Genomic DNA, 97,408 nt, shown 5'->3' with positions numbered 1-97,408 from the left:
TACACCTTCCTGGGCCACCTCAAGTGGACCCCGGTAATTGCCCTTGGCTACATCGCCAGCATCTATGCCCATTTCCTGGTCAATGGCTCGCTGATGTAACAGATTGCTGTCGGAGGCCGGATCAATGTAACCGGTCTCCGACCACAGATAATGTTATTGAAAATTAAAGATATAGCTGAAAAGTGAAAGACAACAAGTACAACAGCAAATCTGAAATACTTTCAAAGTGGAGGGGAGTATGCGATCAATATTAGGTATTTCTGCCGTGGTAGTTGTGGTTGCAAGTCTGGTTCTCATGAGAAACGCAATTGTGCCCTCCTGTATTGGAGTCAAAGACGGGAAACTGGCACCTATTCCGGGTTATTTGAACGCTGTTTCCAGCCAGACAGAGCAAGCCCGGCATAAAGTCGAACCAATGCCCTTCAAAAGCAACCTCGAAGAAACCCAAAAAGCTATCCTGAAGGCTTTGGAAAGGTTTGAACGGATCGAACTGCGTAAGGTGGAAGGCCCTTATATTCACGCACTCAGCAAAAGCGGTCTCTTCGGTACGAGTGACGATATTGAATTTTACCTGGATGCCAACGAAGGTGTGGTTCACTTCCGCTCCGCTCCAAGGCTCTACACTTTTAACAAAGATGCCAGCCGGGATCGGTACGAACAGATTGTCGCCCTGTATTAAGAGGAACAAGAACGAAAAACGTCTCCTGTAGCATAAGAATTCAGTCTCCCTTTTCTCGAATAGCAGCGAGTTCACACATGTCAGTGTGGACTCGCTGTTGTTTTTTCAGTGCATTGACATGTGGTGACCTTCTTACCTAAAATTAATTATGTAAGTGTGTTCGATATACGATAAAGCCAAACCTGCCGCAAGGCAGGGACGGAAAACTGCGGGTCTAGTTTAGATAGCCGGGTTGCCTTGAAACTAAGGTGGCACGGTTTTTTTTATAAAGGTGATGGAAATATGCAGACTTCCTGAATACCCATTAATCACAACGTACTAATAATAATGGTTAAGATTATCTTTGTGGTAGGTCTCGACGATTTTCACCTTGCCCAGCTGCAGGAAGTACAGTCTTCAGATCAATACCGCTTTCATGCTCTTTTATCTTACCAGGAGATAAAACGTGTGAAACGCTTTCCTGTTCAAGAACTTCTTGAGCATGCACGAAGAGTATTGCTGGAATTTGACGGTACTGTTGACGCTGTTATCGGGTTTTGGGATTTTCCTGTCAGCACGACATTACCTCTCATTCGAGATGAGATAGGTTTGGAGGGGCCAAGCCTTATCTCTGTGCTTAAATGCGAGCATAAATACTGGAGTCGCCTCCTTCAAAAAGAAGTTATTCCGGAATTGGTTCCACCATTTCAGAAAATTTATCCATTTCGGGAAGATGCTGTTGCACAATGCACGCTGGACTTTCCTTTCTGGCTCAAACCTGTCAAGTCAGTACTGTCCCATCTCGGTTTTCTGATACGCGATACCATAGAGTTCGAAACCAGCCTTGATATTATTCGTAAAAATATTGCCAGATACGCAGAGCCTTTTAATTTAATCCTGAGCAAAGCTGAACTGCCCGAAGGGATCAGAGCTGTTGACGGGTACCACTGCATTGCCGAAGGTCTTATCTCCCACGGTCAGCAGTGCACACTTGAGGGGTATGTGTATAAGGGGAGCGTTCATATATACGGAGTTATAGATTCTCTTCGTGACAGCATCCACAGTTCGACATTTACACGTTACCAGTACCCATCAAACCTCCCTTCCGATGTTCAGCACCGCATGATAGAGGCAACCCAAAAAGTCATGGTTCATATCGGATACGATAATGCTCCATTCAATATAGAGTTTTATTGGAATGAAGACAAAAACACCATCCACCTCCTTGAAATCAATACCCGAATTTCAAAATCTCACTGTCCCCTCTTCAAGCTGGTTGACGGCGAATACCATCACAAGGTGCTGATTGATCTTGCCCTGGGGCAGCGTCCGGATTTCCCATATCGTCAAGGGCCGGTGAAGGTGGCTGCAAAGTTTATGCTTCGATTTTTTCAGGATGGTCGGGTTGTTACGGTACCAGATAGAGAAGACATCAGACAGGTCGAGCAGAAATTTCCAGGTACGGAGGTGCTTGTCCACATTCAGGAAGGCATGCGCCTTTCCGAATTGTTTGATCAGGATAGTTACAGCTTTGAGATTGCCGTTCTTTATATGGGGGCGGACAGTCACGAGGAGTTATCGGCAAACTATCAGACGGCCCTGGCGATGTTGCCTTTCAAAATAGATTCCTATGAAGATCGTTAGAGAATTTGCACACAAAGTTGTTCAGCATGAGAATGTCTGGATCCCAATGAAGGACGGGGTAAGGCTGGCAGCGAGGCTCTGGCTGCCGGAAAGTGCCGGAAAAAATCCTGTTCCCGCTATTCTTGAGTATATCCCCTATCGCAAGCGGGACTCCATGCGCAGCCGTGACAACCAGATTTACAGCTATTTTGCGGGAAATGGCTACGCCGGTGTGAGGGTTGATCTTCGTGGCAGCGGCGACTCTGAAGGACTTCTGGAAGATGAGTATCTGCAGCAGGAGCTTGATGACGGTATAGCCATCCTTGAATGGCTGGAACGACAAGACTGGTGCAACGGAAAAGTTGGCATCATGGGAATCTCCTGGGGCGGTTTTAACGGTCTCCAGATTGCGGCGATGCGACCACCTCAGCTTGCAGCAATTATTACAGCCTCATCCACAGACGATCGCTTTGCAGATGATGTACACCATATGGGGGGATGTCTTCTGGGTGACAATCTCTCCTGGGCATCGACCATGTTTGCTTACAACTCCTGCCCTCCTGACCCCAAAATTGTTGGTGAAAAATGGCGCGAGATGTGGTTTGAGCGTTTGCGGGGAAGTGGCTTATGGCTGGAGAAGTGGCTCCGGCACCAGAGGCGGGATGAATACTGGCAACGTGGCTCGGTGTGCGAAAACTTCGCGGCCATTGAGTGCCCGGTGATGGCTGTCAGTGGATGGGCGGATGGCTATTCCAATGCCGTTTTTCGCTTACTCACCGGGCTGACCGCTCCACGGAAAGGGCTTATCGGTCCCTGGGGACATAAATATCCCCATGTCGGCATACCCGGGCCGGCAATCGGATTTCTGCAGGAAGCGCTCCGCTGGTGGGACACATGGCTGAAGGGCATCGATACGGGAGTAATGGCGGAACCCATGCTCCGTGTCTGGATGCAGGAGAGTGTTCCGCCCACCACCAGTTATGAGTGTCGACGGGGAAGATGGGTTGGGGAAACATCCTGGCCTTCGTCAAATATCAATACAACAATCTATTCCATGGCACCTGCACGGTTGCTTGATCCCACGGCCATACCGAGCGGCGAGAATGAATGCTGTCGACTCCAGTCTCCACTTGGCCTGGGACTGTTTGCAGGGAAATGGTGTTCTTACGCAGCCGCCCCGGATCTGCCGCATGATCAACGCCAGGAAGACGGGGGCGCCCGTGTTTATGACAGTGCTCCACTGAAGGAATCGATCGAGATACTGGGGGCTCCTCGGGTAGAGCTCGAACTTGAAGCAGACAAACCCGTTGCAATGATCGCTGTCAGACTGTCCGATATAGCACCGGACGATAAAGCAACCCGGATTTCCTACGGCCTCCTCAATTTAACACACAGAAACAGCAGCGAATTCCCCGAACCATTGGAGCCAGGCAAACACTATACCGTCAAGGTGGATTTGAATTATATTGGCCAGGCGATTCCAGCCGGTCATAGAATACGTGTGGCTGTTTCCACTTCGTATTGGCCGATGGCGTGGCCTGCACCGGAGTCAGCCGGAATCAAGCTGTATACAAGTAACAGCAGGTTGCTGCTACCCACTCGAAAACCACAGCCTGAAGACAAACGACTTCGTCAATTGGATCTGCCGGAAGCAGCTCCCCCTGAAAGGATGGAGGTGATCAGACCGGAATATCACAACTGGACCGTGATCCGGGATCTTGCTACGGATGTATCTCAGCTGAAGGTGATCAACGACAACGGATCACAGTATATCAAGAGAATTGACCTGACAATCAGTCGCACAGCGAAAGAATGGTACACGTATCAAGGCGACGATTTCGATTCCGTTCAGGGTGAAACCACCTGGGAGAGATCATTTATCAGGAATAGCTGGTCCATTCGTACCAAAGGCCGCACCGTACTGAGTTCTTCATCGCAATATTTCTATCTCAGGGCGGAGCTTGATGCCTATGAAGGAGATAAGCGTGTCTACTCGCAAAATTGGGATTATGTGATACCCCGTGATCTTGTCTGATTGTGTAAGAGACTATCAGGCCGCGCTTTGAGATTTTCGCGACGTATCACTCATCCTGGAGGTGGCCTATGTGGTGGTTGCTGGTCCGGGTAACGTTCTGCCTTATAACAGTCTTGCCGGCCTGTTCTGCCACCGGCTCCAACACTCTTTTCCCGCCTCTGCCAGGTGAGCCGACCAGGACAATCCACGTTGTCAGTCACGACTGGCATGCGGGTATCGTCGTTCAGCAGTCCGACATTCACCAGGCAGATTGGCCGAAACTGGCTGAATTCGCTCATATGGACTACCTGGAAATCGGTTGGGGAGATCGAGCATATTACAGGTCCCCGGAGCCGGGACTGTTTCTTGGTGCCCAGGCCCTGGTATTCCCTACAACAAGTGTTCTGCACATCGTCGGCATGAACAGGCCACCAGAGGCTACCTTTCCAAATAGCGAGATTATCAGGATAGAGCTCTCAGCTGTCGGTTTTGCGCAAATGATCAGGCGAATCGCCCAGAGCTTCTCGCGCGATGAGAACGGTTCGGTCATTTCCTTGGGGCCAGGCCTCTATGGTTTCAGCCGATTTTTCGCTTCAGAAGAGAAATACCACCTGCTTATGACATGTAACTCCTGGACTGCGGTGGTCCTACAGGCAGCAGGATGCCCGGTAAACCCGACCCTTACCGTAGATGGCCTCCTCTCCCAGCTCCGTAACCTGGGAGAGGTTCAGCAGGAAAAACCCGACCGGCATTAAGCGGCAGACCACGTTTACTGGCGATAAAATATAAGTAAACGCGGGATGCCCAATAGTTAATCCCATAACAATCAGGCCTCGATCATTTGCAGCATCGAAGCCGGATTGAGCCACTGTCTTTTATTCGCTATCACTAAAAAGAGCGTTAAGTTCAGCACATTCCGTTGCTGTTTTTCCACAACTCTTTACTAGGAATTTCCTCTATGGTATCAAACTGTTCAACAATCCTTCCGGATTCGATACGGAACAGGTCGTAAAAGCAGCGTGTTTGCCGAGAAACTGGCCTTCGGATACAGCATCGGGGTACCCGCCACGGCCATTGTGTCAAGGGCCTCTCCAAAACCAGCTAAGCCGTCGCCCACGGCCAGGTCATGCTGGATGTACTTATGGGGGTCAATGTAACCGAGAGGTTCCGGATTACCGATCTCAATACTCTCAATGACTGCAGCAGCTTTCCCCTTGTTGGTCAATTCAACTTTACCAGGTCCCTTGTGTTTGACTGCCATGCACGCACTGGTCAGAAACAGTAATGCAGCTATAGATACGATTTTTTTCATTTTCCCCTCCAGGAATGTTTGGGTGTGAAAAACTGAGGAGGAAGATAACCGCTAAGCAGGGACTGGCAGAGGTTGAAACAACCCTGAAAATGGTAACAATAGACCTACGGTGTGGGATTACAGAAGAGTGCAGAGTGCGATCCTCATTTTTGGCTGAAGGAACAAATAGTGCAATGACATTATATTTAATCTACATTTTTGTCAGGCTTATATCTTTCTTGCCGTCGGATTAGTAGACCATATCCAGCCATCCTGTGAAGTGGCAGTGGAGAATCCACCTCTCTCAGACTTCACCGCGGACAACAACCCGGAAAATTTAATTAATTTAATAGTTTCTACCTTCTTATCAAGATGATATTCTCGACCGCTGTCAGGTAAACGATATCTTGGCGCTTGTAGGGCAAGGCAATCCTCCAAGGTAACCTATTTTTACAGAGCCAATTTATCCTTATACACAGGTATGATTTTGTGAAATTGACGATGTACAACACTCCGATAATTCGCTCCATTGTTACGCCGCTATGTAAATTTTCTCTCAAAATTGCTGGCTGGAAACTGCAAGGCCAACCCCCATCAGCACCCAAATATGTCTTAATCGCAGTCCCCCACACGAGTAACTGGGATTTTCCGATATCATTAGCAATGGCTTTTGTTTATGGGTTTGATATGCACTGGATGGGGAAAGACTCGCTATTCAAAGGTTGGCGTGGCCCTATTATGAGGTGGATGGGGGGAATTCCCATCATCAGGTCTTCATCAAACAATGTCGTAGAGCAGACCATAGAAAAATTTAATGCAAGTGAGCGATTAGTCATAGCTGTACCACCAGAAGGCACACGGTCTAAAGTTGATAAGTGGAAGACGGGATTTTACTATATCGCTCTTGGCGCAAAAATCCCTATAGCTCTCGCGTTTCTTGATTACGCCAATAAAACAGGTGGGTTCCTGTCAACCTTCGAACCTACCGGGGATGCCGAAACAGACATTGCGCAAATACGTACCTTGTATTCCGGAATTTCAGGAAAGTATTCCAGCCAATGTGATATCTGATCCCCCCCTGATGCTCCTGAAGTTCAACTGCACGAATAAGAAACCAGCAGGGAACAGACCACATTTACTAGCTCGAAAATACTAGTAAACGTGATCTGTTTCCAGTTGGTTATCCCCTTGCTTTGCTAGGCCCTCCCACGATTTAAGTAATTACTGAAAAGCTTTAATTTATTATTCTTTTTCCCTCGACAGAATGACAGAATTATGTACTACTGGGTGGCAGGTATCACGATGTATAGATGTGTATTTGGAAAAGAATTACGTGCTGTACGACTTTCGATGTAGGCAGATCAGGAGGCCATAGACTTCTTGGATCTGCCAGTACGAGTAAGGAGAGCAGTTAATGGTACACAGTTTCATTGAAGATCTTTCTACCCCCGACAAGTTTGTAGTTACACTCGAGCTGGTTCCCGGACGTGAATTCAGCGGCGCAGCCACAGACACCATCAAAAAAATCTCAAAAGACGCCTACGACGACGGCCGAATCACCGCAGTTTCCATCACTGATAATCCCGGAGGCAACCCGGCCCTCAGCCCCGATGCACTTGGTCGGGAGATCCTCGATTACGGCCTTGATGTAATTGTCCATTTCACCTGTCGGGACACCAACAGGGTAGGTATGGAAAGCCGCGCCCTGCAGCTCGCCAGGCTCGGTATGAAAAACGTATTGGCTCTCACCGGCGACTATTCCGGAAACGGTTATCGTGGTCGCGGCACGCCGGTATTTGATTTCGATTCCGTTGTTTTGACCGCGATGCTCAACGACCTCAATCAGAGGCTGGTTGAGCGTGGAGTTTCTCCAATCTTTTTTACAGGCTGTGCCGTCTCTCCGTTCAAATACACCGAGGCGGAAAGCTGGATGCAATACCGAAAGCTGCAACGCAAATTCGAAGCTGGTGCCTCCTTTGTCATCACCCAGCTCGGCTATGACATTGACAAATACCAGGAGCTTTTGCTGTTCAACCAGAAAAATGCAATCAATAAGCCGGTGCTCGCATCTCTCTACCTGCTCGGCAAAGGCCCTGCCAAGGCCATGTTCAATAAGCGAGTGCCTGGGGTGTATGTCTCAGACAAGCTGCTGCGACAGATTGAGTCCGAATACGAGGTTAAAGGCAGAGGCGCCAAAATGGCTATTGAGCGCACTTCCAGACTCGGCGCCGCCCTGAAAGGAATTGGCTACAAAGGCATCCACATCGGAGGAATCCATAAGAGTTTCGATACTGTCGCAGCCATCCTGGACAGAATGAAGGAACTGGAACATAACTGGCAGGATTGCCTGGAAGAATTCAGGGAGCAGCCTGCTGGCAGGTATTACCTTTACCCTGCCGCCAACGGCAACACGACAGTCAAAGCTGAAGAGGACACGAGTTCTGGAATGGGGGAAAGTGCACTCTATCTTTTTATGCGCACCGCCCACGACCTGTTTTTTGACAAATCTGCTTCCTTTGCCCCGATGTATAGAAAAATCTCCGGCACCCTGGATGCGAACAACGCCTCATGGATGTTGAAATCTTTTCTTGAAGACCCCTTTAAAAAGCTGGTGCTCTCCTGTCAGGAGTGTGGTGATTGCGGCATCCAGCATGTGGGCTTTATCTGCCCGGAATCAGGTTGCCCGAAACATTCCCGCAATGGAGCCTGCGGCGGAAGTCGTGACGGCTACTGTGAGGTCAACACTGAGAAAAAATGTGTCTGGGTCCGCGCCTATCAACGCATGAAACGCTATAACGAAACAGATCAGTTGGCCGCCGAATTCGTTCCCCCCAGGCTATGGGAGTTGAAAGGTACCTCGTCCTGGATCAATTTCCATCTTGACCGGGATCACCAGAAAGAGGAAAAAGCAGCATAGCTGCTACCATACAGACTACTCCACCTATTTTTGCAATCGGTTGCTGGCAGCTCACAATCAGAAAGGGGGCGCCAGTGACCGTTTTGTACAAGACTCTTGCAAGGCACTCTGCAGGTGTCCTCTCCACCCTGCAATTATATAAAATCTTGAAAAGGTTTCGGGCTGGCGATCTACTCCTGCTGGTTGACGGGATTGCCCCGGTCGACATGAAGTTCATCACAGATCTGTCCCTGTATAAGCCTGAACAAGGATGGCCATAAGCGACATGAAAATTGAGTTCCTGCAAATCGTAAAGGTGATTTCAGTTTTGGGGAGCAGAACTTTCGTACAGTACCAGAGGAATAGAGGGGCATGGAAAGAGCAAGCCATTGGCACAAACTTTGATCTGAAAGTGCATAGTTATAAAAAGAATTTTCTCACCTCCGACTGGAACTTTTCCCACGACGCCATCCAGGCCCACAGTTTTTTTACGTAATGCGTGACCTTTTGCCACAATATTCTATCTGTGCAGCCTAATAAGTATCCCATCATAACCCGTCGATGCTGAATAAAACTTACGGTATTGGTGAAAAATCGCGCACAATCGTTCAGCTGAGCTGAAGGTATTAGTTTTTTTTCATCAATACCGAATTGATAAACCTGATAGCATTTTCATCCCCCCTGATTTCCTTGGCAGCCATATATTCCGACCTTGTTTCTCGGTCGTGTATCGACAAAAATATATATAGTCCTTGTTGGGTGAGCACCGTGAAGGCTCCTCTGCCTCTCGGGTCCAATTGGTCGTATGCATTGCCACACAGAGGTCATACAGATGCCATACAGGCATACAGGAAATTGGTTATATCCAGCATGCTCAAAGATATCGAAAAACAACTTGAAGACAATCTACCGAAAATAGTGGGCTTCTGGGTTCAGAAGTATCAAACTTCTGCCTCTACTGATACTCCTGTCATTTCAGGCAATAGTGCAAACAGTGCCTTTCTTCGATTACTTACAGGGAGCAGGAAATATACTGAGAAAAAGACAGATCGAGAAACCATTGCCAACATTCTCTCTGAGGAAATCTCTTTTTTTCATGACCTTACGGCGAATATGCGCGACAATGGGCATGACCTGGGACCTATTCTTCACAGCATTGCAACTCTACGGTCCACCCTTGAATATTTCATCAAGAAGTGCCTAGCCAAAGACAAACATAAGCTCTCGGCAATACAGACCATGCACCGGGTAACGGATTGCATTGAAACTGCGATCTCCACTGAACACCGCGCGGAAAATAGACTCAGGGAACTTGAACAAAGACTTTTTGATTGTACCCGGTCCCTTAAAAAATCGGAAAAGATTCTCGATGCCATTTTTCAATCCGTCGGGGAAGCTATTCTCCTACTCGACCCTGAACTTACCATCATCCAGGCAAACCCTCAGACCTCTGAATTCTATGGGATTGCCCAGGAAATCCTCACAGGCGGTTTCCGCCATGCACTGATCGATGACCAGGGAGTGCATGCTCTCTCCTGCGTCTGCGGGAATCCTGCAAAAGGCGAGATACATACCATCGACTGCACAAGTACCCATGCAGACGGCAGAAAATTCCCTTCCCAGGTGACCATAAGCTCCATGCACATCGATACTCAACCTTTCTGGCTGGTCATCATCCGGGACATCACCAACCAAAAGGAACAGGAAGCAAAAGCTGTTGCACAAGCACGACATGCGGAAGAACTGAACCTGACACTCAGAAATGTTTTGAAATCCATTGAAAACGAGAAACGAGAATTTCAGGCAAACCTCATATCACGTATCAGTTCATCGCTGCAGCCAACCATTACCCGGATCTGTAGGGAAGCGGATGAAGAAAACCACGCGCACTACTCGTCCCTTCTCCAGGAGCGGATTCAATCTCTGACAACCGATGTGATGACTAAGGGTGCTGCTAGAGGAATGGATGACGATCTTCTGAAACTCAGCAAGACCGAACTGCGGATCTGCCGATTTATAAAATCCGGCCTGACCGGAAAGGAAATTTGTCATGAAATGAATGTATCGTTTGAAACGATACAGACCCACCGGAAAAACATTCGGAAAAAACTTCATTTGCAGGGTAAGGGGATTAACCTGCAAACCTTTCTTGCGAACAGGACGTGGTAGCTTGCGCTCGCATAGCTTCAGAACAACCGCTGGAAAGGCCAATATAGAGTGTCTCTTTTTTCCTATAACGGTTGCCAAAACATCTTTAAGGGACAGAAATAGCAGACCCCGTGCCTACCCTTTTTCTCTATGTTATTCCAGAACGTTCAGCATTCCATGAACAGATACAGGGGATGCAGCACTACCCGATATGCCCCCGAAACCTCCCCTACAATCTTCTTAGGTGTCAGGATATGCTCCAAATGTATATATCGGCATACATCTATTCCAGCCTGGTGCAATCTGAACAAACACTACAGGTCAGAAAAAATTGCCACAACATGCGAGGTGACATAATGGGAAATGACAAAGAGTATCAAGCTGATCGCAGGAAGTTTCTGGTCAGCATGGGTTTGGCCGGAGCGGCGACCATAGCTGCACCGGCGCTGAAAACCATGGCTGCAGACAGTTCGACTGTTTGGGCTGAAGAACACGAAATCGTTATTATCGGCTCCGGATTCTCCGGGTTAGCAGCCGCCATCGAAGCAAAGAAACTCGGCGCAAAAGACGTTGTTGTCTATGACAAGATGCCATATTTCGGCGGTAATTCGACCTACAACGGAGGCCTGTTTGCCGTACCAAATTCCCCGTTGCAAAAGGAAAAGGGAATCAAGGATTCACCTGAAATAATGGCGGCGGACCAACTTAAAGCCGGTCGTGGAGTAGCGGACAAGGAGCTCTTACTCCATGTAGCAGAACACGCCGGCGAAGCCCTGCAGATGTCGCTTGATGCCGGAAGCGAATATTTCCCGTATCTGCAGCAGCTTGGGGGCCATTCGGTCCCGAGGACCTATCAGACCACCGTGGCCAGCGGTGGCGGTATCATTCGGCCCCTGGTTGAGCAGTGCAGAAAAATTGGGGTCAAGCTCGTCACCCGTGCCAAATTCGACACTCTCATTTTTGACGACGATGGCAAAGTCATTGGCGCCAAAATGCTCATGGGTCACTATTTCGGCAGGGACCAGGAAGGAACCCCGATGAATATCAAGACTAAACGCGGTATTTTGGTGGCAACAGGAGGCTTTGCCAGAAACATCAACTTGCGCCAGGCCCAGGATCCTACATTAACTGAAGAGGTTACCTCGACCAACCCACCCAGCGCCACCGGTGAAGCGTTGTTGGAGATGTTCAAGATCGGCGCCATCCCTGTACACATGGCCTATATCCAGACCGGTCCCTGGGCATCCCCTGACGAAGATGGCTTTGGCTATGTCTCAAACTACTCCATCTACAACTTCGCCCACTCCATTTCCATTTACATCAAAACCGGTAAGCGATTCATGAATGAAATCGCCGACCGCAAAACCCGTGCAGACGCACAGCTTTCTTGCCGTGATGATAATGGTGACCCGCTACCGCCGATCACCATTACGAGCTATATACATGCCAAAGAACATCCCACCATGAAGAAAGTTCTCAAATATGGTGTAGGTTGGAAATTCGAGACCATTGAAGAGGTTGCCGCCCGTTTCAATGTGCCGCTTGAGCCGCTCAAGGCACAAATCAAAGAATATAACGGTTATGTGAAATCCGGTGTCGATGAGCAGTTCGGTAAGCCCATGGAAAAAGCGAAGGGTAAGTTTATCGAAGCACCCTTTGTGGTTGTACGTAACTGGCCCAAGGTCCACTATTGCCAGGGCGGAGTAAAGATAGACGTCCAGGCACGCGTGATCAATTCCGCAGATTGGAAGCCGATTCCCGGGCTGTATGCAGCAGGGGAAGTCACAGGCGGAGTACACGGAGTGAGCAGACTTGGAAGCTGCTCGATTCCTGACTGCATGGTTATGGGGATGACTGCCGCACGAACAATAATGAAATCATGATCTCTGCCCGGAGGGAGTATTTATGAAACCGCAAGTAAAAGTACTGATCATTGCCGCAGCAGTGGTGCTTATGGCAGGATCTTTAGTTGCAGAGACTTTGCAGCAATTCGACAGCGTCCAGGGAAGAAGTTTTCACGCCGACTTATATGCCGATAATGCATGTGATTCCTGCCACGTCAATGCCGAGCCGGAAGCCTATCCTCCGGATTTTGTCTGTCTTGACTGCCACGACTCCGATGAACTTGTTCAGGCCACAGCCAGACCTGAAGAAGACAAATGGCAAAATCCCCACAACAACATGCATTACGCCAAAGACGTTCCCTGTATGGAATGTCATGGAGAACACTCGGAAAGAAAGGTACTCTGCGCCGGTTGTCATTTTTTCGACTATCCGAATTTCAAGAAGTAAAGCCTGAGATCCTTTCGCGCTATTTTTTTCTGATAACTACGAGTTGAAAACTACTTAGCCTGAGAGAGTTCCAGGGTACATGGCATAGTGGCCATCAAATAAGAGGAGGGCTGTCTTGATAGAGACAGTCCTTTTTTTCTTCGCAAAGCTCGCTGTTACGCTTACCAGAGATAAGCAGTGAAATAGGGGGAGTGGCGCTGGCTGAGCGGTTCACACTTCCCGAACTGACCGGGAATCCTCGGAAACCCCATGCACGAATTTCTCTTTTAAAAAAGCTCATCCCCCTCTTTCGTGGTTGTTGGTTCTGTTTATTGTGTAACCTATTGCTCTAACCATATTTTCGCATCACAGATATTCTATCCACATCAAGGGTAACTGAGCCATGAAATATACAGGAACAACATACCGCCCACCACCGGAAGCCTTTACCCCGCTGTTGCAGGTAACAGCCGGTTGTGCACATAACCGCTGTTCGTTTTGTGATATGTACCGGGATGTACAGTTTGCTGTTGAGACTCTCGAACAGATAGAACGGGACATCATCGAACTGAAACTCATGCATTTCAGAATGCCCAGGGTCTATCTGGTCAATGGTGATCCTTTTGTGCTGCGGGCTGAGAGGCTCCTGGAAGTAGTCGAGCTGATCAAAAAGCATGCGCCAGAATGTGAGACGGTCAGCATGTATGCATCGATCAGTAATATCATGAGCAAGAGTGACGATGAGTTGATTCAACTTCGGGCTGCGGGCATCAATGATCTCTATGTTGGCGTAGAAAGTGGCTGGGATAAAGTGCTTAACCTGATGAACAAAGGTCACACTGCTGAAGAGGCATACAGCCAGATGGAGAGGTTGAACAGGTTTGGCATCAACCACCGTGACATGTATATTCTGGGCGGTGCCGGTACCGGCAACGGGATTGAGAACGCTCGAAAGAATGCTGCGTTTATCAATAGAACCAAACCTCAGATGATCTGGTTCGGCAGCCTTACAATTACTAAAGACACTGATCTCTGGCATGAACGGGAAAACGGCAATTTCCAGGAGGCAACCGCCCGCGAGATACTCGAAGAAGAGGTGGAGGTGATATCGCTTATTGAACTGGACGACGTGGTCTTTTTAGGCAATCACCCCACCAACACCGTCTCGATTTCGGGCAATATCCCTGCTGATCGCGATCATTTCATCGGCACTCTGCAGCAGGCGCTTGATAGCGGCAATGCAGGTGATCTGGACCGGGTTCACGTTCGTTCAATGATCTGATCCAGTTGTCGCCGTGGGTTGTCTTCTCCAGCCACTCACGGCGACCTCATATCCAATTTTCCACACTCTCTCCCCCGGACACTTTTGATTTTCCAACCCGGTGCTACTCTCTTCTGCAACTGGAAGGTACCTGTGTTATTCCATTCTCCAGACCAACTGGCAGGTGTAATTACTGGACATTTTTGTGTTTTACCTGCACACTTAACAACAATTATGTAAATTAAGCCGGGATTAATCCCACGAGATCCACCCCTCCTTTAAGAGAACACCGCTCCACCCAGGACACCATCTCACTATTTTTCTGTCATTATCCAATCTTGCTGAAATATTTTTTTCAATAAATTTGGTTTTGGACGAATAATTGCAACAGATGTCTCATACATCATCGCAGCACTTGCATTGATGTATCTATTAGCTCAAGGGTATTTACCGATCATTTTATTGTCCCCTGAGTGAAATATTTTTTTCACTCAACATTGACGGCGAAATTCCTGCTACTTTGCATCATCTATTACAGGTGGTACACATCACACGAACGATTTGGAGGAGAACATGAAACTCGGAAGTATTCTGCTTGGAAGTATCCTGGTCGCAACAATGGCACAGACTGCAGTTGCAAAAGACCTTGTTGTTGGCGCCAATCTCGGAAATGTACCTTGGGAATTTGTAAACAAAGACAACCAGAATGCAGGTTTTGAAATTGACCTTGCAGAGGAAGTCGGCAAGCGCCTGGGCAGAGACGTCGTGGTGGAGAACATCCCATTCAACGGCTTGTTTTCAGCGGTACAGTCCGGTCGTATCGACATTGCAGTTTCCTCAATCACTATCACCGCCAAACGGTTGGAGTCGGTCTCCTTTGCCCAGCCATATTACGACAGCGACCAGTCCCTGACCACCCGCAGCTCGAATGGAGTTGCAAACCTCGGCGAGGTGAAAGGCAAAATCGTAGGTGTTGATACTGGTTCTACCGGCGACATGTGGATCTCTGAACGTAAAGATGAGTACAAACCTAAAAGCATCAGCCGTTACGAGGGCCTTGCTCCGGCAATGCTCGATCTTGCTGCAGGCAGAATTGACGCCTATATCAGCGACATCCCGGCAGTACAGTACTATATCCAGGACAAACCACAATATGCTGTCGCAGAGCGCATCCCTACAGGTGAGCAGTATTCAATGATGCTGGCTAAAGATGCTCCGCTGGTAGCAGAAGTTGACTCTATTCTTACCGAACTGAAAAATGAGGGCTTTATAGCCAAAACCCATGAAAAATGGTTCGGCTTCCCAGCCCCGGTGACATCATCAACTGTCGAGCTGAGACCACTTCCCGGCAAATAGCAGCCAATGCTGTAATTGCCTGATCGGGCTGTCGACAAACCATCTGCAAAGACAGCCCGTCTTTTCTCATCAGGTCGCTTACGCCTGGAGACAACCAACAGCTTCTTCGAGAGCAACAAGGGGATTACGTGAATATTTTTGATACATTTTTTAATATCCCGGTACTCATCGATTCCTTCCCTATGTTGCTACGGGGACTCGTAATCACCATAGCCCTGGGTGCCGTGAGCATCGTACTTGGCCTGGTGGCCGGGCTTGTTCTGGCCCTGATGAGAATCTACGGACCCCGCATACTGCGTCTGATTGCATGTGGATATACCGATGTCTTTCGGTCAATCCCAATTCTGGTGCTCCTGGTGCTTATCTATTACGCGTTGCCCTTTGTCGGCATTCGTCTCTCGGCATTCACCGCTTCAGTCGTCACCCTGTCACTTGTTTCTTCAGCCTATACAGCAGAAATTTTTCGCTCCGGGATTGAAGCCATTCCACGTGGCCAAATCGAGGCCTCACAGGCCCTGGGATATCGATTCATCCCCTCACTGGTAGACATCATCCTGCCCCAGGCGCTAAAGATCGTCATACCACCGCTGACAAGCAACTGTATCAACGTCGTCAAAGACACGGCCCTTGCCTCGGTCGTTGCAATGCCCGATCTACTGAAACAGGCAACACAGGCCCAGGCCCTTGCAGCCAACCCTTCACCACTCATCGGGGCAGCACTCATGTACCTGATACTACTCCTGCCACTGGTCCACCTGGTGAGCAGACTGGAATCCTATCTGAATACGGGTAAGAAACGATGAGACCTATAATCGAGATCGAACACTTAGATAAAAATTTCGGCAATTTCAACGCACTTTGCGACATAAACCTCACTATGTATGAAAAAGAGGTCATCGTTATCGTAGGGCCATCGGGATCCGGCAAATCAACCCTGATCCGTTGCATTAATTATCTGGAAAAGCCGACAGCTGGAAAGATCCTGCTCGATGAGTACCCGATTGAAGACGGGCCGAAGTTGCCGGACATCCGGGCCGACATCGGCATGGTCTTCCAGAGCTTCAATCTCTTCCCTCATATGACTATATTGAAAAATGTTGCCCAGCCCACAATCAGGGTACGTCACCTGGGAAAGGCTGAGGCAGAGGAGCGGGCAATGATGCTCCTCGAAAAAGTTGGCTTGCAGGACCACATCCATAAATATCCGGATCAACTCTCCGGCGGCCAGCAGCAGCGCGTCGCAATCGCGAGGGCAATGGCCATGAAACCAAGAGTGCTCCTTTTTGACGAGCCCACCTCCGCCCTTGACCCGGAGATGGTTGGAGAGGTCCTGGAGGTAATGCAGAATCTTGCCGCGGAAGGGGTTAGCATGATTGTCGTCACCCATGAAATGGGCTTTGCCAGAAAAGTTGCAGACCGGGTTCTTTTTATGGAGACTGGCCGCATCCTCGTCGATGAGACCCCTGAAAATTTTTTCGACAACTCAACCAATGAACGACTCAGGACATTTCAGCAGGCTGTGCAGAATCATTGAGCTCTTTCAGCGTTTTTCTCACCGGAACCTTATTAAAATAACAGGATAGATCATGAAGTCTTTAGATATCGATGTGGTTCGAAGTCACTTTCCAGCGCTTGCCCATAGCGACATACTCTTCGACAATGCCGGAGGTTCAGCAGTATTACGGCAAGTTGCCGAACGGATCAGCAGCTACCTGCTCACCTCCAGTGTGCAAACCGGAGCAACCTATCGCGACTCTGTTATCGCCCAGGAGCGGGTGGTTGAGGCACGAAAAGCTATCGCGTCTCTCATTAATGCTCCCCATGACCAGGAAGTTGTTATGGGCGGCTCCACCACCCTCCTGCTCCATCTTGCCTGTGAAGCCATCGGCCAGACCATTGAACCGGGCGACGAAATCATCGTCACCAACGTTGACCACGAAGCTAATGTGGGCCCCTGGCTCAACCTCGCCAGACACGGTGCCGTCATCAAATTCTGGAACGTTAATACAGAAAGCTTTGAGCTTGAACTTGAGGAACTTCAAAATTTGCTGACCGAAAAGACCCGCTGGGTCAGCGTAACCCACGCCTCGAATATTCTTGGTTCTGTAACCCCGGTAGCGAAAATTGCCCAGCTTGTCCACGGGGCAGGAGCAAAGCTCTGCGTCGACGGCGTAGCCTATGCCCCCCATCGCCTGGTCGATGTCCAGGCCTCCGAAGCTGACATGTATGTATACAGCTTCTACAAGACATTTGGCCCGCATTTTGCCGTTCTCTGGTGTGATGGTGAACTTTTCGCCGACCTGCCGAGCCTCAACCACTATTTCATCGGCAAAGATGTCATGCCGTACAAACTGCAGCCTGGAAATGTCAATTACGAGCTCTCCTACGGCTGCATGGGCATTGTCGATTACCTGCTTTCAATCGCTGAAGAATTAGGCTGTTCAGGAAGCCCGAGAGAGATGATGCAGGCAGCTTTCGACGCATTTGAAAGCCATGAAAATGAATTGACCGAAAAGTTGCTCCATTACCTGAACGGCAGGGATGACGTTCGCATTATTGGCGAAAAGTCCGTACAAGGAGGCCGCAGGCTGCCGACAGTCAGCTTTGTGGTCAAGGGGCGTATGTCCAAGGATATCGTCGATGCGGTCGACAGCTACGGCATCGGTATTCGCTATGGTGATTTTTATGCCAAAAGGCTCATAGAAGAGCTTGATCTCAATAAACAAAATGGAGTGGTGCGTATTTCCATGGCCCATTATAATAGCTTCGATGAACTCAATCAGCTTACAGCAGCGCTCGACAAGGTTTTGGCCTAACTGTATTCGCAGCAGATATTTATCCCAAGCGACCCCAGGTGGAGAAAATGAAACCCGGTAATCTTTCTGAATTCAAAGATACAGTCCTTAAAAACAGGGCCATGCTGACAGCACGTCAGCTGGAAGCAGCCGACTTCGCGCTGAATCATCCCAATGATCTTGCCTTCAACTCCCTGACGGAAATATCCAAACTGTCCGGAATTGCCACCGCTATGTTTGTTCGCCTGGCGCAGGCACTGGAGTTTAAGGGGTTCAGCGAAATGCAGAAGATTTTTCGCGAGCCCCTCATAGAAAAAAGTACCCCGAGCTACTCGGAGCGAATCCGCCACTACCAGGGCGAGGAACACCTCTCAGACCCCAATAATGGTGGGGCCTTGATCGACTCTTTCGCCAGAGCCAATAAGATTTCACTGGATTATCTGCGAGAAAATTCAGAGGATCTTGAGCTGGATAAAGCCATAGACCTGATCCTTGCAGCACCCAGTATCTCCATCCTGGGTCTGCGCCGTTCTTTCCCCCTTGCCACCTATCTCAGCTATGCACTGTATCGTTTCAAAATCGCCAACACCCTGATCACCGGGCTTGCCGGGTTCGCCGAGGACCAGCTCGACCTCATGCAGGCCGGCGACTTGTTGATAGTCATGAGCTTCCCGCCTTACGCCGAGGCCACCGTCGAGTTCTGCGCAAAGGCCAGAGCTGCCGGTGTTCGGATTCTGGCAATAACCGACGACCCCCTTGGCATAATTGCCCATGAAGCAGAACAGATCATCGAGGTGCATGACGCAGTGCTCCATGGCTTCCGCTCCCTGACAGCCTCCATGTGCATTGTGCAATCCCTGGCTATCGGCATCGGCTATAGAAAACGATTAAACGGAGAAGAAATACTGCTCGACGAGATCGACTGCTGATATTCCTGTTAACCCCTTTATCGTCTTGAGTTGCAGCCTTTGTTGTGATGGCTTCCCCCAGTTCCCATAAGAGGGCGGGGCAACTCAATAATCCCGATAACCCCAAAAATTACTATTCACGTCATCTCTCTTTCACCAGAGGATTGCACTCAGCTGTAGCAGTTGCATCTTTGGTGGATATTCCGGAGAAGACCCAACGACTGTCCCTGGCATTCCCGCATTTTTGTCGGGCTTTTAGGCAGAACAGATGAGGTACATCAAATGAAAGTAGATAAACTCTTTATCAATGCAACAATTGTGACCCACACCGGCAGATTTATCGGCTGCATAGGCTCAGTCAATGGCAGGATCGCCTGTATCGAAACCTCGACAGAAGGGATCGAAGCCACGGAAACAGTTGACCTGGCCGGACTCCACATACTCCCAGGTGTAATCGATGGGCACATCCACTTCCAGGACCCTGGATTCACCGAACGCGATGATATGGCACACGGTACCGCTGCATGTGCGGCAGGAGGGATCACCACAGCGATATCACACCCAGTCAACGATCCGGCAGTGCTCGATATCGACTCGTTCGAGATCAATCGTGCCGCATACTCAGGAAAATCCATCGTTGATTACGCGATTCACGGTGGAGGAACCCGCGACAATGTCAACTCCATCGCAGATCTCTGGAACAAGACCGGCGCAGTCTCCATAAAAATGTTCATGTGCTTTTCCGTAAAGGAATTCCCCTTTGTTCACGATGACAGCATGCGCGACATCCTGACCCACGTAGCCCAAAATGACGGGCTGGCCATGATTCATTGCGAAGATGGCGAGATGATCAGCAAAGAAGAAGAAAGGCTCCGCAGGGAAGGCAGAACGGATCCCCTGGCATACAATGAATCCCGCCCTGAAGAAGTCGAGATTGCCGCCATTAAAAAAACAATTCAACTTTTGAAGCAGACCGGCGCCAAAGCCCTGATCGTTCACGTCAGCACAGCAGAAGGCCTTGAACTTATCCGTGCAGCCAATAACGACGGAGTGGATATCTGGGCTGAAACCTGTCCTCACTTTCTCACCTTTGTCCGGGAAGACATGAACGAACACGGCCCTTTCCTCAAATTTTCCCCAGTCATGCGCGACGAAAAAAACAGGCTGAAAATGTGGGAGCTACTCGATGCCGGATATGTTCACACCATTGGCTCAGACCATTGCCCATTCACCCGGGAAGAAAAGGAAGCAGGTCTTGACAATATTTTCGAGGCACCAAACGGCATTCCCGGCCTGGAGGTGATGCTGCCTGTTCTCCTTGACGGTGTCAGCCAAGGGTTCACCTCACTTGAAAAGATCGTGGAGATCACCAGTTTCAATCCCTCAAAACTTTACGGTTTTCACCCGCAAAAAGGTGCCCTTCAGGTTGGTTCAGACTGCGACCTCACCGTCGTAGACCTCTCGTGGACTAAAGCTTTTACCGAGGCTGATCGAAAATCCAAATGCGACTGGTCACCGTACTTTGGCAGACAGCTGAGCGGATGGCCGGTGATGACCGTCATCCGGGGAACAGTAGTCGCCCATAAGGGCGAGATCCTGGTGGAACCCGGATATGGCACCTACCTGCCACGAAGCAAATAACACAGAATGCTTCAAACCTCATTGCCAAAGAAAATTATGAAATATTACAACATAACTGCAGGAGTAGATCGTGAAAGAAATTCGAGATAATGCACGAAAATTAATGGGAAATCAATGCAAGGTATGTGCAATATGTAACGGCAAGGTCTGCGCCGGACAAGTACCTGGAATGGGCGGTCTCGGCACAGGCGCCTCTTTTAGAAACAATCTCTCAGCTCTTGAAAACGTTCGCCTGAACATGAGATTGATCCATAATGTTGTTGAACCGGATACCACAGTAAGTATTCTCGGAAAAGATCTCGCCCTGCCCCTTATTGCCGCCCCCATCGGCGGTGTCTCCTTCAACATGAACGAGGCAATTACCGAAGATGACTACATCCAGTCAATCATCAACGGCTGTAAGGCCAAGTCCATCATCGGCTGCACCGGGGATGGGGTTCCGGAGTGGCTCTCCAGTGCAGGCTTCAACGCCGTTAAACTGGCCGATGGATACGGTATACCATTCATCAAGCCATGGGAAGATGAAGAGTTCTTCCAAAAGATCGAGCTGGCCAAAGCAACCGGGACAGACACAATAGGCATGGATATCGACGCCGCCGGCCTCATCACGTTACGAAAAATGGGACGTCCGGTATCCCCTAAACCACTTGCTGAACTCACCGACATCATCAAAAAGATTGGGATGAAATTTATCCTCAAAGGGGTAATGACCGCGGACGAAGCCGAGCTTGCATGTAAAGCCGGAGCCGACGCTATTGTCGTCTCCAATCATGGGGGGCGTGTGCTCGATCACGCGCCGGGAACTGCTGAAGTACTGCCCGCCATTGCCGAAAGAGTGAAAGGGAAAATCACAATTCTCGCAGACGGCGGTATCCGCACCGGCAATGACGTACTGAAGATGCTTGCCCTGGGAGCGGATGCAGTAATGATAGGTCGACCGTTTTCCGTTGCCGCAGTAGGTGGCCTGCAAGACGGAGTTGAAAGCTACATTGATAGCATCCACAGTGAGCTGAAACAGGTGATGGTGCTGACTGGTACCGGCAAGGCCTCAGCTGTTGATAGCAAAATACTCTTCAACGGATAACTTCCCGACCAAGTATTTTCTCACACCATAATCTTCTCGATAGCAACATTCACGGCATCATGGAATGAAGCGTGATACCAGAGGTTAGAGGTTAGGTGAAATCAAAAAAATGCCCCTATCTGCGAAAGCAAATAGCGGCATTTTATATTTCTACTACTTCCCGTAGAGTCCATGAACGATAGTTACATTCTGTCAAATAACTCTTTTGACAGGCAATCCTACTAACTCGGGAACACCTTCTTTTTCAACTCCTCATCTGCCATCACCGCTTCCAGCAGAAAACAGCAATGGGCGGTACGACTTCTGCCAAGCTCCTCTGCCCACTCACGCAGCTCTTCTGCTCTAAACACAGAAACCTTGGTGGCAATATGCCTACCCGGCTTTTCTCTCGGGCTGATTTCGCCCGGGAAATCCTCACGGTTCTTCAAGGCATACCCCAGAACCTGATTGAAAATTTTTGAAACAGTTACCGCCCTGGCATCTGCCAGCGCCTTGATCTCTTCCCGCAATCCTTTACCGCTTGAAGCTTTGGGAATGTTGATGGACCTCATATGAACGGCTGCACCTGACATACACACCTCCTTATGGGTTTGAGTTTGTGTACTATTAGAAAAATAGTAGCGCAGTTGTCAAGCTTTTTGAAGCTCCATGTAGATGTTTGGAGAAAAATAAAGCCGCCCAAAGTAATTGGGCGGCCTTGTGGCATAATTCGCATATGCCGTGATTACTAATCAGGTTGAATCCTACATGAGCTTGGTTTCATTCTAAAACCTGAGCAATCCTTCCAAACCGAGCAAAAAGGGTTAGAGGGAATACAACGTTTTCCGCCTGAAACTAATCCACCCACATAGCCGTCGGCAACGGCACTCCCAGCCCCAGCTGGAAGATGCAATAGAACACAGTCACCACGACAACTGATAACAGCAGCGAAGTCTGGATTCCCTTGCGGGTGAATCGCTCTTCCGACAGGTAGAGATTAAAGGCGAAGTAGAAGATATAACTCGAGGGCAAAAAGCCAATCACAGGTAACATCAGCAGATAGCAAAGCAGTATTCCCACACCTATGACAATGTTGTTTCGCTCGATCACCGAATCGAAGAAGGTAATATACTCCGGTTTGGTGAATGCCGTAATCAGTGTCAGCATCGAAAAAACAGTAAGGCCGATCAGAACATAATTGACAAAAATCACACCAAGCCGGCTGAGGTCACGGGTAAAATAGTAGACCCCAGCAGCCAGAACAAGACCGATAACCGAAATTACCAGATCACTGTTAATCTTTTTCTGGTTTCCATCACTTTGGATATCGCTCATCACGCCACCTCGCCTTTGTTCTTTTTCGCACGCCAGGAGGCAATAAGGGGCCAACACAGCGAGAGCACACACAGAGCAATCAGAAAACCGCTGATCGGTCTAAATACCATGTAATTGAACACGCCCTGGAACTGACCGGCGAGTACAGATTTCACCAGACCCTCTTCGATGAATGGCCCGAGAATAAGACCAAGCACGATTGGTGCCGGGTGAAAATTCAGTTTCCTGCTGATAAAACCGATGATGCCAAAGACGAACATTATCCAGACATCCAGCATGGAGTTACGGATCGCATAGGCACCCAGTACGGTCATAAAGATGATTCCGGGTGCCAGGTAACGAGAAGGAATATTGATGATCCTCGAAAAAATGACACTACCGAATGCGCCTATGAAACTCACCAGAAAGGCTGCAACCAAAAGACCCATCAGAAAGGAATAGATAATCGGCGCTTCCGGCCCGGTAAAGAGTTCTGCGCCCGGCTTAAGGCGATGCACCATCAGCGCACCCAGAATTACTGCCGCAGCCGGTGAACCCGGAATACCAAGGGTAAGCAGCGGAATGAGTGAACCAGGGGCCATGGCGCTATTGGCAGACTCACTGGCGGCAACACCGTCAATGGTGCCTTTGCCATATTTATCCGGGTCTTTACTCCAGCGACGCGCCTCGTTGTACGAGACCATGCTGGCAATATTCCCACCTGCGCCAGGCGCAAAACCTACAATGGTGCCAATGATTGCCGAACGAATGAGCAAGACCGGTTTTTTGATCACTTGCAGGGCCACTTCACCAATAACCCCCAGTTTCGGTTCAACCGCCTTATCGGTATAGGTTTTTTGACGTTTACCAATAACGCTGGAGAGTATCTCCGGCAGACAGAAGAAACCAATCAGGGCAACGATCAGGTCAATTCCACCCTGCAGGACCGGAAAACCAAAGGTCAAACGTACATCGCCGCCGATGCTTGCCATACCTACCACAGACAACACCATGCCTATGCAACCGGCCAGGAAGCCCTTAATCACACTACCGGAAGAGAGGGCACTGATAATGGTCAGGCCGAAGATACCCAGCCAGAAATATTCGGGTGGACCAAATTTTAAGGAGGCAGCAGCCAGGGGTGGCCCGGCCACAACCAGCACCACATTGGCCAGCAATGAACCGACGGTACTGGCCAGGGCGGCTGTTACCAGTGCATGCTGGGCCATACCCTTTTGTGCCAGGGGAAAACCATCGAATGTGGTGGCAATGGCGGATGGTGTGCCCGGAGTGTTGATCAGGATGGCCGGAATAGCATCGCCATACATGGCACCTACATAAATTCCGGCCAGCATGATCAGTCCGGTTTCCGGTGACATGGTAAAGGTAAAAGGAACCAGCAGTGCAAGTCCCATGGTCGCAGTCAGACCGGGTAGCGCCCCGAACGTGATGCCCAGAAAAACACCCCCAAAAAGCAGGATGAAGTTCAGCGGCACAAAGACCTGCTGCAGGCCTTGTAAAACAACATCAAACATATCACGCCTCATCAAAGCAAATCGCCCGGTGCGCCGGATAGGGCGTACCGGGCATATTGAACTACAATTTGATCAGATAGATCTGATCCTACTTGAACTCTTCAACAATCGGAGCCCACTGCTTGACCTTCTCGTCGATATATTGCTGTGCTTCTTCGGCACCAATGGTCAGCGGAACAAAACCGTCTTCGCGCATCTGTTTGACAACTTCCGGATCTGAGGCAATCGCGATAAATGCCTTTTCGAGCGCGGCTACAACCTCATCCGGGGTCCCCTGGGGTACTGCTGCTCCACGGTCGATTGAGGCATACATTTCATAACCTTTGCTACTGAAAGTCGGAACCTCTGGCATGTTTTCAAAAGGTTCCTTGGAGCCAAAGGCAAGAACACGAATCTTGTCCGCATGCTGAACCAGGTCGTTGCTATTGGCCCATACCGCCTGTACATGACCGCCGAGGAAATCAGCAATACTCTGGGCGGCACCAGTGCTTGGGATATAGGTCATGTTGACTTCAGCCAGCTTGGAGAGCTGAAGATGTGCCACGTGGTGACCAGACCAGGTACCGGAACCTCCAATGATCATGCCACCAGGATTCTTGCCCGCAAATGCCAACAGATCCTCTAGCGACTGGATAGGGTTGTCCTTCATTACCGCCAGACCGATTGGCGTAGCCTGAAAGAACGCTACCGGCTTGATTTGATCGGTGGAGTAACCGGCATTACCACGGGCAAGTGGCTGAAGCACGATGTGTGGGACGTTGATTCCTGAAATGTAATAACCATCCGGCTTCTTGCGCACCAGCTCAGACCAGCCAAGAGAACCACCGCCGCCCGGCTTGTATTCGATCACCACCTTCTGGCCAAGGATGTCCTCAAGCATAGGTTGCTGGCGTCGAGCCTCAAGATCTGACTGACCACCGGGACCAAATGGAATCTGGTAGGTGATTGGCTCTTCCGGGAAAGCAGCCATTGCAGGGCTGGTAATCAGAGTGGCAAATGCTACAGCTGCGGTTAAAAGAAAACTCTTCATTAGTACTTCCTCCTTAAAGTGTGGATCAATTACTTGCGTTAGATCGGAAAACCAGGTTTCCAGATTGTCGGTGAGTACAGAGTTTTATAAAGCAAAAACCAGACCTACTTGCCCCAAACCTTTAAAACTGTTGCAATTCAGGGAGTTAAATAGGTTTTTGCCCTCCCTGCCTATCGCATTTGATGCCGAATATTCACCACTGTGCCCAATATTGGTTGGACCAGGTTCGGCACATCCAAGCTATCGAACAAAATGAATAAATTAACCCGCCCACATGCTTGGACGGCTTTCAACGAAGCGATCTTGGCGCTACGTATGGATAAATGCTGTTTGGCTCAATCACCGAATCGCAGAAGGTGATGTACTCCAGTTTGGTGAATACCTATTGATCGTCAGCACTGAAAAAACGGCACGGTCGATCAGACCGAGAACGATAGGTGCAGGGTGAAAATTCAGCGTCCTGCTGATAAAACTGATGATACCAAAGATGAACATGACCCAGACATCGAGCCTGGTGCTGGCGATCGCATGGGCACCGAGTACGGTCATAAAGATGATTTTTGGCGCCAGGAAGGTCAAAATCTAAATTAATCGCTCTTTAGTCGCAGCTTTACTTTTCCTTTCCTACGTTAGGCGCTGTAGGTCTTTCTTTCAAATTATTGGAGGCCCCGCAAACACAGCAACTTCAGCATTGCAATCGTGGCTGAACTCCAGAGAAGCTGTATGAGCGTTGTCCCTATGGGGTTGAGAGAAGCGAAAACCATCACCGCTTGTTTCTCCCGACAATCTGGAGGACAGCATTGCCCTCTAATTCCCAACGCCAACTGCAACTCTTTCAGCCGGTGCAATAATTTGGAATCTGGCCTTAATCACCAGCTCTTTCGCTGGCACTCGCCGTACCTGTCGCAGGTTGATTATTCACTCACTTCGATGGGCTCAGGTTCCATTCAATGAACTATCAGGGTATTTTGTTTTGAGTGAGACTAAGGACAGGATGAACGCATAAAAATCATACCCATGCTGAGAGTAAAAACGGGTCGTCAGCTTACAGATGCGGGGTATGGTCTGCCGCGATAATCTGCCCCCGACTGTCTGCAAGCTGAATATCAAACAGTGCTGCCGGCAGCCGGGGCTGTATTGACTACGGACAAAAAAGATTCAGGAAATGAAAATGAATGAACCAGTAACCATCTATTACCTGCAAATGACTGAGCCTGAGGCACTTTGTCCCTCATCGCCAAAGATCGAGATAGATATTCGCGAATGCTCTATACGCCAGTATCAGTACAACAAGTTTCTCTATCAATTTATCGGAGAGAAATGGCTCTGGACGGACAAGCTCGCCTTAAGCGATGAAGAGTGGCAGGACTATGTGGCAAGCGACAATCTGCGCACCTGGGTCGCGTATAAGGACGGTGCCATTGCCGGCTATTTTGAACTACTCAGGGAAGGTGATGAGGTAGAGATAATATACTTCGGGCTTGCCGAACAATTCATTGGCAAGGGGTGTGGAGGGTATCTGCTAACCGAGGCCATCAGAAAAGCCTGGAGCTGGGAAGGGGTCAGGCGAGTCTGGGTGCATACCTGCACCCTCGATCATCCAGGCGCACTGAGAAATTATCAGGCACGGGGCATGCGGATCTATAAAGAAGAAATAAATTCTTAAGCGACAACCCTACTCAGCCCAAAACAGTTCCGATCTCAATATCAATTGAGATCGGAATTGTTAACTGCCATGCAAGGTAACGAGCGCCTCTAATTTTTTGTAGAGCGCTCACGAAGCACATTCCCACAAATCCAAGAAGGGGGTCACTTTTTCTTAATCACAGCCCGCCAGCCCGTAACAGGTTGCATGATCGGTCGAGTGATGCTGCTCACCGACCCCGCCTGCTCTGTGACGTAAAACGCATATGGGTCCAGAGCGGTAACCGTTGCCAGTAACTCTTTCAATTCCCGGCGACGGCACACCACGTAATGCTCCGTAACCGGCCCTTTTTGCCCCTCGCCCGTAAATGAAGTAACATTATAACCTTGATTTCTCATGGCTTTGGCAATTCCAGCTGCATCGTTGTTGCTGTTTACCCTGAGAATCATATGCCCCATGGCGATGAACTTCTCCACCTTGATGCCAACCAGATTTCCAGTGGCAAATCCAAAAGCGTAGACGAGGCCAAGCGCTGGCTGTTGAGTGACAACCTGTACAATACCGGATACGACCACAAGCCAGATTGCAGCTTCAAAAAATCCAAGCCAGAAAGACATGAGCGTTCTGCCATGAACAATGGCAATAGTCCTCAAGGTACCCAGGGAGACATCAACCACCCGCGCAGCAAAAATCAGGAACCCGTAAGCCCAGTCTGTATTATAAAATATTTCTGTAAAATCCATTCTTAACAAAACTTTATAGGATGCTTCATATAAAAAGCAGGAAATATTAATTTCCTGCTTCAATCAAGTACACACGTTATCCAGCTGCAACAAGCATGTATCCGGAGGCCCAGTGCAGCCCATTTCCATCATCAATCGTCAAATAGATTTTCTCCATAAAACTCATCATGATATTTATCCTCGATCATTGCTAACTTGACCGGATTCTTGGAAAGGATTGTGTATTCCGTTCCACACTCATAACAGACAATTTCATCTCCCTGACCAAAGTAGTATTCGACCGGGATATAGCACAGACATATCTGGCATTTGCCAAACCTCTCTCTGTCGCTCTGATGCTTATTGAATTTGCCCATCCCCGCCTCCATTGCGTATTCGCAGGTTAAATTCCTTGAGGTTAAATCCAAAACCAATCTACAAATTTCAAAAAACGATATACCAAAAATCATGCCAGAAGCACCAAAGCGGAAAAAATCAATTTTTCCGATTACTTACAATGGGTTAACTGGACAGACTATCAACAGGGGTTGTGAACAAAATATTCCGATGAATCAGGCGGGATAGGAGGGAGAAAGATGCTATGACGCTCTTTTTTCTTGTTTGAACAGAATTTTCCGAAGTGTCGCTATTTTTCCGATTTTTTGAAATCTTCTTTCTTCAAACCGTGGATCTTCATTTTATTATAGAGTGCCCTCGGTGTAAGGCCGGCCAATTGCGCAGCCTCACCAATGCGTCCATCCGTGTAGTCGAGCAACTCCACCAGATATTTTCTCTCTGCAGATTGTGAAAGCAGGTTTTTATACGATTTCAGGGTAGTACCCGGCCTGAAAGCTGTATCGGTCAGATTGCCGACATCTACTGAGGTGTCGCTGATGGGAACGCCTGGAATATGAATAAGATCTGCGGTAATTGTGTCTGATACCGCAAGCATAACAGCACGTTCTATAACGTTCTGCAATTCCCTTACGTTGCCAAACCAGGGTACTGAAAGCAACAGATTCATTGCCTGGTTATCAAGACCTTTAACGTATTCACGACCGTTCCTCTTCTTGCGGTTGATAAAGTGCTGTACCAGGATAGGAATATCTTCAGTTCGGTCACGAAGAGGTGGAATATGAATCTGAAACACGGACAAACGATAATAGAGATCTGAACGCAAGGTACCATTGTTGAGCAATTCAACGGGATCAGAATTTGTAGCCGCAACCACTCTGAAATCAGCACTTATGTCCACATTACTGCCAAGTCTTTGCAGGGTTCGCTCTTGCAGAACCCGTAAGAGCCGAATCTGCATGGCAGAAGACATCGCCTCAACTTCATCAAGGAAGAGCGTCCCCCCTGCAGCATGTTCAATCTTGCCTATGCGTCGTTCCGAGGCACCGGTAAACGCCCCCTTTTCATATCCGAACAATTCTGACTCAAGAAGAGCGTCAGGCAAGGCTCCGCAATTGACCGCCATAAATGGACCGGATTTTCTGCGCGAGACATTGTGAAAAATATTAGCAAGTAGCTCCTTACCTGTCCCGGTTTCACCAATCAAAAAAACAGGGGACTCAACAGGAGCAACATCCTTTACCAGATCAATCAGGTTTTCCATCAGAGGGCTCTGGGTAACCAGAGTCTCGAGGCCTGGATGTTGCTGGATAAACCCTGCCAGATAACGCTCACGGTTTTGCTGTTGTCTGTTATGCATCAATTGCAGAAAGAGGGCATGACATTTTGCAATATCGTCTGACTCTGCAAAACTGATTTTATCGGCATACGGTGTCGCCTGGGCTTTGACATTGTCATCCGCGCCCAGAATCAAAAGATGCGGAACGTTCTGGATACTGACCACTTCATCAAGGGTCAGTTCACTAAATCCGGGATGGGAAGCTTCAAAGATCCATAGATCAAACACCCGGGAGAAGGCGATGGAATAGAACTCAAGCGCCTTTTCTATATGGATAACCCTGCAGGTGGATGATGAAAATTCGGCACGCAACTTTTCAAGCACCTGGACGGAACTGAAAACAAAGATATTATACATGGCAGCAGATCACGTTAAAAAAAGTAAGAAAATCTTAATTTATCCAATCATTGTACCCCTGTTTTCCATAACCGTCTACGAGAGATCAATCAGGCCCGGAGCTTGATTCAGACACTATGTGCCTACCAGAAATGCTGTAATGAAAAATCTGATCAGCACAATCTTCAGCTTGAAAACGTGAAGTGATAGACGCGAGATGTGAGACGTGACCGATTGGCAAGTGACCAATCCCTGAAATCATAATGCAACCGGCTTGTAGAGTAGGGCTTTACGGCTTTACGTTGTTACTCCTGTCACCTTTTTCCTGCTCCTCACAAATCTTAAGCTGAGGATTTGTGACAATCACATGAGGAACTCATACTGAGTTGAAATCACGATATCTAAAGACCATCTCAAGCTTGTCAAAAACAATGCATGACAAGCTCAAGTGGAATTGCTCTACCCTTCTGAACAAAGCAACCGCCTGCCCAACGCCATGTCAGGTGAGTCATGGTTACGGATCAGGGCAACTCTTATTCTTTCCTCTGGCGAGCCCTGATGGCTGAACTGTAAATGGACTGAGCCTTATCCATAGCCTCCCTGGACTGCAGGGATACCAGATATGCCCTGTCCCATTTGTTCTCTTCCCAAAGCTTTTGGGATTTGCGCAAAAGTTCCAGTGATACGTCCATCTGCGCTTTCATGCCAAAGGGAAATGAGGTCCGGGTGCGGGCCCATTCGAGACGCCCCTCAACATCGAAAATAGCCTCTTCATAATATTCCTGCAGGTATTCCTGCCGTGCAAACTGAATGAAGAGATAAAGAATCGTAACAAAAAATCCAATTGCCAGAACAATACTCATATGCGTTCTCCATCCAAAGATCCAAGGTGCCGGGTTGGAATGAATCAGTTCAGGGAAACACTTCCGAGATTCTACTGATACTTCAAAGATGAAAAAGTACAGCGGGAAATTCTTTTTCTATAAAGGTATCACAAAGCTCCCTGATATTGAAACATTCAGAGATATTTGAGTTAATTTTCCAGTAGTTAAAGAGCTCTTTTTCCTAACAGGTTTACAATTTCAGTAAAAATTGAGAGGTGAGGGGAACAGCGACCTGCTGAAAAGGCTCCTAGAAGCCCGAATTACCCTCCATGAGACTTTGCAGCAGCTCATCATTTACGTCATGGAAACTGGTTATTATACGGTCGGCACGGCTGAAGTCGTGATTACGGGTAAACTCATTGGGGATGGCGATACCGCGGACTTGCGCGTTCTTTGCCGCATTCACTCCGTGGGTCGAGTCTTCAAAGGCAAGGCATGAACCAGCCGGAACACCGATCGCATCAACTGTCTTCAGGTATATCTCCGGGTCAGGCTTACGCCTGTTCACCATATCTCCACCGATCACTGAGCTGAAAAAATCGAAAATGCCGTTAGAACGTAGAATTTCAGTAAGCTCGCGATGGTGGGACGATGAGGCGACCGCAAAGGTCATCCGATCTGCGTAGGTTTCAATTACCTGCTTTGCACCTGCAAACAACTGAATTTCCGGGATCATCTCCAGGTAGAGTTCCTGTTTCTCCCGGATGAGCTGCTCAACACTCTTCGTAATACCCGTATTTTCAATATGGTCACCCGCCACTTTCTCATTACTGGTACCGACATAGGTGAGGAATGTTTCAAAGCTGAACTCCCCTGCCCCATTTTTCAGCAGGATCTCCCGCCAGGCCCGATAATGTTGGGGTTCTGTATCTGCAAGAGTCCCATCCATATCGAAGATGAATGCCTTTATCATTATATGTGAACCTCACGCTCCACCTGCCATCAAACAGATGAAGCATAAACGAAATAAATTTTCTCTTGATGAAATCGAAACTGAAGAAACAATGGTGACTCGATGGGAATCCGCAAGGGTAGTCGTACACCTTTGTTTATTGTCGAGAGTCAGGAAATATTTAGATCTTTCATCTTTTTCCAGAGCACCTTTCTGCTGATGCCAAGGCTTTCTGCAGTGCGTTGTTTTCTACCCCCGGCTTTTTCCAGCGCATCGATTATTCGGTTTCGTTCATAGCGATGCACCCCTTCCTCGAGGCCTAGTCCCTTCTCAGCATCACGGCATAGCTCTGCAACAGCACCATTCTCCTGAACTTTTCTCGGCAAATGACCAAGCCTGATCACACCATCCTGTGCCAGAAGCACCGCCCGCTCAAAAACATTCCGTAGCTCCCTGATATTGCCAGGGTAATCATAAAGCCGGAGTGCTTCTGCAGCCTGTGGAGAAAGCACCGTATCCGGCTTACCATAGCGCTGTGATGATTCACGCAGAAAGTGGTCTATGAGAGCAATGATGTCATCTCCACGTTCACGAAGTGCGGGCAAACGCACTGGCACTACATTGATTCGATAGCTTAAATCTTCGCGAAACTCACCTCTTGCCACAGCTTCTTCTATATCCGTAGCCGTGGCAAATATCACCCGCACATCTACCTTAACAGGCACATTACCGCCCAACCTGGTGATTTCACCATCTTCGAGAACCCGCAAAAGTTTCGCCTGCAGCGCCAAGGGCATATCCCCTATTTCGTCAAAGAAAAAAGTACCCTTATTGGCTGCCTCAAACTTTCCTATTCGCCTGTTGTGCGCCCCGGTGTAGGCCCCCTTTTCATGACCGAACAGTTCTGATTCCAACAACAGTTCAGGCAATGCAGCACAGTTGATTTTCAAAAATTCATTGTTCCTTCGTGAACTGAGCCTATGCAGTGCGTTTGCCACCAGCTCCTTGCCGGTGCCACTCGCCCCCTGAATAAGCACGGGAACACAAGAGTCGGCAACGGCACGAATCCGGTTGAAGACCTCCTGCATGGCAGGACCGCCAACCATATCCTCCAGCCCTTTTTCTGCTTTCAACTGCTGATTCTGCTGGGAAAGCTCACAGAAATTGAAGTAACGCTCCACGGCAATAAGAAGACCGTCATTCGAAAACGGCTTACACAGGAAATCATACGCTCCGCCGCGCATGGCCTTTACTGCAAGTTCTACCTCGGCATAAGCGGTAATCAGGATGGTCCCCATGTTTGGGTAGAGTTCATGGACCTGATCGAGCAAATCAAACCCGGACATACCCGGCAAGCGCACATCCGTAATCAGCAGTTCAAAACTTACTGAACGCAGCGTCTGCAGGGCAGATTCGGCGTCTTCATATGCGTCCACCTCATATCCTGCTGTACTCAGGGTCTGCTGCATGCCTATGCGCATTGCCAGTTCATCTTCAACCAGGAGTATACGCCTGCTCTCCATCTGCTTCGTCCTCAATATGTAGCGAAAGTGTAAAAGTTGATCCGTCGGCACTGCTCTCACTGAGCCAGAGCCGACCGCCATGCTGCTCGGCAATGGATCTGGATACAGCCAGTCCCAGCCCGGTTCCCTTGCCTTGTTGCATGGTACTGAAGAAAAGTTTGAAAATTTTCTCCTGAAGCTCCCCGGGTACGCCATGACCATTGTCAGACACAGAAAGCAATACGCTATCGTCAGTTTGTCGTGCTTCAATACGCAGCACTCCCCCCTCACAGGCCTGCTGCCGGCGCTCGATAGCATGAGCCCCGTTCAGTAGCAAATTGACGATGACCTGCTGAATTTTCAGACTGTCAATCGACATCAGCGGCAGGCCCTCTTCCAGATTCACCTCCAGCCCGATTCCCCTGCGCCGCAGCATCGTTTCCAATAGAGCTGTCGATTTAACAATAACCTCGGCTATGGACACTCTCTGCAAGGTCAACTCAGGCTGGCGCGAATAATCGAGCAGACCGCGCATGGTATCGCGCATCCTGTCCAGACTCTGCTGAATGACCTCGATATGCTGCTGTCGACTCTTTTCGTCGAGTTTGCCGTCAACAAGGTTATTGAAGCAGAGAATCACACCACCTAAAGGGTTATTAATTTCATGGGCGATAGAAGCTGTCAGCTGACCTACCGAGGCCATCTTCTCTGTATGCAGCAACTTCTCCAGCGTCTGCCTGCGGCGCTGCTCCTCTTTTTGCAGACGGGTCACCATCCAGGAGAAGCTCTGTTGCAACTGCCCTATTTCATCATTTCTGGCCGGTAAGTCAGGCATGGGCGTTGAGACATCTCCCACGGAGGTCATCTGCTCCATCCTGTCTGAAAGCCGTTTAATGGGCCGAATAAAATATTCTGCGGCAAAACCTATGATAATCAGAGACGTCAGCAAAGCTACTGCGGCCGCAGCAAGTATCTTGTTAAGCAAATCGCGACTGGCCGCCTCTATCTCACTCAACGAGAAAATGATTCTGCAACCACCCCAGTTTTTAGATTCGATAGCCAGAGGAACCAAAACTTCAAGTATTGGCCACCCATCTCTACTGAAACGCTCTACTCTATCCTCGCTACTGTTGAGTACTTGCCGATACTTTGACGCTTTAAGCTGTGTGCCGTAATATTTCAGATCATCATGACTCACAACTCGAAGTTCGCGATCAAAAACCATAAAAGATTTGATTCGCGAATCCATGGCCATTACATCAGACACGTAAAAATCCAGAAACTCTGTTATGTCATCGTTGTCTGCGATGCCTATCTCTTCGTAAACAAGAGCGTTTATAAAAAGAATCGCAGAGCTTTTTGCTAAAAGCAGGGCTTGTTGTTCCGTATTTTTTTCAAGCAGATTCCGCTCCCGATCAAAAACCTTATAGCTGATGCTCGCTACCGTGCAGAACACGCAAAAGAATGCCAGCAGAACAAATTTTGCCCGAATCCCCCCTGCGGTTATCATCGTTTATCACCATAAAATCCCTGTGCCTCGAGTTCCTGCATCAGTTTTTGTACCGGAGCATAATGACTTTCATCAACTCCGGTAAATCCCGCACGAAGCATCGGACTCCAGCGCTCAAGGGAACTGGCCAGTTCTGGATCCTGATAGTTAAGATTCAGCAAGAGGGTCTGCAACCGGGCATGAAGAGCTTCCGGAACATTTGCAGTACTGACCAGCACAAAACCAGGCAGTTGAGGTGTTATGGCCAAAACCTTCAGACTTTCTGCAGGAAATTTTGCCAATGCCTCTTTGGAAACCGCGCCGGCATCAACCTTCCCGCGCAACAGCGCTCGTATCACCGCATCATGGGTCCTGAAATTCTGCCAGTGGGAAAAATCTTCCGGGGTAATTCCATGCTTAACCAAATACCCCAGAGGCCCAAGATAGCTGGAAGTCGAATCCTTTGAGCCAAACGCAAAAGAATGGCCTTTTAATTCATGAAGAGAGCGAATGTCCTGACGGTCAGCACGTACTACAATCGCAGAACGACTGGTTGGCGTTCCCTCCTGGGAACGTACTGCGCAGATCAAACGGGTGGCTGTAGTTTCCTGAACCTTGAGGTAAGAGACACCTGCCAAAAGAGCAATGTCAACCCGCTCTTCTGCCATGGCATCGACAATCCCCTGATAATCTGCCGCGAGCACAAGCTCTATCTCTATTCCCAGCCGCTTGGCTAAGTAATCGGTAAACGGGAGGTAATGCCGGTACATCACCAGCGGATGATTGAGGGTAATGACTCCGAACCGCAGGACGTCACGGGCAATCGCAGTGGAGTTCGTAATGGTCAGGCAAAAGAGAAGGACACACAGTGCTACTACAAGTCGTCGCATTTCAGCAACCTGTTCTTCATAAAAATTATTTTTCTTCTTTTACCATCATGCATAATAAACCTGGCGAACCGGGCAGCGAACTTTGCGGTGGATCCTGTTGGATAAACTGAAAAAACGATATGCTGGTCTGGCTTTACCACCAATAATCAGGAGCTCAGGCTCAACTTCTCTGACAGTCTGCACGATTGTTTGCAACGGTGAGCCGTCACATATCCTTAACTGAAGAGGTATAGCAGACAAATCCGCCAGAGACTTGAGACTTTCAAACCGTTCCTTTGCTTCATACTCACAGAGCCTATCTATGTATTCCACAAAATGTGACTTGTCAATTTCTGTCGCAAGCGGATCTATCTGGCCAAAGTGCTTCAGGGAGGAATCCACAATATGAAGAACCACTAACTCAGCGTCGTTTGCCCGGCAGTACGAAATGGCAGACTTTTCTGCGTTAGAACAAGATGGCGTTCCTTTGGTGGCCAGAAGCACTTTTTTACTCATTTTTCACCTGGTATCTATCTGTTAGTACATGGAGGACAGGACAGAAGTGCCAAAACCCCTTTGGTAGAGCCGATTTTGCTTCAGCACTCCGTCCTTGCCTGTTTCCATCGGTAGATAATTCGTTGAAACAATCAAACCATAAAACCGCCCACAACCTTCGAAACGCAGATCAGAGAAATAGCGATAATACACACTGCGAGATCCTGTTTTCGTGAAGCTGAAAGGCTTTTAATTTTATTTAACATAACTGTTCCTCTATAAAATTTTGGGTATTAGAAAAAGTAGAGAACTACCAGTAGAGCCAGGGCTGCCTTGGCAGACGCGATAAAAAAGCCAAGAACAAAACCGGAAAGGCCCGCCGCCTTCAAATCAGAGAGTCTGGTGGTCAAACCTATGCTGGCAAAACCCAGTAGGAACGCCCAGTTCATGAATGTCTTCGCCACGTTAATATCCGCCTCGTTCAGCATCCCTGCGGTATTGAGGCACACCACGAGCAGAAAGCCCAGTACGAAGACCGGAAATTTATCGACGATTATGCGCCACTTGTTGACGCTTTGCTGACTGCCCATGCTCGTCGCTTCCCGCGACGCTGCCATAATGACCAGCATCAAAACGACAAAGGGGAGAAAAATCACCCGGCCGATATTGTACACACCGGCGATAAGACCGGCTCCGTCGCTGTAACCAAAACCAGCGGCCAGTACCTGAGCCGAGTTGACGATGCCCACACCGGCAAAAGCACCATATTGAGCATCGGAAAGTTGCAGGACATTACCCACAAGCGGAAATACAATCAGTGCCAGGAGACCGAACATCAGCACCACCGCAATCGAGTAGGCCATCTCTTCTTTTTTGGCACCCACCGCAGGAGCCACTGCGATTGTTGCTGATACACCGCAAACTGACAACCCTGCCGCGATGCAGGCACTGAGTGAAGTGGACATATTCATCTTCTGCGCGGCCCACATCAACAGTATCGCGGAGCCAAAGAGGAACACCACAATCATAATCAAAGCCTGACTGCCAACAGTGACCAACCCTGCAAGCGAATACTTGGCGCCCATCACCACAATGCCGGTCTTGGTCATAATGGTTGAATAGCGCAGACCCGGCTGCAGCATGGTCGGCACACCGACAGTATTGCGGATTGCGATACCTATCAGAATCGCCAGAATAAAATCCTTAATCGACAGATAGGTTTTAAAAAAATCATACTGCTGAAGAAGCGGTGCTGTCAGATATGCTGTAACCGCTACCGATACCACCAGTAACAGGCCGGGCAGACTTTCAGCCACCGTGTTAAACAATGAGCGCTGAGCGCTCACACCGCTGATGGTGTGACTTGCTTGTGACATAGTTTCCTCATTATCAAACTTCTGCAGAAGTGAGTTGCATCACCTCTGCGTATTTCCATGCTCGAACGGGTTGTCGTATACAGCAGGCATTTCCCTATCACGCACGTCCTGATTTCTTGAGAGCTACTATCGCAAGCCGTATGCCAGCTACCATAACAATCGCTATGTAATTGATATCTTAAATCTTATTCAGAACAGATCGATTCCGAAAATGAGTTTCTGTTCCGGGTTTGGAACAAACACAGGGGAGGGTTGTTCCCGATCGGGAACAGCATCAGCGGATTGAGAATAATCGACACATTACCTTCGCAGTACGTATCAACGTGAGGCGCTTTTTCCCTTAACAGCAGTCTCGTTGTACATAAACTGCATAAACGCCTTGATCCTCATGGTATTTCTCAGGTCAGGGTGTGTCAACATCCAGATTTTATGGTGAAACTTCTCAGGCACATCCAGAACAGCAACCAGGTCTTTGTCCTGATCACCAACATAGGTCGGTAATGGGGCTATGCCCAATCCCTGGTGAGTGTAGTGGTAAAGAGTAGTAAGCATATTACAACTCAGGGCTATTGCGGATTTGGGCACCAGATTCTTCAGCCATTCATTAAAGCCGATACGCCCGAGTCTCTCGTTGAGGATGAGTATTCTGTGTTCAGCCAGTTGCTCATGGGAGGTTGGCTTTCCATGGGTTTGTATATATTCCCTGGTCGCATAGAGTTTGAGCCTGATTGGGGCCAGGGATTTACCAACCACATATTCCGGGTGACGATTCACTGCCACCAGGGCTATATCCGCTTCTCTTTTGGTCAGATCCGTATAATCGGTTCTGATATCGATATCCAGCTGAATGCCGGGTTGCAGTTCTTTGAATTTTTTCACGTATGGCGGTAGCCAATACTCTCCCAGGGTGTCCGTGGTGGAGAGTTTAATTTTCCCCTCATAGCGAATATCTCTACCCGAGATCGTTCTCTCAATCGCCAGAAACTCCCCTTCGATATGATCGACACGGCTCAGAATCTCTTTACCGCTCTGCGTCAGTACATATCCGCTATTCAGCCTCTCGAATAACCTGGCTTCAAGTTTTTCCTCAAGGCTGTTAATTCGACGCAACACCGTAGAGTGATTCACCTGCAGGGATTTACTCGCCGCGCTCAGAGAGCCAAGGCGTGCCACCCGAAGAAAATAGAGATAGTCGTCCCAGTTGGCCTTGTTGTGCATTTTTGCAATCCTCTTTTGCGTTTTTTGCGAATTGATATGCATCTTAGCACAGACTACATTGTGGTACAAGAGACGCTGTTCTTAAGCAGCTTCAGTCAACCTTACTCTATTAAAGGAATTGAAAATGAGAAAAATAGTTGTGGTAGCAATAAGTGCAGTACTGATATTGGCCGGTGGAGTTACCGGGGCATACTCCTCAACCTGGAAGATTGATACCGATCACTCGGCTGCCAATTTTGCCATTCAGCATATGGCCATCAGTAAGGTCAAAGGGACTTTCAGCAATGTAGCAGGAACTATTGAATTTCACGAGTCCGGACCTAACCCGTTTACTCTTGAGATTACCATTGATCCCGTATCCGTCGATACCGGTGTTAAAAAGCGCGATGACCACCTGAGAAGCCCCGATTTTTTTGATGTCGAGAAGTTCCCGAACATCCTTTTCACTTCCGACAAGGTTGTTGCCGTGGCCGATGGCAAATATCAGGTTGAAGGCACACTGGATATGCACGGCATAACCAAAACCGTCTCGGTTTTACTGGAAGGATTAGACGTTGAAGTAACAGATCCCTGGGGCAATAACCGTAAAGGTGCTGAGATTACTGGTGAAATTGACCGTGAAGATTTCGGTATCATTTACAACTCAGTCCTCAAAGGTGGCAATCTCCTGATTGGCGATATCGCAGAAGTGCGTGTAGACCTTGAGTTTATCCAGAACTGATGCATCGGCCCCCTGGGTGGGTACTTGCCCCACCCAGGGGCCGATGCCTCTATCGGCTCATTATCTGTTCGGCAGAATAATGAGCCGAATTTACAATCGTTTCACCTGAAAAAGCACCTTGTCTTTACAACGCACTGCTCTTGGTGCAAGGTTGGTGATTATGAAACTGAACGATCTGAACAATATTGCAGAACCCCTTGAAAGCACGACCACGATGCCGGTGCTTTTCCTGGGACATGGCAGTCCGATGCATGCCATCAAAGATGATGAGATTGTGCAGGGTTTTAGAACGGTATCAGCACTGATCGAAAGGCCCAACGCCATCTTATGTATTTCTGCCCATTGGGAAACACGGGGAACCATGGTCACGGCCATGGAGGCACCGGTCACAATCCACGATTTTTATGGGTTCCCCAAAGAACTCTATGAAATTCACTATCCAGCCCCCGGCAGTCCCGATCTTGCCAAACATACCAGAGAACTGATTACAAAAACCGAGGTACATCTCGATGATAAATGGGGGCTCGATCACGGGGCCTGGACAGTACTCCGACACATGTACCCCAAGGCGGATATTCCAGTAATCCAGCTCAGCCTCGACTCAACCCAGGGTCCGAAGTATCACTATGAACTTGCCGGAGAACTCCGGGCGCTGCGCCAGAAAGGAATACTCATCGTTGGCAGCGGTAATCTGGTGCATAACCTGGAACTGATAGCATGGGATAAGCTGGACCAGAACTATGCGTATGAGTGGGCCGAGGAAGCATCGACCCGGATGAAAAAATATATCCTTGATGGCAATCATCAAAAGCTGATCGACTATTCAAAGCTTGGCAAAGCGTTCCGACTCGCAATCCCGACGCCCGAGCACTATCTGCCACTTCTGTACGCGCTTGCTCTTATGGATGGTAAAGATGAGATTACACTATTCAATGATCAGCCGGTTGGGGGCTCACTCTCTATGACTTCGGTTAAAATTGGCTGAAGTCATATGCTGGTTTACAACAAACAAAAATCCCCCATGCCCGAAGAGGAAAAGGACATGGGGGATAAAAGTATTGAGTATTACCAATTACTTTCTATTTCATCTCTGCTTATTCCCAACGTTTGAACTGAACCCGGCGGTTTTTCGCTCTGCCCTCTTCGGTGGCATTGCTGTAAGCAGGCTGGTCTTCACCAAAGCCAACCCACTTCACTGAAGCGGCATCAACACCGACCTCGTTGACCAGATAATCCGCTACAGCCTTTGCACGTCTTTCGGAAAGGCCCTGATTATAGGTAGCAGCACCAAGATCACAGGTGTGACCTTCAATAACTACCTTCAGACCCGGATTGAGATCGAATACTTTTTTGGCACCACGTAATGTCTCGTAATATTCCGGTTTAATAGAAGCACTGTTCAACTCGAAAGCAAGGCCCGAATATTCCCAGCAACCACGCTCATTGGCCTGGACACCCTTAGGAGTGTCAGGGCAGGCATCACGAATATCAATTACTCCGTCACCATCGGTGTCGGGTTCAGCAACCGCTGCAACCGCCATGGTTTCCTTGGCTGATATTGCAGTATACGCGCTCAGGATATCCTGCCACTCCCAACTGTTGTAAGCTATGGATACACTATCACCAAAGACAACTTCATCCTCAACCACTCTGGCATAGGATTGAACCATTAAGCTGCTTGCCTTCTCAGCGGTGAGTTCCAACCCGTAAGCGGTAAAAATTTTATGATAGTCTTTCGGAGAATAGGCTATGCTGAGATCGTTAAAAACTGGCTCTTCACCGTTTACGGTTGCGTAAGTAACTGGAACAGTCTCACCATTTTCGGCAAGAAATGAAAGGCCGTACGCCTCCAGTATCTGATCAAACTTATTTGAAGGATAAGCAGATGATTCATTGTTAAATGTAACAGCCGGATCGGCAGGCATCTCGATAGCCATGGCTGGTGAGCTGAACATCAACGCTGCCAGTGACACATATACTGCTTTCTTCCACATACTTTTCTCCTAAACACATTTTTATCAATCTTATCTATTAGTTCTTCAACCATCCTTTTTCTGACACATTGCTTCCCTATCACGATCAACCATGATTTCGACTTCAGCATTCCTGCAAAAAGGAGCAACTTTCGGAAGAAGATAAACAATATTGAAGCCACCACAAGGGGTGGTTTGCCTTGGAAACATAGATAATTACACGATATACACCTGTTCCTGGCAGACAATTTATAAATTGCATTTGTCTTCATAGTGGCTTCATCAAATCATGCAGCAACAATATTTTTTTCGAAACAAATGATATTTTTTTAAGATAAAACCACGGAACGACTCAACTCTTAAAAATCGACAGGATGGCTCAAGGCGCTACACTGAACCCTAACCACACTTCAGCGTAGCGCCTGACAAGCAGCATAATTACAAACAATTACAAACTACTACAGGACATGCTCCAGAACCTTTCGTTGCTGTTTTGGCTTCTAAGGGGGTAGCAGATGAATGATGGAGAGAGTAGGGATGGAGAAAACATGCTATTGCACGCTAAATGGCAATGCGGTTTTTCACCGGAGAGTATTCAGCTCGGCCTCCAGGTAGCTGACAAACACATCTCTGGCCTCGTTGGACTTCTGCTCATCTATAATAAGCGCAATCGAGTACATTGGTAATTCCGGCAATCCAAGTTGGGATGGCGCCTTTCTCAGACCTTCCGTTACAGCTCCCTGGGGCAGAATCGACAACCCCATTCCAGCCTGAACTGCAGCCTGGATGTTGGCAATGGATGTTCCGGTGAAAAGAACCTCCCACTTCCGTTTTGCCTTATCAAGACTTTCTGTGGCAATTTTTCGAAAACTGCAGGGAGATGGTAATGCTACGAGATTTAACGGCTCTTCCATGGCTGGGTCGCTGTCCTTGCCTACAACCCACGCTAAAGGTTCCCGGGCAAGGACCCGGCTTCGGCCATGATAGGAATCTTTGCCGGCAACAACCAAATCCAGTTCTCCATTTTCAAAGAGCGGTATGAGATTTATGCCGACACCTGTCTGTATTTTCAGATGGATATTCGGGTACTGCTTTCTGAACTTGCTGAGGATGGTGGGGAGAAGTTCCGGTAAAAAGTAATCAATGAGCCCTATTCGCAGTTCCCCGGAAGCCTGGGGCCTTGTGAAACGGATCACCGCTTCGTCATGGACTGCCAGAATGCGCCCGGCATACTCCAGTAAAATTTCGCCATCAAGGGTGAGCGATAGCTTCTTACTTTTTCTATTGAATATTTGTCTACTTAACCGATCTTCCAGGCGGCGTATTTTTACACTCACGCCGGACTGGGTTAAGCCAATATTCTTTCCTGCCTTGGTGAAACTTCCTGTTTGGGCAACTTCCACAAAACAGCGGAGCATATCTATATCGAGGTTTACTTGCATCATAGCATCGATGATAATCAGTCATGCTTGGCATAACAACTATTAATTTGCGTGATGAGCGAAAGGTAATAGAGTTGATTAACACCGGCATACAATCCAGGTGAATAGTCAATCATCTAATCGATAGAATCTGAATTGGAGAAACACATGAAAGCTATAATCGCAAAAACTGGTAGTAAAGCACAGGATACAGATGCCTTTACCCTCGCAGATCAACCAATACCCGAACCAGGAGCTCAGGATCTTCTGGTAAAGGTAGTTGCCATCGGTATGAACCCGGTGGATACCAAGGTTCGCGAACGAATGCCAGCTGATGGCGTGCTTGGGTGGGATGCCTACGGAGTTGTTGAAAAAATCGGCAAAGACGTGGAGTGTTTCAAGAAAGGGGATACTGTGTACTATGCTGGCGATCTCACCCGCCCGGGAACCAACAGCGAATACCATCTGGTGGATCAGCGGATAGCCGCAATTGCTCCTGAAAAACTCTCCCCTGAAGATGCGGCTGCCATGCCGTTAACATCGATCACCGCCTGGGAAGGTTTATTTGACAGACTCGGCTTTACTCCGGAAGCAGACGCCAATACAGGCAAATCCATCCTGATCGTAGGTGGTGCGGGCGGAGTTGGCTCTGTTGCAACACAGTTGGCTCACTGGGCAGGTTTGAAGGTTTTCGCAACCGCCTCAAGAACGGAAACCGTTGAGTGGTGTAAAAAACTGGGCGCCGACGTTACCATCAATCACAGAAATAATCTCGCCGAAGAGCTGAAAGCCGCCGGAACCGAAACAGTTGATGCCATATTCTGTACAACCCAGATGGAAAGACACTGGGAAGCCATGGCCGACTGCATTCGCCCCCAGGGGAGGATTGTGCTTATCGATGACCCGACCCAGCCACTGGACATCACTGTCTTCAAACGTAAAAGCGTCTCCATCTCCTGGGAGTTCATGTATACCAGATCGATGTTCAAGACCGATGACATGGCGGAGCAGGGCAAGCTCCTCTCGAAAGTTGCCGAGTTACTTGATGGCGGTACCCTGATAAGTACCCGTCAGGAAACCTTGCATGGCCTGACCCCTGAAAATATCCAGGCCATGCACATCAAGCAGGAAAGCGGCACGATGATGGGTAAGCAGGTACTGGTTCTCTAAAAAGAACGTGTTCAGAGCTGAAAAACAGCATCATAAAATCCCCCTTATCCCGGTTCTGGAGAAGATAAGGGGGATTGTTTGAACCTGTGCAACATCCCGGACAGGCCCACATCGTAATCATTCGGAGTCGAGCACTATTTCCTAAAAAATCACGTTCATCATCCCTATGGAAATCACCAGAAAGAGGATGGTCATAAAGCTGCCCGCCCGAATAAAATCTGAAACCCTATAGCCGCCAGGGCCAATAATAAGCGCACTGACCTGATGGGTGGGAAGAATAAAGGCATTTGAGGTGGCGATGGCGACAGTCAGGGCGAAGACAGCCGGGTTCGCATCAATCCCCAAAGCAATGTTTACAGCCAGAGGCACAAGCAATACAGTTGCTCCGACATTTGACATAACCAGGGTAAAGAATGTCGCCAGCATGGCAATCGCGAACTGAATAACCCATACAGGCATTTCACCCACCACCATAATGGTCTGGTCTGCTATCCACCGGGCGGTACCGGTCTGCTCTACAGCAAGTCCCAGGGGTATGAGACCCGCAAGCAGAAACACCGTTTTCCATGAAACCGAGCGATACGCCTCGTCCATACTCAAAACACCGCTTAAGATCATACCGATTGCGCCTGTCAGCAGAGCCACAGATAAGCGAATGTCGGTGAACAACACCATCGAGAGAGAAATCGCGAAAAAGAACGCTGCGAAACCGAGCTTGTGGGGACGCTCCACTTCCCGCGGGTACTCCCTGGTAATAACCACGAAATCAGCAGATTTTTCCAACCGCATCAGACTGTTCCAGGTGGTATGCACCACCAGAGTATCGCCGGAATGCAGCTCCACATGACTGATATCCTCGTCTTCATGCATGGTCTTGCCATCACGATGCAAGCCCAGCATGGCAATGCCGTGGGTTTTGCGTAACCCCGCATCGCGGCTCGTGTTACCGATAAGACTGGAACCCGGAGGCAGAACAACTTCGGCAAAGCCGGCCTTACCTGCCGAAAGATCTTCTGCAAATGTCTGCAGCTTGTCACGAACTTTCAAGCGGTAGGTTTCTACAAACGCAGTGAGGCCATTCTCTTCAGAGACAATGGCCAGCACCATACCCGCAGAAATGACGGTCTGGCAATGCATCGCCCCCGGACCTACCTTCGTGTCTCTTCCTGGAAGTTGAGTGGCAATGACGCGAATGGCATATTGGTCTTCTATCGCCGATAATGTTTTTCCAATAAGAAAGCTCTGTGTCGGAACAACCACTTCATGCATCTTATAGTCAACGCCATAGACGTTGTTAAAATATTGCATGGTATTGCCCTTTCGGCCTGTGTCATCAGATTTTTTACTGGCTGGTAATACAAAGCGACCAGCAATGAGGAAATAGATAATTCCGGCAGCAACCAGGGCAAGACCGATGGGTGTCGTGGAAAACAGCGACCAGGTCTGCATCTGCTGCTCATCCGGCAAAGTACTGTTCGAGGCAAGGATGAGGTCATTGAGCAGGATGAGAGGTGAAGAGCCGACCATGGTGACCGTGCCGCCGAGAATGGCACAAAAGCCCATTGGCATGAGCAGGCGCGACATGGGTAAACCGGAACGCTGGGAGATGCGATATACAACCGGCAGAAATAGAGCCGTTGCCCCAACGTTTTGCATAAACGATGAGATAATAGCAACCGCTCCCGACACAATAGGAATAACTCGTTTTTCAGACGTTCCGCCGATATTGAGAATAGAAGACGCAACCTTACCCATAATACCGGTTTTATCCAGCCCCGCACCAATGATCATCACAGCGATTATAGACATCACTGCGTTACTCGAGAATCCGTTAAACAGCTTGTCAGGTGTAACCAGTCCATGTTCCAGCCCCATCACAGGGGCAAGCCAACTACTTAGCCCAAGCAATACCAGAATGGTGATGGCAGCCACATCTATTTCTACAATTTCAAAGGCAAAAAGATAAATGGTCAACAATAAGATGGTCGTGATCCAGGCAATCTCCACAGAGGGTACATAAAATGCCAGGCAGGCCGCCACCATCATGAAAAGAACAGCAGCTGTGGTATTTTTCTGAAATGATTTTGAGCTTGTAATGCGAATTTTCACCCTGTCTTTGGAGCTTGCCAGGATGGATAACAGGGGGCTGCTTGATTTTAAGACTACTTGTGACATTACAATCCTTCCTCAGATCAGAGAATGAGTAGCATAAAGGGGGAGCAAATCTTGGTCGCGGAACAGATCAATGAAAAGAGACCCTGATACGGCACGATAGCACGGCGCTGACAGCAACATGAAAATTCGTTAGGAAGCGGCGCAAACACATCATCAACCAGCCAACAACATTCATACAAGTTCAGGGCATTAACATAGATCAATGATCGGTATACTTGACATACCTATCAGCATAAATATCATCAATTTCCTTTAGAATATCCTGATGTCCTGGCCGACCTTAGCGCTGCACCAAAGCAGTGTCAAATGAATTAAATTTAGCCACTGGCTAGATTGAATCTAAGCAACCTTTATTGTGTATATGATCTGTAAGATTCGCCTTTTTCCCACCACCAGGCGTGCATGTCAGAAGGCAGGGTCGTCGACATCAATGAAAAAAGGAGTGGGGCAACAGCTTCAGCGCATCAAGAGGATAGGCATCAATGAAAAAATCCCCCCTGCCAAAGGCAAGGAGGACTCATGGTTATACCGCTTCAGAAAAGCTTATTCCCAGCGTTTGAGTTCGACCCGGCGATTTTTCGCTCTGCCCTCTGCGGTCTCATTGCTGTATGCGGGTCGATCTTCACCAAAGCCTGTCCAGGTAACAGTGTCGGGATGAACACCCACCACATCAATCAGATAGTCGACGACGGCCTTGGCTCTTCTTTCTGAGAGAAGCTGATTGTATTCACTTCTGCCTACATTGCAGGTATACCCTTCCACGGCAATCTTCAAACCGGGATTCAGTTCAAACACTCTCTGAATATCACGTAACCCCTCATGAAAATCAGGATTCACGGTGGACTTGTCGAAACCAAAAAGAACATCCGCAGAATATTCCCAGCAACCACGTTCATTCACCTTGGCACCTTCCGGTGCTTCAGGACAATCAACTGCAATGACGGCTGACTGCTCCGACGAGTTGTCAAACTCTTCAGTCACCGCGGTGACAGCGACTTCTTCCACAATTGCTAGGGAATAAGCGCTTAGAATATTCTGCCACTCCTGTTTGGCATAGGCTATTGATACATTATCTTCGAATTCCAGTCGCCCTTCCGCAACGAGTTGCACGTATGGTCGCACCACAATCCCGCCAGCATTTTCAATCGTCAGTTCAAGGCCATATGCAGTTAAGATTTCATGGTAGTCCTTCGGTGAATATGCTGTACCAAGATCATTAAAGACAAGCTCTGCACCCTGTACTTTCGCATAACCTGCAGGGACTTCGGTCGCAAGCTCAGCCATGAATGAAAGACCATATGCTTCCAACACCTGATTAAACCCATTTGATGAATATGCGGTCGATTCCTTATTGAAATTGACTGCCGGATTTTCAGGGATTTCAATTGCCATCGCTGATGAACCGAACATCAAGGCCGTCAGTGCCATATACATTGTCTTTTTCCACATACTCTTTCTCCTTGTAGTAATATCTTCGTCAGTGATTGAATCAATTATTTAATCGTTAACTGACCAGCACTATGAGACAAAAGTATGTCATTGAAATGAATGACAATGCTTATCTGCGTATGAAAAATGATGAAATATTACTTCGAGGAATTGGCCACATCGCTGCAGCTAAACTATTGCAGGATGTTTCGGAAAACTAACCGCCTGGTATTTAATCCGTGATATACTTTTTACAGTTTGCTGAGTTCCGCGATAGTATGATAGATCATCAAATGCTTTCTGGTATCAGAATCCCCAGGCAACTCCGCATATTTGAAGTGAAGGTTCAGGCCTATAGACGGTGTACGTTGTATTAAGGATACAACAACGCATTTGCATAAAAATCGTTTCTCATGCAGCTCAAACCAGCTCCAACTTTCAAGACCATCCGACAATTGTTGTTGATAAAAGATTTTCAGGAAGTGGTTTATAAATACATATGACAAATAAAAGAACGCATTATTACACCATTGTTTTTCTGAGTTCTGTCCTCACTCTCGGAATCACCTATCCCTGTCTCGGCAAACCGGCAGCATCGATAAAATCTTCGGTAAACCGGGACGAAAGGGCCAATAGCGGCAAAGAAAAACTCATCATACCCTATGCTTTCCCTTCGGACTCATTGGGAACCACAGTAGGCGTGGGCGGGATGATGAAAGGTTACCACCAGGACCAGCTTCTCATAGCCGGGACTGTTTTCGGCAGCAACGAAGACGCCAAAGGTTTTATAGGGGCATTCTGGGATTACAGGATTCCTGGAACGGAGCGATTGTACTTCTCCATGCTCGGTGGCATTTCCAATTTCCCCAACCAACGTGCCTATACAGAACTGCCGAGAAGGCCATCCGGCAGCAGACCTGCCCCGCCAGGCTCAAACGACTCCGATAAAGATGATTACGTTGAGGAGAATGGGGACGATAACTGGCTTGAAATAAAACTGGAATATGTGCTGCCCATAGGCAGTATGCAGCATTCGAGCATAGCTGAGTACTATTTGAAAAACGGCATTCTGCAATCCGGCGCCACCGGCGGTGATGCCTGGAATCCTTTGACTTCCGGAATTTCTGTTGCGATGTTCGGCTTTAAAGGCAGGTATCAGAGCTATAAGAGTGATGAACTGACCTACGATGCCGACACCACCCCGTTTCGGGTCGGTTTTCTCTACAACAATACCGACTTTCCGACCAATCCCAGCCGGGGAAGTTCGCAATATATCGCTTTCACCCAGGACTTCAGCAAGGATTCAGATGCCAGCGACTGGTCGTTTATTGAATTTGAAGCGAGCAAGTATATCGATCTCGGCGCATCCGAGAGCTCGCGGCAGAGGGTTCTGGCCCTGAACTTCTGGACCGGAACCTCACCCTCCTGGTCAGAGGAAACCGATGAGAACGGTGACAGGTTCGTGAGTAAAAATCCACCGTTCTTCGAGGGGTCCCGTCTGGGAGGCTTCTATCGCATGCGTGCCTACCCAAACAATCGTTTTAATGACCGATCGGTCATTTATACCACTGCTGAATATCGCCATACGCTGAAGTGGAATCCGGCCGAAGGAGTAAACTGGCTGAACTGGCTGCAGCTCGACTGGTTCCAGGTAGTGGCATTCGCCGAAGGTGGCCGGGTCGCAGGCGATTATGATCTCGGTGAACTCTTTTCCGACTGGAAGTACGACGGCGGTGTCGGCCTTCGGGCCATGACCGCCGGGGCGGTTGTCCGACTCGATGTGGCGGCATCAGAGGAAGGAGTTTCGATGTGGGCCATGTTTGGTCATCCCTTCTAGCTACCCCCTGCCTGCTGACCTTCCCCTCTCGCCATCGGGCGTATACGGCAAGGTCAGCAGTATATCATCAACAAACAGGAACCGGACCTGACAGGCATCAGGAATCTTTGCAGACGCTCCAGTCTTTGTTCTGCAACATGAGAAAATCGAGTTGCTGCAGCAGATCATTCAGGTAATTCTCCGTACTCAGCAGCAGCAGTTGTGCGCTATATTCTTCAGGATTCTTATCGTAATTCTCTTTTGCCTCCGCCAGAATTTTCTCGGTTTTGGCAATCTGCTCCTTGAGCTTTTCTACATCTTTCATCGCTGGCATCCTGTACAAAAATAATAGATATCTTAAAACCCAGACCGTCTATGTTACGAACGGGCAGATAAACAGAATCCACCAAAATTATCAAACCGAACCAACAAATTTGGTGGAAATACCCTCACGCCAGCAACAAGAAAGGAACCAAATTCGTAAAATCGAGCCCCCTAATGCGAGATGATCTGGCCCAGGAAATTGATGGTGCGATCATACTGAGGATTATTAAAAAAGTTCTCAGGATCATTCTGTTCGACAATCTCGCCACAATCCATAAAGACTATGCGATCAGCAACTGTACGGGCAAAGCCCATCTCATGCGTTACACAAATCATAGTCATGCCCGACTCGGCCAGGTCAACCATTACGTCCAGTACCTCCTTGATCATCTCTGGATCAAGGGCGGAAGTCGGTTCGTCAAAAAGCATCACTTTGGGGTTCATGCAAAGACATCTGGCAATGGCGACACGCTGTTGCTGTCCACCCGAACACTGGCTGGGGAACTTATCAGCAAGCTGCGGAATCTGTACCCGTTCAAGGTAATGAAAGGCGAGTTCCCGTGCTTCATTAAGCGGCATTTTGCTGATCCAGACTGGAGATGTTGTCAAATTTTCCAAAACGGTCATGTGGGGAAACAGATTAAAGTTCTGAAACAGCATCCCGACATCCCTGCGAACCTGATCGATCCTCTTGACGTCGTTGGTCAACTCCACCCCATTAACTATAATCTGCCCTTGCTGATGCTTCTCCAGCCTGTTTATGCAACGGATGAGTGTCGATTTGCCAGACCCCGATGGGCCGCAGACAACGACTTTCTCCCCTTTGCCAACCGTCATATTTATGTCTTTGAGGACATGAAAGTCACCAAACCACTTGTTCAGGTTGGAAATGGTGATAATCTCTTCGCTTTTCACTTTAGTATCCTGTTCTGACATCATGTTACCTGCACCTCGCCACGTGGTAATAATCTTACGAGTTGTCTTGCCGGTTGCCCAACAAGGTCACCCTTGCAGCTCTCAAATTCAATCTTCCACGAATTCCCTACTGGTAATTCATGTGATATTTTTTTTCTAAATACACAAAATAGCGGGACATGGCGAAACAGAGAATCCAAAAAACAATTCCCGCGAAGATATACGCCTCCTTGGTAAAGCCAAGCCATTCGGTATCAGCCATAGCTGCCTTGGCAATTCCCAGAAGATCAAGCAATCCTATAACGGCCACCAGGGTGGTATCCTTTAAAAGTGACAGGAAATTATTCGACAAGCCCGGAATAACCACTCGCAGGGTCTGGGGTAAAATGATTAATCCCATCATCTTCCAGTAAGTCCACCCGAGGGCCTCTGCGGCCTCATATTGTCCCTTTGGAATAGCCTGCAAGCCACCACGAATAACCTCTGCCATATACGCCGCGTAAAAAAACGCTATTCCCACAAGCGCCCGAAGCAACTTATCAATACTGAAATTGTCCGGCAGAAAAAGTGGAAACATGACCGATGCCAGAAATAACACGCTGACCAGCGGAACACCTCTGATAAACTCAATAAAAGTAACGCATACAACTCGTATCACAGGAAGCTCTGACCGCCTGCCCAGAGCCAGCAGAATACCAATAGGAAGTGCTGTACCAAGCCCGGTTCCCGAAACAACCAGTGAAAGGAAGAGACCACCCCAGTAATGCGTTTCGACAAGTGGCAACCCAAAAACGTCACCGGACAACATGAAAAAGGCGACTACCGGAAATACGGTGAAAAGAAAAATCCAGCGCCAGATGGCTATATCCAGTTTTCCCATAAACAGCAGAAACAGGGCTATCACTGCTACAGCCATGGCTATAGGTAGCGCGCCATTGGGGTCGACCAGGGCAAAAACGAAATAGTACGCAACCAGCCCGACAGCTACCGTCAAACCAAGCCGCAGCAGGGTGTTGAACCTGCCATTTCCATTGCCGAGGCCACCGATGTTCTGCACAACCAGTCTGGCCATGATTATCGGCAGGAAAAGATACGCACCTGTAAAGACAGCTGCCTTCACCCCAAAAATAATAAAGGCACACAATATTGCCGCAATTCCCAACGCAAACTGATTCTGTAAACGCTTAAACCAATTTGGCAGGAGTAAGGGCAAAAGGCTGAAAGCCAATAGCAGGAAGGTGTAATTGACTCGCCAGCGCTCCAATTCAGGGTAAAATCCGTAAAGGAAGACATCCTTCCTTACATTGATAAATACCCAGCAGGCACCTGCACTGCCTTTTGCCGCCGCAGCATCACACACCTCGCGAGAATCTCCGAGCCAGTTAGCCTGCAATATTGCCCACTGGATAAAAGGTGGAATCGATATCGCAAGAATGGCGACTCCCAATAGGGTGAGAAGCGAATTCCAGGGAGTTGAAAACAGATTTTTCCTTGACCATCCGACCACCCCCGTACCGAAATTTGGAGATGGTAAAGAGGGCCTCGGCTGCCATTTTTCTTTGGTCATACCTATTCCTTACAGACCACGAAGGGCATATTTATTGTTGTACCAGTTCATAAAGGCTGAAATGACAAGGCTTATGGTCAAGTAAACCGCTATAGTAATACAAATTATCTCAACCGCCTGGCCCGACTGATTCAATGCAGTGCCTGCAAAGACATGAACGAGATCAGGATAACCAATTACAACCGCCAGTGAAGAGTTTTTAATAAGGGTCAGGTGCTGGCCAATCAGGGGAGGGGTAACCACACGCATCGCCTGCGGTATAATTACCATCCGATACATCAGCCAGGGACGATATCCCAGAGCCTGTGCCGCCTCACGTTGCCCTTTATCAACAGCCATGATGCCCGCGCGTACATACTCACCAATAAACGTTGCAGAATACAGGGTCAGAGAAAGCCATAGGGCTATAAGTTCAGGTAAAATTGTCACCCCGCCACGGAAATTGAAGCCGCGAAGTGCCGGGACATCCCAACCAACAGGAAAACCGGTTACGGCAAGGACCGTGAACGGCACACTGACAACCAGAATCAGGGAAACCCAAACAGCAGGGAAACGTTTGCCTGTCATTCTCTGTCTTTTCCCAGCCCAGATTATGAGGCCGATGGACACTAAAACAGCGACGATCAGACTGGCGAGAACCACTTCGCAACCAGGCCCCCAAATTGGTTTGGGAATCTGCATACCCCGGTTGCAGAGAAAAATGACATCCTGGAAATTCAACGCGGCTTTAGGCCCTGGCAAGGGCGCCAGAATTGCGAGATACCAAAAGAGGATCTGAAGTAGCAACGGCACATTACGTATCATCTCCGTGTACGCCCCTGCCATCTTGGCAACAAGCCAATTGGGAGACAAACGGATGACTCCGAGGAAGAAGCCCAGCATCGTGGAAGCGATAATGCCGAAAACGGAAACAAGCAGAGTGTTTAGAACACCGACCTTAAGAGCATCAAGATATGAACTCTTGCTTGAATAGGGGATAAGCGTCTGGCTGATATCAAATCCTGACGGCTCAGACAAAAAGCCGAAACCAGTTGTTATTCCTGATTTTTGGAGATTTTGTCCTACGTTATAGATGCCATAACAAGAGAGCCCCAAAAGAATAATCAGTACAAGAGCTTGTGCTATCCAACCCCTTACTCTCGCGTCATTGAGCAGTGTGCTCTTTTGTTCATACATTTCGCCACCGGAGTTAACCAACCTATTTCTGCAATCCCATGAAGATTCATATCAGAACTCAAGGAACAACTCAGCCGCACCAGGATGTGGTGCGGCCGGTCTTAGTCACCTTTACTGAAAGCAATTGGGGGCTCTTCAGCTCAACGGAAAGGCCCCATACTGCTTTGTTGCACAATTATCTCACGGGAGGAGCGTAGATCAATCCACCCTCGGTCCACAGTGCATTCACGCCACGCTCAAGACCAAGAACAGTGTTTACACCCACGTTCCGCTCATACATTTCGCCGTAGTTGCCCATGTGCTTGATAATGCGGTATGCCCAATCTGAAGTCAGACCGAGATGCTGACCGAAATCTACATCAACACCAAGCAGACGCTTGACAGCAGGATTGCTTGACTTCAGCATTTCATCGACATTCTCAGAGGTAATTCCAAGTTCTTCAGCATTAATGAGGGCAAAGAGAGTCCACCTGACAATATCACTCCACTGCTGATCGCCCTGCCGAACTGCAGGTCCGAGAGGTTCCTTGGAAATCACTTCAGGAAGTATCATGTGGTCCTCAGTTGCTTTCAGAGTAGTTCTTCTGGCCGCAAGGCCTGAGGTATCGGTGGTGTAAACGTCACAACGACCTGATTCATAAATTACAGTCGCTTCATCTGCACTCTCGTACACTACCGGCTTATAGGTCATGCCTTTTGAGCGGAAATAATCAGAAAGGTTCAACTCAGTCGTGGTTCCAGCCTGGGTACATACACTGGCACCATCCAACTCAAGGGCGCTTTTTACTCCAAGATCTTTTCTGACCATAAAACCCTGGCCGTCATAAAAGATGGTTCCAACAAACTCAAGGCCGAGTTTAGCGTCACGCTGAAAGGTCCAGGTTGTATTACGGGTCAGCATGTCAATTTCACCCGACTGTAGAGCGGTGAACGCTTCTTTAAATGCCACAGGGGTAAAACGTGCCTTATTGGGATCGTCAAAAATTGCAGAGGCTACCGCGCGGGTAAAATCTACATCCAGTCCAGTCCAGTGCCCTTTTGCATCAGGTGCTGAAAATCCAGCAACTTTTCCGGAAACACCAGAGTTCACATAGCCTTTCGCTTTAACCTCTTCCAAGGTGTTGGCAAAGGCGGTTCCGGACAAACAGATGGCCGCAACTACAGATGCAGCCATCAGTGACTTGATTGTTTTCATCTCATCTCTCCTTCTTCTTAGTTTCATCTTGCGGCCGGTTGCCGCTGTGATAATGCCATTCGCCTGAGAGCAACTCAGGCTGTTTATCTTCCCAACTGACCGCCCCCACGTCGATCAGCGAGAGATTTGCTTTTAGTTGCCATCCACATAATCCTGCAAATAGGTATACCGCTCGTTCAACTTCCCACCTCGGGCGATAGTTGCTCTCTCGATAATGCCATTTTTGTCTCCAGTAATAAGCTCCGGCAAGACGTTACTTAAAAGCATCGTACCAAAACTTTCTGAAGCATCACGAGCAAGTTCACATGGCAGGTTATCAACTGCCATTACAGTAATATTTCCCTCATCAGTCAGTGGAGGTTCAACTCTGTCGTCACATGGGTTGTAATCATATAAAGGCTCGTCGATAGTACTAGCCTGTTTTGTCGATGGGATGGAACCGTCAATATCACAGGTAATATCTGCAATCACTGCTATCTTGAAATCATCACTCATAATATCTTTTCGTTCGAAAAGAGCAGGCGCTTTTGGATCCCAATACGCTGAGGCAATAAGCAGGTCGGCTGCACTGCTATATTGTAAAAAGTTAGATTCAAACTGCTGGGGACTACCGTAGAATGTAGTTCTGCTAAACTCACCGCCATCTTTTCTCAAGTTGTAATCCCTGGCATTGAGCAGCGCAAAAACCGGAAAATCGAAATAGTCTTCTCTGAATTGCCTGGGAGTCACTCGTCTCACGCCAATGCCTGTAAGAACTTCGATTGCGCCTTTTGCAACCCGGCCACCGCCCGTAAGAAGAATTTTTACTGGCGGCAAATCTATTTTTGCCAATTCACTTTTCAAATCTTCCAAATCAAAACAGTCGCAGGCACGCCTGGTATCGAAAAGATTATAACGTTGTCCATAGGCCCAGACACCGTTATACGCGCCCACGATACCAGCCCAACGACCAAATGCTATAACTCTTTTACCGCTCTGATCTGTTATTGTTTCATAGTCGACAAGAGTTATATTTTTGCGGATAACCTCACGCAGTAATCCCCTGTTATACTCCTGTTTCTTTATTGTGTGACTGAAGAAAAAGTATGTTTTTTCCGCACACAGATCCGAGACCGGTACTTCTTTCACACCAATTACCACATCGCACTCATCAAGAGAGTCAACAACCCTGATCCCCGCTTGACGATATTCGTCGTCATTGTAACAGCGAATCTCACTTTTTTGCGCCACGACTTCTACATGGGGAAACATTTCCTGCACTTTTCTGGCATGAGACGGCGGAAGAGCAACCCGCTTGTCAGTTGGCACTTTTCCTTCTCGGATTATTCCTATTTTAAGTTTATCCATTTCGGACCCCTTAGCTCCTTATCGGCTTTGGAATTTCAGAAATTTTGAACGTATTTCACCTTGGAGGGCTATACGATAGGGTGGGAATGCATCTACTTCAGGACAACTCATGAGACAAGAGCTGAACAGTTTAAAAATGCCATGGGGGGACCTTATCACCCCCCAAAAAATGACACAGCTCTATAATGATATTATCGCAGACATCTATAACTATTACGCACCCGGCATAAATGCAAGTTTTTTTGATAATGATAGAAACTCAACACTCTCTATTTATAACCAACGGTCATAGCGCGAATGTTGTTTCGAATAGAAGTATTCAAGGTATCAAAAAACTCAATTCCCCGATGAGGAGTTATAGACCCTTTCAAAATTGACACCATCAGCATACCCTATGGCACACCTTCTGCCATAATACGTCCGGTCAGGCGGGTTCCGCTGGAAAAGTATTTGCTGACACAGAAGAGGCAGGCCTGCCGATTGACATGCTTGCGAACAATGGAGCATTTGGCGGTCACACCAAATGTAAAGGGAGGAACAAAATGATTGGGCCTACACCATATGTTTAAGCCCAATCATGTGATTATTAGCCGCCTATCATTGCCTTAAGGCCGACAGCCCTGAACTGGTCGAGCACTCGTTCCTGCATTGCCTCGTCCGGCTCTTCGAGCCCGGTGGAATCGAATGCTTCCCCCAGCCTGAGATATTTACCGGCCATGATGTTGTGATAGGGCAAGATATTGACCTTCGGCCTGACACCTGGCAGCCCGGCTATGAAATTCGCGCTCTGCTCTATGTTTGCATCATCAGCATTGACGCCCTTGATCAGCGGGATGCGAATATTGATATCAGCTCCAGTTTCAGCCAGGGTTTTGAGGTTTTTCAGAATCTGTTCATTGGGAACACCGGTCCATTTCTTATGACGTTCGGAGTCCATCATCTTCAGGTCGTAGAGAAACAGATCGGTCCGTTTCGCCACTTCAAGCAGAGTTTCGGTCCTGGTAAAGCCGGTGGTATCAACTGCCCGGTGAATGGCTCCTGCGCCAAGCTCATCATAGAGCGCACAGACAAAATCACTCTGCAGCAGCGGCTCGCCGCCTGAGACAGTCACCCCGCCGCCGGACTGATCAAAGAACACCCGCTCTTTTTCCACCTCGGCCACCATCTCTTCTACGGTAACCACCCGACCTGACATCTCGGTTGCCAGGGTCGGGCACACCTCGGCGCAATCACCGCAACTGGTACACAAACTCAGATCAGTGACGATACCCTCTTTCGTCAATGCACAGGCGTGCTCAGGACAGGCATCTTCACAGGCCTTGCAGCCTATACACTTGTCCCGGTTGTACATTTTCTGGATTTTTGTCGAGATACTCTCCGGGTTGTGGCACCAGGCACAGTGCAACGGGCACCCTTTTAGAAATATCGTGGCCCGTATACCCGGCCCATCGTTGATCGCATAACGTTTTATGTCAAAAATCAAACCTGATTGCATAATTACAGTACCTATAAACTTTTGTAACTTGTTAGTCTTGTTTCTCATCAATTCATAAAGCGTCAGATTCGAAGTGTTCAAGCAGCACGCTATAGTAAACTATGCATACTGCTAAGACACTGAAAAAGATAACGATATCTGGGCTGACCTCCGGTGCGCATCTCTGATGCTCATGAAAAAATCAGCCTAAAAGGCGTCATTCTCCGTTCTCTCAATCACTTCCTGCTGCAAATCCCCGTTCATATCATTGAAGTAATCGCTATACCCCGCCATACGAACCAACAGATCCTTGTAATCATCCGGGCATTTTTGTGCCGCCAGAAGAGTCGCGGTGTCAACGATGTTAAACTGAATGTGATGCCCCCCCAGAGAGAAATAGGAACGAATCAGCTGACCCAGTTTCACGATATCCTCGTCCCGCTTTATGAGGCTTGGCAGAAAGCGCTGGTTGAGCAGAGTTCCTCCAGACTTCATCTGGTCAAGTTTGCCCAACGACTTGATCACCGCCGACGGCCCGCTGGTATCTGCACCATGTGATGGGGAAGTACCATCAGAGATAGACTTACCGGCCATTCGCCCGTTCGGGGTAGCCCCAAGGACCTTGCCGAAGTAGATATGGCAGGTGGTGGAAAGCATATTCAGGTGATACTTACCACCTTCCTTGATGTTGTCATTACCATCAATCGCCGCAACCAGGTCATCATAGACCTTCACCGCGATATCATCGGCATAGTCATTGTCATTGCCGAAAAACGGGGTCTTGTTCATGATGGTCTGCCGCATGAACTCGTCACCCTCGAAATTGTTGGCGCAGGCGTTCAACAATGCGTCCATGGTGAATCGGCCATCCTCAATAACGTGCTTCTTGATTGCCACCAGGCTGTCGGCAACTGTTGCCAACCCGCAGCACTGGATATAGCTGGTGTTATAACGAGGTCCACCATCATAATAGTCGCGTCCCTTGCTGATGCAGTCCTCAATTACCACTGACAGGAACGGTGCCGGTGCATACTTGGCAAACATCCTGTCAATGTAGTTGGAAACCCTGATCTTCTGGTCAACAACGAAGTGGATCTGCTCCAGAAAAGCGTTATAAAGATCCTCATAGGTCTTGAATTCCCGGGGATCACCGCTCTCGACACCGACCTTTTTGCCGGTAACAGGATCGATACCGTTATTGAGGGTTACCTCGAAAACTTTCGGCACATTCAGGTAACCCGTCAGCAGAAAAGCCTCCTTGCCGAATGCGCCAACCTCAATACAGCCACTGCAACCGCCTTCGCGGGCATCCTCAAGGGACTTGCCCTGACGCACCATCTCCATGATGTACGTATCCGGGTTAAATACCGAGGGATAGCCATGTCCCTGACGGATAACTCTGGCAGCAGCATGCAGGAAGCTGTCTGGGGTTTTAGAAGTAACATGCACCGAGGAGCCCGGCTGCAGGATGTGCAGTTCTTCTATTACCTCCAGGATGATATAGGATACCTCGCTCACGCCATCGGAACCGTCCCGCTTCACACCACCGATATTAATATTGGTGAAGTCGTTATAGGTGCCACTTTCACGAGCGGTCACACCAACCTTGGGTGGTGCCGGATGGTTGTTGACCTTGATCCAGAAACAGCAAATCAACTCCTTGGCCTGCTCACGGGTAAGAGTGCCCGCAGCCAGTTCCTTTTTGAAAAACGGCTCCAGATGCTGATCGAGATGCCCGGGATTCATGGCGTCCCAGCCATTCAATTCGGTGATGGTGCCAAGGTGGACAAACCAGTACATCTGTAAAGCTTCCCAGAGATTTTCCGGCTTATGGGCAGGAACGCGGCGACACACTCCGGCAATCTTTTTCAGTTCAGCCACCCTTTCCGGGTTCTGCTCAGTTGCGGCCATCTTCTCTGCGAGTTCAGCATGCCGCTCGGCGAAAACAATCACCGCATCGCAGGAAATAGCCATGGCCTTCCACTGCTCGGCCTTATCTGTGGCTTCGGGATCGTTCCGGTAATCGAGTGCGGCGATATTTTCCTCGATCTCCCGTTTAAAGTCGAGCATACCCCGCTGATAGATTTTACCATCCAGTACAGTATGGCCGGGAGCGCGCTGCTCCATAAACTCGGTAAAGAGCCCCGCCTCATAGGCCGCCTTCCACTCTTCGGGCACATGGGAAAAAATGCGTTCACGCTGGGTGCGACCCTGCCAGTAGGGAATTACCTCTCGCGCGTACGTATCAATATCCTCCTGGGTCGTGAGATAGCGCTGCATCTCCCTGGTATTGAGCACATGAAAATCCTCAACACTGTGGCAGGTCAGTTCAGGAAAAGTCGGGATTGCCTTCGGCTCAGGTCCGCGCTCTCCGACTATCAGCTCGTCATCACCCAGATAGAGCGTTTTTCTCTGACAATGATCAAGAAAGGTCAGCGCCCGCAGCACAGGAATAGAATACTTTCCGTAATTTTCTTTATAGAATTCGGTCTCGTGCAGGGCACGCTCAATGGAAATAGTCGGGACGGTATCAACGGACAGTTTTCGCAACCGCTGGATGCGCGTATTCATGCCCGGCCCTATCGTATTGCCGGCTGAATTCTCCGTGGAAGGGTAGAAATTTCCTTCTGCGGAAGCGGCCCGCTCAGGTGTGGTGTTGGTGGTTTTCAGCTGTTCAAACATAACTTTTTCTCCATAGATCTGAAACGTCCCTGCTTTCTACGCCTACAACAAATATCTGCAGGAGTGGTAGAATAGCAAGTAACTACAAATGAACTTAGAGCACGCTTTAAGGCGTACCCCTTAATAATGGAATTGTTCGTGGGGAGAAGAAGAGGTCAGTGGTACAACATGCAACAGTTGTACAGGCAGCGATAGGTTTTACGAAGATTTGCAGTAATTACAGTGCGTGTCATGGTGAAATCCCTATGATAAGAATCCCTTCAAATTCAGATAGGTGAAATATACCACACCAGTATCGGCAAGAAAATAAAATAACATGCTAGTTGTGAATTATTATCAATTAGCGTATTGTAACAACGATATAATTTCGATAGATTACGAATGTGTATATACCCTTCCAGGTGCGAGACACTGGATAAATGCCGGAAACCTTTCCATCAGACCACCAAGGCTCAAGGAGGTGACAGCATGAACGTACAGAAAATATACGAATATGCCCTGCAGAGAGAAAAAGAGGGGTACCAGTTCTTCAAATCAAACGCCGATAAGTCATCGCATGCAACGATCGCTGCTGTTTTTACCAAGCTGGCAGAAGAAGAGCTGAAACATATTGAATACATCCAGGGCTTGCTCAGCAACTCCGACGAAAAGGTGGGAAAGGTTGCTGCCGCTCTGGAGAAAGATGGCTGGTTTGAGGGGCGTGCCCAGAAAGAGCTACTCGACCAGACCCTGATCGAATCGATGATCCCCGATGTAGCCGTATTGCGTACCGCCTACCTGATCGAAAAAGATCTCTCCGAGTTTTACAGCCACGCCGCAGAAAAAGCCACCGGCAACGCCAAACAGGCACTTTCAATGCTTGCCAAATGGGAGCGTGGTCACGAAGTATTTTTTAAAGAATTACACGATAAGATTTTTCAAGAGTACACTGAGATGCCCTGGGGTGGCTGAAAACATGCCAGGCCAGGATTCTTCCGCCAAAAAAGAATTTCCTGAAAAAGGATGGGGTCAACGCCACCCCGGCCCCACCTTTTCTTTACAAGGAGCTTAGCTCCACCTCTCCCAGAGGGGTGTCAAATACGGCCCGAATGCTTTGCGGCTCTGCCCCTGATGCTCCTTTGACCTCAACCAGCCTATCGGCTCCGATAGAGGTCAGCATGCCCAGCAACCACATCGGGTTGTTATGATACAAAGTAAGCGACTTCAGTCGCAGCCCCACCTCCGCCATTCTCCCGGCCGGATGGCTATCGACATGCCACTGAATCAGGTACGGCAGAAAGCCACCCCCTAGAATCCTGCCATCTGCAGGCAGCGCGAAATGCCAGCTGAGTTCCCCCCTGCTGATCGGCTCTGGTGTACCGAAGGAACAGTGCGCCCCCTCAAGCAGGCTGCCCAGATCACCGGTGTTCACCACCCAGCTGATCAGCCGCGGGCACTCTTTGAGGCTCTGCTGCATTCGCCGGTCATCAAGGTTGAACCATCTGGGCCGCTCAAGATGGCCGACGGCCGGGTTAATAGCGATAATTTCCAGAAAAATATCATTACCAATCCTGGCCAGATGGTTATGCGTGCCCATCTTTGGATGTTCGCCGCCGTACGGCAACGTTACACCAAGCTGCTTTTTTACATAGCTCAGCCCCTGCTCAAGGGTATGGGCTGCAACCACCAAATGGTCGAGCCTCGTATTAGTCCCACTACTCATCTTTTCAGCCTCTTCTGGTCTTGTAAAGAGTCAGCCCTCTTTTGACAGCAAGAGGGAAAATACCAAGAAGTGCGAATGAAAACAGCAAGCCTGGAGAAAATAATCCCGAAACTGAATCAAGGCTGGCGATCTGGCTGCCTGCATTTACGAAGACAAACGTTCCCGGCAACATGCCGAACATCGAAACCCAAACAAAGGTTCTTACCGGCATATGGGTCAACCCCATCACCATGTTGATCACAAAAAACGGAATCACCGGGATAAGGCGAAGAGAAAAAAGATAAAAATGTCCTTCCTCTGCGATTCCCCGATGCACACTGTCGAGCTTGCTGCCAAACCTGGCCTGCACCCAATCGCGCAACAGGTAACGGGATATTAGACAGGCCAGCGCAGCTCCGGTTGTACTTGCAAAGGAAACCACTAGAGTACCGAGGGCAACTCCGAACATGGCACCGGCCGCAAGACCAAGTATCACCACCCCTGGCAGATTGAGGACCACATAGGGAATATAGACAGCGAGATAGACCATGATCACCCCGGCAGGATTTTCACTGAACAGAGCCGCAACCTCCGCCTGGGATGCTTTCAAACGTTCGAAAGTGAGCAGATGATGAAGGTCAAAGCCGAAGAACAGTATCCCCATCAACGCCAGAAAACCTAAGAACACTGCTTGACTGAACTTCTTGTTTTTCACCATATTCATTCCCAAACGCCAAGGTTGTTATATACGCCATTTCCTGAAATTCCGGCAAGTATATCTGAGTGAGCCTGCAGATTCCAATTGGTTGTTGGTATTCCCCGTTGCTCACTAATTGCGTTTACCGATGATTTGAAAGAAAAAAGAGTGAGACCTGGAACATAGCGTAGCACATGCATTGCCTATCCTGGGGAGACTTTCCCAAACAATCCCCTGACAAAATAAACAATATCCGAGGATTTACTATCGCCCTTTTGCCTCACCGTTCACAAATCTTCAGCTGTGCATTGGAATTAATTCGCATTCTTTCAACGATATCATGCCAGACCGATCCAGGCTGTCAGGTGCCGGACACATACCATTGCCAGGCATACCCGTCTACCTTTATCATATGGATACATGCTGCATTTCTGATAATCGGCACGAAATAGCAGGATGATATTTGAAAAAAGCACGACTATTGAGGAAAAAATGCTACTACCAAGTCTTGCGTTGGTCCTGGGACTCATACTGCTCATCGTAAGCGCAGACCGTTTTGTCGAAGGTGCCGCTTCTACAGCATGCCATTTCGGCATGCCTCCGCTTTTAATCGGTATGGTTGTGGTCGGGTTTGGCACATCCGCACCTGAGATGGTTGTCTCGGCTTTTGCAGCTTTTGAGGAAAGCCCTGGCATTGCAATCGGTAACGCCTACGGTTCAAACATCACCAATATCGCACTTATCCTTGGCTTCACTGCATTAATAAGCCCTATCGCGGTTCATTCCCAGGTATTGCGCAAAGAATTGCCCATTCTAACCGCTGTGACCGCTCTCGCCACCTGGCAGGTCTGGGATGGAATGCTCTCCAGAGTGGATGCGGTGATATTGCTCTTCCTGTTTGCTGGGCTGATGATCTGGACCATCCGGCAGGGACTACATAAAAGTCAGGATACCCTGGGAGTAGAAATGGCGCAGGAGCTGAAAACAACTACCATGCCAATCAAGAGAGCACTATTTTGGCTAGCAGCAGGGCTGATACTGCTGATCATCAGTTCCCGAATTCTGGTTTGGGGTGCCGTGGAAATAGCCTACAGTTTTGGCGTGAGCGACTTGATAATAGGTCTGACCATTGTCGCTGTCGGCACCTCTCTTCCAGAGCTGGCATCGGCTGTTATCGCCACTCGCAAAGGAGAGCACGACATCGCCCTGGGAAACGTAATTGGCTCTAACCTGTTTAATACCCTGGCGGTGGTTGGAATCGCCGGGACCATTCATCCGATTTCGATAGGGCCTGAAGTTTTAGGCCATGTCATGCCGGTATTGGCAGTGTTGACCCTGTCACTGTTTGCCATCGGTTATGGGTTCCGCGGCCCCGGCCGTATCAACCGTATTGAAGGAATTTTGCTGCTTTTCTTCTATGCCGGGTATACGGTCTATCTGGTCAGCACTACGTTTGGTTAAGACAGGATATCTTGGAATAAACTCATTTAACTTAAAGGAGAAGATACTTGGAGATCGCCATACTTATCACTCTTATATTTCTCAACGGTATCTTCGCCATGTCGGAGATCGCCCTGGTCACTGCTCGAAAAAGCCGTCTGCAGAGGCTTGCCGAGGAGGGTGACCGCTCAGCTGCTGTTGCCATACAACTTGGTCAGGAGCCTACCCGGTTCCTCTCCACCGTTCAGATCGGAATCACGGCCATCGGCATCCTGAATGGTATCGTTGGTGAGGCTGCGCTTGCCGGTCCCCTGGCCAAACTGCTTTCAGGTTTCGGCCTGGCGCCAAAGAGCAGTGCGATTGCGGCAACCACTATCGTTGTGGTCACTATTACTTATTTGACCATCGTGCTGGGCGAGTTGGTACCCAAGCGACTCGCTCAATTCAACGCCGAAGGAATCGCTAAAATGATGGCCCGTCCCATAGCGATATTGGCGCAACTGTCCAGGCCTTTTGTCTATCTGCTCTCCAAATCAACCGATATTATCCTGAAGCTCCTCGGTAAAAAGGATATGAACAGTGCAACCCTCACAGAAGAGGACATTCGGGCAATACTGAAGGAAAGTTCCCAAGCGGGAATCATTGAAGAGAAAGAGCACGAAATGCTGCGCAATGTGTTCCGCCTCGATGACCGCCAGATTGCCTCCCTCATGACACCTCGCAGCGAAATTATATTCCTGGATATTGAGCAGCAATTTCAGAAAAACCTTGAAATGCTTGCTTATTCCGATCACTCCCGCCTCCCTGTCTGCCGTGGTGGAATGCACAATCTCCTCGGGGTAATTACCGCGCAAGAGCTATTGAAGCAGCACCTTAGAGGAGAATTGACTGAACATATTACCGATCATCTACTACCGGCCGTTTATGTTCCCGAGTCACTCTCGGGCATGAAACTGCTGGAACAGTTCCGCGAATCGGATATCCAAATGGTCTTTGTTGTTGATGAATATGGCCAGATTCTTGGCCTGATCACCTTGCAGGACATTCTTGAAGCATTGACGGGACAATTCAAGCCTGACGATCGGGAAGATGTCTGGGCAGTACAACGTAAAGACGGATCCTGGCTGATAGACGGGCTGATCCCTGTGCCGGAACTCAAAGATCTGCTTGAACTAAAGAGTGTTCCCGAGGAGAAGAAAAAACGCTATCACACACTCAGTGGAATGATGATGAGCTTGTTTGGGGGAGTCCCACATACCGGAAATGTTGCCGAATGGCAGGGCTGGCAGCTGGAAGTGGTCGATCTTGATGGCAATCGCGTTGATAAAGTTATAGCAAGTCGATTACCTGAAGCTGATACCAATGGTGCAAACGGGTCCGATGAGGCCGACAATTCGTGAGACGACAGACGGAATTAATTTTGGGCAGTACCACTTCGATAATGACCACTTCGATAATGATCCTCTAAACTCACGAAGTTTTTTTCTTGACAGCTTGTTGATATTCCGGCAACATAACGAGTAACACATTTCCTGATTTTGTGTTACTCGCCTGCGCCACAGTAACGCTGCAGCCTCCTCTTCATCTGCCACCTGCAGCGTTACTGTCTCTTTTTCGTTTCTGCATTACACCAGGAGCCTGTCAGACTAAGCCCTTTTCCCTCAACTCGTTGTTACCGGCTGAATTGTTCGGGAATGTACCCTGCAATCGTTGAAATGCCCGATGAAAACAACATTCTCAACGAGACACCGTAAGTCTCTGAACCGCAGGTTTCTGGTAGATCGTGGCAAGGATCAAATCCAATCAGAAAACATACCTACGAAAATGCACCTTACCTCTATATCACTTCTCACCTGTTTTTTGATACAGACTTTGAAAAGCAGCAGGGCCTGGGATAAAATGAGTGTAGGTATTAACTACTGTGCATGGAGCGTACAATGGATAAGTGTGAATTTGCTGACGTCTGCGACTACTTCAATTGCAGAGTTTTTGAGGAGATCCCCGAACTCCTCGATCGTCGTAAGCAGGAATATTGCAATACAAATTATCAGAAATGTGCTCGATACAGGATTGCTGTGGAAGTGGGTGCCAACCACTGTCCACAGCACCTTCTGCCTCACCAGAGCGATAAGGCCGACAGTATAATCAGAGAAGTCAGGAAATAAGGCTGATATGCCTGTTGCATCAAAAAAGACCTGCTTTTTGCTACGTTGCCACAGCCCCGCTGACCAGCAACGCAACAAGGCTGTAGCTTTTTCGCTCTTTAGCAAAAAAGAGCATTATCTATGATATTTCTTCTTGTTAATGGTCTTAATTTTCTGTGCTACCCCTTTCCATCGTTCCCTTTCCACCCGCGCGGCACTTTTCACCTCACGATCTGAGATATACCTGAGTTCATCACGGATTTTCTGGTAGCTTTTCAGCCTGTCGTCACTCAGTTCGCCTTTGGATACGGCTTTCAGCACCTGACAACCCGGCTCATGGGCATGGGTACAGTCCAGATATTTGCATGATCGTGCCATTTCTTCAATATCAGGAAAGGCCGAGACCGAATTTGCGTCACCGGCCGCCAGTGCAACTTCACGTATTCCCGGGTTATCAATCAACATTCCGCCAGTCGGCAGGACTATCAGGTCACGGTTGGTGGTTGTATGTTTTCCCTTACCAAGGTTTTCACTTACCGCACCTGTTGTCTGAATATTCTCTCCGTAGATCCGGTTTATCAGGGTTGATTTGCCTGCACCGGAAGAACCGATCAAGGCTGCAGTCACCCCGCTGGCGAGGTCTGTTCTCAACCGGTTTATCGCTACGTCGTCCTGGGCTGAGACAAGGTGAACTTTCGCGCCAAAGGCGATGGCTTCAACCTCATCTGCATAGACGCCCGGGTCCTGATGCAAATCAGCCTTGGTCAAGATGATCTCCGGCTTTACCCCGCAGTTATAGACCAGGGTGAGGTAACGCTCGATTCGTCTCAGGTTAAAGTCGCGATCGAGGCCACAGACGATAAGAGCCTTGTCCAGGTTTGTTGCTATCACCTGCTCGTGACCTGGTATTTCGTGATGCTTACGCTTTTTAGTCCCTGCTTCCTTCCTGACCAGGGCATTCTGCCTGACCAGTACTGCGACAATACTGGAGTCTCTGAGGATAACCCAGTCTCCGACAGCCGGGTAACACATCTCAGGGTCTTTCAATAAACTGCCACAAACCGTTACTATTGATTCTTCTTCCCCCTGGCTCACCAGGAAAAAGTTTCTTCTCATGCCCACAACTCGTGCAAAGCAGGAGGTGGTATCCTCTATCGTGAACTGGTCCTGAAAAAAGGAAGACCAGCCAAGACGGCGCAGGTTGGTAGTATTTCCCGGTGAAATTGTCTGCATATTGTTATCTGTTGATTTCATTGCACTTCCAAATAGTCGTTTGTTTTTGACAAACAATGATCGGCCACTGTCAGAAGCATGTAGGAGAGCAATTGACGATATCCCGAATATCTCACGTTTTTTGCTTCTGCCACGATTAAGGTATCAAGGGTGCAGCTCTAATTGTTTACTGCAAATCCCTGACAACGAAGAATCCCGGCTCATTTGCATGAAATATTCGGCCTGATTGCCAACATCCATTCTGCTGCCTGCAGCCACCTCAAAGATACTGTAGTTACTATCGGAAAAGTGTTGCTGAAAAAAGACGCAAAAATGGTGCATAGGTTCGATCGAACCAACTCGGAGTGGGTAATTCAAAGATATCATCTACGATCTTTGGAATTTAATACTACAAATTGCTTGATCAATTGCCTGTGCGCTGAGCTGCATTCCTTCCAGCAACTGCAACCACAAGATCCATTGAACTGTTCAGCATAAAACCTCCTTGTAAGTTACCAACTTCATGATAGTAAGCCCATTTCAACCTGTCAACAAGGTAAATAATTCAGAACTTTAAACTTGCTCAAACTTCGCTTAGCACCTAAAATCACTATGCAAATGGGCACATCTAATTGCTCTGGCGACGATGAGTCAGATATCTGGGTTTCGCTTGCCTTGCTTCAGGAATGTCCGGCGTGATTTATCGTTATGTCAAACAGAAAAAACATCTGGATTAACTATGCATTTCTCAATCAAAAAAATTCTGAAGGCAAAATTCAAGCAACAAGAGCAACAGAAGCTTTTAGACTCTTTGCCCATGGAGATAGCACAACTCAAGGAATTACTCTCGTACCTGAATAGAGAAGATGCACCGGCCTGTGACCACACCTTAAAAGAAACCTTACATTTTTTACGGACACATTCCCTGGAGGTGGATAATACCGTCAACTGGTTGAATGAGCATGGTGGCTATTGCGACTGCGAAGTAATTTACAATGTTTACGATGAGGTGGGTGACATTGTCGACTGGCATCTGGATGCAGAAGATGTTCAAAATACCTCAACGATGTAACAACTACCTGCCCGCCTATCTTTATTCAAAACTTTTCTGCCAGCTTTTTAAGCGTCATCAAGTGATCTATCAATCTATTCCGACTGGTTGCATATGGTGGTTCTGTACCGTTCTCCTTGTAATAGGCTTTCAACGTGTCGCTCATCTGCTCAGCATGGCTGGATACCGATTTATGCGAACGACAGAGCAGCATTCCAAGGCAATCTTCGGTCAACTTCTTCATCTTGGTATTTTTGCTTCCTTCAAAAAAACGCAGTTGTTTTTGAAGCGATTTGATCTCATTGCCCTGTTCCCTGATGATCCCATCGAAAAAAGAGGCTATTGAATCCTGGCTTTCATGCCTGCCATGCTCTTTCTCCTGTAAGGAGAGCAGTATGCTTGAGCAGCTGTGCAGTATACTCTCGCGGTTCGTCATGGAAGGACCGAACTCACCAAAAACATACCCGCAAATAGTCGGTGTCCGGTGAAACACCCTCGCCATATCACTATATTGTTTAGATATATCCTGACCCAACACAGCCATATGAGTACAGCAAGTAGTTGCGATAACCAAACTCTGCTGACTACCAAGGCCACAGAGGCTGTTGTGGAACTCCTCAAGCACTTTCTCTTTTTTAGGGAATGAGAAACTCACCTGAAATCTGGAAGGAAGGTTGGCACCCATCGTATAGTAATTACCGGTGACACTATCAAAAAACAGATCCCGTATATAAGGGTCTTTTCCCGGAACATGAACCCATGGTGAATAAAGAGCGTTGCTCTGATCTTCCAGGGCAAGAGGGTGCTTCAATTCACGAAGAAAGGTACGGGGCTCTTTTCCGTCAATTTCTGTCAAAACTGTCCCATCACCCCGGGCGGGATATAGCATCCCGATATCTGACCAACTATTGCAAATGGAATAACGTACCGTAAGATCGCCTTCAAACAATAAAAAGACCAAGGCATCTTCTTCAACATCGATGACACCACTCCTGGCAAAAAAGAGTAGAGATTTCTCAGCAGGTGGAGTTCTCTTTGAAAAATTAACGACATCCTCTTCGGTCCAGTAATCACCGGCCATTCCACCGAATACCAGACAGTTTTCAGGCAACCCTCCCTGGACCGAATCAATAAGCTTATCTCCATCAACATTGTGATATGACGTCCAGATAAAGCAGGCGACCGGGTCTTTATCGGAGGAATTCTCTTTGAGGTAGCTGCTGAAGGTCTGCGAAAAGTTTTGGGATTCAATCAAGGCTGCAACATTTCGTATCCGGCCGGTAACAAATGTTGCCGTATTACTCACGAATAGGCAGAGAAAATATCCATCCTTGATATAATCGCTATCATCCGTAAAGCCAGCAACTACTGTTCCCCCAACAATCTCTATTCCCGGGAAAGCCTCACTAATGCCTTTGAGAATATCCTGGAATTTTTCAGTGTCGTGGAACGCTGAAGTATAAAAGATCCCGGTGGATGGCCTGTAAATTCCCAGCTTCACGTTTGCCCCACCTACCAGGTCGTCAACAATGTCTCTGGTCCCGGACTCTATGCTGTGTGCAGTTACGGCTTTAAACATGATCCCACCTCAAACGACAAAAATTGGTGCAAAGCTAAAAAAAAAAGAGCTGTGCTATCAGAACATTGAACTGTTTTGCAGTACCATCTGTTTTTATCCCCCAAAACACGAAGGGCTATATGTTTTGGATTATAAATTGTGATACTACATTGTAATGCTTCCAACTTGCACAAAAATATAGCATTAACAAAGCGGTTTACATCGTTCATTCAGGATCATAGCCACAGCAAAACCATACACCGACCAACGAACCCCCTGCTTTCCCTAACACATCTTTTCGCATCGACTTACAGGGGGGAAAAGAGAAAAAAAAGAAAAAGACCGTCCTCCGCATAACATGCTCAGCCTTCCCCCGACCCGTTGCAGCATAGCAGGTGACGTTCAAGTGAACCAGGCGATCATAACCGACTCAACCGACCAGAAGATTATTCAATTTTTTGGTAATTCGAGACGGCAAGGCTGGTGTAGCGAAGATGTGAGAGATTTGCAGAACCCCAACCAAGCTGGGTAAAAAACACAATCGCATGAAATTAGTGCTTACGGAAAGCTCCCTCCCAGCTTTCTTTTTCATAGCACGATGGATTGTAATATTTCACAATCAGGAGGAGTAGATGCTGAATATTCACCCGCTGATAGTCCCTTTTTGGCTTTTGCCGGTCACCTTGCAAATTCTATTGCCGCTTACCGTATTTTTCTTTTACTCCGTTATACGCCTGACGAGGTCGGCAATTCTCCCTAAGTAGATCTAAAAAATTTCCGTCGTTCTTTAATTTGAAGAACCTAAAAGTGATATGCCATATCAACCTCATGTTCTTCTTGGAGGAAGGATTTGCCTGAAATCCTTCCTCCCTCTTTTGCCAGATGCTATTGCCGAATATGCATAACTAACGAAGGTTACCCCTATATGCGAGAACTCATTGGATACTTCAAAGTTAGTCACCCAGATGGTACTGAACTGCTGGTAATCGTCAGTCAGGATATTACAACCGATAAAAGAGGCGTTGTTGTTGCTGCCCGCAAGATTTTCACTCTGAATACAGTGGATGGCGAGGAAGTCAGCAGGCCGGATAACAAACGATTTTTCTCAAGGGAAAACGGCCAACTGTTAAAAATAATCGGCAACTGCATCACAAACGAAAGCGACCTCTTGCGTTTGCAGATGAACAAGCGGCGTCAAGCACGGTAGAATGCTGTTCCTCTCTTGAGACTAAAAATAACGGACACCACTGAGGGGGCGATTCGGTCAAAGACTATTCTGAACCAGCACACATCCCCCTTCGATTCCAGCTGGTGTCATTTTCCGTCTAATACCAGTACGCCCAGCCGAACCTAAAAAATAGTGTTCACCGCCAGAGGCACCTTGGTGGTTACACAGCACACATAATCCGGGTTGCACACAATATGTTTTTCTTTCGACACCGGATCATACCAGCGCAGTTCAACGTAATCCCCGTCGAAATTACCAGTCAGGGCAAAGGCCACATCGCCCCACATCTCATCCCGACAGGTTGAAAGCCGGTCGTAAATAACGATCTGCATGATCAGGTAGTCATCATAGCAATAACATGATTTATAGTACTCATCCTGATCGAGGACCAGGTCTTTACCCACCTGTGGTAAAAAGTCCTCCAGACGCTGGGTGAGTATCTGATTGAACTCTTCCTTATCATGGATTACCCAACCTTGCTCCCTGAATGCGTCATGATTTGGGCAATCTCCTGTCGCGAAACACACAGCAGCCTGCAACAACAGAACACACGCGATGAGAATTCTCATGTAACTCCCCCTTTTCTTCCATTTTGGGGAACCGATAGAAGGTTATCTCACAAATGGTCTATGTATCAGCACTGCAACCCGTACGCTACAGCCCACGACTGTACGTACGGGCCGGATCATCGAATAGCTCAAGCCTCCCTTATCTCCAGATCCACTCGGTCTTCAGGTCGAGTGTTTTCTCTTCTTCAAAAAAAACGACTTCATTGCCGTCAAACTCGCCAAAGGGCACATACCACAGCACCACAGAGACTTTCAGTTCATCATTCACCAACTCTCTGCGGGTGGAATCGCCCTTGGCTACATCTTCAAATGGGTAGGTTATTTCAAATGTTTCATGCACCCTGGCAAGCGGCGGAATGCTTGTTTCCCTAAGCAACCCACTCTTCTCATAGGGCCCTCTGCCCATCTCCTTGCCCCTGCCAAAACGACCGGGGAATGGCATGTAAATTCGCTGCTCGTTAAACACCACCTCATCATCCGTTGTTTTCGCGGTCACATCCAGGACCAGCCGGTTCGGGGTGGGTCAGCCGTCCGGGACAGCATGTCCCGTCTTATTGTAGATCTCAACATCGATAATACCGATAGGCAATACGCCCTCTGTCTTGTTTTTGCGCCAGAATAACGACCGGCCCTCGACGTTGACATCGAACGCCATCTCGATCATGGCATTATCACGATACGACTGCATGTTATGCCCAAGCTCAGACTTGTGCATATGGCACTCCTGGCACGACTCGGAGCCGCCATGGGCTGCATAGGCAAAAAGATAACTGCCATAGGCCGTGGCGCACTGCGAGGGATGGTCCAACTCGAAGTTCGGCCCCTGACCATGACATTGCCCACAGAAAATAGACTCGCCAAGTGCCGGAGCCTTTGCCATCTTTGTATATTCCTCGTCCTCATGCTCACCTTCCTGAGCACCGTATACCGTATCCGGCTGGGGGTAGCCATCCGCATATTTGTGAATGATTGCCACCTTGTTATGGCAAACCATGCAACCTATATTCAGGCTGGCGATTGTCTCTTCGAGTTCTTCTGCCTTGTCTTCATCTCCATCCTTGTATGCCTGCTGCCAACCCCTGATGGTAGCGACGATCTCACGAGCAACGTCATCTGTTGCCTCATCGAGTTGGGGAAGATGACATTTCATACACATCATCAGATGTTCCACCGTGATATCAGAATCTTCTTTCACACCCGAATACGGGAAACGCTTTAACCCCTTTTCGATGGCAGTGATAATAGTTGGCGCTGTACGCGGAGAACCCAGAATAGATTTCGAGTGGAGCGACTCAGACCATTCGTCATGGACATCTTCATGGCAGTCGGCACATCTCTCCGAATCATAACGCTCTGCCAGCTCGGCGATGGTTTTCGCCTTTGGAGGAGGTTCGGGCCTGGGGCCCCCGGCCCCATATACGCCGAACGGTGCAAATGCCACCACAGCGAAAACTACAACAATTGTTTTAAAAGCAATTTTCATACTTCCTCCTGCGGTTGAAGTGAAAGTTGAACAGCTTTTTGCCAGATGCGTTCTTATTACTGCAGCAGATGTTATTAATGATTCCAGCGGCAATTGACCAACGCTGAACCCCTTGTAATCGAAGGGTGAAGAAACATAATTGAGAGGAGGAATTACAGAAATTCGTGGAAAGGGCAGAATGGATCGTCCCCTGCCCAACGCCGGTAAAAAGACTCGTACCAACCGTAAGGCGCATGTATCCCGGGCTTTGTATTACAGCCTGTACTCGGGCAGACAACCGGGCAGGATAACTTAGTGGTCTGCCTTCAAGCGGAGAGTGCATATTCACCTCCATCGAAAACCCCACAAAGCATCAGACCAAAAAACCGCTATTACATATAATTTTCTACAACGGCCAGACACTTTAGTCCAGCACATACTTGTCAGGCGTCATGCTATGCTGCAGTGACATATTGATACTGCTGACCGATTTCCCGGCACATGACTACTGAAACAAAAATAGGGGTGGCACTACTCTCTGCTATGATTTCAAAGTGATCCGCTTGGCGATTCAATTGCCATCAACTGCGTTCTGATGTAACTTTCAAGCAGAATACATTGCAACCGTATCGCCCAGTGTGTACCTCATTCTCAATTCCCCTGATTCACCAGCCCAATTCGTCTTCAAGGCTTCTCTATGAATTCAATACACGCCATGCTTAAAGAGCTTTCGACCTGCACCCCACCAGATAATAAGATTCTCGGCATCGGCGGTAGTCCCCGACGAAACGGCAACTCGGACATACTGTTGAAAAATGCCCTCAAAGGTTCCTCCCGGCAGGGAGTGCAATCTGAATCGTATCAACTCAGGGATATCCAATTTCAAGGTTGTATCGGTTGTGAGATGTGCCGGAAGGATAAGATCTGTACAGGACTTCTCGATGGTATGTCGATGCTGTATCAACCGCTGCTTTCATCCAAGGGGCTTGTGCTGGCCTGCCCTACTCACAACTACAACATCACCGCCTGGATGAAAGCTTTCATTGACAGGCTATACTGCTTATACAACTTTCAGGATACCATTCCCAGAGCCTGGTCCAGCAACCTGGCAGAACAAAATCGTAAAGCTGTCATTGTCGCTATTTGTGAACAGGAAAATAAAAAGGATATGGGATTTACTCTGGAGGCGATGCGTAGGCCGCTTCAAGCCCTGGGTTATGAAATAGTAGATGAGATAGCAATCTTCAGGATATTTCACCGGGGCAAGGTAAAAAACGATCAGGAACAACTGGACAAAGTCATCCAGGCTGGGGAAAACTTGGCCAAAGCGATAACCCTTACCCCATAGAAACGTAAATGCAAAAGGCCTGAAAAATGCCACAAAGTGTTTGGTATTTTGCAGGCTAATCAATTGCAGACAGCGCTCACCATGAACTCCCTCGCTTAAACGAACTGGTGCTTCAGCTATCCAGTAATTCCCTGATCCCCGGAGCGAGCTTTCTATCGCTAATCGGCTTTTGCAGGAAATTCACCTCCGCGCCCAGGATATTCGGGTGAGTGACGCCGCTGACGGTATACCCTGACATAAACATACATTTCAGGTTCGGATTTATTTCCTTGAATCCATCCGCTAACTCCCTGCCGTTCATACCAGGCATAATCACATCGGTCAGTAGAAGATCTATATTTATCAAGCACGAATTGCGGCTCATCCTGGCTTGACGAGGTTGTCAAAACACTCTCCCGCTCAACCAGGAACAGCCAGCGATCAAGACAGTCATTGGGAAATCCTTGTTAAACGAATGCCCGGCAATCACCTTAACAGTTTTGAATCCTGGTGTTTCTCAAGCCACTCCTGCCAATTGGTGTCTTCCGACTCGATCAGGGGCAGATTAATTGACACCCGATCGGTTCGGCGATTTTTATAAAAAGCGGGTATACTTTTCAGACATGCTACACTGGCTGCCACACAACGATTGGAGGTGAGTATGGACAGGCGTGATTTCATTAAGACAGGAATGGTGGTAACAGCAGCAACCTCACTTGATTTTGGTTTACCCCTCTGGGTACGACAGGCCTTCGCAGAAAATGGCAAGGATCTCGTAGCGGTCTTGGGTGGCAATTCCCCGGTGGATATGCTGCAACGGACTGTCCAGGAGCTTGGCGGTATTGAGGCATTTATAAAGAAAGGTGACCGGGTAGTTATAAAGCCCAATATCGGCTGGGCAAAAACACCTGAACTTGGTGCCAATACCAGCCCGGAAGTAATTGGTGAGCTGGTTAAGCTCTCTTTTGAAGCTGGCGCTGGTCGAGTTGAAGTTTTCGATCACACCTGTCAGGAGTGGAAAAGCTGCTATGAACTCAGTGGCATTAAAGAGGCCGTTGAGTCCCATGGTGGCACCATGGTTCCCGGCAACAATGAACGATACTATACATCGGTTTCACTACCAAAAGGTAAAGTTCTCAAAGAGACAAAGATCCATAAATCCCTGATTAACAGTGATGTCTGGTTCAATGTTCCCACCCTCAAACACCACGGCGGTGCGAGCATGTCTATTGCTATGAAAAACAATATGGGCATAGTCTGGGACAGGCGAATTTTCCACAGATCCGGTTTGCAACAATGTATTGCCGATCTCTGCACCTGGGAAAAAAAGCCTACGCTCAATATTGTTGATGGTTTTCGCACAATGGTGCGCAACGGGCCATCCGGCATCAGTGTTGAAGATGTGGCTCAGACCAGGGCAATGTTCACCTCATCTGACCCCGTTGCTGTGGATACGGCGGCTACAAAGTTTTTCTCCCAGCTACGACCAATGGATGTAAGCGACGTCAGCCATATCCAGAAAGGGGAAGAGAGCGGTCTTGGCACAACTGACCTGGCTTCTTTAAATATCAAGCGCGTTAAACTGTAACAATTCGGTTATGGGTCGTACTCTGCAATTGGTCCGGCGAATCTTTGCCGGATCTTTTTTTCTACTGCTGCTTTTATATGTCGGTGGGACATTTTCCGAAATTTACGGGTTTGATCCTTCCCTGCTCAGTCGCATTCAATTCATTCCAGCCCTGATGGCGGGTTCTTCTGCAATCGTTATTGCAATCACCTTATTTACGGCGATTTTCGGTCGCTGGTACTGTTCTTTTCTTTGTCCGCTCGGTATTTTGCATGACATTCTGGCCCGGTTCCAAAAGGAAAAGGTCAAGAACATGAGCCGAGGCCCGGGGATAGTACGATACAGCATCCTTACCGTATGCGTTATATCGATATTTTCCGGGGCGTCGCTGGCATTGTTGCTTGTTGATCCATGGTCTCTTTTCGGGCGCTTGACCACGACGTTTGCAGTCCCCCCACTCACCTTCGCCAACAACCAGCTCTCCGCTGCCCTCAATCAATTCGGCATATACAGTGCTGTGGCCAAAGATTATCATTTTGCAGGGATTTCCGTGCTTCTCGTCGCAGTGTTCTCACTGTCACTTATTTGTTACTTTCTCTATGTTTATGGACCAAGGTTCTGGTGCAATACCATTTGTCCTGTAGGCACAGTACTGAGTTTGGCTGCCATAAAACCTCTTATTCGAGTAACCATAAATGATGAGAAATGTGTTTCCTGCGGTCTTTGCGAGAAACATTGTAAAGCTGGGGTAATCACCCTCCAAACAGAGCAGGTGGACTCCAGTAACTGTATTTGTTGCTTTAACTGCCTGCCCGTCTGTAATTATGATGCAATTTCTTATAACTTCCCCATAAAGAGAAAATCGGTATGAGTTCAATCGATATGAGTACTACGGCTCAAATGGGAAGAAGGCAGTTTCTTAAATTGATGCATACCGGCCTTGTTGCCGTCTGCACACTTCCCCTGCCAGGATTATCGACAGCAGCGGAAGGTGGAGCCCCACCAACCCCACCGAATCTACTTGATACACCCAATGCACCAACGACATCGGCATCACCTAAAGGTTCTGCGCCCATTCCACCCGGTGCCGGATCCCTCAAGGCATTCCGCAGGACCTGCACTGCCTGTCAACTCTGTGTCAGTCAATGTCCTTCCGGAGTATTACGACCGGCTTTTCTTGATAACGGTATCGCTGGATTCATGCAACCGGTACTCAAGTATGGAATCCACCACTTCTGTGACTACCAATGTCGAAAATGCATTGAGATCTGCCCGACCAAGGCACTTGGCACAATGTCCCTGGCTGAAAAGAAAGTAACCAGAATCGGCATTGCAAAGCTGGTAATCGATGAGTGTATTGTCAAAAAAGACAACAAGGCCTGTGGGGCGTGCGCTGAACATTGTCCCACAGGCGCCCTTAAAATGGTGCCCTATAAGCCGGGTATTACCAAGCCTGAGATAGTTCACAAAGAGGCTTGCATCGGTTGCGGTGGTTGCGAGTCGATCTGCCCGGTACGCAAAATCGCCATATACATCGACCGGGTCGATATTCATGAAAAGGCAGAAAAGCCTAAAGTTGTTAAACAAGAGAAGATTGAAGTCGAAGACTTTGGTTTTTAATTCTTCTTTCAGTTACGAGCATATAGATTGGGGGAAAAAGTGCATCAGAAGAAATCAAGATCCTACAACTCCAGCCTTTAATTCGTTCACCAGCAATTTTATCAGCGACATAACTATTCTTCACCAATAGTATCCGGTCTCATTGATCAGGGTATGTCTGTGGGATCAGGACTGGCCTTTATTGTGGCTGGTGCGATCAGTTCCATCCTTGCCATGACCGCAGTTTATGCGCTGGTTCGTAAGCAGGTTTTTGCAATGTATGTCGTCCTTGGTTTTTCTGGCGCCGTACTGTCCGGATTTATCTATAATTTAATAGGTTAGATAATCAAAACCTGGGGTACAAAAAAATCAGGGGTGAAAGTCGCTGCGTTTCATGTCTGAAATCGTGATCCGATCTGACATTCACCCTGATGAAGATACTGGCTGATGCAGCAGTAGTGTCGATAAACAGAACCCCAAGATTCACAGTTTGTATACGTAACTACCTGGGGTGCAAATCAAGTAGATCTAGATTAGATCTGGCAATTTCAAACGGACACAATTTGTGAATCACAGATTATCGATGTTCTGGAAACATCAACGACCGCCACCATAGGCCAGGCCTATTGCCTCATTTAAGCACTCCCTCATCAGCGTGACTAAGGAAAAGCAATGGAGGTGTTGCTTGGCGCAGGGGCAGTTCTTATTTGTCTTGCTATGGTAAGAATGACTGTCAGTCTATCTTGCTTGATAAAAACTGTGTATGCCTACTTTGCAACTTTTGTACTTCATGAGGAGAAATCACAAGGATTCCGGCTACTCTTCCCAGATGAGCTGTTTCCATCTAAAATTGCTCATTATTTCGTAACGTGTACATAGGTCTATTGTGTTGTGATTGTATTGAGCAACTATGGTTTTCAATTTGAATGCAGGTGTGTACATACTGGCAACTTATATCCATCTGAATGGAGGATATTACGATGAAACAGGAAAAGAAAATCAATGGAATCAATGTAGACCAGTTATTCAGTACGATAGAGCTCATTAAAGAAAAACCAGAAATTGCTCAGTTTAAATTTTGTGCAACAAATCGATGGATCGACGGTACTCATAATAGAGCGACGATAAAGAGTTTTTATGGTGCCTGTCAGGACGATGATACCCGGGACCCTATAGTTTTCGAAATAGATGAACCACCTGTTCTTTGCGGAAACAATTTGGGTGCCAATCCAGTTGAGTATCTTCTTGTGGCTCTGTCAGGTTGCTTGACGACAAGCCTGATAGCACATTCCGCAGCATTGGGGGTTCAAATCAAGGGTGTGAAATCCAGATTTGAGGGAGATTTAGACCTTCGCGGATTTCTTGGAATGTCAGAGGAAGTCCCTGTTGGATATAAGGCTATTCGTGTGTTTTTTTCAATTGATGCAGATGCTTCAGAGAGTAAAAAAAAGGAACTTCTTCTGATGGCTCAGAAATATTCACCTGTTTATAATAGTATTACTAAGCCTATTACGGTGACCGTGGAACTGGATAGCAATTGGATTGATATGTGACCCCCATGGGAGAGGATTATATCCTCTCTGACTTAGGATACGGTCAATACTTCATTGTAGAATCTATCTGACAGTTAGAGTGATAACGCAAGACTGAACATACCTCTGCCTGCAACGAATATCTTCGCTCTACACAGATGATTCACACCCCTTTGTGTAGATTCATATTCTGATTTTGAAGATACTTCCTGAAAATCTTGAGACTCGCTACAAAAGAGGTATCAGGCCAAATGGAGCCTTGCTGGTGGGATGTGTCCAGCCTGTTCACGATTTCGAGATGTAATGAACAAGATGAACTCGCCCTTTTCTCCTCTCTTCTACCTGAAACTCTTCCTCACTATATAAGGTTTCGGCCCCTTCTCCTTGTTCATGCCGTTATACATGGCGATCCGCTGGTTCTTGCCGATAAAGAGGCGCAACTGGGTCAACCTTTCCCAAAATAGCGCCATCCTGGTGTCCTTCTTCCAGGCCTTTTTGAGCAAGAACTTACTTGCTGCAACCGCATCCGGGCTCTTTTCGCAGATTGTCCGGGCAAGTTCTTCCGCTTCAGCCAACGGCTCATCACTCACCTTACTGATCAGCCCATATTCCGCCCCTTCAACTCCTGAGAAGAAACGGCCGGTCATGGTCAGTTCCTGGGCAATATCGACCCTGGTCAGGCGGGACAAGGTCACCATGCCGCTCATGTCGGGGATCAGCCCCCACTTCATCTCGAGGATGGAAAGTGTGGCCTCCGGAGTGGCAATACGATAGTCGCAGGCCAGAATGATCTGCATGCCTCCACCGAAGCAGTTGCCATGCACAGCGGCGATAACCGGAATTGGCATATCCCGCCAGACATGGGCAACGCGCTGGAATACGTTGTCTTTCGTCCATGGCAGCTTGGCAAAGAATTTCGGCACCATAAGTGGATTTTTCGCCACATACCCAAAGTCGAGGCCTGCACAAAAAGAAGGCCCATTACCTTTCAGGATGACGCAACGAATCGACCGGTCCTTACGAATCGTCCGGGCGGTACTGATGATCGCTTTCAACATCGCTTCATCCAGGCCGTTATGTTTGTCAGGTCTGTTTAAGGTCACATACGCAACGTGATCACGAACTTCTAACTGTACTCTGTCGGTATCGGTCATGGCGGCTCACTGGTATTGATTAGAAACATTCCGTTTACGTTCACGTAATATATTTATCAAAATGTGAATTCATTTGCCCGTATTTTCTGGTAATTTTCACTCGAAACGTCAATGAACCTAAAAATAAAACTTTTGGCTCAATCAGCTGTAATATAGCTATTATTGTTCAGCGGCACCCTTCGGCATTCTGAAAAGAAACAGTGAAGGAGAAACAGGCACAGAAGGTTTGACAGCTTTAACGTCCAGACTCAAAGCAGCAACCAGAACTGAGATAGAACGCAAAAAAGGCCGAACACCCTCTGGATGTTCGGCCTTTTCGGCAATGCTGGCCAGGGGAAACCCCTCTGGCCTATATGAAAAACACCCCGATTCCGGAATCGGGCTGAGTGGACACTGGCTCCCCGGGACGGACTCGAACCGCCGACAAGGTGGTTAACAGCCACCTGCTCTACCAACTGAGCTACCGAGGATTAGTCGAAATAACTCCACTAATACGTGGATTTATCCTGAAAAAAACGTTGCACCCCCCAGACAGGGGAGGGCAAATTACACCATTTTTTTTATGGCTGCAAGTTTTTTCACTCTCTCTTTTCAATTTCTCACACCAAAGCATGCAAAGTAGCCCCCAACAACCGCTGTACATACTGGCTTCAGGCAGGAAATAGGAAAAAAATGCGCCCTGTAACTCGATTCGTTTTGGTTACTGATGAAAACAAAAAAAAACAATCCCCAGACTGTTGAGATTGCGGCTTTATTGTTTGGTACCAAGGTCGGAGCCAAACAGTGGAACTCCATTCGGCTCTGTCCCGAAAATGACATTAAAAAGCTAGTACTTCCGCTGTTATTGAGCTGACTTGCAGGCCGTCGCCTTGCTTGCTTCTTTCCTTTGATCCATCATTTTATACGCGCAAAATTCACCACACATAGTGCACGCACCATGGGCTTCTGCCACCTCTGCTGTTGCACCTCTTCGTTTTCTGGCCAGATCTGGATCAAGCGCCAGTTCGTACTGTTTTTCCCAGTCCAGATTTTTTCTGGCCCGTGACATCTTGTTGTCCCACTCCATGGCGCCGGGAATACCTTTTACGATATCAGCAGCGTGACCCGCCAGACGGGTTGCCATAACACCTTCATGCACATCTTCTATGGTCGGCAGACAGAGATGTTCGCTGGGGGTTACATAGCAGAGAAAATCCGCACCGGCACTTGCCGCTATAGCGCCGCCGATTGCACAGCTTATATGATCGTAGCCTGGTGCGACATCGGTCACCAGGGGGCCGAGAACATAGAACGGCGCACCATGGCAGAGTCTCTTCTGTAACTGGATGTTGGTCTTGATCTGGTCAAGCGGCACGTGGCCAGGTCCCTCGATCATCACCTGTATACCGGCATCCCAGGCACGCTGCGTCAGCTCACCAAGGGTCAACAGCTCATGGATCTGGGCCCTGTCTGTTGCATCGGCAAGACAGCCCGGGCGGAAACCGTCACCCAGCGACAGAGTTGCGTCATAAGGCTTTACCAATTCCAGTAAGCGGTCAAAGTATTCATACAGGGGATTTTCCGCATTATTGTGCTGCATCCAGGCGCAGGTAAAGGAGCCTCCGCGGGAGACAACCTCCATGATGCGTCCCTCGTTGTCCATCTTCTCAAGTGTTGCCCGGGTAACACCGCAATGAACGGTGATGAAATCGACGCCGTCCTCAAGATGTTTCCTGATACCGTCAAAAATATCATCCACACTCATATCGACGATGGCTTTTCCTTTTCGAACAACGGTGTCGCATGCTGCCTGGTAAAGAGGAACGGAACCGATACAGATATCGGTTTCGGCAATGATTGCCGCCCGGATTTCATCGATCGGTCCGCCGGTGGAGAGGTCCATTATAGCGTCAGCACCTGCGGCTACTGCTGCTTTTGCCTTGGCAAGTTCGTTCTCAATGGAGGTATCGTCTTTACTGGTGCCGATATTAGCGTTGACCCTGGTTCGGATTCCCTTCCCTACCGCCAGCGGCTTTCCGCTCGTTCGCCTGTTGTTCCGGCATACTATTGCCGTCCCTTCAGCGATTCGATCTCGAAGTATTTCCGGGTCGAGACCGGCTTCTGCTGCTGCTATCGATACGTCCTCGGTCACGTATCCTTCACGCGCCAGTTCCATCTGTGTTTTATACATTGTTGTGCCCCATAGTGAAGATATCGAAGGGTTCGATCGGGGCGCGGCAGGATGCAGCGGACGATTCGACCGTTCCCTCCGCCGGTATTATCCGGATCAGGTTCAAAGGGTCGATTCGTTATTCTACGAAAAACGAAACTCTCAGTCCGAAGACTCCCCCAGGTCAATAAGCATGCAACTCTTTCTGATGGACAGTTGCATTGAACATTTTCCCGGGAAACTACCAGTCGCTCCTCGCCAGGTCAAGCTTTTGGTATGTGCAGTTCTGCGATAAGAGAGGCGTTATTTTTGAGAGCGTTGAGGATGGTGTGGATAAGAACCTGGCCTGCAAAACAAAATAGCAAATGTCCAATCAGAGTTCTTTCCCACAAATAATCGACCACTGTAATCGTGGCCGATCTCGAATGGCGCGGGCACCAGCTTTTATCGTCACCTGCTTCAAACAAAGGTGGGGCGATAACCTGCCCCCACTTTATCAGGCTATGCCGTAGATCATGGATTCATCTCATACTGGTCTTTCATGCTATACACATACGTTTCCCAGATGTGCTGCAGCTGCTTCGGGTTCACTGCCGGGCGTTTTACCATCCTGGTACAGATCCTCTGCTGGATGAAGCTGGTGGAGCCTTTGGTATAAAGTTGCAGGGCAAATTTCGAGAAGTCCCGGATCATGACCTCAAAAATCTGGTCGATGAGTGCCGGGTCAATCTTCATCAACTTGGCGTTTTCGAGGATCAACTGGCCATACACCACGAGGGTGAACAGTTCGCCGAGGTTGAGCAGAAAATCAAAATCCTTGATCTGTTGCTTGCTGGGCTTGCCGACAACCAGCAGGATCTTTAACAGCCTGATTTGCTTTTTGAAAATTTTGACGTTGGGCGAGTTGAACTCTTTGTAAATCGTGCGATAATCGTGAAAGCGTGTTTTGCCCAGGCCCTTGGTCGCCCCCTGCCTGAAAAGAAAATCGTCATTTACCGGCGCAGTTTGCCGCGGCGTTTCGCTATAGCTGCCCGGCTTGAAAAAATAATTGGCCATGAATTTAATAATAAGCGCCATGTTTACATGAACGGTACCCTCAAGTTTAGGGAGCGCCCTGATATCTCTGGCAGCCATCTCAAAGTACATATCCTTTTCAAAACCTTTGGCGGCAATAACGTCCCACAGTGCGTTGACGACATCTTCGCCCTGGGTCGTCACCTTCATCTTGACCATTGGCGTAAAGAGCAAATAGCGCCGGTCCTCGCTACCTGCAACGCGCATGTAGTCGATGGCCCTGAGAGCAAAAAGCTTCATGGCAGTAAGCCGCGCATATGCATCGATAAAAAGCTGCTGAACATGGACGAAATCGGTGACGTAATGGTCGAAAAGATGGCGGTTGGCAGCGTGGTTGATTGCCTCGTGGAAGGCGTGGCTACAGATGCCTATTGAGGCCCAGCCGAGGTTGAATTTGCCGACGTTGACAGTATTGAGCGCCATATCCCAGGCATCCCGCCCCCTGGCCAGAATGTCATTCTCGCTGATGGGGTAGTCGTTCAGCTTGTATTCTGCGACGTAATTTTGCGAATTTATGACATTTTTTACGAGTTCGTAGTTCTCGTGCTGGGAGTTGACTGCGAAAAAGACATAGTCGCCGGAATCATTGAACTTGCCGAACGTTGAAACCAGGGCCGCCTCGTTGGCGTTGCCGATATAATATTTCGAGCCATTCGCCAGCCAGCCCGAATCAGACTGTGGGGTAAGCCCGACGTCGCTGGTGTAGATATCTGCACCATGCTCTTTTTCCGAGAGGCCGAAAGCAAAAATCTCACCCTCTCCCAGGAGGCGCGCAGTTTTATGTTGAATCTCCTCGTTGTTACTCATCCAGATGGGGCCAAGACCAAGAATAGTCACCTGCCAGGTGTACCAATAACTCAAACCGTAAAAGCCCAAAACCTCGTTGATGGCGCAATTCCTGGACGTATCCCAACGTTTTGCTCCATCACCGAACTTGGCAGGAGTAAGAAATGTGGCAAAGAGTTGCTCCCGATGCGAGAATTCGAGGAAGTCGGCGTACCAGACCCGTTCGTGATCATCGTGCTTGAGCTGCTCCTTGCCCTTGGTCTCAAAAAACTCGATGGTCTTCAGCACCAGTTGCCTGGATTCGCTGTCAAGATGCTCGTAGGACACAGTTTTAGGGTTCAGGAGCAGGTTTCTGGTTACCTGGATACTCTCATCCTGCGCTGAGTCCTGGTTGGTTTTTGCATTCCCGCTATTGAGCAACATGGCAATACCTCCTTCAGGTTATAGATGATACTGATGAACAAGCCGCTGATATAAACTGGTTAACAAGCGTTAACTTTGTGGGCTAAAAAAAATCAGCATGCCTCTGCTCCGGCATGGAACCGATTTTCGCTTTATCCTTGTTATTTCAAGCCATGCAGCAGGCGCTGATACATCCGCCAATATTTTTCCTTCATTATCGTCGGCACATCAACGACCTTTTTTGAAACATACTGGGCGAAAAAGCCGTTACAGGTGCAGAGCAGCAACATGGCGACCTCCTCCGGATCATCGCGGCGCAGGCTGCCCTCAGCCATGCACTCCTGAATTCGTTCCACCATGAATTTCTGGCTTACGGTCGCGTCTTTGGCCAGTACCCCTTTGACCTTATGCTCGACGGTGTGATCCATGGTCAGAAAGAGTATCTCATGATATTTCCGCTGCTCGGTGGCAAAAGCGAAAAAACGCCTGGCTGCGAGATCGAGACGTTCCATCCCGGTTGTGCCGAGCAGGGCCGGCTGCAGGTAGGAATCGAAGGTTCTGAAACCTTCCCGCAACACCTGGTGGTGCAGGGCCTCCTTGTTCTCGAAATGACGATAGATGGCGGTGGCCGAGATGGCCGCCTTCTCTGCGACCTTGCGCATGCTCATGCCCTTATAGCCTTCAAGCAGATAAATGTCGCAAGCCGCATGGAGAATTGTTTGCTTCGTTCCAATCATGTTAACAGCTGTTAACATAGCCTGAAATGTATGGCAAGAATTTTCTCAAATGCATTGTTAATCAATACAATTACAGTGAATTAACCGACCAGTGATATTGCCGGGCATTTCCTGCATCAACAAGGAGGAAGGAATGGTTGGCCGAAACACTCTCCTGCAGAGCAGATGATACGTATTCAACGTGTCCGTTAAAATGGGGGAAGTTCACTCTGCCGAGCAGTCTGCACTTTTATTGACTTTATTGCGTAGAGAAAGGGAGAGATATCCAATGGATGATTGAAAACCTGCGCACTGCTCTTGCCCCTGACAAATCTTAGGCTGAAGTGGCAAGAAGCTAGTCGGATTTTCTAAAAGGCCATCTTTGCTTTACTATATATAATTGGGACTAAACGCTCTGATGGATTAAATTCTTCTATGCGTGCTATTCTTTCAGAGACATTCTCACTTTCAGCTGAGGTGTTACATGCAATATGGTGCCATGAATTTTCCAGTCAGACCGATACTGGAAGAAATCGATATAATTTCACGGTTGGGGTTCGACTATCTCGAGCTTGCCATGGATCCTCCCATGGCACATCACAGTATCGTGGCATCGAACAAGGCAGCCATCTCCCGGGCTCTGAAAGATTCCGGGCTGGGATTAGTCTGTCACTTGCCCACCTTCGTGACAACTGCCGACCTCACGGCAAGCCTCCGTCAGGCCTCAATTGCAGAGATGCTCCGTTCCCTCGACGTTGCGGCCGAAATGGGCGTGAAGAAGGTAGTCCTTCATCCCAGCATGGTCATTGGCATGGGCTCCTTCATTCTGGAAACAGTCAAAGGGCATTTCTTTGATTTTTTGTCTGAAATGGTCACCGTCAGCCAGCATTTGAATATATCTATCTGTCTCGAAAACATGTTTTCACGTAACCTGCTGGGCGTGGAACCTGAAGACTTTGAAGAAATCTTCAGGCTATTCCCTTCTGTCAAACTAACGCTGGATACCGGACACGCCAATATCCATGACCACCAGAAAAGTCGTCTGCAAAACTTCGTTCAGCTGCATGGCGCCCGCATCGGCCATCTTCACTTCAGTGACAACCACGGCAGACGGGACGACCACCTGGCTATTGGAGAAGGATCTGTCAATTTTGAAGAATTGGTGCAGAGCCTGCAGGGCGTCGGATACGACGACACCCTCACTCTCGAAGTGTTCGATGCCAATCGCAACATGCTTGTTGATAGCCGTGAGCAAATCAAAGCGATGTTCGAAAACCGGTAGCGGCAACCCATGCCCCGAATTATCTCATCGGTAAGCAGTGTTGCCGCGAAGACGGAAAAGATGCATCTGTAGTCGTTCTGGTCTGAATCCTTTCCTCAGGTAGTATTCAGGCAGAACCGACCGGGCAAATCAGCTCGCATTTACGACAGTATTGAACCAGCTCCATTGCGCCGTTTGCATGCTCATCAGCGCCTGCCAATTCTGCTTTTGACTCATTTTCAACCATTTGCAAATTACAGCGTATTCTATCGTATACACCACTTCTGCCGGGTAGCGATTCAACACCTAAGGTATCTGAAAAGTAGACCTGTTGTGAAAATGCTCCCTGGGGACATGCCTTGCGACACGGCATGCTGCAGTCCCCGCAGGGATCAAAGTCCAGACCACCGGTGGAGGGTATGTCTTCTGCCGACAGGATGACCCGCAACCTTACTCTGGGACCATACTCTGGCGTGATCAGCATATTGTTTTTCCCAATACAGCCCAACCCGCCCAACACAGCCGCATCTTTCATAAAGACACCGCCACGTTCGACATTATAGGGAACTTTGAAGCAATCGATGTGCTGCTCGGTTTCAAGCCATTCCACCAAACTTGACATTGCACGGATGAGCAGTTTATTTCCTTCAGTGTTTCCAACGGAACCGTTTTTGCTAACCCACCAGTCCAATTCAGGTTTCTCAGCAGGATGATGTATAGCTATCACAATTGCTGATTTTGCTGCTTCCGGCCATTGCACCGTATCCCGCACAATCGTTCTTTGGTTTTCCTTATCGCCATCACCGAAGTAACCAATCCTGGGAATTATTGTATAAGAAGGTGAACGTCTCAGTTCTTCGAGATTTACAATACCCGCTAAATCGGCCCCGCAGGCTTTGGCCTTGTCTGTTATGAGTCCAGCCAATCCTCCGGTATGGCAAAAGCTATTTTTTCGGGCCATCGATATTCCCCTCCTTATCTTCCATGATCCATCTATACAGCACGAAGGGGCATTCCACCGGAAACTTCGTAACTCATGAGATTCGTATTTTTTTTACTAAAAAAAAGATCAACCGGCATTGCACTTAAACAGGCTCGGCGGATTATGCTGTTATCTATAAGCTTTTCCATCAGCTCGCATATCGGCTATTCAATTTACGGATTTATACCATATCATCGTCTGATTTCAATAACACATGGTTATCGCTGGAGTTAAGGATGTACATATTTGGAAACAGAACCGAGTTGTTTATAAGCTATCTTTGTTACCAAGAACGGGAAGGTGCGCTTCAAGGTAAAAAACATGTGATGGCAATGCCTTAAGATACTGGAGCAGTAGCCAGTACGGTGCACTTATCCAGAAGCGGTTACAGCAAGAGAAATGGCATCCCAGACAATTGCAAAACTCACTCTCCTGACGTGATAACGAAGCATGCCGTGTAGTCTGAATTCTGTTAACACAAGGAGTAACGAAGAGGGAGCAGAGTAAACCTCCCTTTTTTACTGCTGAGGATTATGCATTGGATCTTGAATGGTTGCAGGAGTATTCCCGCAACACATTCTGAGCCATACACGCTTTAGTCCTGATGACTCAGAATGTTTACCTTTTGAGAAATTGAGGTCTTTCCCGAAAAGGCGCTCAGGATAGGGCTATTTCATCATTAAGTTCAGTGGTTCGATGAATTCCGGATCCTCTTCTTCGATGACCCGAACCACCTCTTTATGTTTGCGTTTTTTCAACTCACCAAATATGGGTCGCTGTTTGTTAAAGGTCCCGGCAAAGTTCATCGCTTGTGTTAAAAGTTCAGCCTGATTTTCGCTGGAGCTGATTATCACGTTGTGCAGTTCAAGTTCTTTTGCCGTAACCCGCTTTCCTGTTAGCAGCATTTCATTAAAAAGAGCCTCCGGGATAGCTTTCTTCACAAAGGCAATCATACCGGGCAGAAACGGAATATTTACATCCACCTCCGGGAAACAGAAGAAGCCTTTATCGTTTCTCATGAATCTGAAATCACAGGCGCAGGAGATAATAGCCCCATTGCCATAGGCATGACCATTAATGGCCGCAACAACAGGCAGCGGCATAAGAAGAAGACGTGTGAAAACTGTGTTCATCGCATACATGAAGGTTTTTATTGTATCGTAGTCCTTTGCGGCAAATTTCTGCATCAGCCATTCCACATCAATCCCCTGGGAAAAGTTCTTTTCATCAGAAGATGTCAGTACTATGGCTTGAATCGATTGTTCATCCAGTATCTGATCAAAACATTGGCTCATCCGCTCTGCAAATGCCAAATTCTGTCGATTTGCTCCATTACACATGGTGATCACAGCAACGTGTCCCTGCCTTTCCCATTGAACGATTTCCATCTGTCCCCCTTTAGCCTTGTTAACGTTTACGTATTAGTAATAGCAAAATATTACCATAATCAAATTGGATGAACCACGCTTTTTGTACTCGCCAAGATACTATAACCAGAAGGGTTATTAAATCCTGGACTGGGAAATTGAAGGTAACTCTCTTGTCCGAATCCAAAGATGAATTGATGAATTAAGCATCTCAACAAACCGTTATTATGAATAATTAATGAAAAGCCAAAAAAATCCCAATCAAAATAATTCCAGGACCCGCTTAATGGGTGATCAACATCCAACTGTACTTTGCCAACTTGTTTGCGACCGGGAAGCTTTGGCGAGCGGACTATTCAATCACCTCCTTTATTTAACTATTACGTAAACATAAACATTGTGTAAGGGCAAAGCTTCGGCTAATATTGCTGAGTTCGATTTTCAAGATGATCGTACTCAGAAATAAAGGGCTCATTATGAAACTCATCAAACCAAACCAACCTACATCTACCAATGCCCGCGGTGTTCTGCTTCTCCAGAATCACTCTCAGTCGGCTACGTTTCATAGCTTCAACTTCACCTTTCACAAAGACAGGAAATCTCTCTTGAGAGAATCTTTTCCCCCCGATCAACCGGAGAGATGAGAGGGCGCTTGTCCCCTTGTGACTGGCTTGCGGAAAAAAGAACTCAGTGCCGGGATATGAATGGTCGCCCGGTGCTATCTGACTCACCTAGCAATACCATCAATGGCAGGAGGGTGTGATGAATGGAAAAACCGGAGTGATTTGTAGTGATGTCGAGCAAAGTGTTGACGATGTAATCAACTTTGTGGGGAAAGAGATCAGTTTCGCCATGACTCTGGCCCTTGGTAAACCAATTCTATTTATCAACGAACTCTACAGAAGAGCCAAAGAAGACCCTTCAATAAAGCTGAACATAGTCACCGCCCTTGCTTTGGAACGCCCACAAGTGAAAGGTGAGATCGAGAAAAGATTTTTATCCCCTCTTGTAGACCGAATATTTGAGGGGACTCCTGAATTTGATTACATGAAGGATTTCCGATCAGGAATCCTCCCCGATAATGTTGAAATATTTGAATTTTTCAGCAAAGCAGGTGGTTACCTCAATACTCCGGCAGCACAAAGAAACCACCTGAGTTCTAACTATACCCATGTAATTCGTGATGCTATCGATTTTGGCTGCAATGTGTTTGGCCAGCTTATTACCAGCCGGGAAATTAACGGGAAACTGCTCTACTCCATGAGCTGCAATACCGATATTTGCATTGAGGCTATAAAGGAACTTCGCAAGCAGAGAGAAGCGGGCAAGAAGGTTGCTATCATCGGCGAAGTGAACACACAATTACCCTTTATGTACGGTGATGCAATTGTTGATGGGGAGCAATATGACATACTGCTCCAGGGCCCGGAATTTAACTACCCGTTATTTGGACCACCGAAAGATTCAGTAAGCCTCAGAGATCACGCCATTGGTCTCCATGTCAGCACGCTCATTAAAGATGGTGGAACCCTGCAGGTTGGGATAGGCGCACTTGGTGATGCAATAGCCGCAGGTTTGAGTATGCGCCAGAATGAAAATAAAGAATACAACCAGGTGTTAAAATCCACCGGAATAACGGAGAAATACCCGGAACTGATCAAAAACATCGGTGGGACCGGTACCTTTAGACAGGGGCTTTACGGGTCATCTGAGATGCTGGTGGACGCCTTCTACCAACTCTATAGAAGTGGGGTGTTAAAGCGAAAGGTGTATGACAGCATACCCCTTATGAAATTGATAAACTCCGGTAAACTCGCTGCTGATAAAATACCAGACAACATTATTGAACTGTTGATAGAAATTGAAGGTATCTCCCCTTCCCTGACCGAAAAAGATTTTACCATGTTATCCGAATACGGGATCTTGAAAGAGGGAGTGGAATTCGCAAATGGTTCTATTGTTGGTCATGACATCAGTATCCAGGCAGATTTTAACCGTCAGGAAAACCTCAAAGCCATAAAAGCCCTACTTGGCAAACGGCTCAGGCACGGAAAGGTCATCCTTGGAGCATTCTTTATCGGCCCCCGTGCCTTCTATGAGGCGCTTAACTCCATGAGTGAAGAAGAGCGGATGCAGTTTGGCATGTCTGGCGTGGAAAAAGTAAATCAACTCTATGGCGACGAAGAACTCCGTACCCTGCAGAGAAAAGATGGCCGCTTTGTCAACACCGGCATGATGGCAAATGTTTTTGGGGCCATAACCTCAGATAGCCTGGAGTGCGGACGCGTGGTCAGCGGTATAGGCGGTCAGTATAATTTTGTTTCCATGGCCCATGCCCTTCCAGATGGCAGATTGGTCATGATGATACGAAGTACCAGAATGTGCAGGAAAAAGGTTAAATCGAATATAGTCTACTCCTATGGACATACCTCGATACCGCAGCATCTCAGAGATATCATTGTCACTGAATATGGTATTGCCGATATCAGGGGGAAATCTGATTCACAAACTATTGAGGAGATGCTGAAGGTCACAGATTCACGTTTTCAGGATGAGCTGATCAGGGAAGCAAAACTTAATGGCAAACTGGCGGCAGACTTTGAGCTGGCACCCGAGTATAAACAGAATTATCCAGAAAAAATTGAATCGTTGCTCAAACCCTTCAGGGATGAAGGTCACTTTGCGCCATTTCCATTTGGAACAGACCTGACCGATGAAGAGATAGCCATTGGTGGATCACTGAAACAACTGGCGGCAAAGAAAAAAACTGCTGTTGCAAAATGTCTTATTGCAGAAATCTTCAAGCCGGTCCCCAAGCTGGCGAAATCATATCTGAAAAGAATGCAGCTTGAAAAGCCTGGGCTGGGAAAAGAGATGATACTCCAAAAAGTTGTGCTTTCAGCCATAAGGGCCAACGGCCAAATAGGTTCAGAAGACAATACACTCGCATAGTATTGAACTCCAACCTTTTCGGGGGAAACCGGGGACAAATTTGTCACCGTGTTTCGGCATTTATTCGGGTTGCAATCCCGAATAAATGCCTAAACTCAGGTCTCAAATTTTGCCTGTCCGGTGAACGCAGATACTATTTTGCCAACAGACGCAACACCCAACGTCAAGACCTGACTCCACTCTTTCTTTAGCAATTTAATTTTGGGTAATACCTTTTTTTTTCCAGGGTTTTAGTGTTGAAATAAAAACAGCAAATATTACTGTCAAAGCCTGGATGGTACCAAATATCATTGAGTTTTGTTTATTTGATAGATATTGGGTGTCAGCTAATGCATCAAGGCCCCTCTCTTTTGCTATCACAGCCATTTCACTGGTCCAAGGCCCCAATGCAAATGTTCCAAATACCAGCCCAAAAATGCAAATAATCCACTTCACTGTAATCCAGTTATGTTTAAACCAACCCCAGTGTGTCCAGATTGAATAAACCAACGCAGTTACAAAAGTTCCAATTGCTCCTGGCACCAGAATAAATAGATCGATGAAATCTAGAGTTGCGACAATTCCATAGAGCTCAGGTCCGGTCGATGGATTCACGAAAAACTGCATTATAGCCAAAGTTGTTGCACATCCAACCCAAACAGTTCCAGAGTATATGTGTAAACACTTCAACCACTTTTGACCCTTCGAGCTGAGTTTTTTCATTTCTCCCCTCTATCATTTCTGATTTTACATATAAAGACAGATTGAATTTTCAATTTTGCTAGCGCTCAATTCACCAGCAGACAAATGGGGCGCAGTTTTTGCGAAGACAAAAAGTGGGACGCGTTTGCCTATCTGATTGAAATTGTATTACTATAAGTAACTACCAAAATTTCCACCAAGGCTTTTCATTTGGTTCTTGCTCTTCACCAGGCCGGTATATTTTCTCGCTCTGACCATCTGCAACGATGATATCCAGTGCCAATGCCTTTTCTAGGATCAACGGAAAAACCTCGTTGGCTCTAGAGTAAACAATGGCGAGCATTCCTATTTTACTTGCGAAGTTATCCATGATTGGACCATCTGCCCAAGGGCTATTATCCATCTCCGGGTCATCATCGGCGTAGCTACATAAACAGGGATACTTTTGGATAAGAGCTTCATGCAACTTTTTAAGCTTCTCGTGAGCACCAGACTTGTCTTCGTAATACTCGTCCCGGAGTGCCTCTATGTATCTCCACGCAGTCCCGTTATCCCTGGGTACATCAGTTAGTATCAGATCTACAGTAAAGCTCATGGTCGTCTTTATCTATAACGTTTCCATCACCCGCTAGCCACCGAACTATTACGGGAATCAACTGCGCCTCCTGGTCTGTTGCACTTATTGTACTCATCCAGATTTTTTTTATTTGCTTCCTCGCTTTCTATGAATTCAATAGATCTGATAATTTTTTGGTAATTTCAAATAGAGAGGCCAAAAAGAAGAATAATTATCACCGTTACTATGGCGGTTATCAATGTCCTCAACCCGGACCATAACCAAAATTGTTTACTGATTTTACCTATAAATACCCCAAGAGAAAAGATACATATCAGTGCTACAAAAATAGAGTTTAAAAAAGGTGATGAAGGAAGCGAACGGAGTTGTTCTGCAAAAAATAAAGGTAAGAGTATCACCAGAGATAGCACCAATGGTGCGAGTCCATTAACCAGAGCCACAAGTATTGGTAGATATCGGCTTGCATGCCCGTAGTCACTCTCTTTCAGGTTGACCAACAAGGCCTGTTCCAGCTCACGTAATTCTTTTTCACGCTCTGCTTTCTCACTCAAGTAGGCGCTACTTAATCCGCTTATAAACAGAGCAACTGTTGCGCCCAGGCAAGCACTGATTGCCACCGACAGGTCTTTCATCTCAGCTACATAGAAACCAGTCACCATGCCCAGCATGGTTAATGAACCGTCAAAACCATTGGTAAATAAATAGCGCCGTGCAATACTTCTGGCACGAAGGACATGCAGTAGCAGTTGTTTTTTATTAAAGACCATGTGATGTGAACGACACAGAATAACTTAATTAGATACGACATTCGCGCTATCAAAGGCCATGTAGAAGACTAATGAGAAAGTTATGTTGACTTAGTTCCACACACTTCTACTTCATCAATACTATGAACAGATGCCCCCATTTTTTCGATAGCATTTTTAATATTCTCAAAATTTATATCAGCGCCTTCAATAGTTACAATTGTGCTTTCCGTTTTTTTATCCACCTCAGTGACTGTTAATTTCACTCTATAATCTTCCCCCAGATCAGCAAGAGCAGAAGAAAATTCCAAAGCATTTGGTTGATGTGGTTTTAGTACATCAAGTACGATTCTGAGTGTTTTTGTCATGAGTGATTCTCAAAAGGTTTTGATCTATTAGATTTTACGCCTTGTTAATATCTCACTGCTTATTTTTAATTTCTATTTTCTGCACCTAATTTTTTTTTATGCGATCGAACGATGAGTTCAGGGGCGCGCGCCTCTTGAAACGGTTTGTTAAATCAATATATTATTTTATCCAGCTTTTTATATGAGACAACATTTCCTGATATTTCTCAGTATTAATTTCGTTAGTCATTAAACTAAAACCAAGAGCTGAGTCTTCTGAAAGGCGCACCATTCCTCTTGTAAGATATTTGAATTGATTTGGTGGTATTGATTTAGCGTTCGCCAGCGCAGAGTCAGTAAGGATGCAATAACTGCCATATTGCCCTTTCCAGTTAACGTCTATCAATTTAATTTCTTTTTCAAAAACATATGGCAAATATTTTTCAGACGATCGCTTAACTGATTTTTTGATTTTTGACAAAGAATCAAATTGAGCAAGATCTTTAGTGTCGCACTTAAAGTACAACATCATGCTAAAACTATTATCTTGTTTTGGAGTAATTTTTACATCTGCAAATCTTAAGGTTAGTTCTTTTTGCACATCAACATTTAGATCATCGGTTTCTCTGACAATGAATTCATCATCTAATGACATTACAAAATTATATTCTTTCATTTCTTTTGAAAAACAGGGTGTTGAAATGAGCAGAATTATTAGCAGAATGACATGTGTTTTCATTTTATTCAGATTTAACAAATAATTGTATAGATCTGTATGACATCTCAAAACACATGTTATACAGAAAAATTGCAACTGAATCCAAGTAGCTTCTCGCCATTCAATGTAGTTTAAAAACGGAATGCGAACGACAATGGGCATAGGATGTCAACTCGTATCTAAGGTGATCTCGGCAAATCCTTGGTGAGGGGCCATAAGTACAATGCCTCTGAATAAATGAGAACTTTAATTGTCAGGGCCGCTGCAATATAGCACGACACAACCATGCAAGCGGGTATGGAGATGTTTTTCGCCAATCTAAGGTTATTGGCCAATGAGGGAAGTAAATATGTTTCCTGATGCTCCTCAGGTGACCAGGATGCTTGAGATCGATCACCGACCCAAAGCTTCGGGATCGGTGATGCACAGTAGCTATCTACAATTTGCCGCCATCTAATAAATTAAAGATAGCTACTGGAAACATTTTTTGTTAGGAAAATCTAGCATGTTCTTTGCGAGAATCCTTGTTATCTTTACCTGTCCTCTCTTTGATTATCGAGAACGGGTTATACCCGGTACTTCATCATAATTCGTCACCAGGTTCAGATGGGTGGTGTTGTCAATACCAGGTCTTACGACTACCTTCTCACCTCCATGATCAAAAACGAATTCACGCAATGCCTTGATCTCCAAAAACCAGCCTGGACAATATGTATCTTCAGCCGAGTCCTCTAGCTCTCTTGCGGTATCTGCATCACATTCGTTTGGGACAGTAACGCTTCCTGGATCAGTACTATCCTGACCTATCCAGTGAAAGTGGGTAAAACTGCCCGGTTGGGCAATATCGGCGCGGTTTACCAGCCACACAGGATGATCTTCACCGTTTATGCCTGTGGAAAAAAGAAATTTAGCAGCTGCCGGCAGACCATCAATCTGCCACCCTACTACGCAATCAATTGCATCCTCATTACAATCTTCACCTTGAGCAGCACCTCTTGGATGCCTGGCTATTGGTAGTCCTGAAACGGTGTCGATCTCTTCAGTGAAAATGATATACAATAACCCTGACAGGCTTTCTGGGGAGCCATCCCTGGCAAGTGTTAATCTGGTCTCTTGGTGTGTGTCAAGATGATTGCCGAACAGAAAATCCCGCGGAGATTTGTGAAAATCTCGAGCCTGAGCTAAAAATGGTACGAAAATAATACAAAAAGCTAAGTAAAAAATTGAATATGCGAAGCTGGAATTATTTTTATTCACGACACCCTCCTTTTTAGGTTTACCCCTATCCGTACCACTAGGCGAAGTAGTACATTGAGACAAAACATAATCATGATAGTTTCAGGATGCCCACTACCTACCTAACTGGAGAATATATAGTTAGAATTCAACAATTCCTTACAGCTTCATGGTACTCGAGAGCTTTGTCTCGCTACCACCATAAAGGCAAGAGCTTAACTTTAGTGTACCCAAATTTTCTGGCTCTATTGCTTATTCGTCAATTCTTTTCATCAAATCAATCAGTAGAGTTCTGTTTTGGTGTTTTTCTCTAATAAGCTTTCAAGAGAGCATGTTCCTGCTGCGAAATTTCATGATAGTTTGGTAAAATTTTGCACAGGAGTATGGAGCACTGCTCAGGTTCATCGCATCAGGCAACCAAGATCAAGATCTCTATTTGATCAAGACCCAGGATGGGGAAAGCAGATGAATGCCGACAACAAAATAGTCACTCAGTCCATACGAACGTTGCATGATCTATCGAAAGCCATCAATTCAACTCTGGACATCTCCCGTGTAGAGGAAATGCTTCTGCGAAAAACATCCCAACTTATGGGGTCACCCAAGGTACTCATCCTGTTGCTGGATGAACATAAACAGTCATTAACTGTACATAATTACATCGGATTTGACCATGAAGAGCTACTGCTGACAAGAATCGACAATATTCAACCATTTGATCACTGCATAGTCCACAAAGGAAGCGTTATCATCCTTGAAGAACTCATCACCAAACCGGGCAAGCAGTTATTACAGCGGGACTGTCCTGAATGGCGCTAGTTTAAGCGTGTTTTATAGGTGAAAAGCAACTGAATATATTGGCAAAAATTGGTATAATTTGCTAT

At 47.7% G+C, this 97,408-nt stretch carries 85 protein-coding genes, 1 tRNA gene and 2 riboswitches; of the genes, 37 read left to right on the top strand and 49 right to left on the bottom strand.

What is annotated here, in order from left to right:
- Positions 1 to 238 precede the first annotated feature (238 nt).
- The 4 genes from ACN5NT_RS21425 to ACN5NT_RS21410 all read left to right on the top strand — a co-directional run bounded on the left by ACN5NT_RS21425 (position 239) and on the right by ACN5NT_RS21410 (position 5,050).
- Positions 239 to 679, top strand: coding sequence for a DUF1499 domain-containing protein (locus ACN5NT_RS21425; protein ID WP_419176841.1), 441 nt, complete (start codon positions 239 to 241; stop codon positions 677 to 679).
- Between the two features lie 165 nt (positions 680 to 844).
- Positions 845 to 919: riboswitch (cyclic di-GMP riboswitch) on the top strand.
- Positions 920 to 1,006: 87 nt separating this feature from the next.
- A complete protein-coding gene (locus tag ACN5NT_RS21420; RefSeq protein WP_419176840.1) occupies positions 1,007 to 2,302 on the top strand; it encodes an ATP-grasp domain-containing protein in 1,296 nt (431 codons plus the stop codon).
- Positions 2,289 to 4,316: a CocE/NonD family hydrolase gene (locus ACN5NT_RS21415; protein ID WP_419176839.1), complete on the top strand. Its 2,028-nt coding sequence runs from the start codon at positions 2,289 to 2,291 to the stop codon at positions 4,314 to 4,316. The genes ACN5NT_RS21420 and ACN5NT_RS21415 overlap by 14 nt, the downstream gene beginning before the upstream one ends.
- Positions 4,317 to 4,384: 68 nt before the next feature.
- Positions 4,385 to 5,050, top strand: coding sequence for a DUF2459 domain-containing protein (locus ACN5NT_RS21410; RefSeq protein ID WP_419176838.1), 666 nt, complete (start codon positions 4,385 to 4,387; stop codon positions 5,048 to 5,050).
- 218 nt (positions 5,051 to 5,268) lie between these two features.
- Here the strand turns inward: ACN5NT_RS21410 and ACN5NT_RS21405 are convergent, their stop codons facing one another.
- Positions 5,269 to 5,607 carry a hypothetical protein gene (locus ACN5NT_RS21405; protein ID WP_419176837.1) on the bottom strand — a complete coding sequence of 113 codons (339 nt, stop codon included), beginning with the start codon at positions 5,605 to 5,607 and terminating at the stop codon, positions 5,269 to 5,271.
- A 480-nt stretch (positions 5,608 to 6,087) separates the two neighbouring features.
- On the opposite strand from ACN5NT_RS21405, the gene ACN5NT_RS21400 reads away from it, so the two are divergent.
- From ACN5NT_RS21400 to ACN5NT_RS21340, 13 genes are all read left to right on the top strand, one after another.
- A complete protein-coding gene (locus ACN5NT_RS21400; RefSeq protein WP_419176836.1) occupies positions 6,088 to 6,657 on the top strand; it encodes a lysophospholipid acyltransferase family protein in 570 nt (189 codons plus the stop codon).
- 343 nt (positions 6,658 to 7,000) lie between these two features.
- Complete coding sequence (locus ACN5NT_RS21395) at positions 7,001 to 8,503, top strand: methylenetetrahydrofolate reductase C-terminal domain-containing protein (RefSeq protein WP_419176835.1); 1,503 nt, start codon at positions 7,001 to 7,003, stop codon at positions 8,501 to 8,503.
- Positions 8,504 to 9,352: 849 nt separating this feature from the next.
- Entirely contained in the window at positions 9,353 to 10,651 is a 1,299-nt protein-coding gene (locus tag ACN5NT_RS21390; protein WP_419176834.1) for a PAS domain S-box protein, read from the top strand.
- 335 nt (positions 10,652 to 10,986) lie between these two features.
- Positions 10,987 to 12,513: a flavocytochrome c gene (locus ACN5NT_RS21385; RefSeq protein ID WP_136798402.1), complete on the top strand. Its 1,527-nt coding sequence runs from the start codon at positions 10,987 to 10,989 to the stop codon at positions 12,511 to 12,513.
- A 22-nt stretch (positions 12,514 to 12,535) separates the two neighbouring features.
- Complete coding sequence (locus ACN5NT_RS21380; protein ID WP_136798403.1) at positions 12,536 to 12,922, top strand: cytochrome c3 family protein; 387 nt, start codon at positions 12,536 to 12,538, stop codon at positions 12,920 to 12,922.
- 382 nt (positions 12,923 to 13,304) lie between these two features.
- The gene (locus ACN5NT_RS21375) at positions 13,305 to 14,183 is read left to right on the top strand and encodes a radical SAM protein (protein WP_419176833.1); all 879 of its coding nucleotides are present in this window, start codon (positions 13,305 to 13,307) and stop codon (positions 14,181 to 14,183) included.
- A 552-nt stretch (positions 14,184 to 14,735) separates the two neighbouring features.
- Positions 14,736 to 15,518 (top strand): ABC transporter substrate-binding protein, encoded by a 783-nt coding sequence (locus ACN5NT_RS21370; protein WP_419176832.1) that lies wholly within the window; start codon positions 14,736 to 14,738, stop codon positions 15,516 to 15,518.
- A gap of 128 nt (positions 15,519 to 15,646) precedes the next feature.
- Positions 15,647 to 16,321 (top strand): amino acid ABC transporter permease, encoded by a 675-nt coding sequence (locus ACN5NT_RS21365; RefSeq protein ID WP_419176831.1) that lies wholly within the window; start codon positions 15,647 to 15,649, stop codon positions 16,319 to 16,321.
- Entirely contained in the window at positions 16,318 to 17,052 is a 735-nt protein-coding gene (locus ACN5NT_RS21360) for an ATP-binding cassette domain-containing protein (protein ID WP_176360002.1), read from the top strand. Before ACN5NT_RS21365 ends, ACN5NT_RS21360 begins: the two co-directional genes overlap by 4 nt.
- A 52-nt stretch (positions 17,053 to 17,104) precedes the next feature.
- Positions 17,105 to 18,334 (top strand): cysteine desulfurase-like protein, encoded by a 1,230-nt coding sequence (locus ACN5NT_RS21355; RefSeq protein WP_419176830.1) that lies wholly within the window; start codon positions 17,105 to 17,107, stop codon positions 18,332 to 18,334.
- A gap of 47 nt (positions 18,335 to 18,381) precedes the next feature.
- Positions 18,382 to 19,242 carry a MurR/RpiR family transcriptional regulator gene (locus ACN5NT_RS21350; RefSeq protein WP_419176829.1) on the top strand — a complete coding sequence of 287 codons (861 nt, stop codon included), beginning with the start codon at positions 18,382 to 18,384 and terminating at the stop codon, positions 19,240 to 19,242.
- 261 nt (positions 19,243 to 19,503) lie between these two features.
- Positions 19,504 to 20,862 (top strand): dihydroorotase, encoded by a 1,359-nt coding sequence (locus ACN5NT_RS21345; RefSeq protein WP_419176828.1) that lies wholly within the window; start codon positions 19,504 to 19,506, stop codon positions 20,860 to 20,862.
- Positions 20,863 to 20,932: 70 nt separating this feature from the next.
- Positions 20,933 to 21,946: an alpha-hydroxy-acid oxidizing protein gene (locus ACN5NT_RS21340; protein ID WP_419176827.1), complete on the top strand. Its 1,014-nt coding sequence runs from the start codon at positions 20,933 to 20,935 to the stop codon at positions 21,944 to 21,946.
- Positions 21,947 to 22,167: 221 nt separating this feature from the next.
- On the opposite strand, the gene ACN5NT_RS21335 is transcribed toward ACN5NT_RS21340, so the two are convergent.
- The 5 genes from ACN5NT_RS21335 to ACN5NT_RS21315 form a co-directional block, all read right to left on the bottom strand.
- Positions 22,168 to 22,518 carry a hypothetical protein gene (locus ACN5NT_RS21335; RefSeq protein WP_136798411.1) on the bottom strand — a complete coding sequence of 117 codons (351 nt, stop codon included), beginning with the start codon at positions 22,516 to 22,518 and terminating at the stop codon, positions 22,168 to 22,170.
- 262 nt (positions 22,519 to 22,780) lie between these two features.
- Complete coding sequence (locus ACN5NT_RS21330) at positions 22,781 to 23,260, bottom strand: tripartite tricarboxylate transporter TctB family protein (protein WP_136798412.1); 480 nt, start codon at positions 23,258 to 23,260, stop codon at positions 22,781 to 22,783.
- A complete protein-coding gene (locus ACN5NT_RS21325; protein WP_167495816.1) occupies positions 23,260 to 24,774 on the bottom strand; it encodes a tripartite tricarboxylate transporter permease in 1,515 nt (504 codons plus the stop codon). The genes ACN5NT_RS21330 and ACN5NT_RS21325 overlap by 1 nt, the downstream gene beginning before the upstream one ends.
- An 88-nt stretch (positions 24,775 to 24,862) precedes the next feature.
- Positions 24,863 to 25,804 carry a Bug family tripartite tricarboxylate transporter substrate binding protein gene (locus tag ACN5NT_RS21320; protein WP_136798414.1) on the bottom strand — a complete coding sequence of 314 codons (942 nt, stop codon included), beginning with the start codon at positions 25,802 to 25,804 and terminating at the stop codon, positions 24,863 to 24,865.
- Positions 25,805 to 26,143: 339 nt separating this feature from the next.
- The gene (locus ACN5NT_RS21315) at positions 26,144 to 26,353 is read right to left on the bottom strand and encodes a hypothetical protein (RefSeq protein ID WP_419176826.1); all 210 of its coding nucleotides are present in this window, start codon (positions 26,351 to 26,353) and stop codon (positions 26,144 to 26,146) included.
- Positions 26,354 to 26,975: 622 nt separating this feature from the next.
- Between ACN5NT_RS21315 and ACN5NT_RS21310 the strand changes: the two genes are divergently transcribed.
- Positions 26,976 to 27,470 (top strand): GNAT family N-acetyltransferase, encoded by a 495-nt coding sequence (locus ACN5NT_RS21310; RefSeq protein WP_136798415.1) that lies wholly within the window; start codon positions 26,976 to 26,978, stop codon positions 27,468 to 27,470.
- Between the two features lie 143 nt (positions 27,471 to 27,613).
- On the opposite strand, the gene ACN5NT_RS21305 is transcribed toward ACN5NT_RS21310, so the two are convergent.
- The 11 genes from ACN5NT_RS21305 to ACN5NT_RS21255 all read right to left on the bottom strand — a co-directional run bounded on the left by ACN5NT_RS21305 (position 27,614) and on the right by ACN5NT_RS21255 (position 38,925).
- Positions 27,614 to 28,192, bottom strand: coding sequence for a DUF2179 domain-containing protein (locus ACN5NT_RS21305; RefSeq protein ID WP_136798416.1), 579 nt, complete (start codon positions 28,190 to 28,192; stop codon positions 27,614 to 27,616).
- Positions 28,193 to 28,323: 131 nt separating this feature from the next.
- A complete protein-coding gene (locus tag ACN5NT_RS21300) occupies positions 28,324 to 28,548 on the bottom strand; it encodes a hypothetical protein (RefSeq protein ID WP_136798417.1) in 225 nt (74 codons plus the stop codon).
- 269 nt (positions 28,549 to 28,817) lie between these two features.
- Positions 28,818 to 30,221 (bottom strand): sigma-54 interaction domain-containing protein, encoded by a 1,404-nt coding sequence (locus ACN5NT_RS21295; RefSeq protein ID WP_419176825.1) that lies wholly within the window; start codon positions 30,219 to 30,221, stop codon positions 28,818 to 28,820.
- Positions 30,222 to 30,733: 512 nt separating this feature from the next.
- Positions 30,734 to 31,063, bottom strand: coding sequence for a hypothetical protein (locus tag ACN5NT_RS21290; protein WP_136798419.1), 330 nt, complete (start codon positions 31,061 to 31,063; stop codon positions 30,734 to 30,736).
- 268 nt (positions 31,064 to 31,331) lie between these two features.
- On the bottom strand, positions 31,332 to 31,997 hold the full coding sequence (locus tag ACN5NT_RS21285) for an HAD family hydrolase (protein WP_419176824.1): 666 nt from the start codon (positions 31,995 to 31,997) through the stop codon (positions 31,332 to 31,334).
- A 149-nt stretch (positions 31,998 to 32,146) separates the two neighbouring features.
- The gene (locus ACN5NT_RS21280; protein WP_419176823.1) at positions 32,147 to 33,499 is read right to left on the bottom strand and encodes a sigma-54-dependent transcriptional regulator; all 1,353 of its coding nucleotides are present in this window, start codon (positions 33,497 to 33,499) and stop codon (positions 32,147 to 32,149) included.
- Positions 33,471 to 34,988 carry an ATP-binding protein gene (locus ACN5NT_RS21275; RefSeq protein ID WP_419176822.1) on the bottom strand — a complete coding sequence of 506 codons (1,518 nt, stop codon included), beginning with the start codon at positions 34,986 to 34,988 and terminating at the stop codon, positions 33,471 to 33,473. Before ACN5NT_RS21275 ends, ACN5NT_RS21280 begins: the two co-directional genes overlap by 29 nt.
- Complete coding sequence (gene phnD, locus ACN5NT_RS21270; protein ID WP_419176821.1) at positions 34,985 to 35,857, bottom strand: phosphate/phosphite/phosphonate ABC transporter substrate-binding protein; 873 nt, start codon at positions 35,855 to 35,857, stop codon at positions 34,985 to 34,987. Before phnD ends, ACN5NT_RS21275 begins: the two co-directional genes overlap by 4 nt.
- 45 nt (positions 35,858 to 35,902) lie before the next feature.
- Positions 35,903 to 36,352 carry a universal stress protein gene (locus ACN5NT_RS21265; RefSeq protein WP_136798424.1) on the bottom strand — a complete coding sequence of 150 codons (450 nt, stop codon included), beginning with the start codon at positions 36,350 to 36,352 and terminating at the stop codon, positions 35,903 to 35,905.
- A gap of 272 nt (positions 36,353 to 36,624) precedes the next feature.
- Positions 36,625 to 37,707 carry a YeiH family protein gene (locus ACN5NT_RS21260; RefSeq protein ID WP_419176820.1) on the bottom strand — a complete coding sequence of 361 codons (1,083 nt, stop codon included), beginning with the start codon at positions 37,705 to 37,707 and terminating at the stop codon, positions 36,625 to 36,627.
- 318 nt (positions 37,708 to 38,025) lie between these two features.
- Positions 38,026 to 38,925, bottom strand: a complete 900-nt coding sequence (locus ACN5NT_RS21255) for a LysR family transcriptional regulator (RefSeq protein ID WP_419176819.1) — start codon at positions 38,923 to 38,925, stop codon at positions 38,026 to 38,028.
- Positions 38,926 to 39,049: 124 nt separating this feature from the next.
- Here ACN5NT_RS21255 and ACN5NT_RS21250 point away from each other — a divergent pair, with 124 nt between their 5' ends.
- A complete protein-coding gene (locus ACN5NT_RS21250) occupies positions 39,050 to 39,646 on the top strand; it encodes a YceI family protein (protein WP_136798427.1) in 597 nt (198 codons plus the stop codon).
- Between the two features lie 160 nt (positions 39,647 to 39,806).
- Complete coding sequence (gene ygiD / locus ACN5NT_RS21245) at positions 39,807 to 40,631, top strand: 4,5-DOPA dioxygenase extradiol (RefSeq protein ID WP_419176818.1); 825 nt, start codon at positions 39,807 to 39,809, stop codon at positions 40,629 to 40,631.
- Between the two features lie 109 nt (positions 40,632 to 40,740).
- Here the strand turns inward: ygiD and ACN5NT_RS21240 are convergent, their stop codons facing one another.
- Together ACN5NT_RS21240 and ACN5NT_RS21235 are read right to left on the bottom strand one after the other, a co-directional pair.
- Positions 40,741 to 41,640: an OmpA family protein gene (locus tag ACN5NT_RS21240; RefSeq protein ID WP_419176817.1), complete on the bottom strand. Its 900-nt coding sequence runs from the start codon at positions 41,638 to 41,640 to the stop codon at positions 40,741 to 40,743.
- A gap of 560 nt (positions 41,641 to 42,200) precedes the next feature.
- Entirely contained in the window at positions 42,201 to 43,064 is an 864-nt protein-coding gene (locus ACN5NT_RS21235) for a LysR family transcriptional regulator (protein WP_419176816.1), read from the bottom strand.
- Between the two features lie 144 nt (positions 43,065 to 43,208).
- Here ACN5NT_RS21235 and ACN5NT_RS21230 point away from each other — a divergent pair, with 144 nt between their 5' ends.
- Positions 43,209 to 44,210, top strand: coding sequence for a zinc-binding alcohol dehydrogenase family protein (locus ACN5NT_RS21230; protein ID WP_419176815.1), 1,002 nt, complete (start codon positions 43,209 to 43,211; stop codon positions 44,208 to 44,210).
- A gap of 141 nt (positions 44,211 to 44,351) precedes the next feature.
- Here ACN5NT_RS21230 and ACN5NT_RS21225 read toward each other — a convergent pair whose 3' ends face one another.
- Together ACN5NT_RS21225 and ACN5NT_RS21220 are read right to left on the bottom strand one after the other, a co-directional pair.
- Entirely contained in the window at positions 44,352 to 46,385 is a 2,034-nt protein-coding gene (locus ACN5NT_RS21225; RefSeq protein WP_419176814.1) for an SLC13 family permease, read from the bottom strand.
- Between the two features lie 543 nt (positions 46,386 to 46,928).
- Positions 46,929 to 47,834: an OmpA family protein gene (locus ACN5NT_RS21220; protein WP_419176813.1), complete on the bottom strand. Its 906-nt coding sequence runs from the start codon at positions 47,832 to 47,834 to the stop codon at positions 46,929 to 46,931.
- Between the two features lie 478 nt (positions 47,835 to 48,312).
- Between ACN5NT_RS21220 and ACN5NT_RS21215 the strand changes: the two genes are divergently transcribed.
- Complete coding sequence (locus tag ACN5NT_RS21215; RefSeq protein WP_419176812.1) at positions 48,313 to 49,650, top strand: BamA/TamA family outer membrane protein; 1,338 nt, start codon at positions 48,313 to 48,315, stop codon at positions 49,648 to 49,650.
- A 97-nt stretch (positions 49,651 to 49,747) separates the two neighbouring features.
- Here the strand turns inward: ACN5NT_RS21215 and ACN5NT_RS21210 are convergent, their stop codons facing one another.
- The 8 genes from ACN5NT_RS21210 to hypD all read right to left on the bottom strand — a co-directional run bounded on the left by ACN5NT_RS21210 (position 49,748) and on the right by hypD (position 60,198).
- Positions 49,748 to 49,954, bottom strand: coding sequence for a hypothetical protein (locus ACN5NT_RS21210; RefSeq protein WP_419176811.1), 207 nt, complete (start codon positions 49,952 to 49,954; stop codon positions 49,748 to 49,750).
- Between the two features lie 170 nt (positions 49,955 to 50,124).
- The gene (locus tag ACN5NT_RS21205; protein ID WP_136798476.1) at positions 50,125 to 50,889 is read right to left on the bottom strand and encodes an amino acid ABC transporter ATP-binding protein; all 765 of its coding nucleotides are present in this window, start codon (positions 50,887 to 50,889) and stop codon (positions 50,125 to 50,127) included.
- A gap of 106 nt (positions 50,890 to 50,995) precedes the next feature.
- Positions 50,996 to 52,435, bottom strand: a complete 1,440-nt coding sequence (locus tag ACN5NT_RS21200) for an amino acid ABC transporter permease (protein WP_136798435.1) — start codon at positions 52,433 to 52,435, stop codon at positions 50,996 to 50,998.
- Between the two features lie 9 nt (positions 52,436 to 52,444).
- Positions 52,445 to 53,611, bottom strand: a complete 1,167-nt coding sequence (locus tag ACN5NT_RS21195; protein ID WP_419176810.1) for an amino acid ABC transporter permease — start codon at positions 53,609 to 53,611, stop codon at positions 52,445 to 52,447.
- A gap of 175 nt (positions 53,612 to 53,786) precedes the next feature.
- Positions 53,787 to 54,806, bottom strand: coding sequence for an amino acid ABC transporter substrate-binding protein (locus ACN5NT_RS21190; protein ID WP_136798437.1), 1,020 nt, complete (start codon positions 54,804 to 54,806; stop codon positions 53,787 to 53,789).
- Between the two features lie 132 nt (positions 54,807 to 54,938).
- Positions 54,939 to 56,153: an NAD(P)-dependent oxidoreductase gene (locus tag ACN5NT_RS21185; protein WP_419176809.1), complete on the bottom strand. Its 1,215-nt coding sequence runs from the start codon at positions 56,151 to 56,153 to the stop codon at positions 54,939 to 54,941.
- 586 nt (positions 56,154 to 56,739) lie between these two features.
- Positions 56,740 to 57,648, bottom strand: a complete 909-nt coding sequence (locus ACN5NT_RS21180; protein WP_136798439.1) for a glycyl-radical enzyme activating protein — start codon at positions 57,646 to 57,648, stop codon at positions 56,740 to 56,742.
- Between the two features lie 186 nt (positions 57,649 to 57,834).
- Positions 57,835 to 60,198, bottom strand: coding sequence for a trans-4-hydroxy-L-proline dehydratase (hypD, locus tag ACN5NT_RS21175; RefSeq protein WP_419176842.1), 2,364 nt, complete (start codon positions 60,196 to 60,198; stop codon positions 57,835 to 57,837).
- 492 nt (positions 60,199 to 60,690) lie between these two features.
- Between hypD and ACN5NT_RS21170 the strand changes: the two genes are divergently transcribed.
- Positions 60,691 to 61,260, top strand: coding sequence for a ferritin-like domain-containing protein (locus ACN5NT_RS21170; protein ID WP_419176808.1), 570 nt, complete (start codon positions 60,691 to 60,693; stop codon positions 61,258 to 61,260).
- 85 nt (positions 61,261 to 61,345) lie between these two features.
- Here the strand turns inward: ACN5NT_RS21170 and ACN5NT_RS21165 are convergent, their stop codons facing one another.
- Together ACN5NT_RS21165 and ACN5NT_RS21160 are read right to left on the bottom strand one after the other, a co-directional pair.
- Complete coding sequence (locus ACN5NT_RS21165) at positions 61,346 to 62,011, bottom strand: VOC family protein (protein WP_419176807.1); 666 nt, start codon at positions 62,009 to 62,011, stop codon at positions 61,346 to 61,348.
- Between the two features lie 4 nt (positions 62,012 to 62,015).
- Complete coding sequence (locus tag ACN5NT_RS21160) at positions 62,016 to 62,708, bottom strand: TVP38/TMEM64 family protein (RefSeq protein ID WP_419176806.1); 693 nt, start codon at positions 62,706 to 62,708, stop codon at positions 62,016 to 62,018.
- A 471-nt stretch (positions 62,709 to 63,179) separates the two neighbouring features.
- Here ACN5NT_RS21160 and ACN5NT_RS21155 point away from each other — a divergent pair, with 471 nt between their 5' ends.
- The 3 genes from ACN5NT_RS21155 to ACN5NT_RS21145 all read left to right on the top strand — a co-directional run bounded on the left by ACN5NT_RS21155 (position 63,180) and on the right by ACN5NT_RS21145 (position 66,292).
- Positions 63,180 to 64,148, top strand: a complete 969-nt coding sequence (locus tag ACN5NT_RS21155; RefSeq protein ID WP_419176805.1) for a calcium/sodium antiporter — start codon at positions 63,180 to 63,182, stop codon at positions 64,146 to 64,148.
- A gap of 47 nt (positions 64,149 to 64,195) precedes the next feature.
- Positions 64,196 to 65,527, top strand: coding sequence for a hemolysin family protein (locus ACN5NT_RS21150; protein WP_419176804.1), 1,332 nt, complete (start codon positions 64,196 to 64,198; stop codon positions 65,525 to 65,527).
- 537 nt (positions 65,528 to 66,064) lie between these two features.
- A complete protein-coding gene (locus tag ACN5NT_RS21145; protein WP_136798446.1) occupies positions 66,065 to 66,292 on the top strand; it encodes a hypothetical protein in 228 nt (75 codons plus the stop codon).
- Positions 66,293 to 66,406: 114 nt separating this feature from the next.
- Here ACN5NT_RS21145 and rsgA read toward each other — a convergent pair whose 3' ends face one another.
- Positions 66,407 to 67,525, bottom strand: coding sequence for a ribosome small subunit-dependent GTPase A (rsgA, locus tag ACN5NT_RS21140; RefSeq protein ID WP_419176803.1), 1,119 nt, complete (start codon positions 67,523 to 67,525; stop codon positions 66,407 to 66,409).
- A 697-nt stretch (positions 67,526 to 68,222) separates the two neighbouring features.
- On the opposite strand from rsgA, the gene ACN5NT_RS21135 reads away from it, so the two are divergent.
- Positions 68,223 to 68,555 (top strand): DUF2695 domain-containing protein, encoded by a 333-nt coding sequence (locus ACN5NT_RS21135; RefSeq protein WP_419176802.1) that lies wholly within the window; start codon positions 68,223 to 68,225, stop codon positions 68,553 to 68,555.
- 25 nt (positions 68,556 to 68,580) lie between these two features.
- Here ACN5NT_RS21135 and ACN5NT_RS21130 read toward each other — a convergent pair whose 3' ends face one another.
- The gene (locus ACN5NT_RS21130) at positions 68,581 to 70,113 is read right to left on the bottom strand and encodes an FIST N-terminal domain-containing protein (protein ID WP_419176801.1); all 1,533 of its coding nucleotides are present in this window, start codon (positions 70,111 to 70,113) and stop codon (positions 68,581 to 68,583) included.
- 904 nt (positions 70,114 to 71,017) lie between these two features.
- Between ACN5NT_RS21130 and ACN5NT_RS21125 the strand changes: the two genes are divergently transcribed.
- Complete coding sequence (locus tag ACN5NT_RS21125) at positions 71,018 to 71,299, top strand: hypothetical protein (RefSeq protein WP_419176800.1); 282 nt, start codon at positions 71,018 to 71,020, stop codon at positions 71,297 to 71,299.
- Positions 71,300 to 71,442: 143 nt separating this feature from the next.
- Here ACN5NT_RS21125 and ACN5NT_RS21120 read toward each other — a convergent pair whose 3' ends face one another.
- Complete coding sequence (locus ACN5NT_RS21120) at positions 71,443 to 71,889, bottom strand: hypothetical protein (protein WP_419176799.1); 447 nt, start codon at positions 71,887 to 71,889, stop codon at positions 71,443 to 71,445.
- Between the two features lie 139 nt (positions 71,890 to 72,028).
- Entirely contained in the window at positions 72,029 to 73,372 is a 1,344-nt protein-coding gene (gene extKL / locus ACN5NT_RS21115) for a multiheme c-type cytochrome (seleno)protein ExtKL (RefSeq protein WP_419176798.1), read from the bottom strand.
- A 676-nt stretch (positions 73,373 to 74,048) separates the two neighbouring features.
- On the opposite strand from extKL, the gene ACN5NT_RS21110 reads away from it, so the two are divergent.
- On the top strand, positions 74,049 to 74,699 hold the full coding sequence (locus tag ACN5NT_RS21110) for a flavodoxin family protein (RefSeq protein WP_419176797.1): 651 nt from the start codon (positions 74,049 to 74,051) through the stop codon (positions 74,697 to 74,699).
- Positions 74,700 to 74,811: 112 nt separating this feature from the next.
- Here the strand turns inward: ACN5NT_RS21110 and ACN5NT_RS21105 are convergent, their stop codons facing one another.
- On the bottom strand, positions 74,812 to 75,045 hold the full coding sequence (locus ACN5NT_RS21105; RefSeq protein ID WP_419176796.1) for a response regulator: 234 nt from the start codon (positions 75,043 to 75,045) through the stop codon (positions 74,812 to 74,814).
- A 294-nt stretch (positions 75,046 to 75,339) separates the two neighbouring features.
- Between ACN5NT_RS21105 and ACN5NT_RS21100 the strand changes: the two genes are divergently transcribed.
- The 5 genes from ACN5NT_RS21100 to ACN5NT_RS21080 all read left to right on the top strand — a co-directional run bounded on the left by ACN5NT_RS21100 (position 75,340) and on the right by ACN5NT_RS21080 (position 79,397).
- Positions 75,340 to 76,266 carry a DUF362 domain-containing protein gene (locus ACN5NT_RS21100; RefSeq protein WP_419176795.1) on the top strand — a complete coding sequence of 309 codons (927 nt, stop codon included), beginning with the start codon at positions 75,340 to 75,342 and terminating at the stop codon, positions 76,264 to 76,266.
- Between the two features lie 10 nt (positions 76,267 to 76,276).
- Positions 76,277 to 77,116, top strand: coding sequence for a 4Fe-4S binding protein (locus tag ACN5NT_RS21095; RefSeq protein ID WP_419176794.1), 840 nt, complete (start codon positions 76,277 to 76,279; stop codon positions 77,114 to 77,116).
- Complete coding sequence (locus tag ACN5NT_RS21090; protein WP_419176793.1) at positions 77,113 to 77,865, top strand: 4Fe-4S dicluster domain-containing protein; 753 nt, start codon at positions 77,113 to 77,115, stop codon at positions 77,863 to 77,865. Before ACN5NT_RS21095 ends, ACN5NT_RS21090 begins: the two co-directional genes overlap by 4 nt.
- Before the next feature lie 159 nt (positions 77,866 to 78,024).
- The gene (locus ACN5NT_RS21085; protein ID WP_419176792.1) at positions 78,025 to 78,186 is read left to right on the top strand and encodes a hypothetical protein; all 162 of its coding nucleotides are present in this window, start codon (positions 78,025 to 78,027) and stop codon (positions 78,184 to 78,186) included.
- Between the two features lie 638 nt (positions 78,187 to 78,824).
- The gene (locus ACN5NT_RS21080) at positions 78,825 to 79,397 is read left to right on the top strand and encodes an OsmC family protein (RefSeq protein WP_419176791.1); all 573 of its coding nucleotides are present in this window, start codon (positions 78,825 to 78,827) and stop codon (positions 79,395 to 79,397) included.
- 317 nt (positions 79,398 to 79,714) lie between these two features.
- Here ACN5NT_RS21080 and ACN5NT_RS21075 read toward each other — a convergent pair whose 3' ends face one another.
- From ACN5NT_RS21075 to ACN5NT_RS21055, 5 genes are all read right to left on the bottom strand, one after another.
- On the bottom strand, positions 79,715 to 80,530 hold the full coding sequence (locus ACN5NT_RS21075; protein ID WP_419176790.1) for a crotonase/enoyl-CoA hydratase family protein: 816 nt from the start codon (positions 80,528 to 80,530) through the stop codon (positions 79,715 to 79,717).
- Between the two features lie 394 nt (positions 80,531 to 80,924).
- Positions 80,925 to 81,000 (bottom strand) — tRNA-Asn (locus ACN5NT_RS21070).
- A gap of 371 nt (positions 81,001 to 81,371) precedes the next feature.
- Positions 81,372 to 82,700 (bottom strand): phosphomethylpyrimidine synthase ThiC, encoded by a 1,329-nt coding sequence (gene thiC / locus ACN5NT_RS21065; RefSeq protein WP_419176789.1) that lies wholly within the window; start codon positions 82,698 to 82,700, stop codon positions 81,372 to 81,374.
- Positions 82,701 to 82,755: 55 nt separating this feature from the next.
- Positions 82,756 to 82,870: riboswitch (TPP riboswitch) on the bottom strand.
- Between the two features lie 322 nt (positions 82,871 to 83,192).
- A complete protein-coding gene (locus tag ACN5NT_RS21060; RefSeq protein WP_419176788.1) occupies positions 83,193 to 84,962 on the bottom strand; it encodes an acyl-CoA dehydrogenase in 1,770 nt (589 codons plus the stop codon).
- Between the two features lie 140 nt (positions 84,963 to 85,102).
- On the bottom strand, positions 85,103 to 85,678 hold the full coding sequence (locus ACN5NT_RS21055) for a TetR/AcrR family transcriptional regulator (protein WP_167495820.1): 576 nt from the start codon (positions 85,676 to 85,678) through the stop codon (positions 85,103 to 85,105).
- Between the two features lie 478 nt (positions 85,679 to 86,156).
- Here ACN5NT_RS21055 and ACN5NT_RS21050 point away from each other — a divergent pair, with 478 nt between their 5' ends.
- A complete protein-coding gene (locus ACN5NT_RS21050) occupies positions 86,157 to 86,939 on the top strand; it encodes a sugar phosphate isomerase/epimerase family protein (RefSeq protein ID WP_419176787.1) in 783 nt (260 codons plus the stop codon).
- 106 nt (positions 86,940 to 87,045) lie between these two features.
- Here ACN5NT_RS21050 and ACN5NT_RS21045 read toward each other — a convergent pair whose 3' ends face one another.
- A complete protein-coding gene (locus ACN5NT_RS21045) occupies positions 87,046 to 87,879 on the bottom strand; it encodes an epoxyqueuosine reductase (RefSeq protein WP_419176786.1) in 834 nt (277 codons plus the stop codon).
- Positions 87,880 to 88,568: 689 nt separating this feature from the next.
- On the bottom strand, positions 88,569 to 89,288 hold the full coding sequence (locus ACN5NT_RS21040; protein ID WP_419176785.1) for an enoyl-CoA hydratase/isomerase family protein: 720 nt from the start codon (positions 89,286 to 89,288) through the stop codon (positions 88,569 to 88,571).
- Positions 89,289 to 90,029: 741 nt separating this feature from the next.
- Here ACN5NT_RS21040 and ACN5NT_RS21035 point away from each other — a divergent pair.
- Entirely contained in the window at positions 90,030 to 92,219 is a 2,190-nt protein-coding gene (locus ACN5NT_RS21035) for an acetyl-CoA hydrolase/transferase C-terminal domain-containing protein (protein WP_419176784.1), read from the top strand.
- A gap of 195 nt (positions 92,220 to 92,414) precedes the next feature.
- Here ACN5NT_RS21035 and ACN5NT_RS21030 read toward each other — a convergent pair whose 3' ends face one another.
- The 6 genes from ACN5NT_RS21030 to ACN5NT_RS21005 form a co-directional block, all read right to left on the bottom strand.
- Complete coding sequence (locus ACN5NT_RS21030) at positions 92,415 to 92,921, bottom strand: hypothetical protein (RefSeq protein ID WP_136798466.1); 507 nt, start codon at positions 92,919 to 92,921, stop codon at positions 92,415 to 92,417.
- A gap of 160 nt (positions 92,922 to 93,081) precedes the next feature.
- On the bottom strand, positions 93,082 to 93,495 hold the full coding sequence (locus tag ACN5NT_RS21025; protein ID WP_419176783.1) for a hypothetical protein: 414 nt from the start codon (positions 93,493 to 93,495) through the stop codon (positions 93,082 to 93,084).
- A gap of 164 nt (positions 93,496 to 93,659) precedes the next feature.
- Positions 93,660 to 94,244 (bottom strand): hypothetical protein, encoded by a 585-nt coding sequence (locus tag ACN5NT_RS21020; RefSeq protein ID WP_419176782.1) that lies wholly within the window; start codon positions 94,242 to 94,244, stop codon positions 93,660 to 93,662.
- Positions 94,245 to 94,324: 80 nt separating this feature from the next.
- Complete coding sequence (locus ACN5NT_RS21015) at positions 94,325 to 94,591, bottom strand: DUF211 domain-containing protein (protein WP_136798469.1); 267 nt, start codon at positions 94,589 to 94,591, stop codon at positions 94,325 to 94,327.
- A 160-nt stretch (positions 94,592 to 94,751) separates the two neighbouring features.
- Positions 94,752 to 95,309 (bottom strand): hypothetical protein, encoded by a 558-nt coding sequence (locus ACN5NT_RS21010; RefSeq protein ID WP_419176781.1) that lies wholly within the window; start codon positions 95,307 to 95,309, stop codon positions 94,752 to 94,754.
- Positions 95,310 to 95,840: 531 nt separating this feature from the next.
- Positions 95,841 to 96,545 carry a hypothetical protein gene (locus ACN5NT_RS21005; RefSeq protein ID WP_419176780.1) on the bottom strand — a complete coding sequence of 235 codons (705 nt, stop codon included), beginning with the start codon at positions 96,543 to 96,545 and terminating at the stop codon, positions 95,841 to 95,843.
- A 444-nt stretch (positions 96,546 to 96,989) separates the two neighbouring features.
- On the opposite strand from ACN5NT_RS21005, the gene ACN5NT_RS21000 reads away from it, so the two are divergent.
- Complete coding sequence (locus tag ACN5NT_RS21000) at positions 96,990 to 97,343, top strand: hypothetical protein (RefSeq protein WP_419176779.1); 354 nt, start codon at positions 96,990 to 96,992, stop codon at positions 97,341 to 97,343.
- Positions 97,344 to 97,408: the final 65 nt, after the last annotated feature.

Source organism: Desulfosediminicola sp. (assembly GCF_048381775.1).
In the GTDB taxonomy this organism is placed as follows: Bacteria; Desulfobacterota; Desulfobulbia; order Desulfobulbales; family Desulfocapsaceae; genus Desulfopila; species Desulfopila ganghwensis.
Note: the sequence above shows the minus strand (reverse complement) of the source record. Positions and strands in the feature narration are given on the sequence as shown.

Bases quoted from the DNA above. Each gene is read 5' to 3' on its own strand.
- ACN5NT_RS21185 (WP_419176809.1), bottom strand. From the start codon at position 56,153: ATGGATAAACTTAAAATAGGAATAATCCGAGAAGGAAAAGTGCCAACT.
- ACN5NT_RS21020 (WP_419176782.1), bottom strand. From the start codon at position 94,244: ATGGTCTTTAATAAAAAACAACTGCTACTGCATGTCCTTCGTGCCAGA.
- thiC (WP_419176789.1), bottom strand. From the start codon at position 82,700: ATGTATAAAACACAGATGGAACTGGCGCGTGAAGGATACGTGACCGAG.
- ACN5NT_RS21285 (WP_419176824.1), bottom strand. From the start codon at position 31,997: ATGATAAAGGCATTCATCTTCGATATGGATGGGACTCTTGCAGATACA.
- ACN5NT_RS21385 (WP_136798402.1), top strand. From the start codon at position 10,987: ATGGGAAATGACAAAGAGTATCAAGCTGATCGCAGGAAGTTTCTGGTC.
- ACN5NT_RS21345 (WP_419176828.1), top strand. From the start codon at position 19,504: ATGAAAGTAGATAAACTCTTTATCAATGCAACAATTGTGACCCACACC.
- ACN5NT_RS21360 (WP_176360002.1), top strand. From the start codon at position 16,318: ATGAGACCTATAATCGAGATCGAACACTTAGATAAAAATTTCGGCAAT.
- ACN5NT_RS21390 (WP_419176834.1), top strand. From the start codon at position 9,353: ATGCTCAAAGATATCGAAAAACAACTTGAAGACAATCTACCGAAAATA.
- ACN5NT_RS21350 (WP_419176829.1), top strand. From the start codon at position 18,382: ATGAAACCCGGTAATCTTTCTGAATTCAAAGATACAGTCCTTAAAAAC.
- ACN5NT_RS21355 (WP_419176830.1), top strand. From the start codon at position 17,105: ATGAAGTCTTTAGATATCGATGTGGTTCGAAGTCACTTTCCAGCGCTT.
- ACN5NT_RS21295 (WP_419176825.1), bottom strand. From the start codon at position 30,221: ATGTATAATATCTTTGTTTTCAGTTCCGTCCAGGTGCTTGAAAAGTTG.
- ACN5NT_RS21130 (WP_419176801.1), bottom strand. From the start codon at position 70,113: ATGTTTAAAGCCGTAACTGCACACAGCATAGAGTCCGGGACCAGAGAC.
- ACN5NT_RS21015 (WP_136798469.1), bottom strand. From the start codon at position 94,591: ATGACAAAAACACTCAGAATCGTACTTGATGTACTAAAACCACATCAA.
- ACN5NT_RS21300 (WP_136798417.1), bottom strand. From the start codon at position 28,548: ATGGGCAAATTCAATAAGCATCAGAGCGACAGAGAGAGGTTTGGCAAA.
- ACN5NT_RS21255 (WP_419176819.1), bottom strand. From the start codon at position 38,925: ATGCACAACAAGGCCAACTGGGACGACTATCTCTATTTTCTTCGGGTG.
- rsgA (WP_419176803.1), bottom strand. From the start codon at position 67,525: ATGAAATCAACAGATAACAATATGCAGACAATTTCACCGGGAAATACT.
- ACN5NT_RS21195 (WP_419176810.1), bottom strand. From the start codon at position 53,611: ATGTATGAACAAAAGAGCACACTGCTCAATGACGCGAGAGTAAGGGGT.
- ACN5NT_RS21045 (WP_419176786.1), bottom strand. From the start codon at position 87,879: ATGGCCCGAAAAAATAGCTTTTGCCATACCGGAGGATTGGCTGGACTC.
- ACN5NT_RS21165 (WP_419176807.1), bottom strand. From the start codon at position 62,011: ATGAGTAGTGGGACTAATACGAGGCTCGACCATTTGGTGGTTGCAGCC.
- ACN5NT_RS21210 (WP_419176811.1), bottom strand. From the start codon at position 49,954: ATGAAAGATGTAGAAAAGCTCAAGGAGCAGATTGCCAAAACCGAGAAA.
- ACN5NT_RS21095 (WP_419176794.1), top strand. From the start codon at position 76,277: ATGGGTCGTACTCTGCAATTGGTCCGGCGAATCTTTGCCGGATCTTTT.
- ACN5NT_RS21395 (WP_419176835.1), top strand. From the start codon at position 7,001: ATGGTACACAGTTTCATTGAAGATCTTTCTACCCCCGACAAGTTTGTA.
- ACN5NT_RS21405 (WP_419176837.1), bottom strand. From the start codon at position 5,607: ATGAAAAAAATCGTATCTATAGCTGCATTACTGTTTCTGACCAGTGCG.
- ACN5NT_RS21120 (WP_419176799.1), bottom strand. From the start codon at position 71,889: ATGAGAATTCTCATCGCGTGTGTTCTGTTGTTGCAGGCTGCTGTGTGT.
- ACN5NT_RS21410 (WP_419176838.1), top strand. From the start codon at position 4,385: ATGTGGTGGTTGCTGGTCCGGGTAACGTTCTGCCTTATAACAGTCTTG.
- ACN5NT_RS21325 (WP_167495816.1), bottom strand. From the start codon at position 24,774: ATGTTTGATGTTGTTTTACAAGGCCTGCAGCAGGTCTTTGTGCCGCTG.
- ACN5NT_RS21110 (WP_419176797.1), top strand. From the start codon at position 74,049: ATGAATTCAATACACGCCATGCTTAAAGAGCTTTCGACCTGCACCCCA.
- ACN5NT_RS21205 (WP_136798476.1), bottom strand. From the start codon at position 50,889: ATGTCAGAACAGGATACTAAAGTGAAAAGCGAAGAGATTATCACCATT.
- ACN5NT_RS21050 (WP_419176787.1), top strand. From the start codon at position 86,157: ATGAATTTTCCAGTCAGACCGATACTGGAAGAAATCGATATAATTTCA.
- ACN5NT_RS21380 (WP_136798403.1), top strand. From the start codon at position 12,536: ATGAAACCGCAAGTAAAAGTACTGATCATTGCCGCAGCAGTGGTGCTT.
- ACN5NT_RS21170 (WP_419176808.1), top strand. From the start codon at position 60,691: ATGTGTATATACCCTTCCAGGTGCGAGACACTGGATAAATGCCGGAAA.
- ACN5NT_RS21375 (WP_419176833.1), top strand. From the start codon at position 13,305: ATGAAATATACAGGAACAACATACCGCCCACCACCGGAAGCCTTTACC.
- ACN5NT_RS21335 (WP_136798411.1), bottom strand. From the start codon at position 22,518: ATGTCAGGTGCAGCCGTTCATATGAGGTCCATCAACATTCCCAAAGCT.
- ACN5NT_RS21240 (WP_419176817.1), bottom strand. From the start codon at position 41,640: ATGTGGAAGAAAGCAGTATATGTGTCACTGGCAGCGTTGATGTTCAGC.
- ACN5NT_RS21230 (WP_419176815.1), top strand. From the start codon at position 43,209: ATGAAAGCTATAATCGCAAAAACTGGTAGTAAAGCACAGGATACAGAT.
- ACN5NT_RS21055 (WP_167495820.1), bottom strand. From the start codon at position 85,678: ATGATTGGAACGAAGCAAACAATTCTCCATGCGGCTTGCGACATTTAT.
- ACN5NT_RS21330 (WP_136798412.1), bottom strand. From the start codon at position 23,260: ATGAGCGATATCCAAAGTGATGGAAACCAGAAAAAGATTAACAGTGAT.
- ACN5NT_RS21235 (WP_419176816.1), bottom strand. From the start codon at position 43,064: ATGATGCAAGTAAACCTCGATATAGATATGCTCCGCTGTTTTGTGGAA.
- ACN5NT_RS21100 (WP_419176795.1), top strand. From the start codon at position 75,340: ATGGACAGGCGTGATTTCATTAAGACAGGAATGGTGGTAACAGCAGCA.
- ACN5NT_RS21035 (WP_419176784.1), top strand. From the start codon at position 90,030: ATGAATGGAAAAACCGGAGTGATTTGTAGTGATGTCGAGCAAAGTGTT.
- ACN5NT_RS21000 (WP_419176779.1), top strand. From the start codon at position 96,990: ATGAATGCCGACAACAAAATAGTCACTCAGTCCATACGAACGTTGCAT.
- ACN5NT_RS21265 (WP_136798424.1), bottom strand. From the start codon at position 36,352: ATGAGTAAAAAAGTGCTTCTGGCCACCAAAGGAACGCCATCTTGTTCT.
- ACN5NT_RS21320 (WP_136798414.1), bottom strand. From the start codon at position 25,804: ATGAAGAGTTTTCTTTTAACCGCAGCTGTAGCATTTGCCACTCTGATT.
- ACN5NT_RS21040 (WP_419176785.1), bottom strand. From the start codon at position 89,288: ATGGAAATCGTTCAATGGGAAAGGCAGGGACACGTTGCTGTGATCACC.
- ACN5NT_RS21225 (WP_419176814.1), bottom strand. From the start codon at position 46,385: ATGTCACAAGTAGTCTTAAAATCAAGCAGCCCCCTGTTATCCATCCTG.
- hypD (WP_419176842.1), bottom strand. From the start codon at position 60,198: ATGAATACGCGCATCCAGCGGTTGCGAAAACTGTCCGTTGATACCGTC.
- ACN5NT_RS21425 (WP_419176841.1), top strand. From the start codon at position 239: ATGCGATCAATATTAGGTATTTCTGCCGTGGTAGTTGTGGTTGCAAGT.
- ACN5NT_RS21200 (WP_136798435.1), bottom strand. From the start codon at position 52,435: ATGACCAAAGAAAAATGGCAGCCGAGGCCCTCTTTACCATCTCCAAAT.
- ACN5NT_RS21305 (WP_136798416.1), bottom strand. From the start codon at position 28,192: ATGGATTTTACAGAAATATTTTATAATACAGACTGGGCTTACGGGTTC.
- ACN5NT_RS21155 (WP_419176805.1), top strand. From the start codon at position 63,180: ATGCTACTACCAAGTCTTGCGTTGGTCCTGGGACTCATACTGCTCATC.
- ACN5NT_RS21280 (WP_419176823.1), bottom strand. From the start codon at position 33,499: ATGGAGAGCAGGCGTATACTCCTGGTTGAAGATGAACTGGCAATGCGC.
- ACN5NT_RS21090 (WP_419176793.1), top strand. From the start codon at position 77,113: ATGAGTTCAATCGATATGAGTACTACGGCTCAAATGGGAAGAAGGCAG.
- ACN5NT_RS21260 (WP_419176820.1), bottom strand. From the start codon at position 37,707: ATGTCACAAGCAAGTCACACCATCAGCGGTGTGAGCGCTCAGCGCTCA.
- ACN5NT_RS21420 (WP_419176840.1), top strand. From the start codon at position 1,007: ATGGTTAAGATTATCTTTGTGGTAGGTCTCGACGATTTTCACCTTGCC.
- ACN5NT_RS21310 (WP_136798415.1), top strand. From the start codon at position 26,976: ATGAATGAACCAGTAACCATCTATTACCTGCAAATGACTGAGCCTGAG.
- ygiD (WP_419176818.1), top strand. From the start codon at position 39,807: ATGAAACTGAACGATCTGAACAATATTGCAGAACCCCTTGAAAGCACG.
- ACN5NT_RS21125 (WP_419176800.1), top strand. From the start codon at position 71,018: ATGCGAGAACTCATTGGATACTTCAAAGTTAGTCACCCAGATGGTACT.
- ACN5NT_RS21400 (WP_419176836.1), top strand. From the start codon at position 6,088: ATGTACAACACTCCGATAATTCGCTCCATTGTTACGCCGCTATGTAAA.
- ACN5NT_RS21135 (WP_419176802.1), top strand. From the start codon at position 68,223: ATGCATTTCTCAATCAAAAAAATTCTGAAGGCAAAATTCAAGCAACAA.
- ACN5NT_RS21080 (WP_419176791.1), top strand. From the start codon at position 78,825: ATGAAACAGGAAAAGAAAATCAATGGAATCAATGTAGACCAGTTATTC.
- ACN5NT_RS21275 (WP_419176822.1), bottom strand. From the start codon at position 34,988: ATGATAACCGCAGGGGGGATTCGGGCAAAATTTGTTCTGCTGGCATTC.
- ACN5NT_RS21370 (WP_419176832.1), top strand. From the start codon at position 14,736: ATGAAACTCGGAAGTATTCTGCTTGGAAGTATCCTGGTCGCAACAATG.
- ACN5NT_RS21180 (WP_136798439.1), bottom strand. From the start codon at position 57,648: ATGCAATCAGGTTTGATTTTTGACATAAAACGTTATGCGATCAACGAT.
- ACN5NT_RS21415 (WP_419176839.1), top strand. From the start codon at position 2,289: ATGAAGATCGTTAGAGAATTTGCACACAAAGTTGTTCAGCATGAGAAT.
- ACN5NT_RS21190 (WP_136798437.1), bottom strand. From the start codon at position 54,806: ATGAAAACAATCAAGTCACTGATGGCTGCATCTGTAGTTGCGGCCATC.
- ACN5NT_RS21025 (WP_419176783.1), bottom strand. From the start codon at position 93,495: ATGAGCTTTACTGTAGATCTGATACTAACTGATGTACCCAGGGATAAC.
- ACN5NT_RS21060 (WP_419176788.1), bottom strand. From the start codon at position 84,962: ATGTTGCTCAATAGCGGGAATGCAAAAACCAACCAGGACTCAGCGCAG.
- ACN5NT_RS21250 (WP_136798427.1), top strand. From the start codon at position 39,050: ATGAGAAAAATAGTTGTGGTAGCAATAAGTGCAGTACTGATATTGGCC.
- ACN5NT_RS21145 (WP_136798446.1), top strand. From the start codon at position 66,065: ATGGATAAGTGTGAATTTGCTGACGTCTGCGACTACTTCAATTGCAGA.
- ACN5NT_RS21220 (WP_419176813.1), bottom strand. From the start codon at position 47,834: ATGTGGAAAAAGACAATGTATATGGCACTGACGGCCTTGATGTTCGGT.
- ACN5NT_RS21290 (WP_136798419.1), bottom strand. From the start codon at position 31,063: ATGAGTATTGTTCTGGCAATTGGATTTTTTGTTACGATTCTTTATCTC.
- ACN5NT_RS21010 (WP_419176781.1), bottom strand. From the start codon at position 95,309: ATGAAAACACATGTCATTCTGCTAATAATTCTGCTCATTTCAACACCC.
- ACN5NT_RS21315 (WP_419176826.1), bottom strand. From the start codon at position 26,353: ATGACCGTACTCGGTGCCCATGCGATCGCCAGCACCAGGCTCGATGTC.
- ACN5NT_RS21160 (WP_419176806.1), bottom strand. From the start codon at position 62,708: ATGGTGAAAAACAAGAAGTTCAGTCAAGCAGTGTTCTTAGGTTTTCTG.
- ACN5NT_RS21030 (WP_136798466.1), bottom strand. From the start codon at position 92,921: ATGAAAAAACTCAGCTCGAAGGGTCAAAAGTGGTTGAAGTGTTTACAC.
- ACN5NT_RS21215 (WP_419176812.1), top strand. From the start codon at position 48,313: ATGACAAATAAAAGAACGCATTATTACACCATTGTTTTTCTGAGTTCT.
- phnD (WP_419176821.1), bottom strand. From the start codon at position 35,857: ATGCGACGACTTGTAGTAGCACTGTGTGTCCTTCTCTTTTGCCTGACC.
- ACN5NT_RS21075 (WP_419176790.1), bottom strand. From the start codon at position 80,530: ATGACCGATACCGACAGAGTACAGTTAGAAGTTCGTGATCACGTTGCG.